This window comes from Methanolobus sp. ZRKC2 (genome assembly GCF_045291185.1).
Lineage (GTDB): Archaea > Halobacteriota > Methanosarcinia > Methanosarcinales > Methanosarcinaceae > Methanolobus.
Genome location: NZ_CP146980.1, coordinates 2,651,351 through 2,766,693, shown reverse-complemented (window position 1 = coordinate 2,766,693; position 115,343 = coordinate 2,651,351). Strand labels below are relative to the sequence as shown.

The 115,343-nt window shown below is 42.5% G+C and carries 116 protein-coding genes and 2 tRNA genes (2 of these 118 running past the window's edge); 57 read left to right on the top strand and 61 right to left on the bottom strand.

The window, feature by feature from the left end; translation table 11 throughout:
* Together hisD and V7O62_RS13340 are read right to left on the bottom strand one after the other, a co-directional pair.
* Positions 1-330, bottom strand: partial view of a histidinol dehydrogenase gene (gene hisD / locus V7O62_RS13345; RefSeq protein WP_406656831.1) — the start only. Its footprint begins 951 nt before the window's first position; the window shows 330 of its 1,281 coding nt (coding positions 1-330); the start codon lies at positions 328-330; its stop codon lies off the left edge, out of view.
* 112 nt (positions 331-442) lie between these two features.
* Positions 443-2,665 (bottom strand): ATP-dependent DNA helicase, encoded by a 2,223-nt coding sequence (locus V7O62_RS13340; RefSeq protein ID WP_406656830.1) that lies wholly within the window; start codon positions 2,663-2,665, stop codon positions 443-445.
* A gap of 259 nt (positions 2,666-2,924) precedes the next feature.
* On the opposite strand from V7O62_RS13340, the gene V7O62_RS13335 reads away from it, so the two are divergent.
* Complete coding sequence (locus V7O62_RS13335) at positions 2,925-3,413, top strand: GyrI-like domain-containing protein (RefSeq protein ID WP_406656829.1); 489 nt, start codon at positions 2,925-2,927, stop codon at positions 3,411-3,413.
* A 107-nt stretch (positions 3,414-3,520) separates the two neighbouring features.
* Here V7O62_RS13335 and V7O62_RS13330 read toward each other — a convergent pair whose 3' ends face one another.
* Both V7O62_RS13330 and V7O62_RS13325 read right to left on the bottom strand, forming a co-directional pair.
* Entirely contained in the window at positions 3,521-4,270 is a 750-nt protein-coding gene (locus V7O62_RS13330) for an MIP/aquaporin family protein (protein ID WP_406656828.1), read from the bottom strand.
* 49 nt (positions 4,271-4,319) lie between these two features.
* Positions 4,320-5,795 carry a DUF2193 domain-containing protein gene (locus tag V7O62_RS13325; RefSeq protein WP_406656827.1) on the bottom strand — a complete coding sequence of 492 codons (1,476 nt, stop codon included), beginning with the start codon at positions 5,793-5,795 and terminating at the stop codon, positions 4,320-4,322.
* Between the two features lie 424 nt (positions 5,796-6,219).
* Between V7O62_RS13325 and mpgP the strand changes: the two genes are divergently transcribed.
* The 3 genes from mpgP to V7O62_RS13310 all read left to right on the top strand — a co-directional run bounded on the left by mpgP (position 6,220) and on the right by V7O62_RS13310 (position 9,240).
* Complete coding sequence (mpgP, locus tag V7O62_RS13320) at positions 6,220-7,032, top strand: mannosyl-3-phosphoglycerate phosphatase (protein ID WP_406656826.1); 813 nt, start codon at positions 6,220-6,222, stop codon at positions 7,030-7,032.
* A gap of 505 nt (positions 7,033-7,537) precedes the next feature.
* A complete protein-coding gene (locus V7O62_RS13315; RefSeq protein WP_406656825.1) occupies positions 7,538-8,011 on the top strand; it encodes a hypothetical protein in 474 nt (157 codons plus the stop codon).
* Complete coding sequence (locus tag V7O62_RS13310; RefSeq protein ID WP_406656824.1) at positions 8,008-9,240, top strand: glucoamylase; 1,233 nt, start codon at positions 8,008-8,010, stop codon at positions 9,238-9,240. The genes V7O62_RS13315 and V7O62_RS13310 overlap by 4 nt, the downstream gene beginning before the upstream one ends.
* A gap of 79 nt (positions 9,241-9,319) precedes the next feature.
* Here V7O62_RS13310 and V7O62_RS13305 read toward each other — a convergent pair whose 3' ends face one another.
* The 3 genes from V7O62_RS13305 to V7O62_RS13295 all read right to left on the bottom strand — a co-directional run bounded on the left by V7O62_RS13305 (position 9,320) and on the right by V7O62_RS13295 (position 11,903).
* Positions 9,320-10,618, bottom strand: a complete 1,299-nt coding sequence (locus tag V7O62_RS13305) for a TrpB-like pyridoxal phosphate-dependent enzyme (RefSeq protein ID WP_406656823.1) — start codon at positions 10,616-10,618, stop codon at positions 9,320-9,322.
* A gap of 260 nt (positions 10,619-10,878) precedes the next feature.
* The gene (locus V7O62_RS13300) at positions 10,879-11,535 is read right to left on the bottom strand and encodes a flavodoxin family protein (protein ID WP_406656822.1); all 657 of its coding nucleotides are present in this window, start codon (positions 11,533-11,535) and stop codon (positions 10,879-10,881) included.
* A 68-nt stretch (positions 11,536-11,603) separates the two neighbouring features.
* Complete coding sequence (locus V7O62_RS13295) at positions 11,604-11,903, bottom strand: MTH865 family protein (RefSeq protein ID WP_406656821.1); 300 nt, start codon at positions 11,901-11,903, stop codon at positions 11,604-11,606.
* Positions 11,904-12,285: 382 nt separating this feature from the next.
* On the opposite strand from V7O62_RS13295, the gene V7O62_RS13290 reads away from it, so the two are divergent.
* The 9 genes from V7O62_RS13290 (at position 12,286) to V7O62_RS13250 (ending at position 22,725) form a co-directional block, all read left to right on the top strand.
* On the top strand, positions 12,286-12,987 hold the full coding sequence (locus V7O62_RS13290) for a flavodoxin family protein (protein ID WP_406656820.1): 702 nt from the start codon (positions 12,286-12,288) through the stop codon (positions 12,985-12,987).
* 491 nt (positions 12,988-13,478) lie between these two features.
* Positions 13,479-14,711 (top strand): histidine--tRNA ligase, encoded by a 1,233-nt coding sequence (gene hisS, locus V7O62_RS13285; RefSeq protein ID WP_406656819.1) that lies wholly within the window; start codon positions 13,479-13,481, stop codon positions 14,709-14,711.
* A gap of 246 nt (positions 14,712-14,957) precedes the next feature.
* Positions 14,958-15,416 (top strand): 30S ribosomal protein S15, encoded by a 459-nt coding sequence (locus tag V7O62_RS13280; protein WP_406656818.1) that lies wholly within the window; start codon positions 14,958-14,960, stop codon positions 15,414-15,416.
* 164 nt (positions 15,417-15,580) lie between these two features.
* A complete protein-coding gene (glmU, locus tag V7O62_RS13275; RefSeq protein ID WP_406656817.1) occupies positions 15,581-16,798 on the top strand; it encodes a bifunctional sugar-1-phosphate nucleotidylyltransferase/acetyltransferase in 1,218 nt (405 codons plus the stop codon).
* 11 nt (positions 16,799-16,809) lie between these two features.
* A complete protein-coding gene (gene glmS / locus V7O62_RS13270; RefSeq protein ID WP_406656816.1) occupies positions 16,810-18,570 on the top strand; it encodes a glutamine--fructose-6-phosphate transaminase (isomerizing) in 1,761 nt (586 codons plus the stop codon).
* Between the two features lie 35 nt (positions 18,571-18,605).
* Positions 18,606-19,907, top strand: coding sequence for a phosphoglucosamine mutase (gene glmM, locus V7O62_RS13265; RefSeq protein ID WP_406656815.1), 1,302 nt, complete (start codon positions 18,606-18,608; stop codon positions 19,905-19,907).
* Positions 19,904-21,112, top strand: a complete 1,209-nt coding sequence (gene glmU, locus V7O62_RS13260; RefSeq protein WP_406656814.1) for a bifunctional sugar-1-phosphate nucleotidylyltransferase/acetyltransferase — start codon at positions 19,904-19,906, stop codon at positions 21,110-21,112. The genes glmM and glmU (V7O62_RS13260) overlap by 4 nt, the downstream gene beginning before the upstream one ends.
* Positions 21,113-21,148: 36 nt before the next feature.
* A complete protein-coding gene (locus V7O62_RS13255) occupies positions 21,149-22,486 on the top strand; it encodes a DHHA1 domain-containing protein (protein ID WP_406656813.1) in 1,338 nt (445 codons plus the stop codon).
* Between the two features lie 5 nt (positions 22,487-22,491).
* Entirely contained in the window at positions 22,492-22,725 is a 234-nt protein-coding gene (locus V7O62_RS13250) for a KEOPS complex subunit Pcc1 (protein ID WP_406656812.1), read from the top strand.
* 8 nt (positions 22,726-22,733) lie between these two features.
* On the opposite strand, the gene V7O62_RS13245 is transcribed toward V7O62_RS13250, so the two are convergent.
* The 3 genes from V7O62_RS13245 to V7O62_RS13235 form a co-directional block, all read right to left on the bottom strand.
* Complete coding sequence (locus V7O62_RS13245) at positions 22,734-23,327, bottom strand: uracil-DNA glycosylase family protein (protein ID WP_406656811.1); 594 nt, start codon at positions 23,325-23,327, stop codon at positions 22,734-22,736.
* A gap of 4 nt (positions 23,328-23,331) precedes the next feature.
* The gene (locus V7O62_RS13240) at positions 23,332-24,249 is read right to left on the bottom strand and encodes a ketopantoate reductase family protein (RefSeq protein WP_406656810.1); all 918 of its coding nucleotides are present in this window, start codon (positions 24,247-24,249) and stop codon (positions 23,332-23,334) included.
* A 200-nt stretch (positions 24,250-24,449) separates the two neighbouring features.
* The gene (locus V7O62_RS13235) at positions 24,450-25,325 is read right to left on the bottom strand and encodes a hypothetical protein (RefSeq protein ID WP_406656809.1); all 876 of its coding nucleotides are present in this window, start codon (positions 25,323-25,325) and stop codon (positions 24,450-24,452) included.
* A 432-nt stretch (positions 25,326-25,757) separates the two neighbouring features.
* Between V7O62_RS13235 and V7O62_RS13230 the strand changes: the two genes are divergently transcribed.
* Positions 25,758-27,329 carry a serine--tRNA ligase gene (locus V7O62_RS13230; protein ID WP_406656808.1) on the top strand — a complete coding sequence of 524 codons (1,572 nt, stop codon included), beginning with the start codon at positions 25,758-25,760 and terminating at the stop codon, positions 27,327-27,329.
* Between the two features lie 56 nt (positions 27,330-27,385).
* Here V7O62_RS13230 and V7O62_RS13225 read toward each other — a convergent pair whose 3' ends face one another.
* The 3 genes from V7O62_RS13225 to thiM form a co-directional block, all read right to left on the bottom strand.
* Positions 27,386-28,321 carry an NADP-dependent oxidoreductase gene (locus V7O62_RS13225; RefSeq protein ID WP_406656807.1) on the bottom strand — a complete coding sequence of 312 codons (936 nt, stop codon included), beginning with the start codon at positions 28,319-28,321 and terminating at the stop codon, positions 27,386-27,388.
* 206 nt (positions 28,322-28,527) lie between these two features.
* Positions 28,528-29,178, bottom strand: coding sequence for a thiamine phosphate synthase (thiE, locus tag V7O62_RS13220; protein WP_406656806.1), 651 nt, complete (start codon positions 29,176-29,178; stop codon positions 28,528-28,530).
* Between the two features lie 24 nt (positions 29,179-29,202).
* Positions 29,203-29,988 (bottom strand): hydroxyethylthiazole kinase, encoded by a 786-nt coding sequence (gene thiM / locus V7O62_RS13215; RefSeq protein WP_406656805.1) that lies wholly within the window; start codon positions 29,986-29,988, stop codon positions 29,203-29,205.
* Positions 29,989-30,436: 448 nt separating this feature from the next.
* Between thiM and V7O62_RS13210 the strand changes: the two genes are divergently transcribed.
* Positions 30,437-31,027, top strand: coding sequence for a 30S ribosomal protein S3ae (locus tag V7O62_RS13210; protein ID WP_406656804.1), 591 nt, complete (start codon positions 30,437-30,439; stop codon positions 31,025-31,027).
* A 116-nt stretch (positions 31,028-31,143) separates the two neighbouring features.
* On the opposite strand, the gene V7O62_RS13205 is transcribed toward V7O62_RS13210, so the two are convergent.
* The 12 genes from V7O62_RS13205 to ahbD all read right to left on the bottom strand — a co-directional run bounded on the left by V7O62_RS13205 (position 31,144) and on the right by ahbD (position 41,440).
* On the bottom strand, positions 31,144-31,401 hold the full coding sequence (locus V7O62_RS13205) for a hypothetical protein (RefSeq protein WP_406656803.1): 258 nt from the start codon (positions 31,399-31,401) through the stop codon (positions 31,144-31,146).
* A 75-nt stretch (positions 31,402-31,476) separates the two neighbouring features.
* Positions 31,477-32,439, bottom strand: coding sequence for a YbgA family protein (locus tag V7O62_RS13200; protein WP_406656802.1), 963 nt, complete (start codon positions 32,437-32,439; stop codon positions 31,477-31,479).
* 77 nt (positions 32,440-32,516) lie between these two features.
* On the bottom strand, positions 32,517-33,296 hold the full coding sequence (locus V7O62_RS13195; RefSeq protein WP_406656801.1) for a dihydroorotate dehydrogenase electron transfer subunit: 780 nt from the start codon (positions 33,294-33,296) through the stop codon (positions 32,517-32,519).
* Complete coding sequence (locus V7O62_RS13190) at positions 33,296-34,195, bottom strand: dihydroorotate dehydrogenase (RefSeq protein WP_406656800.1); 900 nt, start codon at positions 34,193-34,195, stop codon at positions 33,296-33,298. The genes V7O62_RS13195 and V7O62_RS13190 overlap by 1 nt, the downstream gene beginning before the upstream one ends.
* Positions 34,196-34,209: 14 nt before the next feature.
* Positions 34,210-35,133, bottom strand: coding sequence for a hydroxymethylbilane synthase (hemC, locus tag V7O62_RS13185; protein WP_406656799.1), 924 nt, complete (start codon positions 35,131-35,133; stop codon positions 34,210-34,212).
* 12 nt (positions 35,134-35,145) lie between these two features.
* The gene (hemL, locus tag V7O62_RS13180; protein WP_406656798.1) at positions 35,146-36,411 is read right to left on the bottom strand and encodes a glutamate-1-semialdehyde 2,1-aminomutase; all 1,266 of its coding nucleotides are present in this window, start codon (positions 36,409-36,411) and stop codon (positions 35,146-35,148) included.
* 15 nt (positions 36,412-36,426) lie between these two features.
* Positions 36,427-37,401, bottom strand: coding sequence for a porphobilinogen synthase (gene hemB / locus V7O62_RS13175; RefSeq protein WP_406656797.1), 975 nt, complete (start codon positions 37,399-37,401; stop codon positions 36,427-36,429).
* Complete coding sequence (gene hemA, locus V7O62_RS13170; protein WP_406656796.1) at positions 37,380-38,672, bottom strand: glutamyl-tRNA reductase; 1,293 nt, start codon at positions 38,670-38,672, stop codon at positions 37,380-37,382. The genes hemB and hemA overlap by 22 nt, the downstream gene beginning before the upstream one ends.
* Before the next feature lie 57 nt (positions 38,673-38,729).
* Positions 38,730-39,404, bottom strand: a complete 675-nt coding sequence (locus V7O62_RS13165) for a bifunctional precorrin-2 dehydrogenase/sirohydrochlorin ferrochelatase (protein ID WP_406656795.1) — start codon at positions 39,402-39,404, stop codon at positions 38,730-38,732.
* A 64-nt stretch (positions 39,405-39,468) separates the two neighbouring features.
* A complete protein-coding gene (gene ahbB, locus V7O62_RS13160; protein ID WP_406656794.1) occupies positions 39,469-39,927 on the bottom strand; it encodes a siroheme decarboxylase subunit beta in 459 nt (152 codons plus the stop codon).
* A 4-nt stretch (positions 39,928-39,931) separates the two neighbouring features.
* Positions 39,932-40,387: a siroheme decarboxylase subunit alpha gene (ahbA, locus tag V7O62_RS13155; RefSeq protein WP_406656793.1), complete on the bottom strand. Its 456-nt coding sequence runs from the start codon at positions 40,385-40,387 to the stop codon at positions 39,932-39,934.
* A 6-nt stretch (positions 40,388-40,393) separates the two neighbouring features.
* Positions 40,394-41,440, bottom strand: coding sequence for a heme b synthase (ahbD, locus tag V7O62_RS13150; protein ID WP_406656792.1), 1,047 nt, complete (start codon positions 41,438-41,440; stop codon positions 40,394-40,396).
* Between the two features lie 330 nt (positions 41,441-41,770).
* Here ahbD and V7O62_RS13145 point away from each other — a divergent pair, with 330 nt between their 5' ends.
* The 12 genes from V7O62_RS13145 (at position 41,771) to V7O62_RS13090 (ending at position 52,759) form a co-directional block, all read left to right on the top strand.
* Positions 41,771-42,151: a cytochrome c maturation protein CcmE gene (locus V7O62_RS13145; RefSeq protein ID WP_406656791.1), complete on the top strand. Its 381-nt coding sequence runs from the start codon at positions 41,771-41,773 to the stop codon at positions 42,149-42,151.
* A 16-nt stretch (positions 42,152-42,167) separates the two neighbouring features.
* Positions 42,168-43,061, top strand: a complete 894-nt coding sequence (locus V7O62_RS13140; RefSeq protein ID WP_406656790.1) for a polyprenyl synthetase family protein — start codon at positions 42,168-42,170, stop codon at positions 43,059-43,061.
* A 22-nt stretch (positions 43,062-43,083) separates the two neighbouring features.
* Entirely contained in the window at positions 43,084-44,277 is a 1,194-nt protein-coding gene (locus V7O62_RS13135) for a radical SAM protein (RefSeq protein ID WP_406656789.1), read from the top strand.
* Between the two features lie 246 nt (positions 44,278-44,523).
* Positions 44,524-44,850, top strand: a complete 327-nt coding sequence (ahaH, locus tag V7O62_RS13130) for an ATP synthase archaeal subunit H (RefSeq protein WP_406656788.1) — start codon at positions 44,524-44,526, stop codon at positions 44,848-44,850.
* Positions 44,843-46,789, top strand: a complete 1,947-nt coding sequence (locus V7O62_RS13125; RefSeq protein ID WP_406656787.1) for a V-type ATP synthase subunit I — start codon at positions 44,843-44,845, stop codon at positions 46,787-46,789. Before ahaH ends, V7O62_RS13125 begins: the two co-directional genes overlap by 8 nt.
* 1 nt (position 46,790) lies before the next feature.
* The gene (locus V7O62_RS13120) at positions 46,791-47,033 is read left to right on the top strand and encodes a V-type ATP synthase subunit K (RefSeq protein WP_406656786.1); all 243 of its coding nucleotides are present in this window, start codon (positions 46,791-46,793) and stop codon (positions 47,031-47,033) included.
* A gap of 50 nt (positions 47,034-47,083) precedes the next feature.
* The gene (locus V7O62_RS13115; protein ID WP_406656785.1) at positions 47,084-47,635 is read left to right on the top strand and encodes a V-type ATP synthase subunit E; all 552 of its coding nucleotides are present in this window, start codon (positions 47,084-47,086) and stop codon (positions 47,633-47,635) included.
* Between the two features lie 7 nt (positions 47,636-47,642).
* Positions 47,643-48,716 carry a V-type ATP synthase subunit C gene (locus V7O62_RS13110; RefSeq protein WP_406656784.1) on the top strand — a complete coding sequence of 358 codons (1,074 nt, stop codon included), beginning with the start codon at positions 47,643-47,645 and terminating at the stop codon, positions 48,714-48,716.
* Positions 48,716-49,015 carry a V-type ATP synthase subunit F gene (locus V7O62_RS13105; RefSeq protein WP_406656783.1) on the top strand — a complete coding sequence of 100 codons (300 nt, stop codon included), beginning with the start codon at positions 48,716-48,718 and terminating at the stop codon, positions 49,013-49,015. The genes V7O62_RS13110 and V7O62_RS13105 overlap by 1 nt, the downstream gene beginning before the upstream one ends.
* Entirely contained in the window at positions 49,012-50,742 is a 1,731-nt protein-coding gene (locus V7O62_RS13100) for an ATP synthase subunit A (RefSeq protein WP_406656782.1), read from the top strand. The genes V7O62_RS13105 and V7O62_RS13100 overlap by 4 nt, the downstream gene beginning before the upstream one ends.
* A gap of 1 nt (position 50,743) precedes the next feature.
* The gene (locus V7O62_RS13095) at positions 50,744-52,123 is read left to right on the top strand and encodes an ATP synthase subunit B (RefSeq protein WP_406656781.1); all 1,380 of its coding nucleotides are present in this window, start codon (positions 50,744-50,746) and stop codon (positions 52,121-52,123) included.
* Between the two features lie 18 nt (positions 52,124-52,141).
* The gene (locus tag V7O62_RS13090) at positions 52,142-52,759 is read left to right on the top strand and encodes a V-type ATP synthase subunit D (protein ID WP_406656780.1); all 618 of its coding nucleotides are present in this window, start codon (positions 52,142-52,144) and stop codon (positions 52,757-52,759) included.
* Between the two features lie 181 nt (positions 52,760-52,940).
* Here V7O62_RS13090 and V7O62_RS13085 read toward each other — a convergent pair whose 3' ends face one another.
* Complete coding sequence (locus V7O62_RS13085; RefSeq protein WP_406656779.1) at positions 52,941-53,426, bottom strand: peroxiredoxin; 486 nt, start codon at positions 53,424-53,426, stop codon at positions 52,941-52,943.
* A 262-nt stretch (positions 53,427-53,688) separates the two neighbouring features.
* Here V7O62_RS13085 and V7O62_RS13080 point away from each other — a divergent pair, with 262 nt between their 5' ends.
* Both V7O62_RS13080 and V7O62_RS13075 read left to right on the top strand, forming a co-directional pair.
* Positions 53,689-54,339, top strand: a complete 651-nt coding sequence (locus tag V7O62_RS13080; protein WP_406656778.1) for an ATP-binding cassette domain-containing protein — start codon at positions 53,689-53,691, stop codon at positions 54,337-54,339.
* 2 nt (positions 54,340-54,341) lie between these two features.
* A complete protein-coding gene (locus tag V7O62_RS13075; protein WP_406656777.1) occupies positions 54,342-55,130 on the top strand; it encodes an ABC transporter permease in 789 nt (262 codons plus the stop codon).
* A gap of 173 nt (positions 55,131-55,303) precedes the next feature.
* Here V7O62_RS13075 and V7O62_RS13070 read toward each other — a convergent pair whose 3' ends face one another.
* Entirely contained in the window at positions 55,304-55,627 is a 324-nt protein-coding gene (locus tag V7O62_RS13070) for a DMT family transporter (RefSeq protein WP_406656776.1), read from the bottom strand.
* Positions 55,628-55,794: 167 nt separating this feature from the next.
* Here V7O62_RS13070 and V7O62_RS13065 point away from each other — a divergent pair, with 167 nt between their 5' ends.
* The 3 genes from V7O62_RS13065 to V7O62_RS13055 all read left to right on the top strand — a co-directional run bounded on the left by V7O62_RS13065 (position 55,795) and on the right by V7O62_RS13055 (position 57,582).
* A complete protein-coding gene (locus V7O62_RS13065; protein WP_406656775.1) occupies positions 55,795-56,580 on the top strand; it encodes a DUF1638 domain-containing protein in 786 nt (261 codons plus the stop codon).
* A gap of 299 nt (positions 56,581-56,879) precedes the next feature.
* The gene (locus tag V7O62_RS13060) at positions 56,880-57,293 is read left to right on the top strand and encodes a hypothetical protein (protein WP_406656774.1); all 414 of its coding nucleotides are present in this window, start codon (positions 56,880-56,882) and stop codon (positions 57,291-57,293) included.
* A gap of 142 nt (positions 57,294-57,435) precedes the next feature.
* Positions 57,436-57,582: a hypothetical protein gene (locus V7O62_RS13055; RefSeq protein ID WP_406656773.1), complete on the top strand. Its 147-nt coding sequence runs from the start codon at positions 57,436-57,438 to the stop codon at positions 57,580-57,582.
* 137 nt (positions 57,583-57,719) lie between these two features.
* Here V7O62_RS13055 and V7O62_RS13050 read toward each other — a convergent pair whose 3' ends face one another.
* The 3 genes from V7O62_RS13050 to V7O62_RS13040 all read right to left on the bottom strand — a co-directional run bounded on the left by V7O62_RS13050 (position 57,720) and on the right by V7O62_RS13040 (position 61,702).
* On the bottom strand, positions 57,720-58,421 hold the full coding sequence (locus V7O62_RS13050) for a helix-turn-helix transcriptional regulator (RefSeq protein WP_406656772.1): 702 nt from the start codon (positions 58,419-58,421) through the stop codon (positions 57,720-57,722).
* Positions 58,422-58,745: 324 nt separating this feature from the next.
* Positions 58,746-59,591 carry a GyrI-like domain-containing protein gene (locus V7O62_RS13045; protein ID WP_406656771.1) on the bottom strand — a complete coding sequence of 282 codons (846 nt, stop codon included), beginning with the start codon at positions 59,589-59,591 and terminating at the stop codon, positions 58,746-58,748.
* A gap of 80 nt (positions 59,592-59,671) precedes the next feature.
* Complete coding sequence (locus V7O62_RS13040; RefSeq protein ID WP_406656770.1) at positions 59,672-61,702, bottom strand: cation:proton antiporter; 2,031 nt, start codon at positions 61,700-61,702, stop codon at positions 59,672-59,674.
* A gap of 494 nt (positions 61,703-62,196) precedes the next feature.
* Here V7O62_RS13040 and V7O62_RS13035 point away from each other — a divergent pair, with 494 nt between their 5' ends.
* Positions 62,197-63,012, top strand: coding sequence for a winged helix-turn-helix domain-containing protein (locus V7O62_RS13035; RefSeq protein WP_406656769.1), 816 nt, complete (start codon positions 62,197-62,199; stop codon positions 63,010-63,012).
* Between the two features lie 77 nt (positions 63,013-63,089).
* Here V7O62_RS13035 and V7O62_RS13030 read toward each other — a convergent pair.
* From V7O62_RS13030 to V7O62_RS13005, 6 genes are all read right to left on the bottom strand, one after another.
* Positions 63,090-63,161 (bottom strand) — tRNA-Ala (locus V7O62_RS13030).
* A gap of 48 nt (positions 63,162-63,209) precedes the next feature.
* Entirely contained in the window at positions 63,210-63,479 is a 270-nt protein-coding gene (locus V7O62_RS13025) for an elongation factor 1-beta (protein WP_406656768.1), read from the bottom strand.
* A 10-nt stretch (positions 63,480-63,489) separates the two neighbouring features.
* Entirely contained in the window at positions 63,490-63,657 is a 168-nt protein-coding gene (locus tag V7O62_RS13020) for a zinc finger domain-containing protein (protein ID WP_406656767.1), read from the bottom strand.
* A gap of 89 nt (positions 63,658-63,746) precedes the next feature.
* A complete protein-coding gene (locus tag V7O62_RS13015; RefSeq protein WP_406658305.1) occupies positions 63,747-64,388 on the bottom strand; it encodes an amino acid kinase in 642 nt (213 codons plus the stop codon).
* 19 nt (positions 64,389-64,407) lie between these two features.
* On the bottom strand, positions 64,408-65,397 hold the full coding sequence (locus V7O62_RS13010) for a hydantoinase/oxoprolinase family protein (protein ID WP_406656766.1): 990 nt from the start codon (positions 65,395-65,397) through the stop codon (positions 64,408-64,410).
* Positions 65,394-66,314 carry an ATP-grasp domain-containing protein gene (locus V7O62_RS13005; protein ID WP_406656765.1) on the bottom strand — a complete coding sequence of 307 codons (921 nt, stop codon included), beginning with the start codon at positions 66,312-66,314 and terminating at the stop codon, positions 65,394-65,396. The genes V7O62_RS13010 and V7O62_RS13005 overlap by 4 nt, the downstream gene beginning before the upstream one ends.
* A 231-nt stretch (positions 66,315-66,545) precedes the next feature.
* Between V7O62_RS13005 and V7O62_RS13000 the strand changes: the two genes are divergently transcribed.
* From V7O62_RS13000 to V7O62_RS12975, 6 genes are all read left to right on the top strand, one after another.
* On the top strand, positions 66,546-66,959 hold the full coding sequence (locus V7O62_RS13000) for a heat-shock protein (RefSeq protein WP_406656764.1): 414 nt from the start codon (positions 66,546-66,548) through the stop codon (positions 66,957-66,959).
* Between the two features lie 159 nt (positions 66,960-67,118).
* The gene (gene grpE, locus V7O62_RS12995; RefSeq protein WP_406656763.1) at positions 67,119-67,640 is read left to right on the top strand and encodes a nucleotide exchange factor GrpE; all 522 of its coding nucleotides are present in this window, start codon (positions 67,119-67,121) and stop codon (positions 67,638-67,640) included.
* A gap of 83 nt (positions 67,641-67,723) precedes the next feature.
* Positions 67,724-69,577: a molecular chaperone DnaK gene (gene dnaK, locus V7O62_RS12990; protein WP_406656762.1), complete on the top strand. Its 1,854-nt coding sequence runs from the start codon at positions 67,724-67,726 to the stop codon at positions 69,575-69,577.
* Positions 69,578-69,672: 95 nt separating this feature from the next.
* Complete coding sequence (dnaJ, locus tag V7O62_RS12985; protein WP_406656761.1) at positions 69,673-70,842, top strand: molecular chaperone DnaJ; 1,170 nt, start codon at positions 69,673-69,675, stop codon at positions 70,840-70,842.
* A gap of 131 nt (positions 70,843-70,973) precedes the next feature.
* Positions 70,974-72,308 (top strand): Trk system potassium transporter TrkA, encoded by a 1,335-nt coding sequence (trkA, locus tag V7O62_RS12980; protein WP_406656760.1) that lies wholly within the window; start codon positions 70,974-70,976, stop codon positions 72,306-72,308.
* A 22-nt stretch (positions 72,309-72,330) separates the two neighbouring features.
* Positions 72,331-73,764 (top strand): TrkH family potassium uptake protein, encoded by a 1,434-nt coding sequence (locus tag V7O62_RS12975; RefSeq protein WP_406656759.1) that lies wholly within the window; start codon positions 72,331-72,333, stop codon positions 73,762-73,764.
* Here the strand turns inward: V7O62_RS12975 and V7O62_RS12970 are convergent.
* The 6 genes from V7O62_RS12970 to cofG all read right to left on the bottom strand — a co-directional run bounded on the left by V7O62_RS12970 (position 73,721) and on the right by cofG (position 79,159).
* Positions 73,721-74,617 carry a methyltransferase domain-containing protein gene (locus tag V7O62_RS12970; RefSeq protein ID WP_406656758.1) on the bottom strand — a complete coding sequence of 299 codons (897 nt, stop codon included), beginning with the start codon at positions 74,615-74,617 and terminating at the stop codon, positions 73,721-73,723. The genes V7O62_RS12975 and V7O62_RS12970 overlap by 44 nt on opposite strands.
* Before the next feature lie 117 nt (positions 74,618-74,734).
* The gene (locus V7O62_RS12965; RefSeq protein WP_406656757.1) at positions 74,735-75,949 is read right to left on the bottom strand and encodes a geranylgeranyl reductase family protein; all 1,215 of its coding nucleotides are present in this window, start codon (positions 75,947-75,949) and stop codon (positions 74,735-74,737) included.
* Positions 75,946-76,119 (bottom strand): indolepyruvate ferredoxin oxidoreductase subunit alpha, encoded by a 174-nt coding sequence (locus tag V7O62_RS12960; RefSeq protein WP_406656756.1) that lies wholly within the window; start codon positions 76,117-76,119, stop codon positions 75,946-75,948. Before V7O62_RS12960 ends, V7O62_RS12965 begins: the two co-directional genes overlap by 4 nt.
* 128 nt (positions 76,120-76,247) lie before the next feature.
* Positions 76,248-76,880, bottom strand: coding sequence for a 2-phospho-L-lactate guanylyltransferase (gene cofC / locus V7O62_RS12955; protein WP_406656755.1), 633 nt, complete (start codon positions 76,878-76,880; stop codon positions 76,248-76,250).
* A 104-nt stretch (positions 76,881-76,984) separates the two neighbouring features.
* The gene (gene cofH / locus V7O62_RS12950; protein ID WP_406656754.1) at positions 76,985-78,106 is read right to left on the bottom strand and encodes a 5-amino-6-(D-ribitylamino)uracil--L-tyrosine 4-hydroxyphenyl transferase CofH; all 1,122 of its coding nucleotides are present in this window, start codon (positions 78,104-78,106) and stop codon (positions 76,985-76,987) included.
* A gap of 66 nt (positions 78,107-78,172) precedes the next feature.
* Positions 78,173-79,159 carry a 7,8-didemethyl-8-hydroxy-5-deazariboflavin synthase CofG gene (gene cofG / locus V7O62_RS12945; protein WP_406658304.1) on the bottom strand — a complete coding sequence of 329 codons (987 nt, stop codon included), beginning with the start codon at positions 79,157-79,159 and terminating at the stop codon, positions 78,173-78,175.
* 699 nt (positions 79,160-79,858) lie between these two features.
* Between cofG and V7O62_RS12940 the strand changes: the two genes are divergently transcribed.
* Together V7O62_RS12940 and V7O62_RS12935 are read left to right on the top strand one after the other, a co-directional pair.
* Complete coding sequence (locus tag V7O62_RS12940; protein ID WP_406656753.1) at positions 79,859-80,557, top strand: hypothetical protein; 699 nt, start codon at positions 79,859-79,861, stop codon at positions 80,555-80,557.
* A gap of 80 nt (positions 80,558-80,637) precedes the next feature.
* Positions 80,638-81,471 carry a helix-turn-helix transcriptional regulator gene (locus tag V7O62_RS12935; protein WP_406656752.1) on the top strand — a complete coding sequence of 278 codons (834 nt, stop codon included), beginning with the start codon at positions 80,638-80,640 and terminating at the stop codon, positions 81,469-81,471.
* A 164-nt stretch (positions 81,472-81,635) separates the two neighbouring features.
* On the opposite strand, the gene V7O62_RS12930 is transcribed toward V7O62_RS12935, so the two are convergent.
* Complete coding sequence (locus V7O62_RS12930; protein WP_406656751.1) at positions 81,636-82,514, bottom strand: EFR1 family ferrodoxin; 879 nt, start codon at positions 82,512-82,514, stop codon at positions 81,636-81,638.
* 275 nt (positions 82,515-82,789) lie between these two features.
* Here V7O62_RS12930 and V7O62_RS12925 point away from each other — a divergent pair, with 275 nt between their 5' ends.
* The 3 genes from V7O62_RS12925 (at position 82,790) to V7O62_RS12915 (ending at position 84,177) form a co-directional block, all read left to right on the top strand.
* Positions 82,790-83,584 carry a hypothetical protein gene (locus V7O62_RS12925; RefSeq protein ID WP_406656750.1) on the top strand — a complete coding sequence of 265 codons (795 nt, stop codon included), beginning with the start codon at positions 82,790-82,792 and terminating at the stop codon, positions 83,582-83,584.
* Between the two features lies 1 nt (position 83,585).
* Entirely contained in the window at positions 83,586-83,852 is a 267-nt protein-coding gene (locus V7O62_RS12920) for a hypothetical protein (RefSeq protein WP_406656749.1), read from the top strand.
* Positions 83,853-84,024: 172 nt separating this feature from the next.
* Positions 84,025-84,177, top strand: a complete 153-nt coding sequence (locus V7O62_RS12915) for a hypothetical protein (protein WP_406656748.1) — start codon at positions 84,025-84,027, stop codon at positions 84,175-84,177.
* A gap of 231 nt (positions 84,178-84,408) precedes the next feature.
* Here the strand turns inward: V7O62_RS12915 and V7O62_RS12910 are convergent, their stop codons facing one another.
* The gene (locus tag V7O62_RS12910) at positions 84,409-86,328 is read right to left on the bottom strand and encodes an ABC transporter substrate binding protein (RefSeq protein ID WP_406656746.1); all 1,920 of its coding nucleotides are present in this window, start codon (positions 86,326-86,328) and stop codon (positions 84,409-84,411) included.
* A 321-nt stretch (positions 86,329-86,649) separates the two neighbouring features.
* Between V7O62_RS12910 and V7O62_RS12905 the strand changes: the two genes are divergently transcribed.
* Positions 86,650-87,186 carry a cache domain-containing protein gene (locus tag V7O62_RS12905; RefSeq protein ID WP_406656744.1) on the top strand — a complete coding sequence of 179 codons (537 nt, stop codon included), beginning with the start codon at positions 86,650-86,652 and terminating at the stop codon, positions 87,184-87,186.
* 37 nt (positions 87,187-87,223) lie between these two features.
* Here V7O62_RS12905 and V7O62_RS12900 read toward each other — a convergent pair whose 3' ends face one another.
* Positions 87,224-87,520 carry a DUF5658 family protein gene (locus tag V7O62_RS12900; protein WP_406656742.1) on the bottom strand — a complete coding sequence of 99 codons (297 nt, stop codon included), beginning with the start codon at positions 87,518-87,520 and terminating at the stop codon, positions 87,224-87,226.
* A gap of 420 nt (positions 87,521-87,940) precedes the next feature.
* Here V7O62_RS12900 and V7O62_RS12895 point away from each other — a divergent pair, with 420 nt between their 5' ends.
* Positions 87,941-89,674, top strand: a complete 1,734-nt coding sequence (locus V7O62_RS12895; RefSeq protein WP_406656741.1) for a methyl-accepting chemotaxis protein — start codon at positions 87,941-87,943, stop codon at positions 89,672-89,674.
* A 498-nt stretch (positions 89,675-90,172) separates the two neighbouring features.
* Positions 90,173-92,197 carry a formylglycine-generating enzyme family protein gene (locus V7O62_RS12890; RefSeq protein WP_406656740.1) on the top strand — a complete coding sequence of 675 codons (2,025 nt, stop codon included), beginning with the start codon at positions 90,173-90,175 and terminating at the stop codon, positions 92,195-92,197.
* A 109-nt stretch (positions 92,198-92,306) separates the two neighbouring features.
* Here the strand turns inward: V7O62_RS12890 and V7O62_RS12885 are convergent.
* The 3 genes from V7O62_RS12885 to V7O62_RS12875 all read right to left on the bottom strand — a co-directional run bounded on the left by V7O62_RS12885 (position 92,307) and on the right by V7O62_RS12875 (position 93,322).
* Positions 92,307-92,378, bottom strand: a tRNA-Thr gene (locus V7O62_RS12885).
* An 84-nt stretch (positions 92,379-92,462) separates the two neighbouring features.
* Complete coding sequence (locus tag V7O62_RS12880) at positions 92,463-92,969, bottom strand: chorismate--pyruvate lyase family protein (protein ID WP_406656739.1); 507 nt, start codon at positions 92,967-92,969, stop codon at positions 92,463-92,465.
* Positions 92,970-93,010: 41 nt separating this feature from the next.
* Positions 93,011-93,322 (bottom strand): DUF5611 family protein, encoded by a 312-nt coding sequence (locus V7O62_RS12875; RefSeq protein ID WP_406656738.1) that lies wholly within the window; start codon positions 93,320-93,322, stop codon positions 93,011-93,013.
* Between the two features lie 546 nt (positions 93,323-93,868).
* On the opposite strand from V7O62_RS12875, the gene V7O62_RS12870 reads away from it, so the two are divergent.
* On the top strand, positions 93,869-94,960 hold the full coding sequence (locus V7O62_RS12870) for a hypothetical protein (RefSeq protein WP_406656737.1): 1,092 nt from the start codon (positions 93,869-93,871) through the stop codon (positions 94,958-94,960).
* Between the two features lie 5 nt (positions 94,961-94,965).
* Here V7O62_RS12870 and V7O62_RS12865 read toward each other — a convergent pair whose 3' ends face one another.
* Complete coding sequence (locus tag V7O62_RS12865) at positions 94,966-95,658, bottom strand: radical SAM protein (protein ID WP_406656735.1); 693 nt, start codon at positions 95,656-95,658, stop codon at positions 94,966-94,968.
* Between the two features lie 189 nt (positions 95,659-95,847).
* On the opposite strand from V7O62_RS12865, the gene V7O62_RS12860 reads away from it, so the two are divergent.
* A complete protein-coding gene (locus tag V7O62_RS12860; RefSeq protein WP_406656734.1) occupies positions 95,848-96,141 on the top strand; it encodes a hypothetical protein in 294 nt (97 codons plus the stop codon).
* 53 nt (positions 96,142-96,194) lie between these two features.
* On the opposite strand, the gene V7O62_RS12855 is transcribed toward V7O62_RS12860, so the two are convergent.
* From V7O62_RS12855 to queC, 6 genes are all read right to left on the bottom strand, one after another.
* A complete protein-coding gene (locus V7O62_RS12855; protein WP_406656733.1) occupies positions 96,195-97,172 on the bottom strand; it encodes a methanogenesis marker 2 protein in 978 nt (325 codons plus the stop codon).
* Between the two features lie 76 nt (positions 97,173-97,248).
* Positions 97,249-98,181, bottom strand: a complete 933-nt coding sequence (gene nifB, locus V7O62_RS12850) for a nitrogenase cofactor biosynthesis protein NifB (protein ID WP_406656732.1) — start codon at positions 98,179-98,181, stop codon at positions 97,249-97,251.
* 95 nt (positions 98,182-98,276) lie between these two features.
* Positions 98,277-98,618, bottom strand: a complete 342-nt coding sequence (gene queD, locus V7O62_RS12845) for a 6-carboxytetrahydropterin synthase QueD (protein ID WP_406656731.1) — start codon at positions 98,616-98,618, stop codon at positions 98,277-98,279.
* Positions 98,618-99,334, bottom strand: coding sequence for a 7-carboxy-7-deazaguanine synthase QueE (locus tag V7O62_RS12840; protein ID WP_406658303.1), 717 nt, complete (start codon positions 99,332-99,334; stop codon positions 98,618-98,620). Before V7O62_RS12840 ends, queD begins: the two co-directional genes overlap by 1 nt.
* The gene (locus V7O62_RS12835) at positions 99,334-99,891 is read right to left on the bottom strand and encodes a DUF366 family protein (RefSeq protein ID WP_406656730.1); all 558 of its coding nucleotides are present in this window, start codon (positions 99,889-99,891) and stop codon (positions 99,334-99,336) included. Before V7O62_RS12835 ends, V7O62_RS12840 begins: the two co-directional genes overlap by 1 nt.
* Positions 99,892-99,908: 17 nt before the next feature.
* Complete coding sequence (gene queC, locus V7O62_RS12830) at positions 99,909-100,616, bottom strand: 7-cyano-7-deazaguanine synthase QueC (protein WP_406658302.1); 708 nt, start codon at positions 100,614-100,616, stop codon at positions 99,909-99,911.
* A gap of 174 nt (positions 100,617-100,790) precedes the next feature.
* Between queC and V7O62_RS12825 the strand changes: the two genes are divergently transcribed.
* Positions 100,791-101,276 carry a hypothetical protein gene (locus V7O62_RS12825; RefSeq protein WP_406656729.1) on the top strand — a complete coding sequence of 162 codons (486 nt, stop codon included), beginning with the start codon at positions 100,791-100,793 and terminating at the stop codon, positions 101,274-101,276.
* A 30-nt stretch (positions 101,277-101,306) separates the two neighbouring features.
* Here V7O62_RS12825 and V7O62_RS12820 read toward each other — a convergent pair whose 3' ends face one another.
* Positions 101,307-101,792: a PEF-CTERM sorting domain-containing protein gene (locus V7O62_RS12820; protein ID WP_406656727.1), complete on the bottom strand. Its 486-nt coding sequence runs from the start codon at positions 101,790-101,792 to the stop codon at positions 101,307-101,309.
* 307 nt (positions 101,793-102,099) lie between these two features.
* Between V7O62_RS12820 and V7O62_RS12815 the strand changes: the two genes are divergently transcribed.
* Together V7O62_RS12815 and ftsA are read left to right on the top strand one after the other, a co-directional pair.
* Complete coding sequence (locus V7O62_RS12815; RefSeq protein WP_406656726.1) at positions 102,100-104,211, top strand: thioredoxin domain-containing protein; 2,112 nt, start codon at positions 102,100-102,102, stop codon at positions 104,209-104,211.
* A 40-nt stretch (positions 104,212-104,251) separates the two neighbouring features.
* Positions 104,252-105,607 (top strand): coenzyme F390 synthetase, encoded by a 1,356-nt coding sequence (gene ftsA / locus V7O62_RS12810; RefSeq protein WP_406656724.1) that lies wholly within the window; start codon positions 104,252-104,254, stop codon positions 105,605-105,607.
* Between the two features lie 3 nt (positions 105,608-105,610).
* Here ftsA and V7O62_RS12805 read toward each other — a convergent pair whose 3' ends face one another.
* From V7O62_RS12805 to V7O62_RS12795, 3 genes are all read right to left on the bottom strand, one after another.
* The gene (locus tag V7O62_RS12805; protein WP_406656723.1) at positions 105,611-106,033 is read right to left on the bottom strand and encodes a DUF420 domain-containing protein; all 423 of its coding nucleotides are present in this window, start codon (positions 106,031-106,033) and stop codon (positions 105,611-105,613) included.
* 102 nt (positions 106,034-106,135) lie between these two features.
* Complete coding sequence (locus V7O62_RS12800) at positions 106,136-106,834, bottom strand: RAD55 family ATPase (RefSeq protein WP_406656721.1); 699 nt, start codon at positions 106,832-106,834, stop codon at positions 106,136-106,138.
* Between the two features lie 73 nt (positions 106,835-106,907).
* On the bottom strand, positions 106,908-108,545 hold the full coding sequence (locus V7O62_RS12795; RefSeq protein WP_406656720.1) for a DUF835 domain-containing protein: 1,638 nt from the start codon (positions 108,543-108,545) through the stop codon (positions 106,908-106,910).
* Positions 108,546-108,722: 177 nt separating this feature from the next.
* Here V7O62_RS12795 and V7O62_RS12790 point away from each other — a divergent pair, with 177 nt between their 5' ends.
* From V7O62_RS12790 to truD, 5 genes are read left to right on the top strand one after another with little or no spacing between them, the layout of a single operon-like run.
* Entirely contained in the window at positions 108,723-109,487 is a 765-nt protein-coding gene (locus V7O62_RS12790; protein WP_406656719.1) for a DUF434 domain-containing protein, read from the top strand.
* Complete coding sequence (gene mptN / locus V7O62_RS12785; RefSeq protein ID WP_406656718.1) at positions 109,484-110,392, top strand: tetrahydromethanopterin:alpha-L-glutamate ligase; 909 nt, start codon at positions 109,484-109,486, stop codon at positions 110,390-110,392. Before V7O62_RS12790 ends, mptN begins: the two co-directional genes overlap by 4 nt.
* Positions 110,393-110,439: 47 nt before the next feature.
* Positions 110,440-110,787: a peptidyl-tRNA hydrolase Pth2 gene (gene pth2, locus V7O62_RS12780; RefSeq protein ID WP_406656717.1), complete on the top strand. Its 348-nt coding sequence runs from the start codon at positions 110,440-110,442 to the stop codon at positions 110,785-110,787.
* A gap of 41 nt (positions 110,788-110,828) precedes the next feature.
* On the top strand, positions 110,829-112,016 hold the full coding sequence (locus V7O62_RS12775; protein ID WP_406656716.1) for a transglutaminase family protein: 1,188 nt from the start codon (positions 110,829-110,831) through the stop codon (positions 112,014-112,016).
* Between the two features lie 4 nt (positions 112,017-112,020).
* Positions 112,021-113,337 carry a tRNA pseudouridine(13) synthase TruD gene (gene truD / locus V7O62_RS12770; RefSeq protein ID WP_406656715.1) on the top strand — a complete coding sequence of 439 codons (1,317 nt, stop codon included), beginning with the start codon at positions 112,021-112,023 and terminating at the stop codon, positions 113,335-113,337.
* A 38-nt stretch (positions 113,338-113,375) separates the two neighbouring features.
* Here truD and pyrG read toward each other — a convergent pair whose 3' ends face one another.
* Positions 113,376-114,962, bottom strand: a complete 1,587-nt coding sequence (gene pyrG / locus V7O62_RS12765; RefSeq protein ID WP_406656714.1) for a glutamine hydrolyzing CTP synthase — start codon at positions 114,960-114,962, stop codon at positions 113,376-113,378.
* 22 nt (positions 114,963-114,984) lie between these two features.
* Positions 114,985-115,343 carry the 3' portion of a hypothetical protein gene (locus V7O62_RS12760; protein WP_406656713.1) on the bottom strand. Its footprint extends 322 nt past the window's final position, so the window shows 359 of its 681 coding nt (coding positions 323-681); its start codon lies off the right edge, out of view; it ends in the stop codon at positions 114,985-114,987.

Genomic DNA, 115,343 nt, shown 5'->3' with positions numbered 1-115,343 from the left:
CCCGGGGGAAACCTCCGTGAACCAAATTTTTTCGGGCATCTGTGCCTGGTGGAATTTCCGTATATTTTCAGCAGCAAATTCAAGATGCCTGATCAAAGAAGCATCAACACTGCTGATTGCTTCATCAATCTCATTCCGGGAAACCTCAATAGCTGTAATATCCGCCCTATCGAATTTCTTAGTATAACTTCGCAGAGCATCATCACCATTCTTTCTCACATCCTTGATAATGTTAGCTACGGTTTCCCCTACATCCGCAAGTTCCCCACCACGGTTAATCAGTTTGTCCTTCTCTTCCCCGCTTAATTCCGATAATCTTTTGTAAAGCATGATAATCCCTTATGTATAATTCAATTCAGGTCTAATTGCTATTTTGCGTCTGTTGCAGACTATACCGGTTCATCATATATAGATTATTCAAAAGAGCTCGTTTTCAAAAGGTTCATTTTTCAAAATCACTGAACGTGCTCTGTTCGTTCCCGAGAAGTGAATCCATCGTTCTTGAATTTGCTCCCTTCGATGTTTCTGAGCCAATATTTATATGCATACCGATCTCCCTTAGCAGTTTCTCCGCAGTCTTTGCACCTATGAGATTGCCAAGAACAACAGGATCGGCTTTTTTGATATCTGCGACGGTCCTGAGACCACTATCATAGAGCCTGCGGGCACGCACACGACCTATACCACGTATTCCTACAAGTTCCATGAGTTCAGGACGTGAGCCGTAGTGTATCCGCTTCTCAATCATACCTGCCATATCCGCAGCAGAGTTCTCCCGGACTCTGGCGAGACGCGAGAGTGAATGCATTAGCCATTCGGAAAGTTCGGCAAAGGCATGGATGTCTCCTTCACCCACATTGAAACTCTTGCTTATGTCATCCATGGATCTCTCATTTATCCAGTCCAGCACAAGAAGAGCTGTCTTTACCTCACCCAGGAACCACTCATATTCGGTATCTTTGAACTGATTTGGTACTTCTACGAACTCTTCTGCGTGCAACTGAACAAAATCATTTATAAGTTCGTAGTCACCCGATCTGAGATAGAGCTGCCGCATGTCGGGTGTTTTACAGATAAGATGCAGCAACGTAAGTTCGTTCGCGTCCTTTTTTTTATCCAGTCCTTCAATTATGATTGCTGCTGAAAGTGGATCAATGTAAAGCATGGAAACTAGTTTCCCAAGCGTTGTTGCTGTAAGTTGCTCATCTCCCTCAAGCATATCATGAGCCTTCAAAAAATCAAGACAATCATCAATAACTTCTATCAGGCCCCAGGTGTCATTTTGGTGGGCAAAGAATGTAGCTTCGATAAATTCCATTAGTCCGTCACGAGTTGTCGCAAAACCGTTCACAATAGTCGAGAGAACATGAGTCCTCAGGGCGTTTTCAGCACCAAGTTTTGACCATATGTCCTCTGCACCTGCATCAATGTAATTGTCGAAAAGCTGTTCCATCTCACCATATGACTTCGCAACGAGAACAGACTCACCGTAGGGGTCCAGATGGGGACGACCAGCCCTGCCTGCCATCTGCTTGTATTCAAGGACAGGAATAGGCTGCATTCCAAAGTTAGAGTCAAAACGCTTATAGCTCCTGATAATTACTCGTCTTGCAGGAAGATTGAGTCCTGCTGCCAGGGTAGGTGTACTACATATAACCTTTATTTTGTTCGCGCGGAAACCATCTTCCACAAGCTTGCGATGTGCAGAGTTCAGTCCTGCATGGTGGAATGCAGTCCCACTCCTGATGCACTGGGCCAGAACTTTTGAAGCCTCAGTCTCGCCGGCTTCAAGAACCTGTTCAACAATCATGTCAAGTTCATTGCGATTCGGCCTGTCCAGAATTTCTGAAACCTTGGCACCTGCCCGTCTGGCAAACCCGACACTGTTTTTGCGACTGCTCTCAAAAACAAGGCACTGCCCTCCTTCCTCGAGCGTATCAAGGATGATGTTGATAGCATCATCTTTAGTAGCACTTTCAATCTCTTTCTGAGAACTCCTGAAATTGATATTACCACCATAATAGACACCTTCCCTGAGGTCCGTAGGCCTCCACTCACTGAGCACAAGTCCCGCCTTAAGCCAGTCAGCTACTTCATAGGCATTTCCAATGGTCGCCGACAGTGCGATTATCTGGCAACCGGGGTTAAGCTTCATAAGCTTTGTGAGAGTCACTTCAAGGGTTGGCCCCCTGTTTGCAGAGTCAAGCAGATGTACTTCGTCAACGACAATAGTGGTAATCTCTTCCATCCAGGAAGTGCTATTACGTAGCAAAGAATCTGTCTTCTCGGAGGTGGCAACAATTATGTCATTGGAACCAAGCCACTCGTCTCTTGACTCAAAATCGCCGGTGGATATGCCAACCCTTACACCACCATCCTTCAAGCCTATGGATGAAAATTCCCTGAAACGTTCGAACTTCTCTGATGCAAGTGCCCTCAGAGGCACTATGTACAATGCTTTGCCACCCTTTGAGATAGCTTTGAGCATGGCAAGCTCTGCAAGCAGTGTCTTCCCCGATGCCGTGGGTATTGCAGCAAGGATATTCTTGTCTTCAAGCAAGCCTTTTTCAATAGCTTCTGCCTGGGGAGGATACAGGCTCTCAATTCCGGAATCCAGGTAGAATTGCATGATCTTTTCAGGGATATTAAGGGACCTTATTTCCATGATATCAGGATAAAAGGCCAAAATGTCTAATAAACCTTGGGTGAAACTCAAAAGTTATAGCTCAATCTTTCTGATGAAATAGATTATTTGTTTAGAGAAGTAACTTCATTAGATGTCATCTGCTCCGTATAACAATCATATTTTCATAGGGGTAGAATGCTTTTGTAATCTCTAACAAAAATTACTTTCACCCAACTTACTATGAGTTTTTATAGGCGTATGACAGAAAAGAGTTTGAAGTTAAAAGTTGGTGATAAGTTTGGAAATTTTAAACGAACCAGAGATAACGGAAATAGAAGAAAAAAATGTAGCATGTGTTTCATTCGTCGGCAACTATATGGGAAATGCTGAAGTCTTTGAAGGCCTGTTTGGCAAACTTATGGGTTGGGCAGGTCCGAAAAACCTGATGGGACCGAATACTCTTTTGATGTCTGCTTACTATGACGACCCAGGCGTTACACCTCCTGAAGAACTTAAGCTGGATGTGTGTATGACCATTGATGATGATATTGAAGTTGAAGGAGAGGTACAAAAGAAAACACTTCCCGGAGGAAAGTACGTAATAATGCGTGCAGAACTGACAGGATCAGAAGAGTATGCTCCGGCTTGGGAAAAAGTTGTTGAGTGGTTGATGCAAAATGACCTTGAAATTGATATGTCCAGAGCAAGCTATGAGATATATTTGAACTCACCTGAAGAACATCCCAAAAAGCATCATATTCTTGACATATGTATGCCTGTCAAATGAATAGGGGTCACAGAATAATTATTTCTGTAAGTATTAACACGCTTTTTTAGGAGAGTAGCTTGAACATTGCTTTTTGAAAAAGCAAAAAGAGCAGACAGCTGCTCTCCTCAATCCAGATCCTTTACCCCTGACACATAATCATAGATAAAAGCCGCAATCAGGGCACCGGCAATAGGACCGATTACATATATAGGATACTGCCACCAGAGGTTTAAACCACCGAGCACAGACTCCGCCAAGTACGGGCCAAAAGTACGTGCCGGGTTAAGTGAAGAACCCGTTATGTTGCCAACAACTATGACATCTGCGGCGACCACCAGACCAATTGCAAGCCCGGCAAAACCTCCGGGTGCTCTTTTATCCACAGCACTTCCCATTATGGTCAGCATAAGGAAAAAAGTTGCAACCGCTTCACATAAAATTGCCTGGGTATAACTCACACCTGCAAACATAGCTGTCGCGCCAAGACCTGTTGCTACTGCCCGGGAACCTAGTATAGCAACTATAGTAAATGACGCAAGGCTGGCACCGATAAGCTGGGCGACAATATAAACGAGCATATCCATCGCAGGAAATCTTCCCGTAGCCCACAAGGCAATACTTACTGCCGGATTAATATGAGTTCCCGATATATGCCCGAAAGCATAGATCATTGCCGCAACAGCAATCGCAAATGCCATACCTATTGCAAACCAGGCACTAATATCTATGCCTACATAAAAAGAGTTCCCAGGCAACATATCCGACCCCTCTATCAGCAAGACAGTCGTGACTACGGACCCTGTACCCAGGAATACCAGCACGAAAGTTCCTATGAGTTCGGCAGTTGCCCTCTTGAGCAAACTGATCTCTGACATAATCCACCTCCAAAAAACCGGGATGTGCCTGAAGCAGGCACATCTTAGATTAAACTGCCTCCGACCAGTTACAGTATTCGCACTTGTAGTCGAAGTAGTTGGCAGAACAGAACTTGCACACACGTGCCGGTGAATGAGCCTCTTCCTTGTGCAATGCGATTATGTTCGTCATCATGGTTGCAGTCACAGGCTCACTTGTAAGCAGGCATGGGAAATCAGACAGGCGCATCAATGCTGAGAACCTGACAGTGATAGCACATGCAGGGTAAGTATAACGCTGCGGATTGTTCAGCACCTCACTCTTCTCTATCGGGCTCAGGTCAATTGGTATACCCTGTACAATTCCACCTGCTCCCCTTGGCTTGTGGTCGATGATACGCTCACCTTTCTCGATCAGGTCAATGAAATCAACATTGTGAAGCTCAGCAGCAGCACCTCTTCTTGGATTCATTAGAACCAGGTTATGGAACCTTTTTACAAGCAGGTCCAGAACCATCATAGTTGTGAAGCCATCCATCCACAATATCTTGGTCGTTGCCGCGGCCGTTGCATCCGTCGCAATGGTCAGGGGGGAGTACTCATCCTTGAACTTACCCTTGGCATTCTCCATGGTTTTATCAAGGACATCAGAAACGACGTTTATGACCTCCATGACAACATCATCTTTTGTCATATTGAACATGGACTGAGAGATATGGTGGGCTACATCCCCTACACCATACGCAGGGACCGTTACAATGTTCCCGTAGAATACATCCGCATCCATTGCATTCTTAACAGTTTTCTTCATCTTCTGCTTATACTGGTCCATATACTTCCTGACGTCAAACGAACTATGTCCCGCCTCTTCCATTAGTTTAAACTGGGCATCTATCGGCGTATCATAGACCATCTTGAGCATTTCAATCTCTTCCTTAACGGCTTCAGATGCAGTCTTACCGTCCTCAATTGCCATCTGGAACTTTGCACCCACACCATAGGAAGTGTTCATTCCCCAGGATTTAGAAGCAAGTATTGCTCTTTTGTGATCCACAGGGATATCCATGTTCTGTAGTATCCTGTTGACCACATTGCTCGTGCTGCCCGGAACGAATGCGAAATCCACAACACAGGTAGGACCATAAAAACCAGCATATCTCCTGATAGATTCTTTTCCGATGAGTGCTTCGGACTTTCCGATTTCCTCCACGAACTTCTCAACTGATGACCTGAAGGAAGGATCCTCATCGTACAGGATCTCCAAAATAGGAGGCGTCTGATAGTGTTCTACGAACGGGTCATCTTCCGGTCGCACGGTGTCAGTTAATCCTGTGAGAACATCAAAATGAGTATTAACAGAATCAATATGAAGGTCAAAAACCTCTTTACTCTGTTCACCTTCGGGCTTCATCCTGTTAACGGCATCGACATACGGCTGGGCATCTTTTACCTTAAAAGAAGTACCTCTTTTATTGTTTATTGTGCTAACAACTGCCTTCTGGGCATTTACGGCTTCTGTAGCCATTTTATCATATATTTCTTTCATAGCGACCCCTTATTTTGTTGGTAGCTGCCAAAAAACAAAGGAAGTAGACCTAGAAACATTCAGAATCATAATCTATTCAAACCACAGAAACTATGGTTATGGCTATGGAACATGAACCCCAAAACATGCCCTTCCTCCAACACAGATTTTGGTAACCCCAAAATTTATATGAGTTATATGCTAATAAAGCTAACGAAATTTTACTTTTCTTTAAATAGAACATTATCCGATCGGCATCCGAAATCAAGACATAATGGTCGGATTCATAAACTACGGCATATTAATTCTGAAAGGTTATATGGGCCTGAACGAATATAACAACTGAACTAAATAATCGGACATAGGTCAAATGGGGTTATTCCTGTGCCACTACAAGTTTTCCATATCAAATAAATGACATATTCGCCCTGAAGGAGATGAAAGAATGAGATACATCGTATTCACCGACCTTGACGGTACTCTGATAGACCATGATACTTACTCCTATGAAGCTGCAAAGCCGGCAATTGAAGAACTAAAAGAAAAGGGAATACCACTTATTTTCTGTACAAGCAAGACCCGTGCGGAGATAGAAGTGTATGTCCGGGAACTTGGGTCGACACACCCTTTCATATCCGAGAATGGCGGGGCTATCTTCATCCCGGAAGGTTATTTCAGCGTAGATTACCCGGTCTCCAAAACCGAAGATGGTTACGATGTTATCGAACTGGGAACAGCATACAGTAAACTCAGAGATATTCTTGTGGAAATCCGTACCAAAGAAAAAATGGATATTATCGGCTTCGGAGATATGGACGATGAGGGCGTTAGTGAAGATACCGGTCTTGATATAGAATCAGCAAGACTCGCAAAGATGCGTGAGTATGATGAAGCTTTCAGATTAAACGGTGATGAAAATACTGCAAACCGACTTAAGGAAAAAATACAGGAAAAGGGTTTGAATTATACCAGGGGAGGAAGATATTGGCATATCCTTGGAGACAACGACAAGGGAAAAGCGGTGAATATCCTTACCGGCCTGTATAGAAAAAAATATGGTGACATCAAAACCATAGGACTCGGAGACAGCCTGAACGATCTTCCTATGCTTCGGTCCGTGGATATATCAGTGCTCGTGCAAAAGCAGAACGGTGAACATGATCCTAATATTAAAGACCAGAATATAATGAGGATCAGTGGCATCGGGCCGGTGGGATGGAACATGGCTGTAAAGCAGATCGTTTCATCAGACGTGTAACAGTATGGCTGGAACAGGACTTATTCCCATATTTGTTTTATAAGTTCATGTCTTTTCAGATCAATATATTGGCTCATCCTGCCTAGCAGCGAAGGCTGCTTCCTTGGCAGAAGAAGATAAGTTTCCTCACCAAAATGAGCAAATTCATAGCGTATGTGCCTTTTTGCGGAATACCTGTGTCCTTTTATAAATCTTGGAATTTCAAAAAGCATGTACCTGAAGATAACACTGAAAGAGCCTTCCTTGAGGAGTCTCCTGTTTGAATTATAATACAATATTTTATTGAGCCTGATTCGGATAATTACAGTTATAACTGAAGCCAGAAGTAAACTTTATACTAACAAAAACGAATATTATCTATATAATAGGGTTTTACTATTGTTTGTAAGTCACAGCATGCCTATAATGGAAAACTGATAGACTTAAAGGCCAAGTAGAAGGGGGTAATAGCATAATAAGACTGGAAAATATGCTGCCACAAGCATTTTTGGTAGGGATTATAAAGATGGTTGACAGGGACGGACCACTGGAAACCATAAGATGGTTGCAGGATATAGGAGAAGAACTTGCAATCCTTGAAGGTCCGGGTTTCGAAGGTGCAAGAGAAGATAACATCAATTATTTGCCAATTTGTCCTTTTGGAAGTGAGATAACAGAGTTCCTCGAGATATACAAGTCACCGACTCAATTCGATGATGTCATCAACAAAATGTATGAGCTGAAAAAGGATTCAGACAATCCCTGGGACTATCCTGCCCTTATCCATGTATTGGGAATACTGCAACATAGCTACAGCAGGAAAAGGGCAGAACTTGCAGGAGCGGAGATATACAACCTTGGTTCAAAATCCCAAAGTGGCAACTTAGTAAAATATAATGAAGAAGCCATCAAAAAGACGGGGATGACGAAAGAGGAAGTTAGAAAAGTCCTTGATAAAGCATTCTATGTATACAAGATAGAATATCCGGAAAAGGAGTGAGGCACTTGAATCGAATAGAAGCGGAAAAACTGTACGAAAACAGCATCCACATACTCAAAACCAATCAACATGAAAACGGCGGTTTCTATGCAAGTCCTCCTGGTACTCGCTACCCTTTCATCTATCCCAGGGACCATTCCATAGCAATACTTGGCTGCACTCATGCAGGATTGCTGAATGAGGCCAGAAGAGGACTCGAATTCGTACTCAGTTCCCAGAAACCACTGGGAGAGTTCTCACAAAGATACGATATCGATGGCAACGATGCAAGTTACAAGGATCTTCAGATTGATGGAAACGGGCTTGTGCTCTTTGTTCTTGGAAAATACTTTGAAGCTACAGGCGGCTCATTCTTTGAGGAAATGGCAGACAAGGAGTTTGTGATGCGATACTGGGAAACAATTGAGAAGGCCGTGCACTTCATACTCCTAAACAAGAATGACGAAGTAGACCTTATCCATACTATTAACAGTATCCATGAATATCCAGCCTATGAACACGGTTTTGAAATATATGCTAATTGTGCGTGTTGTGCCGGGATATATGCAGCTGTCAAGATGGGGAAAGCACTGGGTAAAGATGTCTCCGAATGGGAAAAGGAGGCGGATACTATAAAAAATTCCATACTTACACGGCTTTTCAGCCCCAGAAGACGCTCTTTTATCAAGTGTATTCGCGTGAAGGATAAAAACAGCAAACCCATCGGATATGACCCTTTTGCATCTACGGTGCTTGATATTGATGCTGCGGAGTATGCTCCGGCCTACTTTGGGCTTATAAAAGATAGTGATGTTAAGACAATCACTACTGTAAAAAGGATACATAAGCACCTGTGGGACAACGAGATCGGAGGACTTAACAGATATCCTGAATACTGGGGGCGCAATAACGGAGGCTATGGGCCCTGGTGCCACTTTACATGTGAACTTGCGAACCACTACATCGAGACCGATGATCGCGAGATGGCAGAGATGTATCTGGACTGGGTTGTTGATATGGCACACAACTACACTTTACCGGAACATATCTCGACCATTGAGAGATTTGAATTATGGCTTGAGGATTACACCAATGCCAAAATACTCAGGGACAGCAAGGTCAAGCTGATCGAGTCAGTCAGATCACATCCTATGTGGAAAGGCGGCCTGGCCTATGTTACAATACCTCTTATATGGCCACATGCAGAATTCGTAATATCCTATAAGAAATACAGGGACAAATTCTACTAATTGAAAAACTGAAGACAAAAAAGGAGTTACGTGGCATGAAAAGATGCCACGATGGTTTATATCCTGCAAGCTTAGCTTATCAGTCGTTACTTAGCTCACCTGAGAAATACTTGTCATATGAACCCATATCGAAGTGACCATGACCGCTGAGGTTGAAAAGGATAGTCTTTTCTTCTCCTGTCTGCTTGCACTTAAGGGCTTCATCAATAGTGCATTTGATGGCGTGTGATGACTCAGGAGCAGGGGCTATTCCCTCGCTGCGTGCGAAGGTGACTGCTGCATCGAATACTTCGACCTGATGGTAGGAGGTTGCTTCCATGATACTATCTGCAACGAGCTTGCTCACAATCGGTGAAGCTCCATGATACCTGAGGCCGCCTGCATGGATGGCTGGTGGTATGAACTCTGATCCCAGGGTGTACATCTTGAGTAGAGGTGTCATCTGTGCCATGTCACCGAAGTCATACTTGAACTCCCCGGATGTCAAGGTAGGACATGCGGAAGGTTCCACAGCTATGAACCTTGTGTTAGTTTTACCTGCAATGTTGTCTCGGATGTAAGGCAGAGTCACACCGGCAAGATTGCTTCCACCGCCACAACATCCGATAACGATGTCAGGGTAGTCCTCGGTCTTATTGAACTGTGCCTGGCTCTCAAGGCCAACCACTGTCTGATGGAGGCTGGTGTGGTTTAAGACACTGCCAAGCGCGTATTTGGTGTTATCATTAAGGGCTGCTTCCTCAATAGCCTCACTTATAGCAATACCCAGACTGCCTGTTGTTTCGGGATACATGTCGAGGATTTTTCTTCCGAACTGTGTTTCGGTGCTCGGGGATGGAACTACATTTGCTCCCCAGAGGTTAATAAGTGACTTGCGGTATGGCTTCTGGTAGAAGCTTGAACGTACCATGTAAACCTTACACTCGATATCAAAATAATTACAGGAAAGCGACAGGGCACTGCCCCACTGGCCTGCACCGGTCTCAGTTGTGATCCTTTCGGTACCTTCCTTCATGTTATAGTATGCCTGCGCAATTGCAGTGTTTGGCTTGTGGCTTCCGGCAGGACTTACACTTTCGTTTTTGTAGTAAATCTTTGCAGGTGTTCCCAGCGCCTTTTCAAGCCTGTAGGCCCTGTGTAAAGGTGATGGTCTCCAGAGGCTGTATATCTCCATGATCTCCTTAGGAATATCAATATACCTCTCAGAGCTTATTTCCTGATTTATGAGCTCCTTTGCAAATATAGGCTCAAGATCCTTGGGATTCATTGGCTCATTAGTTGCCGGGTTCAGCGGAGGTTCTACCGGAAGGTCGGCAAGGATGTTATACCACTGTTTAGGCATTTCGTTTTCATCGAGCAATATTTTTGTGTGATCCATAATTATACCTCTGTAAAAAAACAAAGTCAATGATGTATAACTCAGTACATTGGACGGGGTATTTAATAGTTTTGATTTTCAGGATTAACTGGACTTGAGCATTCATAGCGGAAAAAACAATTTTTATCCGTGGCTTATTCTCAAAAAAAGTTGGTTTGAATCGTGTAAATAATATGAGAAAAAACACTGCATTTGCGTATTAATTATGCAAAAGAATTTTTTCGTATTGAAAATAGAGAAAAATGAAGGCATTTTTCGATTTATTCTTTTGAGTTCAGTTTTTCTGCAATCTTCCCACCCAGTTCTTTTGCTGCTTTGACAGCTTCAGGCTGATCCTCAAATCTGCTTATTCCAACGGACTCTTTAGTTGCATCGGGACCGAACATCATCTTAATGCCAGTCATGTCGCAGTCATCTCCATATTTACATTTCACACAGGGAACATTTCCAAGGGTCTTGACAGAACCCATTATTTCCATTCCCTCCTCCATCATGTAGTATGTGATTGCATTGATACCGTTCTCAAGTGCAGGAGGAAGCATGTCACATTTTTCGGGGATTGCGGATGTGATTATTATTCCACCGGGCTTTCCCTGCATAAATCCGTATCTGTGCCGAAGAGGGTAAAGCCTTTCAATGAATGCCTTTGTACGTGAATCAAGAGAGGAATATGGTGTAAAGCCTGCAACAATAAGGGCATCTGCTTCCTTAGCTTTTTCTGCCAAGGCAATGCCATCGTCTTTAATTACACAGACATTTGTACTTACGCATCCCAGGCAGGCTTTGCAGGGAGCAACGGTATAATCAAACAATTTGACATATTCGTAATCCATACCTGTTGCTTCAAGTGCTGCCTTAAGAGCCCGATCCGTGTTGCTGTCTTTGACTGGGGAGCCCGATACTCCTAGAACTTTCATAATTATCCACTCCTATAAATTATCAGCTTGTAAGCAGTTTAAGTCTTGTGCTTAAAAGGGTGTGAGTATCACAACCCTGCTCTTTCAACGAGGATGTCAGCAATCTGCTTTGCACTTTCAATTGGGAAGTCTTCTGCTGTAAGAAGTTTTCCTGCCTCCCCTGCAGTTATTTCGACATCTCCGGACTTACATGTGGTGTCTGCACCTGCAGGAAATGCTGCAAGTAAATCTTCAGGTGTGTTAATAGGGAATGTCGCATCTGCAAGTCCGCCAACGATCTGTGAATGGATATCTTCTTTTACGCTCATATTGTTGTCTCCTTTGAGGGTTTCATATATGGCTGCCTGTCTTCCGGAAGATAGAACCACAATAGATAATAGAACAGTCATTCATATATACTTAAGCGGCACTGAATTGTACTTAATACATTGGAGTAACCTGTATAACTCTTAGAGTTTTGCTGGAAACCTTTTTTCATCCCGAAAAACTCTCGAAGATTAGAGATAATCCAGCAATATAAAAGAATGAATCAAAAAAAATTTAGCAATGATGACTGATTGTTATCATTAATACTTTTTACCAGCCAAGAAACGCAGTTTACTATAATTTGTAAGGTTATCGGAATGTAGTAACTACTGAACAGTGCCCTAAATCCTTTTTAAGATGCAAAGTAATTTTCATACAGGCAGTCATGTAATTATTGTATTTTATGCGTTAAGTCAAATTAATTGGTGAAAAGGAGTTTAAAATATGAAAATACTTGGAATATCAGGAAGCCCAAGAACAGAGGCGCGTTCAGGTTCTATAAAAGTTGTGGAAAAAATTCTGGAGAACACTGGATGTGAATATGAACTTATTTCACTGCATGGTAAGAATATAGGTGGCTGTATCGGATGTATGGCATGTGCTGATGACAATATATGTAAAGTAGACGATGACCTGAAAACCATGCGTGATAAAATTGTTGAAGCTGATGCTTATGTTCTGAGTGGTGTCAACTATTTCAACACATTGAACGCAGTGATGCATTCTTTCCTTGAAAGATGGTATCAATTCAGGCATAGAGAAGCTGATATCCTCTGGGGAAAACTTGCTGTTACTGTGAGTCTTGGAGGTATGAACCCTTCACCACCTACTGAGGTTCTAAATACATTCTGTTTAGCTAACATGATAAAAGTTATAGATAATGTTGAAGGAATAGGTGCTTTTGGGTGCTGCTATTGCGGATACGGTGAAACCTGCAAGGTAGGAGGACACTATAATGTATATGGACCTGACTCTCCAATCACTCCGGAAACCATTCCTGATGTTACGAAGGATGAAAAGGTGATGCTTGCAGCTGAGCAGGCAGGAAAAAAGCTTGGTGAACAGTTGCGCTCTGCTGATTACAGCCGTCAGAAAACTGCATTTGAAGTTATGGAAGCTATGAAAGCTCATCACGAAAAACAATAATTAATAAGTTTTTCCGGAATATTGATTATTCACATCGGTTTTTCATAGTTGATGTGAATAATCAACATTGAATCATATCATGAAAGCTAGTCAAGGACTATAGATAGTCTCTGAATAGACTAATACTTTTAAAATTTAAGATGAAGAATTGAACTATAATATTCTTCAATATTCTTCCCGTATCTCCAATCTTTTCCTTACACAGGCATTCAAGTAAATAGCTTATCTGCTCCAGTATTTTTTTATGTAATGAACAGTATCCCTGGAAAAAACCATTTTCTTAATCCGAATGAAAAATATTAATCATGAAGATACTTCACATAGGCAGGATAGGACTTGACTATATGCAATCTAGAAAGAAGAACTGGCTATAAACATAGGACCAAAGATAAAACTAATCGAAAATCTAAAATAGGCTACCTTATACTATCCAAGCAAAACTCATAATGTAGCATAATTTACCAGAATCCATATTATCAGGTTGATCCATAATGAAAATCAGCAAACCACGAGGTACCCGTGATTTCCTCCCGGAAGATACTAAAAAAAGAAGATATGTAGAAAACATATTACGTCAAGTCGTCAAAAACTGGGGATTCTCGGAGATAATCACCCCAACTTTCGAGACACTGGAACTTTTTACATTAAAATCCGGGGAAGGTATTGTAGGAGAACTTTACAATTTTACCGACAAGGGAGACAGGGAGATGACCCTGCGCCCGGAACTCACAGCTCCTGTAATGAGGATGTACGTCAATGAGATGCAGGCAAGCCAGCGACCTCTTAAGCTCTTCTACTTTGAGAACTGCTTCAGGTATGAGCGTCCTCAGAAGGGACGGTTCAGAGAATTCTGGCAGTTTGGCGTTGAGTTGATAGGCAGCAACAAGGCAGATGCGGATGCAGAAGTAATTGCCCTTGCAAGCGAGATGCTCAAGGCAGTAGGCATCAAAGGCAGCCTGCACGTAAACCACCTTGGAGTTATCAGGAAACTCCTCAGCGTGTTGGAAACAGAACAGCAAAGCAGGATAATGAGACTCGTTGATAAGAAGGATGATACCGGACTTGTGGACTATCTGGAAGAAATCGATGCACCGGGACATCTGCGTCTCGAACTGATGGAGCTTATATCGCTCACGGGAAGTGAGGCCATCGAGAAGGCACGCCAGTTGATAGGTGATATACCCGAGCTCGATCAGTATCAGGAACTGCTGGATCTTCTGGATGCATATGGAGTTGATTATGTCATAGACTTTGGCATTGCAAGGGGTCTGGACTACTATACGGGCATGGTCTTTGAAATATATGCCGAGGGCCTCGGAGCACAAAACCAGGTATGTGGAGGCGGTTCTTACCAGCTCATCAAGCTATTTGGCGGAGGGGACGTACCATCCACAGGTTTCGGATTAGGTTTTGACAGGATAATGGAAATATGCGAGATAGAGCCGGATTACGAAAAACCGGTCGTTATCATAGCCAAAGATTCCACCCGCCTAGAAGCTGTAAGAGCAGCCACAAAGCTGCGACCACACATGCCGGTATACGTCGACCTTATGAAACGCAATTTCAAGGCACAGCTATCCTATGCAAACCATATAGGCGCCCATTATGTCGTAATCATCGGTGAAAATGAAGTTGAAGCCGGGAAGGTTACCCTCAAAAACATGGACAGCGGTGATCAGGAGCTCCTGAAGCTCGAAGAAGTTATAGAAAGACTAGGCAATTGATTTGGCAGTGGAAATATAATCCACTTCCTGTGCCAATAAGCGCTTTTCAGTTCTTCCGCAATGAAGCTACTCTTCAATCACAACATATATATTTGATAATGCTTTTTGTAGAGAACACTTCGCCAATTATAGAACTGACTGCCGTATGACAAAGGGTTCTCCTGTTCGTTCAAACAGCCTGGAAGAGTACGGTCAACTACAAACTAACTAAATCATATCAAATATCATAATTATTGGAGGAATTGCATGGCAAAGATGCACACCCGGAAGAAGGGACAAGCCGGGTCTACAAGACCACTTCGTACTGAACCACCTGTATGGTCCACTATGAGTGAAGAAGAAGTAACAAATGTTGTTGTTGAAATGTGGAAGCAGGGTATAAGCACCAGTGAAATCGGAATGACACTCAGGGACAAATATGGGGTACCTGACGTCAAACTGGTTACCGGTAAGAAAATCACCGGAATCCTGAAAGAGAAAGATGAAGCACCTGCATTACCTGAAGACCTTTACAACCTTCTTGTAAAGGCAATCGGAATCAGGAAACACATAAAGGACAACCATAAGGACGTCCACAACAAGCGTTCTCTCCAGAACACTGAATCCAAGATCAGAAGGCTTGTCAAGTATTACCAGTCAACAAAAGTACTTCCTGCAGACTGGAAATACAAACCAGAGACAGCCGAAATGCTGCTCACAAGATAAACAAGATTCCCAGGGAATCTGCAAGGGCCTGGTCACCGGACCAAAGCCCATCTTTTTTTATTATTCTGATATTATAAAGGGATAAGTAATCTGTTTTTACAAAAAATGTTTTCCTGCCGTAGCAAGGTAAGGTATAAATTGTTATAAAGAGCATAGTATATTCCATGAAAGCTATCGTTCTTGCAGCCGGGGAAGGGAGAAGGTGCCGGCCGCTAACACTTACAAGGTCAAAGGTAATGCTCCCTGTGGCAAATAAACCTATTCTGGAACATGTCATAAATGCTCTTGCCAAAAACGAAATCAAGGACATAATACTGATAGTGGGATACGAAAAAGAACGTATTATGGACTATTTTGAGGATGGGGTCAATTTCGGTGTAAAGATTAATTATATAGAGCAAAAAGCCCAGATAGGCACTGCTCATGCAATACTTCAGGCTCGCGAATCGATAGATGCTGACGAGGAGGCATTTTTAGTTGTGAACGGGGATAATATCATAGAACCCGAGACCATCAGTGACCTTATAAAGGGTGCAGATGGCGATGCAACTGTCCTTGCATGCAAGAAAGAAAACGTAACCGGTTACGGTGTCATTGTTGCCGAGGGCCAGCATGTCAAAAAGATAGTCGAAAAACCCCAGTCAATGGTGAGTCATCTCATCAATACCGGTACATATCTTTTCAAGCCACAAGTATTCGATATAATAGAAAGAACACCGCTTTCAACATGGGGAGAATATGCTATTACCGACACCCTGCAGCTAATGATAGATGAAGGGATGAATGTCACAATGACAAACACCTTTTCCGACTGGCTGGATGCAGCTTTTTCATGGGACCTCCTGAAGTCAAACCCGGTAGTCCTTGGGGAGTTCGAAACTGACATTAAAAAAGGGACAGTTGAAGAAGGCGCTGTTATCAAAGGAAGTGTTGCTATCGGCAGTAACACGACCATACGTTCGGGATGTTACATAGTGGGTCCTGTTATAATCGGTGACAACTGCGACATAGGTCCTAATACAGTCATACTTCCTTCTACAAGCATAGGAAATAATGTATCCATTGCTTCTTTCACCAGCATACAGAACAGTATTATCATGAACGATGGTCGTATAGGCACACATTCTACGATTTCCAACTCGATAATCGGAAGTAATACATCTATAGGGTCACATTTTATTACTGAAGAAAAAGAAAAGATGATGATAGAGGTTGAAGGAGGCCTATATTTTGCCGATAAACTGGGAACGATCATCGGCGATGACACCGAGGTTGGCAGCAGTGTGCTTGTAAAAGCAGGGACAATGATCTCTCCCAATTGTAGGGTCAATTCAGGCAAAACTATATCAGAGGCGCTTCCGGTAAATTCAATAGTCATTTGAGGTGAGGGGATATGTGTGGAATAGTAGGGTACGTAGGCAAAGAATCGGCTACACCCATCTTAGTAGAGTCACTGAAAAGACTTGAGTATAGAGGATATGATTCTGCGGGAATCACAGTTTTTAATGGATCACTTGAAACTTTCAAAACCGTTGGAAAAATTGCAGATCTTGAAGATATTCTTCCTGAAGAAACAATAGCAAATGTAGGAATCGGCCATACCAGGTGGGCAACCCACGGGAAACCGGAAACCAGAAACGCCCATCCGCATATGTCATCCTGCATCTCGGTTGTACATAACGGTATCATAGAGAACTATCTACAGATCAAGGAAATGCTCATCGGACTTGGATATATCTTTGAATCGGATACGGATACCGAGGTTATCGCACATCTGCTTAACTACAAGATGCAAAGCGAAACAAAAAGACCGGACCTTCTGACAGCAGTTCGCGAGACCATAAGAGAACTCGAAGGTTCTTATGCAATAGCGGCATTGTGCTCCGACGAACCGGAGTGTCTGGTTTTTGCCCGTAAGGATAGTCCCCTTGTACTTGGAATTGGTGAGGATGGATACTATGCAGCTTCAGATGTAACTGCTTTCCTAAAATATACCAAAGATGTAGTTTATATTGACGACAACGAAATAGGTTCCATTCGTCCTGATTGCATCGAAGTGTTTGATCTTAAAGGGAACTTGTTGACAAAAGAAACTCATACCATCGAATGGGATCTGGAAGCCGCTGAAAAGGCAGGATATGAGCATTTCATGTTGAAAGAGATACATGAACTGTACCTGACACCTGAACAGATTAAACACCTGCGAAGGGCAACAATAATTGCCTGTGGCACCTCCTGGAATGCAGGGATACTGGGAAAATACCTTTTTGAAAAACTTACCGGCATCCATACTGATATTGAAACTGCCTCTGAATTCAGGTATGGTAACCCTGTCCTTTGCGGAGAAGAACTAACGATTGCTATTACACAGTCAGGAGAGACTGCTGATACACTTGCAGCAGTCAGGAGCTCTAAGTCATACGGATGCAGAAACATTGCTATCACCAATGTCGTTGGAAGCACGATTACAAGGGAATCAGACAGTGTTGTCTATACCCGTGCAGGCCCTGAAATCGGAGTCGCCGCGACAAAGACATTTACGGCACAGCTTATTACACTCTACATGCTTGCCATTCACCTGGGAAGAGCAAGAGGAGTGATTTCTGCTGAAGAAGCGAAGAATCTGATAGTGAATATAAAGCGTCTTCCCGGACAGATACAAAAAATTCTGAACCGGAAAGAAGAGATCCGGGAGTGTGCCGAACAGTTTGCTGACATGAAAGATTATTTCTTTATCGGACGCTACCTTAACTTCCCCATAGCTCTTGAGGGGGCACTGAAACTTAAAGAGATATCCTATATACATGCCGAAGGATATGCAGCAGGAGAACTCAAGCACGGACCTCTTGCACTGCTCACGGAAGAAACACCGGTTGTGGCCATTGCAACAATGGGTCACACCTATGACAAAATACTCAGCAATATCAAGGAAGTTAAGGCCCGGAATTCAACTGTAATAGCTGTGGCAAATGAAGATGATACTGAGATAGAGAAGTATGTTGATGTGGTACTAAGGATTCCACCGTCACATGAGATGACTTCACCTGTACTTTCTTCTGTGGTGCTTCAACTGCTTGCATATTATACTGCACTTGCAAAAGATTGTTCCATTGATAAACCCAGAAACCTTGCAAAGAGTGTTACGGTGGAATGAGCCCATTACTGACAAATGAGTAAAAGAGGGATTAAATGAAATTATTCGGTTCATCAGGCATAAGAGGAGTGGCAAACAGGGATATTACTGTGGACTTAGCCCTCAAAGTAGGTCTGGCACTTGGAAAATTGAAGAAAACTGCTGTCATCGGCAGGGATCCAAGGGTTACAGGCGAGATGATAGAGCATGCAGTTATCTCAGGACTTGTCTCCTCCGGCTGTGACGTAGTCCGTGTCGGCCTTGTAACAACACCCACCCTGGCGTACGCAACAAGAGACTACGATTGCGGTGTTATGATAACAGCATCCCATAACCCGGCAGAGTATGCAGGAATAAAGTTGTGGAACCCCGACGGAATGGCTTTTGATTCAAAGCAGCAGGAAGAAATTGAATCTATAATCGAGGATGAGGATTTCCTGGCTGTGAAATGGGACAAAGTCGGCGATATAACATCCTATCACAACGCCGTAAGGGATCACACGGATATGATACTCAAGAATACGGGAAGATCGTCCATGAGAGTCATACTTGATTGTGGATGTGGAGCAGGAGGTACGATTACTCCATTTTTACTCAGAGAAATGGGATGTGAAGTCATTACGCTCAACTCACAGTTGGACGGGCATTTTCCTGCCAGGAATCCAGAACCCAATGAGAAGAATCTCGGGATGCTGATGAAAGTAGTTAGAGAACTTGATGCCAGCTTGGGTATAGCACACGATGGAGACGCTGACAGAATGATGGCAATCGATGAAAAAGGTAACTTCGTAACAGGTGACGAATTGCTGGCTATTTTTGCATCCTATGAGTGCAAAGGCAAATCAAAGATTGCCGTACCCGTCGACACATCCATGATCGTGGATGATGCCTTGCCGGATGCTGAGATCATCAGGACGAGAGTAGGAGATGTCTATGTGGCTGAAGAAATGAAACGCCACGGTACAAATTTTGGTGGTGAACCATCTGGAAGCTGGATCTTCCCGAGGATATCTTATTGCCCGGACGGGATCTACGCCGCCGCAAGGCTCGTAGACATAGTAAAAGAGACTCCGCTTTCCGAACTGACAGGAAACTTACCCAGGTATCCGACACTACGGGGCACGCTTAAATGTGATGATTCATTGAAGGAAGAACTGATGGGAGCAGTAAAACAAAAACTGGAGCCCATGGGAACAGTTTCGGATATTGATGGCATAAGGGTGGAAATGGATGACGGATGGGTACTTGTCCGCCCGTCAGGAACTGAGCCCAAGATACGCATCACAACCCAGGCAAGGGAAAATGTTGAAGGATTATATGAAATGGCAGAAAACATTGTGAAGGAGTGCTTCAAATGAAAGCCGTCATCCTTGCTGCTGGCGAAGGCACAAGAATGCGCCCGCTTACTCTATCAAAACCAAAAGTGATGCTCCCGATTGCCAACAAACCCATGATAGAGCACACAATCAATGCTGCAGTGGATGCCGGAATAAAAGAGTTTGTTCTTATTACCGGATATCATGAGGATGCACTGAAAGATTATTTCGGGGATGGAAAAGAACGTGGAATTAGCATTGATTACGTTCACCAGAAAAAACAAATGGGTACTGCCGATGCAATTGGTTGCGCTAAAGGGCATGTTTGTGACATTTTTGTTGTGCTCAATGGCGACATGCTGATAAGTTCAGAACATATAAGGCAGTTGATATCTTCGGAGAAAGATGCTGTTATAACGGTCAAGGAAGTTGACGAGCCATCCCATTTCGGAGTTATAGAAACCAATGGTGAAAGGGTCACGAAGATAATCGAGAAACCTGAAAAACCTCCCAGCAACCTTGCAAATGCAGGCATTTACCTCTTTAAGGAATCTATTTTTGATCTCATAGATAAAACTGAATTATCACCCAGGGGAGAGCTGGAAATAACAGACTCGCTTCAGATGATGATAGATGCCGGAAGCAATATTGGCTATCAACTGCTTGAAAGTGAATGGATCGACATCGGAAGACCTTGGGACTTGCTTGAAGCCAATAAGGTGTTGCTGGAAGGGATGAAGGGAGAGTTGAAAGGTACCGTAGAGCCTCATGCGACTCTCCATGGAGAAGTCTATGTAGGCAAGGACACAATTATCCGCAACGGAGCCTACATTGTCGGACCGGTGGTAATCGGCGACAACTGTGATATAGGTCCTAACTGCTTTATCCGTTCGTCTACGGCTATAGGCAACAATGTCCATATTGGTAATGCAGTCGAAGTGAAGAACAGTATAATTATGGATGGCACCAAGATAGGACATCTCAGCTACCTTGGCGACAGTGTAATCGGCCTGAACTGCAATTTCGGTGCCGGTACAAAGGTGGCCAACCTGCGCCATGATGGCAGGAATATCAGATGTCTTGTGAAAGGCAAGATAGTAGATTCCGGCAGGAGAAAACTGGGTGTTATCATGGGTGACGACGTACATACAGGCATCAATACAAGTATAAACGTTGGCACTGTTATGGAAGCCGGAACTTCCAGCCTTCCGGGAGAAGTCGTTACGCTGAAAAGAAAAACTAATTAAAGCACTTTATCCTTTTTCCATTATCGAGTGATATAATTGAACTTCAATGTCGAGATCCAAAAACTTAAAGATCTGGCACGTCAGGCAGCTGATGTCATAGAAGAACATGACTATGTCAGGATCATATCCCATAACGATGCTGACGGACTCACATCAGCAGCAATCATGTGCCGTGCACTTATGAAAAAAGGAATCCGTTTTCATACTACAATAGTATCACGACTGGACGACAGTGTAGTTGATACTGTAATCGAAAGTTCTGCGGAGCAAGACCTTGTAATCTTCTGTGATATGGGAAGCGGACAATCTGATATGATATCAAGAATAAGCCAGGAAATAGTAATTCTTGACCATCATATACCAGTAGGTGATTCGTCTGCAAAGGTGACCGTCAATCCCCATCTTGTAGGAATTGACGGAGCTATGCACCTTTCTGCCTCCGGTACAACTTATCTGGTTGCAAAAGCACTCGATGCAGGTAACACGGACCTTGCCGGTCTTGCAATTGTAGGTGCTGTGGGTGATAAACAACTGATGAATACCGTCAACAATACTATTCTGGAAGAGGCAGAGGATGCAGGCGTGATATCCGTACGCAAGGGCTTGAAGATGGGAGACGGAGATATTGCCGATATTCTTGAATACACACCAGAACCGTACCTGGATATTACAGGCAATAGGGAAAAAATCAATGAGTTCCTTGGCATTCTTGACCTTAAGGGTAACATCAGCGAGCTTTCAGCCGATGAAATGAAGAAACTCACATCAGCCATTGCTTTAAAACTTGCAAAAAAGGCGAGTTCTGAGGCTATAGATGCTTCGATTGGAGACGTATACTACCTCAACAAAGAACTTGTGAGCAATGTCTATGACATGGTTGCAATTCTCAACACCTGTGGTCGTATGGAAAAGGCAGGAATGGCACTCTCAATCTGTATGAATAACAGGGAAGATCTGGAAGAAGCACAAAATATGGCTGTTGAATACCAGCGATCCATAGTAGAAAACATAAACAAAGCCCTTGATAAGCTGCAGATAGGAAATAATATCGGCTACCTGATAACCCAGGATATGGAATCCACAGGTATGGTCGCAAGTACTATGGTACGCTACATCAATCCTGATATGCCTTTCATAGCTGTCAATCAGGTAGAGGACATTGTCAAGGTCTCAGCAAGGGGCACACGTGCACTGGTCTCAAACGGCCTGGACCTTGCCTTTGCTTTACGTGAAGCCTCTAAATCAGTTGGCGGTGACGGAGGGGGGCATAACGTAGCAGCTGGAGCATCCATCCCGCAGGGAACTGAGGAAGAGTTCGTCAGTAAGGTTGATGAGATAGTAGGCTCCCAGATTGAAGTCAATAAAGAGGATTAAGCTTCATGAAAATCAGGACAACAGTTGAGTTCAGGGATAAGGACGCTCATCTTATTGCAGAAAAAGTTGCAAGATCACTTGCACCGGACAACCTTACCAGTATGGACACCGAAATATCAAAAAAAAGTGCGAAGATCCACATCACTACAGAAAAAATCACTTCACTCATAGCAACCCTTGATGATCTGCTCATGAATGCAAAGGTCGCAGAAGAGGTGCTTGAGGAACTGGATGAATAGTTGCAAAACTATTCCCAGAGATGCCTGTTTTTATCTATCAGTTCTTTTTGCTCATCAATCCTTAACCGTTTGTAAATCAGTGCTGCAGGATGATATATTTTGAGCACAATGATCCCGGTTTCTTCGGAAATTTCAGAAATACCCCATTCCAGTGTTTTACCGTTGCAAAACGCTTTTTCAGCAGTATTGCCAAGCAGGATTATTACTTTTGGGTCCAGAAGTCGTATCTGAGCCAGGAGAAATGCCTTACAGGCATTAATCTCGTTTTTCAAGGGATTTCGATTTTTGGGAGGACGGCACTTTATTGTATTTATGACAGCATAGCCATTCTCTGAAAGGCCCATGTATTCGATCATCTCATCAAGATTCTTTCCGGCCCTCCCGCAAAAAGGAATGCCTGTTTCATCTTCATTCTTACCGGGTGCCTCACCTATAAAAACGACCTTCGGGTTGTCGGAACCTTTGCCTATGACCTTATTCGTAACAGTCTCATGAAGCACGCAGCCTTTACAGGCTTGTATTTCATTTTTGACAAGTTCGAATCCACCTTCAACAAGCTCCAGAACCCTGGAAGAATCCATTGTCAATTCATTTTTGCCCATATTATCAATCTGCCTGAAAGTCTTCCATGAAGCGTATCTGTTCTGAGATGAAAGAGTTGTAATGAGAAGCTATACCAAATTCATGTGCTTTTTTGACAATTGCACCATTCATGAAATCTATTTCTGTCTTCCTGCCTGATGAGATATCCTGAAGCATGGATGAGTGATGCCCAGCAGTATTTGGAAGCTGGATGTCATGCAGGTGTTTCAGGTATTCTTTTGCGCTTTTCCATGGCAAAGATACCGAGTCAGCCTCTGCCACCATAAAAGCTTCCGTTACAATATTCTCTATGACACTCCATGCATGAGCATTATTGAGCCTTCCATAAGGAACACCCATCACGGCACCAAGTGGATTGAGGGCACAATTGTAAAGAACCTTGGACCAGATGGAACTCCTGATATTATCTGTAGCCTCCGCTTTCATGCCAGCTTCCTTTAATAGTGTGACCAGTTCCATTACATTCTCATCAAGACCTGAAGGGAACCTTCCAAGGTTCATCGGACCACTTTCGACTGAAACATGGACCTGTGCATTCCCTTTCCACTCAAAGCCCGTAATAATGGTGCCACCAATTACATGATCCGTGTACTCTGAAATGATCTCTTCATTACCAAGGCCGTTTTGCATACTGATAACCTCACGACCCTTCAGCAAATCAGAGAACTGGTTACAGATATCCCTAGTACCTGTCGATTTGCAAGTAATGAATACATAATCAGGATTCATGTCTTCAGGAACAGCTTCCGAGCAACTGAAACTGTATGTACCTTCGCTCCACATCCCGGACATCATGAAACCATGAGAAATAATCCGGTCTGCATGTCGTTTTCGGGATACTGCATGTATATTGCATACAGTAGAGAGCTTTGCGGCTATGGAAAGACCGACAGCTCCCGCACCCAGTATTAGAACATTCATGAAATTCCCTCGATTTTTTGATAAATACTGAGTTTTTCTATTAAATAGTAACTATTGGGAAACAAAATGAGCTATCGAACAGGAGATGATGGAGAATTATCAGGAAAAGTAAGAAATGATTAAAACGTTAGATTCTCAAAAAGTACACATTGATAGTTTCAAAAATATTAAATGGTGCCTTAAGGCACCATAAATTGTTCTTATTCTATTGTTGCCGTACCTGATGGAACAGAACTCAAATTCAGTTCCATCGGATAGTTGACATGATCCATTGCTCCTTCCGGAATTTCACCAATGAGAGGTTTGATCTGGAAAGGTGAGCTGCCCGTTGGATCTGTGCCGTTTATATCAGGCTCAATTGATATCACTGCCAGACTTTCACCATCAGCAAGATCCAGTGGGAAAACGACCCCTTCAGGTGCATTTACAAGGAAATCTTCTCCAGGGAATGGAGGAGCAGGTTCCGGACCACTATAGCCATCAAAGAAATCTGCTTCATCAACAGCTACAAATTTTCCTGAGGAAATCGGTTGGCCCTGATTTATAACCCAGCCCTCGTATACCCATCCTTCAGGCAGATCCGGCAATTCAAGACCTGCTGTAGGAGGTTCCGGAAGCTCTAAGAACCAAATACCACTTGTTTCATTGGTATCGGCACCATCGGTAGGTGTTGCAAGGATGTAAGTTCCGTTAGCCTCTGAGAGGTTAAGTGGGAATTCCAGATCTGCAGTTCCGTTCTCAACTTCACCTTCCAGTATTACGATGCCACTTGGCTCTGCATCAGTGTCATTTCCTGCTTCTATGGTAACTACTACCATTTCTGCAGAACTTATGTTCTCAGCAACAGAGAATGAAAGCTCATCACTTTCATTTGACTCTATATTGAACGTACCGGTACTGATCTTCTCTTCCCCGATTATAGCCCAGCCTTCGTAAACACCTTCTTCAAGTGGCTCCAGGCCTTCAAAATTAAATGTTATGACCGAATCAGAAGCATTTGATTCAGCACATTGGACAACGGGTAAAGAAATCAGAACTATACCAAGCAATAAAATTGTCTTATGTACTATATTCATATTTCTCCCTTTCATAGTATACACGGGCACTGTGCCCATGCTTTCAATACGGGATTTTCCATGAGATACCGCCATTTGCGATACCAAATACTTTCTGCTTTGCTAAATCCGATTGAACCAATACTGAAACATGTTGACATTGTACCACCCTTCATCAAGTTTCATGTAAGCAATCCCACTAAAACATTATTGGCCGACATACATATAGATTCCGAAGCAATGAGTAGCTAATAAAATCTGGTATTTCGGATACAAATTTGGTACATGTGCCGATAAAGTGCTGCTACAATCACCGACAATAGAAGTTCTTAATTATCAAAAGATACATCATGCATAAAGTAACCCGACAAAGAAAACTATTCACTATAACAACGGATTGCTGCTTACTTATCCACATCACAATCATATCACAATGTAAGGAACGGAATTACAATGGATTCAAAAAAAAGAGCTGAATGTTGCCCTTCAGATGAACCACCCAGAAATGGGGATGCAATAGATTTCAAATTCAAGCTGGAATGTTCACTGAAGACAAGTGCCGATGCAACAAAAGCGGTAGATGTTATCGGTGAATACATCGATGAGGCTAACAAAACCATACTCACAAAGGGAGCACCTGAGGGACAGGGAGCAAAAGTCACTGCATGGAAAGTTGAGGGAGACAGGATAAGCCTTACTATAGAATCCGGCAGGCATGTGCGTGTGCATGATGCACTACTTCGTATGAGAAAGCCACTTGCCGGAAAACTTGGAAAAGGATTCAAGATAGGAATCCGTGGAATAGAGGTTGACTCGTACTCAATTGAAGTACCATCTGAAAATGAACTTCCTCAGATGAAAATACCATATGTTACAAAGATGGGATACGAAGACGGAGTTGTCAGGCTTGAACTCGATGTTGATGAAGCTGCAATGTCAAACCGTGTACCTGACAGGATACTTTCCCTGATGGAAGACAAGATCGAACAGCATTCATACGGAGGAAAGACCGAGCACTGGCACATCCTCTGGCAAAGCGAGAAAAAGGAGCATAAGTTCACCGAAGACCCTACTAAGGCAATGATGGAGGCCGGATGGCTTAAAAGAGGTGCCAGCAGAGGACAGTGGATTCATGGTCCGCAGTCCACAAGGATGTTCAGAACCTTTGAAAAGATAGTGCTTGAAGAGCTGCTTGAACCACTGGGATACAGGGAGATGATATTCCCTAAACTTGTTCCATGGGAAGTCTGGCAGAAATCAGGACATGCAAAAGGTGTCTATCCGGAGATATATTACGTATGCCCTCCTAAGACGCGTGACCCTGAGTTCTGGGAAGAGGTCATTGACCACTACAAGGTAACCCATGAGGTCCCTACATCACTAATCAAGGATAAGATCGGAGACCCGATCGGCGGAATGTGCTATGCTCAGTGTCCACCCTTCTGGACATATCTTCAGGGCGAGACTGTTCCAACCGATGAGTTCCCGATTAAGGTATTTGACAGATCAGGAACCTCACACAGGTATGAGAGTGGAGGAATTCACGGCATGGAACGTGTGGACGAGTTCCACAGGATAGAAATCCTGTGGGTAGGTAACAAAGACCAGGTCCTTGAGACTGCTTCAAGGCTGCATGACAAGTACATGCATATCTTCAATGAGATACTCGACCTGGAATGGAGAAAGGCATGGGTCACACCATGGTTCATGGCACAGGAAGGACTTACCGGAGTTTCCGAACAGACTGAAACCGGTACTACCGACTATGAAGCTGTACTGCCATACCGTGGCGAGGATGGAGAATGGCTGGAATTCCAGAACGTCAGCGTAAACGGTAACAAATACCCGTCTGGATTCAATGTCAAGTGCCAGTCCGGTGAGGAACTCTGGTCCGGATGTTCAGGAGTGGGACTTGAGAGATGGGCATCAGCATTCTTTGCACAGAAGGGACTGGACCCTGAGAACTGGCCTGAGGAATTCAGGAAAAGAGCAGGAGAAATCCCCGAGGGAATCAGGTTCCTTTGAACCTGCTTTAGTACTATATCATTATAAGGAATCCTCAAATAATAAAGCAGGATTCCTTAATCAATTTCTATCACTACTTTTCCCTTTACACTGCTGTCACGCTGGTATTTCAAAGCCTCTCTGGCCTTATCCAGAGGAAACGCCCTGTCAATATTAACTGTGATTAATCCCTTATCGTAAAGTTCTGCCAGACTTTTCAGGTCTTCACTGTTGATCTTTGTAAGCTGTCCCAGAGCAGTTACCTTATATTTTTCCATTAGTTCAGTATCAGGCTGCTCAAGCATTGAGACAATTATACCTCCTATCTTCAGTACCTGGAATGACCTTCTGTAAGTATCACCACCAACAGTGTCAAAAACAGCATCATAATCCTGTAGTCGGTCCTCAAATCTCTCGTTCCTATAATCGATAATTTCATCAGCTCCAAGTTTCTTGAGGTATTCTGTTTTGTCCTTCCTGGCAGTCGTTGCCACATACGCACCAAGATATTTTGCAATCTGGATCGCAATTGAACCAATACCTCCTGAGCCACCGTGTATGAGAATCTTCTGGCCTTTTTTCAGATCCATTTTGTTGGAAATCGCATCCCACGCACTCACAGCCACAAGAGGCAATGCAGCAGCTTCCATATTGTTTGCTTTTTCAGGTTTTTTGGATATCAGTTTTTCATTGGTGACTAAATATTCTGCAAAGGCTCCCGATCCACCTGCAAGGATGATACCACTACCATATACGTCATCACCTTTCTCATATTGAGTTACTCCTTCACCTACGTCTGTAACCGTACCGGTGAAATCTCCTCCAAGAGTCTGAGGAAAACTAAGCTTTTTCCACTGACTCATATAGCCCTCACTCATTTTCCAATCAATGGGGTTTACACTTGCTGTATGTACCTTCACAAGAACCTTTCCGGGAGCAAGCTCCGGCACTTTAGCGTCCTGTATTATCTCTATCACATCTTTTCCATATTCGTTAATCTGAGCAGCTTTCATTATCACTCCCTCCAAATTAAGATCTAAAGTCATTTGCTGCTAACATGTAACAAATCCACATAAATTTAGAAAAAAATAAGTGATTGAACCTTAAATGTTGTTATGAACAAATTGTACTAATAAGGAAAATTATAGGAGGTTCAATGACAGAATATTTGATAACCTGAGCCAGAAAGATTTGCAACTCTATTTACAAATGGACCTTACTACATATCCAGCTTTACTCTTCGGATGGTATCGATGAAGCTCTTTGTTTCTCTTTTCACATCATCACTGCAAACTACTGCAGAGATAGCTACAAGGCTGTCGGCACCACCCCGGACAACACTTGTGCAGTTTTCTTTATTGATGCCACCGATCGCAACAACTGGAATATTTACAGAATTCTTCACAAACCTTATACTTTCAGGGCCGATACCATCTCCAGCATCCTTCTTAGTAGCAGTATCAAATATCGGGCCTAGTCCCACATAGTCAGCACCGCTTCTTTCGGCATCAAGGGCCTCTTCAACATTGCTGACCGAAAGTCCGATAATCTTATCCGGTCCCATAAGCTGCCTTGCCATATCAATTGACATATCATCCTGCCCGATATGTACGCCATCAGCATCTACTGCCAGAGCGACATCTACCCGATCATTTACCAGAAAAATTGCCTCATTACCGCACAGAGTCTTAATCTGTGCAGCTTCAAGGATCATGTCCTTTGTACTCCCGGACTTCTCTCTATACTGGACAATCCTGCATCCTGCTGCAACTGCATTCTCCACATCAGAGAGAGTTCCTTTTTTCGAAAGACCTGAATCTGTCACTAGGTAGAAATCGATAACTTCCAGCAGTGATCCTTTGTGATTCATTATTAACATCCCTGAATAGTCCGATCAGAACTCTTCAACATTTAGCATGGACAAAGCTTTTTCATCTGAAAGGGTGAATACCTCATCATAGAAATGCATCTTGAAAGTTCCGGGACCCATCGCCTTTTCAGATGCAAGTTCCCCGGATATTCCATAATAGCACAGAGCATCCTTTGCTGCATCACAATAATCTGTGTTGACCGCGGCGAAAGAGCCAATAACCGATGCAGCCATGCACCCGGTTCCTACAACTGAACCCATTGAATCATGACCATTCTTTACAACAAAGGTTTTCTTCCCATCACTGATGATGTCTTCCTTACCTGTCATAACAACAACACATGACCTTGAGTTTGCAAAATCGCTTGCAACTTTCTTCGGGTCGGCATCAATTGCAGTTGCTTCAACTCCCCTGGTTTGTGCATTTTCACCTGCCAGTTTTGCGATTTCGGAATAGTTTCCTTTGATTATGTCAATATGTGCTGAATCAAGTATCTTTGCAGCCATCTCATCCCTGAATTTTGTTGCTCCAACACCGACAGCATCCAGTACCACAGGTATGTCATTTTCGTTTGCAGCGGTAGCCGAGATAATCATTACATCAACAAGCTCGGTTGTAAGTGTACCGATGTTAAGTACAAGCGCAGACGCAATACCCGTCATGTCTGCGGCTTCCTCTGGAGCATGAGCCATTACCGGAAGTGCACCAAATGCTCTTGTCATATTCGCGCAATCGTATATCGTTACCCAGTTAGTAATGTGATGTACCAGTGGTTTTGTTTCCCTGATTGTTTTTAGGGTATCCTTCATTTTAATCCTCTCCGGATCAGACGTAATATTTTATCATTTTTTACTTCGGATTCTCAAGAAAGTGAGAAATTCTATTTAAGTCTGATTGCCTTCACAATTGTGAATGTGCTTTTATAGAGCCTATGAATTAAATATATTTTGTATGGACCAATCAGTTTTAAGTTGCAGAAATCATACCGACATATTTTTCATCTTGTATCTGTTACTATGATTGATTCTGGTTTCCAAACAACGCATCAGGCTCATCTGTTATTTGGAATTTGCTTTTTGTACTTAGTTCGCGATTTGCTGACCTAACCGATTTGTTTATATATGGATATGACTTGTATAGAAAGCCAATCTAGTGCACATATCATTCATATTCATATCACGATAGCCAGTTGAACATTTAAACTGATCATTTAATAATCACATATTACATAGAATCACATTCATTCGGAGGAATTTCTTGGCAAAGAAAGCACAGAGAAAGTTAGACAAGTGGAAGTCAAAAACATGGTATAATGTAGAAACACCTGAATTCATCAGCAGGACAAATATCGGAGTGACCCCTGCAGAAGAACCAGAGCAGCTTATCGGCCGTGTTGTAGAGACAACTGTTGGCGAAATCGCAAACGATTTTACCAAGCACAACACAAAGCTTAAGCTCGAAGTCAGTGAAGTCAATGGTGATGTTGCCAACACCAGATTCATTGGTCACGAGATCACAACCGATTACCTGCGTTCCATTGTCAAGCGCCAGACCTCAAGAATTGACACAAATCTCGACGTGACAACAAAGGATGGTTACCTTATCAGAGTCAAGCCTATATGCTTCACTGTTAAGAGAGCAAGAACAAGCCAGATAAAGGCTATAAGGGAAGTCATGGACAGGATTGTAAGGGAACGTGCTGCAGAGCTTAACTTCGAGCAGTTCATCGAAGAAGCCATCATGGGCAAGCTTTCCGCAAACATCTACAGGAATGCAAAGTTCATCTACCCGCTTAGAAGGGTGGAGATCAGGAAGACAGAAGTTAAAGCTCTTCCTGTAGCTGCTTAATTTTTAACTTGATTTTTCGAGGTATCACTTCAAGTGATACCTAAAATTATATTTTTTCCTGATAAGCTTCGTTATTGACTTTATAGCTGGTCCTGAAGAATCTTGCCTTCACAAAGCTAAATTTCAGTATTTTTGCCCTTGCTTTCATATTCTTTTCGGATCATCTTTGCCATTTCTATGTTCGCATCTACTACAAACGAACCTATGTATCCACAGTATTTGCAATGATAGAGACCTTCAACTCCCCCTAACTCATAATACAGGTCAGAGCTCCCGCATACGGGACAGACCTGCATGGTCCCTTCCGGGTTATCATCATCTTCTGAAATGAGCTTATCGATATCATCCATGTTGTCAGAATCAGGATCTCCCATGTTTACCTTCCTCCTGCTGAAATTTTAGATCGGCAGAATACTATATGATATTATGATACCATAAAACATATCAAACTATCTGAAATTTCCATTCTGATCTCTGCAGGCAAATTTCTGCGGATAGGGACAGAGAAAAGTTTGTTCTGATATGTATTCCACATTGAACTGCAGTGACCAGGACAATATTCTTTCTTTCAGTTCGAGCAGGACAGAACTATCCTCACGATATCCCTGTAATTTCTGCAAAAAAATGAATTTTTCCTGAGCTCCAAGGTACCTTGAAATATATCCAAAAGAGTGCAGCATAGCATTGATGGTTGAGCCGGTTTCCGCCGGTTTTGACAGTATTTGTAACAATAGGTCCAGATATTCTCCGAAGACCATCTCAACCGGCCGCTTCTCCCTGTTTGCAACTACATTACCCATCGATAACATTAGTTGTTTATCATATGCCATTAGCAAAAGCTTGTTCCGGGTGTGGTATTCGATCAGTGAATGCATACTCATCAGGGACGATGCTTCCCTGAAAGATGAAAGGGTAAATACCACAGTCAGAAAATGATCCCTGATGAGAAGATCATTTACCTGTACTTCATCAACCGCTGGCAGATGAGGATATTTATTGAAAACAGCATCCGCAAAGAAACCATTTTCCTCTGAATTCAGCCAGTTTTTCCCCTCCGCATTAGGATATACTTTAGTAGTGCCCATTCCACAGGAAGGGGATCTGGACTTCAGGATAAAACCGTCAAAATCATCAAGTTCTTCAAGATAGGAATCTGCAAATCGTTCCATTTTCTGCGTCAGTTCAATTCCTGTTGCCGGCTGTACAAGTCGCTTCTTCCCGTCAAGGACAATACGTATGGGATCCCTTGGAACACCAAGCCCGATCTCGCATTCGGGACAGACGCAAATAAAATCCACAAAAGGTTTCATGGATTCAACAAAGGAACTGGGTATCACCTGCCCGTCATAGCGGCAGGAAGCAAAACCCAGGCATTTGCTTACTACTATGATAGGACGGGGAAACTTGGACAATTTGATGGCCTCTGCGGAATGTCATTGATAAGAGCTCTTGACTGCGATGCAAGTATCAATAGAAATTAATTGAAATGTCAGAATGACTTTTTATTCCCGCTCGGACCTCTCATGTATTTCCCGAATTCTGAGTCAACAAGCTTCATTCCATTGAACACGGGTCCGTCCTTGCATACCCTGAGACCTTCCTTATCCATGCAACAGGCTCCACATACACCAATACCGCATTTGAAGTACCTGTGAAGACTTAACTCGGTTTTCTCCAGGGAACCCTGTTCATCGAGGATTTTGGCAACGAATTTCATCATCATTTCCGGACCGCAGGTATATATCCTGTCAAAGCCGGAAGTATCAGTTTCCGCGAGTATGTCTGTCACAAACCCGCAGCGATGCGCAGAACCGTCATCTGTTGTAATACTAAGTCCGCCACACGATATGAGCCTGTCAACAAACAAAAGCTCATCAGCATTTCGTGCTCCAAGTATTGTACTTACACACGCACCCCTTGATATGGCTTCTTCCGCAAGCAGAGAGACTGCTGCAGTTCCAACACCACCTGCAACAATGAGGATATTCTCATCAGGCTCAGGAAGTGTGAACCCTGTTCCAAAGGGGCCACGTATACCAAGATGATCTCCTTCCTGAAGCTCAAACATCTTTTCAGTTGCGTCTCCAACTTTCTGTACAGTAACGGCATTCTTATAGGACATGGTCATGGGAATCTCATCTGTGCCTCTTATCCAGACCATGACAAACTGTCCGGGAAGTGCCTTTTCAAAACTTTTGTCAAAGAAGAAGGTCTTTGTCGAAGGCGATTCCTGAACTATCTTTGTTATCGTAACGTCAACGGGATACATCAGCTCCTCCTGTGGGCAAGCCCTGTGATGTCTTCGACACTCCAGCCCTTTTCCAAAAGGAAACTGTCAATTCCATCTGCAACATTCCTGAAAACATCTACTCCGTCATAGACTGCTGAACCAATCTGCACAGCAGACGCACCTGCCATCATCATCTCCACGGCATCTTCCCAGTTTGAAACGCCCCCCACACCAACAATCGGTACATCGAGGGCTGCGTAAAGATCATAAACACATTTGATTGCAACCGGATTCACAGCCTTTCCGGAAAGACCACCGAACCTGTTGCCAAGTACCGGATAACCACTATGAATGTCTATTGCCATGCCACGGACAGTGTTAATTGCGACGATGGCATCTGCTCCACCTCTCTGCGCAGCTTCACCAATACTGACAATATCCGTCACGTTGGGTGTAAGCTTTACCCATACAGGCAGATCAGTCACATCACAGACAGCAGCAGTCACTTCCTCAACCGCACATGCATCACATCCAATAGATGCACCGTAACCCTGCGCATGCGGACAGCTCACATTGAGCTCAAAAGCATCCGGCTTAGAATCTGCCAGTCCTTCAGCAACCATTGCGAACTCTTCAGCATTACCTCCGAATATGCTGGCAATCACAGGAACACCTGCACCCTGTTTGGCTATTGCAAGTTCTCCTGAAAAATCAGGATACGAAGGATTGGGAAGTCCCATTGCATTCAGGAAGCCGCATCCAAGGTCTACCATGCTTGGATTTTTATGACCTTCCTTTGGCTGAGGGCCAATGGACTTTGTAACAACTGCACCTGCCCCTTCTTTACCAACGCGTGCGAGGGAAGCACCGGTCGTACCCATAATCCCTGCTGCAAGTATTGTCGGGTTCCTGAGTCTAATACCTGTTATCTCTATCATAGTATCCTGTAATTTCAAAGCAGTTTACTGGAAAGCTGGCAAACCGCCAGTTCGACAAGTTCTTTCCCGCCCATGTCTACAAGCTCCATTGCAAGCTCCCGGGCATGTTCCTCATAGTTATCCAGAGGGATAATCTCATCAATGCGCACTTCTTCTGAGCCGTCCAGTGCAAGCACCTCTGCAAGAACCCGCAGTTCATCATCATTCACAAACTCCGTAAAAGAGCCGATTGGTGCTGTACAACCTCCTTCCACATCTGCCACAACAATGCGCTCAATAGTAGTCTCGATGCGGGTCTTCCGGTGATCAAGCATTGAGGTAGCCTCTTCAGCTTCCGTACCTGCAAGAGTGACAACTGCTATGGTCCCCTGGTTTGCTGACGGGCAAAAATGATCCTGGTGAAGTCTTTCCACATCCATTTCCCAGCCCATACGTTGCAGGCCGGCCTCCGCCAGTAATATACCATCATAGAGACCTTCATTTAGTTTTCTTATGCGGGTATTGATATTTCCACGCAGGTCCTGAACCTCAAGATCGGGACGATGCCGTAATATCTGTGCACGCCTGCGCATAGAGGTTGTCCCTATAACAGACATTTCAGGTAGTTCATCCAATCTTGAACCATCAACTGTCAGTAGCACATCGAAAGGAGAATCCCTCTTAAGGACCGCTGAAGTTGTGAGTTCTTCTGGCCTGATAGTCGGAAGATCTTTCATGGAATGAACTGCTATGTCCACTTCGCCTTCAAACATCCTATCATCGAGTTCCCGGACAAAGGCACCGACTCCTTCCACTTCATGAAGGGGACGATCTGTAAAAGTATCACCTGACGTTTTGATAATTTTCCTGGTAGTGCTTACACCTCTCTCCGACATCATTCGTTCGATAGTCGTAGCCTGTGCGAGTGCAAGATCACTTCCACGGGTTCCTATTATCATGAATATACTCCATCATTTAAGATTGGCTTCGTATGCAGCCAGGGTCTTTTCGATATCCTCATCAATATGTGCAGTGGAGAGGAAGTTCGTCTCGAACTGTGATGGTGGCAAGAAAACACCGCTGTCCAGCATCTTGAAGAAGAAATTCAGATATCCTTCCTTATCGCATTTGAGCACATCCTGATAGTTAAGAGGCCTGTCGCCAAAGAATATCTTGAACATTGAAGAGATTCCCGACACCGTATAATCCAGACCCAGGTCCGCAACTACATCCGATAATCCAGATCTGAGCTTATCTCCGGCAAAACTGAGCTTTTTATGCACGTCCTCTTTCTCAAGAACATCCAGAACTGTAAGCCCTGCTGCAACAGATGCCGGGCTTCCGCTGTAAGTACCTGCCTGGTACACGCTTCCTGACGGTGCAATCATCTCAATAATCTCTTTCTTACCACCGAATATTCCAATCGGAAGACCACCACCTATGATCTTTCCAAGAGTGGTCATGTCAGGAGTAACACCGTAGTATTCCTGTGCACCTCCCATGGACAACCTGAAACCTGTGATAACCTCGTCAAAAATGAGGACAACATCGTTTTCCTCAGTAACCTTGCGTACTTCCTGCAGGTAATCCTTTTCGGGAAGAACAGGACCGATATTTCCCATTACCGGTTCAAGAATAAAGGCAGCCAGATCATCACTGTACTTCTCCATGAGAGTTGTCAGTGCTTCGATATCATTGAAAGGTACCTGAAGTGTGTGCTTTGTGAAATCTTCAGGGATTCCAAGGGAATCCGGTTTTCCAAGGGTTGTAGCTCCCGAGCCTGCCTTAACAAGAACTGCATCGTGTGCCCCGTGGAAACCACCTTCTATTTTAATGAACTTGTTCTTGCCGGTGAATCCCCTTGCTGCCCTGAGAGCACTCATGGTAGCCTCAGTACCTGTGGATACAAAACGGAGCATATCAATGCTCGGATATATTCCGGCTATCCTGTCTGCAAGATTTACCTCAAGTTCTGTAGGAGTGCCGTATAGCCAGCCTTTATCAAGCTGGGAGATAACGGCCTCTTTGACCTTCGGATTCGCATGGCCCAGAATATTAGGACCGTATGCGAGACAATAATCAATATACTCATTACCGTCTATATCCGTAATTTTCGATCCGCTGGCTGATTGTGTATAGAACGGATAGGGTTTGATAGCCCTCACCGGACTGCTTACTCCCCCTGGAAGGAGAGTTCTTGCTTTTTGATATAATTCTCTGGACTTATCTAGGGACATAAGATCACCATATAATCATTTTAGCATCCTTGCCATATCTTTTGCAAAATAGGTCAGTATCATGTCCGCACCGGCGCGCTTCATGGAAAGCAGTGACTCATAAATCGCCTGTTTTTCATCGAGCCAGCCATTTTGTGCGGCTGCCTTTATCATTGAAAATTCACCACTGACGTTGTATGCAGCGGTTGGTATTTCGAATTCGGTCTTGAGACGGTATAATATATCTAAATACGAAAGTGCCGGTTTAACCATGATTATGTCAGCACCCTCTTCGATATCAAGGGCCGCCTCCATAAGTGCTTCATCTGAGTTTGCAGGATCCATCTGGTGAGTGGACCTGTCACCAAAGCAGCATCCTGATCCGGCTGCATCCCTGAAAGGACCGTAGAATGAGGAAGAGTATTTTGCGGCATAGGACATAATAGGAATATTGTGGAATTTATTGTCATCAAGTTCACTGCGAATTGCAGATATCATGCCATCCATCATTCCTGACGGTGCCACCATGTCAGCACCCGCCTTTGCATGGCTTACTGCTGTCTTCCCAAGTAAGGGCAATGTTGGATCGTTCATTATCTCTTCGGTGTCACTATTCACTATCCCGCAGTGTCCGTGACTGGTATACTCACAAAGGCAGACATCGGTAATTACAAGCATATCCTTGCCGAGTTCACTCTTAATTTCACGTATGGCACGCTGTACAACATCGTCGTCTCCCCAGGCAGAGCTTCCCTGTTCATCCTTTGTTTCCGGTATACCAAAAAGTAATATGGCAGGAATACCAAGATCAGCAGCTTCTTTTGCCTCATCTGCAATTTTCTCAACCGGTAGATTGTAAATGCCAGGCATTGATGCTACCTCCTGCGGATTGTCTATTGTCTCATTAGCAAATACCGGATAAATCAGGTCATCAGCAGACAATGAAGTCTCACGCACCAGGTTCTTAATCTTGCCACTTCTCAACCTTCTCATTCTACGCTCGGGGAACATTTTACCAGCTCATTCTTTTCTTTTATGTTGGATTTGTTTACGATAAATACTCTGGCAACAGATTCAAGCAGTTCATCATCACCTATTTCCGCTGCATACCTAAGTATCTTGGTAGGTTCCGCCAGCATTTTATTAATGATTGAATGCGAAAGGTCCTCTATAATCTGCTTCTCGATATCGCCAATTGTATGGTAAGCACTTAATTTCGTGAGAGCCTTTTCTTTTTCATTTACACGAAGCTTATATGACTGTGCATATAACTCAGAAACAAGGTGGTCTGCTCTCTGACGCTTGTACTGCTTTGTCAAGAGGTTAAACTCTTCATCGATGATCGTTTGTGCTTTTTTAGCTTCCTCTATCCTGAGCTCCAGATTTTTCTCATTGATAACACGCAGATTGTCAATATTATATAGTGTCACATGAGGAATATCTACAATGGAAGGCTCGATATCTCTGGGATTTGCAATATCTATCAGAAGAAGTTCTTTCTCCCTCGACTGCATTGCCTGGAGTAGCTGATCATGTTTCAAAACAAAATGTGGTGCTCCGGTAGCAGTTATGACTACGTCGGCCTTCTTAAGGTTCTCATCGATCTGATCGAAATGGACAGCATGTCCACCCATCTCATCAGCAAGCTGTTTTGCGGTTGAATACGTCCTGTTCGCAATGTACATTAATTCGATATCCCTGTGGGAAAGAGCCCTGGTTACAAGGGTTCCCATCTCACCGGTTCCGATTACAAGTACCATTTTATTCTTCAGGTCACCGACTGTATCCTCTGCAAGGTCCACTGATGCTGATGCAATAGACAGGGCACCTCTGTTGATCTCTGTTTCGGTCCTTACCCTTTTACCGACCTGTATAGCCTTACTGAATGCAGTATCAAGCATCCTTCCAGTGGTACCGAGGTTTCTGGCTATCTGGTACAGCTCCTTTATCTGGCCCAGTATCTGGTCCTCACCTATTATCATGGATTCAAGACCGGAAGATAACCTTAACAAATGCATTACAGATTCTTCATGATCATAGAAATCGAATATGTTGGAAGATAAGCCCATTTCCTTTGCAAAATGGAACAGCACACTGCTTCCCTTGGGAGAAACAACATACATCTCGATGCGGTTACATGTCTTGAGTACTGCACATTCACACACAAGCTCGTTTGCATATAGTTCCCGGAGAATATAATCCAGGTCACCATCCCATACATCTTCCATCTCTTCCACGCTTGCTTTGGAATGTGTGATTACCATACTGGAGATCTCAGTCATCGGGACACCTCACGGTTTGTTCCTAAAAATGCTGTTAACGTATTATAATAGAGCATGCTATCGGACTTTCTTGTTTATTTTCTCAGTAACTATACCTTGTGCTATTTTAAACCCTTTGTCATAGGATTCACCAAGTGCGGACCAGACTTCTTCGCTATCAAGAACTTGCCATAACAACTCTTTCCTGTCCCGTTGGTCAGGCACATTTTCTTTCAGATATCCACGCAGGTTTTCCTGGACCTTTATCATATCCGCAAATTCAGGAGTTATTAAATTTTCGATATTCTGTCGGACAAACCTGGAAAAAGCAGGGCTCGAACCGGCTGTGGATATGCTTATAGTAAGATCACCCCTTTTTACCACCGAAGGAACAGTGACATCACCAATGGCGTCAACCTGGTTAGTAAGTATGTTCTTTTTTCTTGCTGCTGCAACTATCCGCTCATTGATGTTACGCTGGTTCGTGGCAGGGATCACAAGGAATGCACCATCTACAAAATCGTCTATTTCTTCATCTGACAACTTTCCCACATCTGCTGTTACCAGATGAACATTGTCCTTTTCAGAAATGTCCCGGATTGCCGGAGTAAAGCTCCTGCTTATTACTATGACATCAGCATACCGAGAAAATGACAGGGCTTTTCTTTCCCCAACAGAACCGCCACCAAAAATAACAATTTTTCTGCCGGTCATGTCTATAAGCAGTGGTAGGAAAGGATTCTCTGGTGCCATGCGAAATACTCCTCTTCTGATTCCCTTGCCTTTCACTGTAAATTAGTTAAACATTGCGACTAAACTACAGGCGAACGCCGGTCTTCTTGAATTCACGTTCACTGAACAAAAGCCTGTAATCTTTAATCCCGGTTGCCTGCGAGATCCTTGCAGCTATCTCTTCACAATCTTCTCTTGTGTAGGAATGGACCATAGTGAAAAGATTGTATTCCCATCCGGGACGACGGGGCCTTTCGTAACAGTGAGTTACCTCATCAAAGGCTGCCATGATGCTGCCAATCTCCTCAACCTGTTCATCCGGAACATTCCAGATGCACATGGCATTTGCAACAATTCCTATATCCCTGTGCCCGATTGATGCACCAAAACGACGGATGATACCTTTTTCCTGCATCTTCTTGATCCTGCTTACCACCTCATCCTCAGTCAGGCCAAGCTGGTCTGCAATATCCCTGAACGGAGAAGGAGTTAAAGGAATACCATTCTGTGTGAATCTTATTATCGCTTCTTCAATCTCGTCCACATTCTCACCTTATGTTGAACCTGACACCGATCTTGAACAGTCTTTTTGTAGGCAAGTTGATGAATTTCAGGCCTGTTTTCTCCTTAAGCTCATCAAGTATCTCTTTTATCCTTTCTTCTCTTGCAGCGGAAAGAGTAAACCAGACATTGAACTTGTCAGGACGAAGGTAGTTGTGTGAGACCTCCGGATAATCATTTATGTAGGCAGCAACTTCATCGATCATTTCATCCGGCACATTTACAGCTACGAGAGTGCTTGTTCCCCCGATACTATTACGGTTTATTACCGGTCCGATTTTCCTGACTGCTCCTTCATCATGTAACCTTTCAAGGCGCATGATCACTTCTTCTTCACTAATGCCTAACTTTTCCCCTAGTTTTTTGAACGGATGAGCATCAAGCGGAAAATCAAACTGTATAGTATTAAGTATCGTTTTATCAGTATCGTCAAGATCTATCATTTAAAATCACTGTTTTTCAGGTACGTATATGCAATAGGGCTCCTCTGCAAGATAATCCCCGGTTGCAGCATAGGCACGTGCACGGCAGCCTCCGCATACTTTATTGTATTCACAATCACCGCATTTGCCCTTGAGTTTGCAGACATCCCTCAGGTCATTGAATACCTTTGAGTTCTCCCATATATCCTTGAAGGATTGTTCTTTAATGCTTCCTGCAAGTGCAGGCAAGTATCCGCAAGGGTAGACTTCTCCTATACTGGATACGAAGCAAAATCCGGTACCACCCAGGCACCCTTTTGTCATTGCCTCATAACCATGGGTCTTAACGGTAACCTCGATACCTTCTTTTCTTGCCCTCTGGCGCATTATCCTGAAATAATGAGGTGCACAGGTTGCCTTCAACTGTATTTTTGCCTTTTTCTGCTCATCATAGAACCAATTAAGGACCCTTTCGTATTCAACTGAGGGGATTTCCTCGTTTTCGAGTTCTTTGCCTCTTCCTGTGGGCACCAGCAGGAAAATATGCAAGGCTTCGGCCCCTATCTCAGTTGCCATCTCAAGAATAGCAGGTATCTCCCGAAGATTGCGTTTTGTAATTGTTGTATTTATCTGAAAACCGATGCCTGCCTTTTTAATAGCATCAATGCCTTTCATGGCACCTTCAAAAGCTCCCGGCATGCACCTGAAATCGTCATGTGTCTGGGGACTTGAGCCATCAAGGCTTATACTTATCCGCCTGACGCCTACATCCCGGAGTTTTTCAGCTACTTCCTGAGTTACAAGCGTTCCGTTGGTTGCGAGAGCAACGTGGAGGCCTTTTCCGGTTGCATACTCTGCCAGTTCATAAATATCATCCCTTACAAGGGGTTCACCACCACTGAGTATCAGTATAGGATTTCCCATTTCAGCGATCTCATCGATGAACTGCATTGCTTCTTTCGTAGTAAGTTCACCGGTCGGCTTTTCAAAAGTCGATGCCCCGCGGCAGTGTCTACAGGAAAGGTTACATCCTGCAGTTGTTTCCCACGCTATTAGTCTTGGAGCTTTTACCATATTCATCAATTGTATTTTTTGAAGTCAGAGCTTCATTTACTATATATAGGATGGCACTATACTAGTGCACACCCGTATTAATAATTAGTCATTAGTACGTGACACATTAGCCTAAAACGGATTACAGATATATGGTTACAGCGCCTATTGGCCAACAGGGAACCGGGCTTTCAACAAGAGGTGAATATAATAAACGCCTTAGAGCTTGCATTTGTATATACGTGGATCATACTAATAGTATACTCCATTCATCTGACACGTGTCCGCCGATCTCTGGAAAAGGAGATCAAGAGGCTAAGAGGATGATCGATATTAACTGAAGGTGCTTGAGTGGACAGGAAACAGAAGACTGTTCTTGCAATATTTTTTATATTTTTTGTCGGAGCCATAGGGCTCTGGAACGTAGACCTTTCTCAGGGATATCCAATGATATCGGAACTGAGGGAAAACCCCGACAAATATGTGGGTAATGATGTCAATACGATGGGAGTTATCAAGAATGGTACTCTTGACATCTCAACAGAAGGTATTTCATTCTCACTGATAGATATGGAAGATGAGAAATTCGAGATAGAAGTTGAGTATAAGGGAGCACTGCCTGCAAACCTGGAAGAGGGAAAAGGTATTAGTATTAGTGGCGAGATGGTCTCGCACGACAGGATAGAAGCTAATAAGATAGTGATGGGCTGCCCTTCAAAGTATACTGAATGATAAGGCTCGAAAAACTATGACAGAAATAGAGAATCTTGAAGAATACCAGATAATAAAGGCTTCAATGGACGAGCTTGTCGCTTCAATGGACGACGGTTCGAACATGAAAAAGATGATGCTGCATATTTGTAGTTCCGGTGGGAAAAGTATTCGTCCCATTATACTTATGCTGTGCACCGAAATATGTGAAGCTGATTCGAGAAAGAGCATCAATGCAGCTCTTGCCATCGAATTGATACATTCAGCATCCCTTATACATGATGATGTTCTGGACGACGGGGTTTTACGCAGAGGAGTTGAATCAGCCCACAAAAAGTACGGAATTCCGGCAGCTATACTCTGCGGCGATTTCCTTATATCAAAGGCAATTTCCCTCATATCTTCATACGGTACTGACTCAGTACTTGAATTCGGAAGGGCAGGAATGTACATGGCAGAAGGAGAAACTATTGACATTTCCAGTGCCGACAATGAATTCAGGAAAAAGAATTATTTTGATTGTATCTCAAAGAAAACGGCGTCCTTGTTTGCTGCAAGTGCAGCCATAGGTGCCTATGTTGCAGGAGCTGACAGAGACCTTGCACTCAAACTAAGGGATTTTGGCGAATGCGTAGGCAATGCATACCAGATAGTAGATGACCTGCTTGAGTATCTTGACAGACTCGAGGACAAGCAGTCAACATATGAATCAGTTACATTGCCGTTGATCCTGCGTCGAAGCCTGGGACACGAGGAAACCATAAGGGCTACCGTTGAAGAGGTCAACTTCTATGTGACCAGGGCAAAAAAAATACTTGATGAGTTCAGTCCCTCGGATGCTAAAGATAAACTACTGATGATTACGGACCTTATCACCCTTGACATGTTACCCGCAAACATCCTTGAAGCAAATTGTCCAAATAAGTCTTAATTCTCAATTACCAGGTGTGTCCATGAAAGTCTATGATAAATCTGTTTTAAAAGTGAATGCAAGCACAGTAGATGGGAAAGTCGTACTCGACACGGAAGGACCACTCTCCCCGGTTGCAAAACCGATAATAAAGCGTATAAACAATATTTTCCAGGAAGAAAAGCCCATATCTTCCGACGAAAAGAATATCATTTTTTCAACATGGGTACCCCCTATGCCAAGTGAGGCTTTTAATCGCATGATTAGTTCACAGGTTGCCTCAATACTCAAAAAAAGGATTCCTGACCAGTTCTCCATAGGCATAACCGGAAAATGCCCTTATGATTGTATCCACTGTGGGGCTGACGGCATAGCTGCAGACCCCGAGCTCAGCTTTGATGAGATCAATAGCACAATCGAACAGGCTCTTGATCTGGGCAGCTACTATATCTCATTTGACGGCGGAGAAACAATGCTGCGTAAGGACCTTGCAGAAATGGTTGCCAGGGTTGATAAGGAACGGGCAATTGCAACCTGCTTTACATCAGGTTTTGCCCTGAATGAAGAACGTGCCAGAAAACTTAAGGAAGCGGGGCTTTTTGCAGTGCATATGAGTCTTGACAGTCCTGACGAGAAAGAGCATGACAGGGTAAGAGGAAGAGAAGGTGCTTTCAGGAATACCGTGAACGGAGCAAAATTTGCTATGGATGCAGGTATACTTGCAGATCTGTTCGTGGTTATGTCGCCACATAATATAGATGACCTTGAGGGATTCTACCAGTTTGCATGGGACATGGGCATGCCGGAGATGTCAATATATGAGATAGTTGCCGTAGGCCGCTGGCTGGAGCACGAAGATGAGGTCATCAGTGATAAGGATGTTAAACGTCTTGGAGATTTCCAGAAAAAAATCAATAAAAAGCCTGAAGGGCCGAGGGTAACTGCCCTTCCTTACTTCATGGGTCCTGACCAGTTCGGCTGCTTTGCAGGAAGGCGCTGGATGCACACAACTGCCGGAGGTGACGTGCTTCCATGTGCATATACACCGCTTTCTTTCGGGAATGTTCGTGAGGAGAAACTATCCACCATATGGGAGCGCATGGGCAGGCATGAGGCTTACAAGTGCTCGGCAGAATATTGCATGATGCGTAACCCGGAGTTCAGGAAAAAATATATCCATACCATCCCGGATGGAGAACAGCTTCCCTACAGGTCTGACCTTCTTATGAAACTGTAGAAATACCTGATAAGTTAAATTAGTTCTATCTTTGGTCAGATAATCGTTCATTTTCTATATAGTAACAGGACGAATGTTTCCTGTTACATCTTATTTTAAGTTGATGGCGGACATTAGTGGACAATATCACAAAAAATCATTATCAATCAGATGATTGAGAACTACGAAACCTTTATATGTGATTTAGCAGTAGAAGGAGTGCATTACTCAGGATTTATAATAATTAATCACTACATGAGGATTAGCATGGCCAAAGACAAAATCTTATCTGAAATTAAAGATGCAGAAGGCAATGCACGAAAAATGGTTGAGGCCGGTGTTAAAAACAAACACGACCGAATCACCAGTGCACGTGCAGAGGCCAGGGAAATAATAAAGCAAGCCGAAGCCGATGCACAAAAAGCAGCACAGAGTGCAATGAAGTCTGCTGAAGAGTCCATCGCTTCAGAAAAGAAAACAATCACAGAGGATGGTGAAAAAGAAGCCTCGGTGGTTGCCGAAAAAGCATCTTCAAATGTGGATAAAGCGGTCGATAATCTGATAACAGAGTTTGAGAGGGCAATCCATGCTTAAGGCAAAACAGATGACTCGTGCCGTAATTGTTGGCCACAAAAGTATACTTGAAGAAACGGTCAATTCTCTGCACAAGACAAATCTGTTCCAGATCGAAGATTATATTGAAGACGACTCTGACCTCAAAATTGGAAAACCCTTTGGAAACATAAGTGAGATATCAAAGAAACTCATTAAGATCAGATCTATTGGCAGCCTGCTCGGTGTAAAAGATACCGAATCTCAAAAACAGGCATCAGATTCACTATTTGTCGATCTTGACAACAAGCTTAATACACTTGATTCTGAAGTGAATGCACTTGCAGAGAAAAAAAGCGGACTGGAAGCAGAACTTAAAGAAACCGAATCTCTTAAGAAAGAATTACTTCCTTTTGCCAATATTGATCTTAGCCTTGATCTGTATCATGGCTACGAGAATCTAGCTGTTTTTGCAGGATATGTGCAGGAAAACGTGGAATCTGCTATTTCAAAGATCACATCTTCTTATGAACTCTATTACGATCCAAAAGCGGGCGTAACAGTTCTTTTCGTTGCAAAGGAAAAGGCAGAAGAAGTATCCGATACCTTGGCAAAAGCACTGTTCAAGGAACTCAGGGTTCCTGATGTCAGTGGTGTGCCAGCTACTATACTTGCAGATATCGAGAGAAAGGAAGCTGACATAGGAAAGAGAATTGAAGCTACAGATGTTGAGATTGAATCACTCAACCATAAGTATGCGGATTTCATCCTCGCAAGCAACGAACTTCTTTCTATCGAGACCCAGAAATCAGAAGCACCTCTCAGAATTGCTACTACTGAGAGTACATTCGTAATTGAGGGCTGGGTTCCTTCAGAGAATTATAATCAACTTGAACAGACTGTCAATTCAGCAACTGACGGACGTGCATTCATATCAAGTCAGGAAATGACAAAAGAAGACGAACAGAAAGTTCCGATAGAGTATGACAACCCAAAGGTATCAGCTCCATTCGAGGAAATAATGGACCTGTATGCCCGTCCCAGATACAAGGAGATCGACCCGACTACTCTTATATTTATTTCATTCCCGCTCTTTTACGGAATGATTCTGGGAGATATTGGTTATGCATTAATACTTCTGACACTTGCATTTGCAATTAAGAAATTTGTATCTTCAGATGCAGTTAAGCCTTTGATGAATATTCTTATTTACTGTCAGATATCCACATTTCTCTTCGGAATACTGTACGGTGAGTTTCTGGGATTCCCGCTTGCAAGCGTGCATACGGATCACGGAGTCGTAGCCGGACTCATACCTGGCTTTGAGACGGTCGAACTGTTCGCATCACCCATAGGCGGAGAAATTGTTACCTACCCTATACACAGAACCCATCTTGTAATGACCCTGATTGTTGTAACCGCTCTTATTGGTGTAATCCACATCAACATCGGTTATATGTTGGGTTTCATTAATGAAAACAAAAAACATGGTTTTATGGCAGCTCTACTCGAAAAGGGTAGCTGGATAGTTGTGGAACTCGGTATTCTTCTTGCAGCATTAGGCTATGTGGGAATGCTCCCGATAGCAGTGGGAATAATTGTATTCCTGATAGGATTTATAATGCTTGTCAAAGGAGAAGGTATTAAAGGACCTATCGAATTACCGGCACTTCTCAGTAACTCTCTTTCATATACTCGTTTAATAGCTGTCGGATTGTCATCCATCTACATTGCATCAACTGTCAACCTGATCGCCTTTGAAATGATCTGGCAGCCAGGCACTGCAATAGGTGTGGCGACTATCTTTGCAATTGTTGTGTTCCTTTTCGGACACGCTCTTAACACTGTCCTGAGTATTATTGCCCCCGGATTACACTCACTCAGGTTGCAGTATGTAGAATTCTTCGGAAAGTTCTACGAAGGTGGGGGAAGAAAGTACAATCCATTTGGATATATTAGAAAATACACGGAGGAAAAATAAAATGTCAGACCCAGTAACAGCAACAACCACAATGATGGACCCAGCAGGATTAAAAGCAATCGGAGCAGGACTCGCAGTAGGACTTACAGGACTTGCATCCGGTATCGCCGAAAAGGACATCGGTAGTGCAGCAATCGGTGCAATGGCAGAAAACGAGAGTCTGTTCGGTAAAGGTTTGATCCTTACTGTAATTCCAGAAACAATCGTAATCTTCGGTCTTGTAGTTGCACTGTTGATCAGCTAAATTTATTTAAGAGCACCTCTTGCTCTTAAATTTATTAAAGGTGTGTGAGCATGGGACTTGAAACTGTTGTTAAAGATATCATGGATGCCGCACAGGCAGAAGTAGCTCAGTTAGATAGCGAAGCGGATGCTGAGGTTTCTCAAATAATAGATGAAGCAAAGCAGAGTGCTAAGAAGATAATGGGCGAAAGTCTTGCAAAGGCAGAGGATGATATCAAAAAGATCAGGCAGCAAGAAATATCCAGTGCAAATCTTGAAGTAAAGCGCACACTGCTCAATGCACGCAAGGAAGTACTCGAGAAAGTATATACCCAGGCTGAGGAATCCATAACTGCATTTTCCCCTGAAAAGAATAAAGAACTTCTCAAATCCTTAATTGAGAAATATGAAGCATCTGGAAAGAAAATCTATTCCAATGCAGGCTCAGAGGAAATTGTCAAGGAACTAAGTTCATTGGAATATGCGGGCAACATTGAATGTCTCGGTGGCGTTATCATTGAGAACGAAGATGGGACCGTAAGACTGGACTATACATACGATGTCATTCTGAAAAGCGTGAACGAGCAGTTGTTGAGGCAAACATCTGATATCTTATTCGGGTGATTTCTAAATGCAGCTGTTGCAGAAATATAAGCGTGGAAATTCCAGAACACAATCCAAGGGTCATTCCAACTACGCATACACTACTGCACGTGTTCGTGCAATGAAGAGTAAGATTTTGCCAAAGGAGACCTATCCCCGACTAATGAATATGGGTATTGATGAGATCACAAGATTCATTGGAGAGACGGAATATAAAGAGGATGTTGATGAGCTGGCAAGACAATACGAAGGTGCAGATCTTATAGAACATGCCCTGAACAGGAATCTCGCCGTGACCTTCACAAAGTTGATTAACATCTCTGAGGGTGAGGTAAATTACCTTGTCGCAGAAGAACTCAAAAAGTATGATATCTGGAATATCAAAACAATTCTTCGAGGGAAATATTGCAAAGCTTCGACAGAAGAAATTCTGGAAGCCATTGTTGCAGCAGGTAGTTTGAGCTACACATTCCTTTCTGAGCTGGCAACAAAGGACAATTATGAGGATGTAATCTCAGAACTTGAGAACACCGAATACAACGCAATATTGAAGGATTACAACGGCACCAATCTTTCAGAGATTGAGAATCAGCTTGATAAAATGTACTATGCAGGGCTTTTTACTGCAACTGAAGGTTCAAAGTCCAAAGACCGCAAATTATTTGCCAAGTTTACAAGGACAGGCATTGATATAAAGAACCTCACTACGCTCTTCCGTATGAAGAAGGCAGGGATCACTGATCCTGAGATGATGTATCTGATGATCGATGGTGGACTCAAGCTGAAACTCAAGGACATCGAAAGGCTAATACCACTCTCTTTTGAAGATTTCATCTCTGAACTAGAGAAATACCCTTACTGGGAAGAAATCTCCGATGTAGTGAGCCCGGACATGCAATCTTTGATAGATGTCGAATCAAGGCTGAAAAAACACAGACTTAAATCTGCAGCAAGCTTTTCACATGTTTATCCACTCTCTATAGTACCAATCATGGACTACATGCTAAGCAAACAGAATGAGGTAAACAACCTGCGGATAATAATACGTGGAAAAGCCGCCAACCTCAGTGATGAAGTTATCAGGGAACAGTTGGTGATTTGATGGAACTTGCAGTAGTCGGAAACGGCGAGTTTGTAACAGGATTCAGACTTGCTGGTGTTAAAAAAATATTTGACGTTGTCGATGGCGAACTTGAATCTACTGTAGAGAAAATACTTGAGGATCGAGAAGTCGGTATTCTTGTTATGCACGGTGATGATCTAAATAAACTACCGGAAATTTTGAGAAACACTATCAATGAATCTGTTGAACCAACTGTTGTGACTCTCGGAGGTAGTGGTCAGAGTTCGAACTTAAGGGAAAAAATAAAACAATCGGTAGGTGTTGATCTGTGGAAATGAAAGGTGAAATTTATCGGGTGGCCGGGCCTGTTGTCACAATTACAGGTATTAAACCAAAAATGTATGATGTAGTGCATGTAGGTCACGAAGGTTTAATGGGCGAAGTTATTAGAATTGAAGGTGAAAAAGCCACTGTTCAGGTATACGAGGATACATCCGGCATCAAGCCAGGTGAGCCTGTTGTGAACACTGGAATGTCACTTTCAGTAGAACTCGGCCCAGGATTATTAGAAAGTATTTATGATGGTATTCAGAGACCTCTGAAAGTACTCCAGGAAAAGATGGGAGACTTCATTGACAGAGGTGTTACTGCAAACGGTCTTGACCGTGACAAGGTATGGGATTTCAAGCCAACTGTAACCAGTGGCGATTCCATAGAAGGCGGTCAGACAATTGGTGTTGTACAGGAAACAGAGAACATTGAACATAAGATCATGGTTCCTCCAACAGTTTCCGGTACAGTTGAAGAAATAAAGTCAGGTAAGTTCAAAGTAGACGAAACTGTATGTGTACTTACAGACGGCACAGAGCTTTCCATGATGCAGAAGTGGCCTGTAAGAATGCCACGTCCTGTTGACAAGAAGTTCATCCCAAGAAAACCTCTTATTACAGGTCAGAGAATTCTTGACGGTCTTTTCCCGGTTGCAAAGGGCGGTACAGCAGCTATCCCTGGTCCATTCGGTTCAGGAAAGACAGTTACCCAGCAGCAGCTTGCAAAATGGAGTGACACTGACATTGTAGTTTATATCGGATGTGGAGAACGTGGAAACGAGATGGCTGATGTACTGAACGAGTTCCCTGAACTCCAGGACCCAAAGACCGGTCGTCCACTCATGGAACGTACAGTTCTTATAGCAAACACATCCAACATGCCTGTAGCTGCCCGTGAAGCATCTGTTTACACAGGTATCACAATTGCAGAATACTACCGTGACATGGGATACGATGTATCACTTATGGCTGACTCTTCATCCAGATGGGCAGAAGCAATGAGAGAAATTTCCTCAAGGCTTGAAGAAATGCCTGGTGAAGAAGGTTATCCTGCATATCTCTCTGCAAGGCTCTCTGAATTCTATGAGCGTGCAGGTGCAGTAAAATCACTTGCAGCGGAAGAGGGTTCAATCACAGTTATCGGTGCAGTATCACCACCTGGTGGTGACTTCTCAGAGCCTGTTACACAGAACACACTACGTATCGTAAAAGTATTCTGGGCACTGGATGCAAAGCTTGCACAGAGAAGGCACTTCCCATCCATAGACTGGCTTACAAGTTACAGTCTGTACACACAGGGTCTTTCTGACTGGTTCGCAGAGAACGTTGCACCTGACTGGGTACCACTCAGGGACAATGCAATGGATCTTCTCCAGCAGGAATCAGAACTTCAAGAAATCGTACAGCTTGTCGGTTCCGATGCACTTCCGGAAGACCAGCAACTGGTTCTTGAAATCTGCCGTATGCTCAGGGAATACTTCCTTCAGCAGAATGCGTTCCACCCTGTTGACACATACTGTCCGTTCGATAAGCAGTACAAATTATTGAAAGCAATCTCCAAGTACAGTGACATGGCACAGGCAGCACTGGAATCCGGCATACCAATGAAGGATATCCTTTCCGTCGAGTCCAAGGACGAACTTGCCAAGGTCAAATTCGAAGAGGACTTCGATAGTGCACTGAATGTTGTCATGGAAAAGATGGACAAGGAATTTGCAGCACTTGGAGGCAACTAAGATGACCAAGGAATATAAGACGATCACAGAAATCTCCGGACCATTAATGTTCCTCGAAAAGACCGAGCCGGTAGGTTATGGTGAACTTGTTAACATCAACCTTCCAGACGGCACGACAAAAAGAGGACAGGTCCTTGATACATCCGCTGACGTTGTAGCGGTTCAGGTATTCGAAGGAACTGGCGGACTGAATGAGGAATCCGGTGTAGTGTTCACCGGAGAAACCATCAAACTGCCTGTTTCAAAGGACATGCTCGGACGTATCCTTTCCGGTTCAGGAGAACCATTGGATGGCGGACCACGTATTGTTCCTGAAGACAGGATCGATGTAAATGGTGCATCAATGAACCCATATTCAAGGATGCCACCAGAGGACTTCATCCAGACAGGAATCTCAACTATTGACGGAACAAACACCCTTGTCCGTGGACAGAAGCTTCCTATCTTCTCAGGTTCAGGTCTTCCACACAACGAGATCGCTCTTCAGATTGCACGTCAGGCAAAGGTTCCAGGTTCCACTGAGGATTTCGCAGTAGTATTCGCTGCAATGGGTATCACAAACGAAGAAGCCCAGTACTTCATGGAAGACTTCGAGAAGACCGGTGCTCTTGAGAGAGCTGTGGTTTTCCTTAACCTTGCAGACGACCCCGCTGTAGAACGTATCATCACTCCAAGGATGGCTCTTACGGCTGCAGAGTACCTTGCATACGAACACGACATGCACGTACTTGTTATCCTTACTGACATCACGAACTACTGTGAAGCACTCCGTCAGATGGGTGCAGCTCGTGAAGAAGTACCAGGTAGACGTGGTTATCCGGGTTACATGTACACTGACCTTGCATCACTCTACGAACGTGCAGGTGTTATCAAGGGAAGGAAAGGATCAGTTACCCAGTTCTCAATCCTTACCATGCCTGGTGACGATATCACTCACCCGATCCCAGATCTGTCAGGATATATCACAGAAGGCCAAATCGTAGTTTCCAGGGAACTTCACATGAAGGGTATCTACCCTCCAATCAATGTGCTCCCATCCCTGTCACGTCTGATGAACTCAGGTATTGGTGAAGGAAAGACAAGGGAAGATCACAAGGCAGTATCTGACCAAATGTATGCAGGATATGCAGAAGGTCGTGACCTCAGGGGTCTTGTAGCTATTGTAGGTAAGGAAGCATTGTCCGAAAGAGATCAGAGGATACTTGAATTCGCTGACCTATTTGAAGACAGGTTCGTCCGTCAGGGAAGAGATGAAGACAGGTCAATTGAAGACACTCTTACAGTTGGCTGGGATATCCTCTCCGAACTTCCTGAAGCCCTGCTTACCAGGATCGATAACAAGTATATCGACAAATACCACCCTGCTCGCAAGAGCAACTAAATAAAAAGGTGATCCAACATGGGCGTGAAAGATGTAAAACCAACTCGTTCAGAGCTTATTGAGATTAAAAAGAAGATCAAGCTCTCTCAGAGTGGCCACAAGCTGCTCAAAATGAAGAGAGACGGTCTTATCCTTGAGTTCTTTGAGATCCTCAGCAAAGCAAAGGATGTCAGAACTGAGCTGGATGCCGCCTATGAAGATGCTTCCCGGATGATAGGTATTGCAAATGCTGTTGACGGTACTATTACCGTCAAATCCACAGCTTTTGCACTTCAGAGCAAGCCAGAGATAGAACTGGAAAGCCGTAACATCATGGGTGTTGTCGTTCCGAAGATCGAGTCATCCAGTGTCAAGAAGTCCATAAATGAACGTGGATATGGTATTCTTGGTACCAGCGCATACACCGATGAGGCTGCAGATGCTTATGAGCTTCTTGTAGAGAAGATTATCCTTGCTGCAGAGATTGAGACAACCATGAAAAAGCTTCTTGATGATATCGAGAAGACAAAAAGGCGTGTCAATGCTCTTGAGTTCAAGGTGATACCAGAACTTCAGGAATCAATGGTCTTCATACGGCTCCGTCTCGAAGAGATGGAAAGGGAAAACACCTTCAGATTGAAGAGGATTAAGGGATAATCCTCTGATACTCTTTTTTATGAATTCCGATCCTGATGATCGACCAAATATGGTAGATCGTTTTATTATAAAGTTAACACAACCCGAGAACCTTGCAAGGATTCTCAGGTGGGCATGGCTTATTTCCTTATTGATGCTCGTATTGGGCTACATCATAATCTATACGAAGATAGCACACTTGCTACCTTTTTGACGCTTTTAGGACCTTTAATGAGTCAAGTACTTTCTGCGCATGCCCTTTAGTTCTGACTTTGTCCCATGTTGCGGTGACCTTTCCTTCCGGATCGATCAGATAAGTGCTCCTTACAGTCCCCATATATTCCTTGCCATAATTCATTTTCATTCTCCATACACCATAGAGCTGATGTATATCGATACTCTCATCTGAGAGCAGAGTGATTCCAAGATCCTTCTTTTCGATGAACTTACGATGTGATTCCACACTGTCTTTACTCACTCCCAGTATTACTGCACCTTCGGACTCAAACTCTTCTTTTAGTGCTGTGAAATCCTGTGCTTCCCTTGTGCATCCCGAAGTATTGTCCCGGGGATAAAAATAAAGAACAATCCATTTGTCCCTGTAATCTTTCAGACACTGCTCTTTTTCATTATGGTCAAAAAGGCAGAATTCCGGTGCTTCCTGTCCCTCAGGTATTAATGTATCCATGGTCTAATCTCCAGGAAACAATATGATCTATTCTTAAAAAATCTTGGGTTGGTATGCAGTTAGAATTGGGGCAGAGTTGTAAGTTTAATTCGTATAGGACCAACCCAATATATAGAATGATCTTGTGATATATAAAGATGAGTTCTATATTGTATATACCTCTATAATATGGTGTAATTATTCAAAATAAAGGTAATGTTCATTACTTTGTAGGTTGTTTACTATTCTAGCCGGAAAAAGATAATAGAGGGTAGGAAAACGGATGGAAATCATCAGAATGGAGAATGTCTCTGTCAAAGAGGAATCTAAAGACAAGCTTATTTTTTCTGACCTTGCCTTATCTGTAAACAAAGGTGAAAAAGTGCTCATCAAGGGCAGATCAGGCATTGGTAAGACTACAATCTTCAGGCTAATTCTGGGTTTTACTGAACACAGTTCAGGAGATATCTACTTTGAAGGGAGGAAAGTTGATTCTGCTCTTGTCTGGGACATACGAAAAAGAGTTGCCCACATTTCACAGGACAGCGATATAGGAGAAGGTCCTGTGATGGAGTTGTTTGAAGAGGTCTTTTCCTATAGTGCCAACAAGGATAAATTCAACCGAAGTGATCTGAACGCTCTGCTTTCGGAATTTTCACTCAAGGAAGATATTCTCACCAAGAAGTTCGAAAATCTTTCAGGAGGAGAAAAACAACGCATTGCAATTATCATTTCCCTGATGACAAAAAAGGACATCTTCTTACTTGATGAGATAACATCTGACCTTGATGCGGCCTTAAAGGAAAAGATAGTTGACTTTTTCCTGTCACATAGTGAATGGACGGTCCTTGCTATATCCCATGACAGGGAGTGGGAACGTGAAGGCGTAACGGTGATCGAATTCTCAAGAGTTATCTGTAAAGGAGAGGACTGAATATGTCAGCCATTGATATTTCCGTAATGGGGCTATTGTTCTGTTTCATGCTCCTGCTCATCCCCATATTTATAAGCTATTACCTTAGACTGCAACTGGCAGGCCCAACGCTGGAAAGTGCCTTCAGGATGACAGTACAGCTAGCTCTGGTAGGTTTCTTCCTGACATTTGTCTTTGAGCTGAACAGTGCAATCCTGAACCTCACCTGGGTGATAGTAATGGTGATCGCTGCTTCACACTCTGTCCTGAAGAATGCCGAACTAAAGCTTCAGTCATTGATCACACCACTTGCAGTCTCATTCCTGATAACTAACCTAGGGATACTGTTGTACTTCAACAGTTTAATTTTAGACCTGGAAAACGTCTTTGATGCAAGATATTTTATACCTATAGGCGGCATGGTGCTTGGCAATTCCCTGAGGGCCAATATTGTGGGTATCAATGATTTCTGTGACCAGATACAGAGAAACGAGAACAGGTACCTTTCAAAATTATCCCTTGGCGCCGAAAAACATGAAGCTCTCCTGCCATACATAAGGAAGAGTATCAGAAACGCGCTCAAGCCAACACTCGCAAACATGGCGACTATAGGCATAGTTTTCCTGCCAGGCATGATGACAGGTCAGATTCTCGGAGGTTCCAGCCCGCTAGTTGCAGTCGAATACCAGATTGCCATTATGATAGCCATCTATGTTACGACAGTCATGAACGTGGTACTGGGCATACTCATATTGATGCTCCGGGGTTTTGACGAATACGGTATGTTCAAAAAGGATATGTTCAAAGTTTAATGAATCTACTTCTGTTTTTAGTCAAAATTAGTAGATGAGAATCAGGAGTATCCCGGCAAGGACTATACCCAGGAATAGTACCAAAAGCATGTACAGAACAACTTTCACGTCTTCATCCATGTATGTAAGTTCTGATTTTTCTCATAATTAAGCTTATGTCCTGAAAAAGAATATCAGTTAATATTGCCTGCTATGTTCAAACCTACGACCCCAATAATTATAAAAATGAGGGACAGCACTTTCAGCGAAGTGATCGGCTCATTGAACACTGTAATCCCTATTGTTGAGATTAGTGCGACTCCAAGTCCTGCCCATATAGCATAGGCAACACTCACTTCCAGCTTTTTCAAAGCAATGGTAAATGCTACAAAACTGATGCCATAGAACACGAATATCAGCACCGATGGAACTATCTTTGAAAAACCTTCAGATAATTTCATACATGTGGTTCCGCATATCTCGAAAAAGATTGCCAGTGCAAGAAATGTATAGCTCATTTTTCTACTTGAAATTATAAGACATGTTCACTATGCTATAGATGCAGGATTATATTTAAGCTTCTGGAAAACATGTATCAACTTCACATAATTTTTTCTCTGCTTTGCAGCGTTAGCTTATAATATCTTCAGTTTTCAATTTCTTTTTAAAAAATAGGAGCTAAAAAATGCCAGTACTGGGATTTATTGCCTGCAGGATGTTTGAGGACGAGATCGTTCATATTATAGAAGATGATCCTGCAATTGAAAGGGTTATCGTTGTGGATAACGAGGATTGTTCGGGACTTGTCGAGAAACTTGATGTTGCCGGATGCAGCCATGAAATAGTCCCGTTCCAGGCCATTTCTCAAAAGTTCGAAGAGAATGATGATAGTTTTACCATAATTGTCTTCATGCTTGAACTTGCCCTTCATGCCGATCCTGACAACCTGAAAGAAACGGTTTACAATAAAACGGAAGAAATTTCACAGTACTCTGATGGTATTCTCCTGTTCTATGGTTTATGCGGCAATGTGCTTGGAAAGGTTGAAGAGGACTTCCGGTCCAGCCCATGCGAAGTGCATATCCTGAAAGAGGACAACGGAGAAGTAGTAGATGACTGTATCGGAGCAGTACTGGGAGGCAGGGCTGCATACCTCGAAAGACTAACGGGTTCTAAAGGTGTCGGGACATTTTTCATGACACCCATGTGGGCTGCCCATTGGAGGGAGATGGTTGTCTCAGCAGGAATGACACCCGATCCTGACGATATAGAACTCTCAAAGTTCGTTTTCGATTATGCAGGCTACAAGAATGTTGCAAGGCTTGATACTGGCCTGCACTATGAGAAGAATTTTGACTCAATGGTAGAAGAGTTCGCAAAACTCTTTGATTTCAACGTAATTGAGATGAAAGCCAGCCCGGACCTGATAGACCTATGTTACAGAAAATTGTGCAAAGATATTACAGGCTGAGAAGCCTCATTGGAAATGAATAAAAAAGAAGATAAATATAGCAGGAGCAGGCTATTGAAGAGCTTGTTTTGTTATTCATCAACCTTTTTTACTTCAGGTCCAGATCAATGCGATCACTTTCATTGCAATATGTAGTGATCCCCTGATCACTTCCACTCCAGGGTTTCAGTCAAGTATCATATCCCTGCATACTGGTTTTTTGTTTAAAATTTATGATTTTTCTTTGAAGTTAATAACATACACATTTAACAATCTGCAGACCCATAACTAACTAGAATAATAGGATTTGGGTTAATACAATGCTGAAGCGACACTACAAAGCGCTACTCCTGTTTTTCTTCCTGCTCTACATCATATTTTCAGGATGTATCACGAAGGACTCTGTTGAAACCGAAGAAAGCACAAGTAGCTTTAACGCCAGTCCCGGAACTGTCGTATACGTCCTGAACACAAACGGACCTGTCAGGATCAATAGCTGGGATGGTAGTACCGTAGAAATTACGGTACAAAAGAAAGCATATGTTGGTGGAAAAGAAGAGCTGGAGAAGATAGACATAGTTGTCACTGAAAGCAACCAAAAAGCCATAATTGAAACTACTTATCCCCTATATGGAAGCGAAAGCGTGACAGTTGACATGGAACTCAAAGTCCCTAAAGGTGTCGTTGTCAAAATCATGGAAACGATTAGAAATGATGCGGACATAGCAACTTGAATTTCTTTTCCTTATTCATCCTTCTCTGTCCTTACCTGAACTATTTTAGCTGATCCTGCTTTTAGGTCTCTCTTAATAACTAATTTTACTTTTACCATCAGACTTATAAAACTTAAAGAGAATATTACATCGGGGTTATCTTATGGGAGCATATGAAGAAACTATAAAAGATATCCGTGATACTATCGGTATTTTGCCCAGCTTTATGAAAGAACTGCCAGAAGACAAGTTAGTGGAAGATTGGCACATCTGGAAATATGAAGAGCCGGAAATGAGATTAAACAAATAAAGAACTGATGTTCAGAGGCCTCCAGATTTGATTGTAATGATGAGGCCTTGCCATTTTTTCAACATAGTTGATACTTTTGTTCTGAACCTTTGTTTGGATATGTGAATCGGCTGTAGAAAATATCAGCCATAACGTATTCACTGCCCTGCGACTGGTATTGAGTCCTTCAAAAAATATTCAAATAATTCTTTTCCCCATTTAACTGCATCAGGGCTATGGCATATGATATGAGTTGGATCGCTTTCCCCACTGATTTTAAGCAAGTGCATGAGGATACAATGATCATTATAGGTATACATTAGAAAGTCTATTTTCTTGGGATACACAAACAATTTAATCAGGTCGTTCTCAACCAGTTTTTGATAATGCTCATATCTATCAGTTCGTAGTTTATCGAAAGCTTCCTCAGTAATTATTAAATGTACATTTATATCGTTGTCTGTCAGTTCCGAGAATAAAGCGGGAAAATCGGGATGAAAATACGTAGTTACTTTATAAATGGATTCGGATCTTTTTGAATGTTCCAGAAACTCTTTGTTGAGTTCAAACATTTCACTAAGAGGAGGTTTTACTGTTCTGAAATTATCAAGCAGATCCATTTTTGCCAAAAGGTGATCCGGGATAAAATCAAGTTTATGGGTTCCCCAGTAATCAATATCATTATCGAGAACACTCATAGTATCTAATAAAGGAACCATAGCATCAACAACCAGCTCCCCAATTGGTGTCAATTTATAGATGTCATTGGAACCAGTAACAAGAGAATGATCTTCTAATACTCTTATCTGAGGGAGTAAAGCCTGCCTCGTTGTATTCAGATGCCTGAGTATCAATCTCATTTCCTCCGGGCCTTCTTTCAAAAACAGAAGTGTGTTCTTCCTTTTATCAGAACGAAATATAACATCAAGAAGTGGCTTAGTCATGTGTAAAATCTCCCATCCTACAAGAATTCAATAATATAACTTAAAATTTAATTTGCGAAAGTACTTTAATCACACAATATATAATTCGCACGGTTAACAATATGAAATCAGACTGGAAATCTGCAAACAGTTTCCAAATATGTTTTGTAAAAGAAGATAGACATCAGACGGATAGAAAATATTAAATTTCTTTCAAAAATTAAACAGGAAGAAATTAATCTTCTTCCAAATTATTCACATTTATTCTTTTAGATTTACAGGCAACTGTATCTCACTCATCAGTTCATCCTCGGGCACATCGTCAGGATTGTTCAGATAAAGAGCCCTGGAAGGGCCTGCAAGTTCCATACCCTGCTCATCCATATATTCGAAAAGGTATGTGTAGGCAGTGCCAACTTCATGGTATGGTCCCCTGTGAATAGCGCTGACTGCCTTGATAGCAGGCAGTGTTTCCACGTTGACGGAGAAATCATCTACGCACACATTTCCCGAAACAGGAATAGCCACCTCTATATCCGCACCTGTTTCCATATATTCTTCATCATGGCAGATGAACATACAGGGGCCAGTCAATTTGATGTTATTCCTTGGATTATTCGAGTCCTCTACGAAAGCGAACAGTTCCCCAATTAGCTTTCCGATGGTCACTTCATAGCTTCCAAGCTCACGCTTGCTGATTACTCTCATTTCCGGTACTTCCTTTATTGTAGGTTCTGATACTGACATACTAAACAACTCCAGTGTATCTGTTTGTTTGAGCAATATCTGCTGTATCTTTGCAAGCCTCCGGATCTCTTGCTCGTTCTGTGCAGATCTGTTTTGCATCATCTCCCCTATGAGCTCCCGGTCTCCACAATCTTCAGCATTCAACAGGGTTGCGATCTCATCAAGCCTGAACCCCATCCATGAAAGAGTACGGATCTTGACCCCTCTTTCAATCTGAGGATAGGTATAGCATCGATAACCCGTAAATGTGTCTTTTGCTGCAGGCACAAGAAGGCCTTTTCTATCATAGAAACGCAGAGCCTTCTGTGTAAGTTGCGTCATGAGGGAGAATTTGCCAATTGGTATTCGATCGAACTTCATTTTGCTCAAAATATAATCAAATCGTAAGTATATAATGTGATTTTTTCTCCCACGGGGCAAAGTTCCAAAAGGAAGTTAACTTACTCACAATGATCATCAGTAGTCATTGCTTCTGCAGAACCCTCGAAAAATTTCCTTAACTTGTGTAACTTATCCGGTTTCCCGAGTAATATGCACATGTCGTTTGAAAGCAGTTGCGTATCAGCAGTAGGATTTGGAATTATTTCCTCTCCTCTGCGTATTGCAAGCAAAGTTACTCCAAACCGGTTTCTCAGATCCAGGTCCTTGAGAGTGTTACCATGAACACTACAGCCGTCCTCCAGTCTGCAGGAAAAAAACTCGACTCCAGGAAGTTCGTTTTCAAGATTGAAGCTGCTTTCCTTAACCTCCAGGGAGGATTTTCGCAGCATGCAATAGCCATTAGCACGCAGTTCCCGGGTGAACCTGTCGATCTCATCTTCAGGAACAAGATACTTCTTAAGCAGGCGTACAAATATCTCCACTGAGGTTTCATATTCCTCAGGTATCACTTCATCGGCACCCATCTTCTGCAACTCTTTCATCTCTTTGAGGTAACGTGTCCTTGCAAGGATGTAGATGTCAGGGTTTATTCGTTTTGCAACTTCAACAATCTTCCTCGTTGCAATATAATCCGATATACCTACTACAAGTATACGGGCGGAACTTATGTTTGCGGATTCCAGCACCACCTCATGGGTCGCATCCCCGTAAAGTATCTTTTCACCACGTTTCTTTTCACGGCGCACAGTCTCAGGGTTAGTCTCTATGACCATATAGGGAATCCCTGCGGTCCTTGCGGCATTCGATACGGTCTTGCCGTTGAACCCATATCCAATAACAATCATATGGTCGGATATTTTCTCTTCTTCCTCCGGTACCTGCGTCAGGCTCTTTGAGTAAATACCATTGACCAATATTCTGTTAGAGGTTCTTTTCAGTATATTGTCAGCCACATTATGCGACGATGTTATCACAAACGGAGTAGCTGCCATGGTAAGTATGGAAACTGCCAGGAATATCTGGTAGAGTTCTCCGTTAATCAATCCAACGCCAATTCCGAAGCCCGCAAGTACGAAAGAGAACTCTCCTACCTGGGAAAGTCCCATACCTGTAATTAGTGATGTTCTGAACGGATAACCAAGCAAGAAAGTAACAGCACCTACTGTCAGTGATTTTAAGATAGTCACAAAACCTGCCAAAGCAAAAAGCAGTGCAAAGTTGGAAGTAAAGAAATTGATATCCAGCAGCATCCCAATTGACACAAAGAAGAAACTCATAAAAATGTCCTTAAAAGGCATTATGTTACCGATTGCCTGATGACTATACTCAGACTCGGAAATTATGAGACCTGCAAGGAAAGCCCCGAGTGCCAATGAAAGACCTGCATTGGAAGTAAGCCATGCCGTTGCAAGGGCTATGAAAATGATGCTGACAAGGAATAACTCTTTGTTCCTAGTCTTTACTATCTGGAACAACAACGCAGGCATGATCCATCGTGCACTTATAACTACAAGTACGATGATTCCCAGACCTTTCAGAAGGAATGCAGCCGCGCCACCTTCGGAATCACCCGGCACTCCTGCAAGTATGGGTGTCAGGAGTATCATAGGTACGATAATAATATCCTGAAAGATCAGAATTCCAAGAGAGGTCTTTCCGTAGGGTGTATACATTTCTCCCTTCTCCTGCAGCAGCTTAAGTACGATGGCAGTACTGCTCAGCGAGACAAGAAAGCCCATGAAAAGAGATGTACCAGGACTAAGCTCCAGATACCTGCATATGTAGTAAACAAGTGCAGTGGTAATGACTACCTGCAACCCTCCGCCCAAGAGTACTGCTCTTTTAATGTCCCATAGATCCTTAATAGACATCTCGATACCGATCGTGAAAAGCAGGAAGATTATTCCTATTTCCGCAAGAGCTTCAACTTCTTCTATTCCTGTTATGATACCAAGCCCGTGAGGTCCCGCAAGTATACCTGTAACAAGGAATCCCAGCACAGGAGAAAGCCTCAGGCGGTGGAATACCAGAAGTATGATGATAGACAGACCAAAAATAATCCCAATATCAGTAAGCAACGTTAATTCCATAGTTCAACCGTTTGCGCAATTTATATCCTTTTAATGAGTAATTTAGGTCTGTATCATATAAAATAACCGGGTAAAAAAAGAGAAGAAAATGGATTCAGATACCGGATATTCAGTATTACAGTCTTAAGATTTTTTCTTCAGACAAATGAAGAAACACCAACATGAATGCATTTTACTGATAATGGACGAGAAATCTGGTTTTTGAACAATGTACATCTACCTGCTTTTCCAGAGTTTTGATAGAAATGTTGCGTTTCCAAGACCTGTGATGATCAGACTATGTATATCGTATCCTGCACTAATATCAAACTCTTCTTTTACCTCTTATAGCCTGCATTGATCGCTTTTTCAAGGAAAGGAGCATTTAGAAGTAACTACATAGTTTTTAGCACATACTTCAGAGTTATTGTAGTATACGAAACATATGAGTATACAAGAATAACTTTCAAGTACCATCCAGAAACCTTTTCAGAGAGGATGTCATATTTAAGAACATGGAAGAAACACAAGACTTTGAATCCGAATTCTCGGAAATAAAATCAAAACTGTTTGATATTCATAATGACATGAAATCATTTATAGAACAGGCAAACCAGCAGCATATGGATACCGTCCTGCAACATCTGAAAAATGATTATAACAACACTATCGCAAACCACCTTTCAGAAGAAATAAGAACAGGTCTCTCAAAGAACATGGTCCGCAAATGCGAAAGAAGAGAAGAATGCGCTTCTGACTTTACCAGCCTGTTAGAAAGTAATACGAAAATGATCAGGCAGAATACGGTTTCCGAAAAATCTATTGCAGCCAATCGGAAAAAGCTGGAAGAGGTTAAAAATATACTCCCGTATAAAAAGTGCAGTACTTGTTATTCGGAACTAACGGACCTCTTCTCCAAACAGGTAAACCTGATGCATTCAATGAACATATACGATGAGAATCAAAAACATGGAAAGGACATGGGCTCACTACCGATACAGACCATTGTTGATGACATACTTGAGCCTGTTTGCCATCGAACACGTATGGAAATCCTCAGGGCAGTATATTCGGAAACAAAGACATTTTCCTCACTTTCCGAACTTACCGGACTCCGAGGAGGAAATCTTCTGTTCCATCTGCAGAAACTCTCAGATTCAGGGCTTATAATGCAAAGGCATGAAAGAGGAGATTACATGATAACAGCATGTGGTTTCAGAATAATGGAAGGTATTAGTAAAATATATGGTTCATTGAATCCGAACGATGAAGAAGAAAAATGCAAAAGTGAAGTCACAGAGTTTTCCTCATATCCAAATATGCCCGCATAGACGTTTTTGTTATTTCTTTAAGTGAGCATATAATAGATAGTGAAAATAATCAAACGGGATTTTTCATATCTTGCCAGTGGACTCGGCGGGATTTGAACCCGCGGCCTTTACGTTGCGAACGTAACGATCTCCCCCTGATCTACGAGCCCAAAAATAAAATTAAAAAGAAAAGAATACAAAAAGAAAAAAGATAACGGTTATACAGGTCTTCCGACTTCTGTTACCATTACACTTTCGACGCCTTCGACTGCTGCAAAGGCTTCCTCGACCTTTTCGGTACCGCCTTCGATGTCACCTACTAAGATAACCATCATGAGTGCCTTCAGGCCAAAAGCAATTGGTTCTTCCTTGGATGTTCCGAAAGTTGCACCCTCAGGCAAGGCTGCAATAAGCCTTTCCTTAAGATCTGCAAGGTCGGTATCCACATCTACTGGCATTACTTTGATTGTTGCTGCTACTTCTCCCATCCGATTCACCTCAGGGTCCCACGAAGCCACATTTCGGGCAGGTATATGGATTACTCTGCTGTCTGCAGCTTACGCACCTTCCAAGTTCTCTGCCACAACTTGGGCATGGGAAGCGCACAAATCCGGACTCTACTAACCTTTTGCCGCATGCGGTACACTTTTCGACTTTATTTGCCATCTAAATTCTCCTTTAAGCGTGATGTCTGATCAATATAATACTGAAAAATTCAGCATGTCGATGATTTGAGTACATACGCAGTATGTAATTTAAATATTCCCCTTGATGTGAGTTCCCACTACATCTTTCTCGATAACAGCATCAACAACCCTTTCAGGATGTTTGCCATTAACTATGACACAGTCCATCCGGTATTTCTTCAAAAACAGAGGTAGTGTAGCATCCATGCAAGTAGGTCCCATATTAAGCACTTCATCCACTGTCATCCATGTCTGCACCACATCCTCCGCATACACCCCATCTACATCCGTAACCTTAATGAATCTGGCATCAAGCTTTCTGGCTATCCACGCGGCTATAGTATCTGATGTAACATCCCATGAGTGAGGAAGCTTGTCTGTTTCCCTAAGCATCCTGTAAGGGAGTAGCATCGTAACTCCAACGGGTAATTTCTCGATAGAATCCGTAGAACCGATCCCAGTTTTGTCCAGCACATAGTAAGCGTATTGTTCCATGGCAAGGATTGCCATCCAGTGGGCAGCATCATCTCCGATTTCATATTTTTCACTGGCTGAACGGACTTCATTCGCAAACGATCCGCCTCCTGGAACAATAAGTATTGAGAAAGCATCCTGAGCTTTAGTTACTCCAAAGTTCTCTGACAGCGACCTGACAACTGCCGCTGCATCTTCCATCAGGCTTCCACCTAATTTTACAACCACCCTTTTCATCATATATTCCCTGTTAAACCTATGCCAGTCTTTCTTTTAAAATATCTGCCTCAAACATCCTTGCAGCCGCATAGGCAGGGAAAACCTTCGAGATATCATAACCCCACTTTTGGGCAACAGAGATACATTCAAAGCCAAGCCTCTTTGCAGCTTCCCTGATAAGGAACTCACCTATGCCTGCTGATACTATCCTGTCAAGTTTATTCCGCTCTGCAACCTGTGAAATAGCGTCTGCCAGCACACTGATCTGTTTGTCCCGTACCTGCTCTGCGATGTGGTATATATCGTCATGGGAAACTTCCGTGAGGTCGGCACACACAACCCTTGCCAGCCTTCGCATGGCATCAATCTTGCTTTTACCTGCACCATCGGCAGTTTCACAGGTGTATATTTCCTCTTCAATATCTTCCAGTACAAGGTAGGCATCAGCAGTGGTTGCAAAAAGTTCTGAGGATACGCGACATTCACCGGCAGTCATATCAAGACTTTCAAGCAGGTATGCAAGATTTGTTCTCAGCACACCTGAGTACACAAGCTCACTGCGAACCAGCCGCGAAAAGTCAGAAATGCCGGCTACATGTTTCCCGTTCCTAATAGGAATTATATCACTGGTTGTACTACCCATATCCACAAAGATACAATCGCCGATTTCCGTACCAATAAGATTAGCAGATGCAGCCCAGTTGGCTGCGGCAAGCTTACGCAGGTCTTCCGACCCATTGTGGAACTGTCCTTCACTGTCTACATACCTGATATCACAATCAAAGGCATTGTCCACCGATTCCATTATAAAACTTATACCCGCTTCCTTGTCTTCAAAGCAGTCTGCAAGTTCACCGGTCATCACAACACTCACCCCGTCAGGTTTGTGTTCTTCAGCTATCTCCTCCAAAGCTACCGGAAGCCTAGTATCCTTCCACAAAGGTATATAATGTAATTCAATTATTTCACCATCAGCAGAAGCAAGCTTTGTGTTTGCACCGCCGATATCAATTCCAATTATTTTCATACAATGTCCTCAAAGTCATTTTTTGTGAATGAGAATTCTCCTTCAAGGTCAACAGCTTCCGGAAGTTCACCGGAAATATTCTGTAGGAGAAGTTGTCCGATCTCGGCCTTCATTGTCCTGGAAAGCCCGAAAATAGCAGTCGTCGGTCGTGGGTTCACATCCACCACATAATTCTCTTCACCACGAACTATATCGATTCCAATGAAACCGTTACAATTCAATGCTCTTGCAGTATCGGCTGCAACAGCAAATAGTTCGTTTTCATAATCCGTCCTGTAAGGTACCATGTTCCCATGATAGCTTACCTGTGAATCCGGTTTAATAGTATCAATTTCAATGAATTGTTTATTCACACTCAAAGGAAGTATCTTCTTCCCACTTATAAGGCTTACACTCAGATGCTCACCTTTGATGAATTCACTTGCAAAACACTCTTCTTCAACATCATTACAGGAAGATAACCTCACTCCTTCGGATGCACATCCGAACCTGGGTTTAATAATACATAGACCTTCATATTCCCCGGTTATCATACGGGGCACATTTATTGAACTTGATTGCAGCGTTCGGGTGCACTCCAGTTTATCGGCACACTCCCTGACGGACTGTGGCGAGCAGCCAAGGTTCGTCGTATTATCCTCAATTATCTCCGAAAAATCCGCAAGCATTTCATCAGGTCCTATTACAAGACCTGCATCACACCGAGCAGCTTCTTTTTCAAGAACGATTTCAAAATCTTCAATGCAAGAGTCAATTGCTTTTCCTGTTTTAAGCTTTGGTCCGGAAGACAGATACGATACCTTATGACCCAGCCTGGAAAAGCTTTCAACAAGTGTGTTGAGCATAGCTGCACCTTCCAGCATAAGAGTTCCCTCAAGTCCTGCTCCGAAAGCATACTCTGCAAGAAGAATTTTCATGCTGGAATGCAAGTTCATTATTTGATATATCACTTGCTGTTACTATAATCAATTATGAGATATTCAATTAAAAAATATTACATATATCTTCTAAGCAAGGGAAACTGCTTTGAAATCAGAATTATTCTCTAATTCCATCACCAGACCAATACAAAATACACTATTAAATATATAGCTGCAACATATAAATTAAAAATAAATATATACTATCAAGTGAATTAGAAAACTGGGATGAATATGGAATTCAATGCTGACAATCCATTTGTACAGGCACTTGCAGTATCCACCACACTTGCAATTTTCATGATTGGTGTGGCAATGGGTATCATGAGACTGGCATCCACCGGATCACCGTCTGTTCCTTTGCCTGCTATATTGCTAATATTCGCAGTAATCTTCATTGCAGGATCAGTCTATTTTGAAAATCGTGGTGCAGATTATCTGGGATCCATGATAGGAGGAGCAGTAGCTTCTTTTGTTGCAACCTTTTCAGCAACTGCTTTTTTTACAGGTATCAAGTATGCCATGGAAGGTGGCATCAGCGTACTTGGATGGGAACAAATCATATCAGCCCTTGCTGTCTGCATGGTTGCAAGTATGCTCATAATCCGCACTTTACAGCATAAGCTCCAGTCTGCTTATTAGTATTGTTTCGTATATTGATAGAATCAATAATATCGATAATTTTCTCTTTAATCGCATTTTTTGCAAAAACCTTCCTAAGATGCGGAAAGTATTTATAGAACTTCAAACAATGATTAGTTCGATACACTCAATCATACGTTAAGCTCTGGAGACATTGAGATGGAGAAAGGACCTGATAATAGTGGTGATCTAAGTTCGGAAACAGCTGATTCCACAAAAGGCGGTGAAAGTTCTCAAGAAGATGAGGCTTCACAACTTAGGGAAAAACTGATACGACTCACTGCAGAATTTGATAATTTCAGGAAAAGAAGTATTCGCGAAAAGGAAGAATACCGCAAGTTCGCAGTTGAACAGATAATCACAGAATTACTTGAAGTTTATGACAACTTTGAGCGGGCAATAGAATCTGCAAAACAGACCGACGATGTTGAATCTGTAGTAAAAGGTGTGGATATGGTTTTCAAGCAGTTCACCTCGATCCTTGAGAAAGAAGGACTCCAAAGGATCGAATGTAAGGGGATGGAATTTGATCCTAACCTGCATGATGCAATAATGCATGTTGAACACACCGAGCAAGAAGAAGGCACTGTCGTTGATGTTTGCAAACCCGGTTACTATCTGCACACAAAAGTGATAAGACCGGCAATGGTTGCAGTCGCGAAAAAGCCCGATAATGACTAAAGAAAGAACTCTTCAATGCAAGAGTGCTGTCAAATAAAAGAAGAACATATTAGTACATATCAATTAATGAAGAGGTAAAGACTATGGGAAAGATTTTGGGAATTGACCTTGGAACGACAAATTCATGCATGGCAGTTATCGAAGGTGGGGAGCCTACTATAATCCCGAATGCCGAAGGAGGAAGGACAACACCTTCAGTTGTTGCATTTTCCAAAAAGGGAGAAAAACTCGTAGGACAGGTTGCCAAAAGGCAGCTCATTACAAATCCGGACAACAGTGTAAGTTCAATTAAAAGACACATTGGCGAAGGCGATTACAAAGTAAGCCTTAATGGAAAGGATTACACTCCACAAGAAGTATCAGCAATGATCCTGCGCAAGCTAAAGGACGATGCTGAAGCATATCTTGGTGAGACCATTACCGAGGCAGTTATCACAGTTCCTGCATACTTCGATGACTCACAGAGACAGGCAACAAAGGATGCAGGTTCAATTGCAGGTTTCAACGTAAGAAGAATCATCAACGAACCAACAGCAGCATCTCTTGCATACGGAATTGACAAGGAAGCAGGCGATCACAAGATCATGGTGTATGACCTTGGAGGAGGTACATTTGATGTATCCGTCCTGGAACTCGGAGAAGGTGTATTCGAAGTTCTTTCTACAAGCGGTGATACCCACCTTGGTGGAGATGATTTCGACCAGAGGATCGTGGACCATATAGTAAATGAGTTCAAGAAAGAAGAGGGTATTGATCTTTCCAATGACAAGGCTGCAATGCAGCGTTTGAAGGATGCGGCAGAGAAAGCAAAGATCGAACTCTCCAGCACCACATCCACGAACGTGAACCTGCCATTTATCACTGCTGATTCTAACGGACAGCCCAAACATATCGACATGGATATTACAAGGGCACAATTCGAGAAAATGGTCAGTGACCTGCTGGACAAGACACTTGTATCCGTCAACCGTGCACTTGAGGATGCAAAACTCAAACCGGGAGATCTTGAAAAGGTATTGCTGATCGGTGGTTCCACCAGGATACCTGCAGTAGTAGAACTTGTCCGCAAGGCAACAGGCAAAGACCCTTACAAGAACATCAACCCTGATGAAGCAGTAGCTATCGGCGCTGCCGTACAGGCAGGAGTTCTCAGCGGGGATGTCCACGACGTACTTCTGCTCGATGTAACACCACTTACTCTTGGTATTGAGACCCTTGGAGGGGTTGCAACACCTCTCATCGAAAGGAACACGACGATACCCACAAGGAAGAGCCAGATATTCTCAACAGCGGCTGACAGCCAACCATCTGTGGAAATCCATGTATTGCAGGGTGAAAGAGGCATTGCATCAGCCAACAAGACCCTTGGAAACTTCATGCTTGATGGTATTCCACCTGCACCAAGAGGCGTACCACAGATTGAAGTTACCTTCGACATAGATGCCAATGGTATCCTTCATGTTACTGCAAAAGACCTTGGTACCGGTAAGGAGCAGTCAATATCCATCCAGAAACCAGGAGGACTTACCGACGAGGAAATCGACAAGATGGTCAAGGATGCGGAACTCCATGCGGAGGAAGACAAAAAGCGCAAGGAAGATGTAGAAGTCAGAAATGCAGCTGAATCTCTCATAAACGCTACGGAGAAAACCCTTCAGGAAGCAGGAGACATTGCAACTGACGAGCAGAAATCAAAGGTTCAAAGTGCCACAGAGGACCTGAAAAAGGCTATGGAAGGCGATGATATCGAAGATATCAAATCCAAGACAGAAGCACTCCAGACCGCAATGTACGATATATCTGCTGCAATGTACCAGAAAGCCCAGGAAGAGGCTGCTTCAGCTGCCTCTGCAGAAGAAGGTGCAACATCTTCAGAAGGTTCCGATGACGAGACCATCGTAGATGCTGACTATGAAGTAGTCGACGATGAGAAGTAAGTACTGCTGAAGAAAACTACAAGTAAGATACTGTAATTGTGACAGTATCTTACATTGATATTTTATTTAGCAGAGGAAAATCACAGGAATCATACATGACCACGACACGCGATTATTATGAAATACTCGGTGTATCGAAAGATGCAACAGAAGCTGAAATCAAAAAGGAATACCGCAAACTTGCAATGAAGTATCATCCGGACAAGAACAAGGAGCCGGATGCGGAAGAAAAGTTCAAGGAAATATCCGAAGCATATGCAGTCCTTTCTGATACCGAGAAAAGAGAACAGTACGATCGTTTCGGTCATGCTGGTATTGATAGTCGCTACACCCAGGAAGATATTTTCAGAGGCGCTGATTTCAGAGGTTTCGAAGATCTTGAAGACATCCTTGGAGGTATTTTCGGAGGTGCATTCGGCGGGTTTGGTGGATTCGGAGGATTTGGCGGCAGACAACAGCGCCGTGGACCTGTGAGAGGGTCCGACCTGCGATATGATATGACCATTACGCTGGAGCAGGCTGCGAAAGGGACTGAAACAACTATCAATGTTCCCAGAGCAGAGAGATGTGATGTGTGTGGTGGAACAGGTGCGAAACCAGGCACAAGTCCGAAGACATGTTCCAATTGCCATGGATCTGGACAGGTAACACATGCACGTGACACACCTTTCGGACGCTTTATGTCGACTACAACCTGCAATGTATGCCACGGAACCGGTGAGGAAATCGAAGAGCCGTGTCCGGCATGCAGAGGTACCGGCAAGCAGAAAAAGGTACGTAAGATATCGGTAAAGACTCCAAAAGGTGCGGATAACGGAATGCGCCTGAAGATCAGCGGAGAGGGAGAAGATGGTAGCCCTGGTGCTCCTCCCGGCGACCTCTATGTAGTCATTCATGTTGAACCTCACAAGCTGTTCGAGCGAGCAGGTGACGATATACTCTTTGAGTTACCTGTCAACTTTTCACAGGCAGCTCTTGGAGCTGATGTGATGGTGCCTACCCTGCACGGCAAGGTCAAAATGAGCATTAAACTCGGTACCCAGACACATTCTATACTCCGTCTGAAGGGCAAGGGAATGCCATACCTGCACGGACGTGGGCAGGGAGACCAGCTTGTAAGGGTTATTGTAAAAACACCCACAAAACTTACGGACGAGCAGAAAGAACTACTTAAGAAATTGAATCTGCCAAATGAAGGAGAAACTGCAAAGCACAGCAAAGGTGGAAAAGGTATATTCGACAAAGTCAAAGAAGCCTTTGATTAAAGCCAATTCTTCCACATACTAAAATCTTTTTTTACTTCTTTTTTAAGATATACAGTAAGGTTTAAAAACCAATACCGGATATATGGCGTGTTCGTTCTCTATCAACTATATACGTCTTATGAAGGAATAACATGAAGATTGTGATCATCGGAGCCGGTGAAGTCGGTTACCATATTGCAAAGGCACTTCACCAGGCAAATGATGTCGTTGTCATCGACCAAAGTGAAGAAGCATGTGAACGTGCCGATGAACTTGATGTTCAGGTAATACAAGGCAATGGTGCCAATGTTTCTATACTCAGCAGGGCCCTTGAAGGCACTGACCTGCTTGTAGCCGTTACCGGATCAGATGAGGCAAACATTGTTGCCTGCATGGCAGCAAAACTCATCGCAAAGAACAAGAATCGCTTAAACACCGTCGCAAGGGTAAGTAACCCGGATTATATTGACAAACCGGTTGCAAAACGCACACAGATCGGCATAGATACAATGATATGCCCTGAACTTACACTCGCCTCAGAAGTTGCGGAGATACTTGCAATTCCTTATGCCATCGGAGCAGAATATTTTGCCGAGGGTAAAGTAGAGATGATGGAATTTGCCGTGTCGCAAGAAAGTGAACTTGTCGGGAAAGAGCTTCAGAATTTAAATATGGCCAATTGCTGCATAGTAAGTGCACTTTTCAGGGATGCTGAAGTCATCATTCCTCATGGTAAGGACAGAATACAGGAAAACGACCATATTGTCGTTATTGGGAAACCGGCTGCTATGAAAGAAGTCCGCGACATGTTAGGTGAAAAGGTAGGCAGACGCAGTAAGGTTATGATTATAGGAGGAGGAATCGTAGGTTTCTATCTTGCAAAACTCGTATCCAAAGGCGAGTTTGATCTTAAGGTTATCGAAGCTGACAAGGAACGTTCATCCCAAATCGCAGATGAGCTTCCCAATGTGCTTGTGCTCAACGGTGACGGCACTGATATAAATCTTCTCAAAGAGGAAGGTGTCGGGGAGATGGACGTTGTCATAGCAGTTACCAACAGCGACGAGAAAAACTTACTCTGTGCACTTATAGCAAAGCAGCTTGGAGGAAAAAAAGTAATAGCCAGAGCTGATCGCTCGGATTACGTCTCCCTCTTCGAGATGGTCGGCGTGGACAGTGCAGTAAGCCCCAGACAGGCAACAGTTAACGAAGTCCTGAAACTGACTATGGGCCAGGGGATCGAAACTGTTGCAACCATCGAAGGTGAAAAAGCAGAAATCATCGAGTATACCGCTTCCAAGAAATCAAAAATTGTGGGAAAACCTCTTAAGAGTGTCAAATTCCCTTCAGGAGCCATTGTCAGCATGGTTGTCCATAAAGGAAATACCATTGTCCCTCGTGGTGATTACATCATAGAGGAAGAAGACAGGGTAGTAGTATTTGCCCTGAAGTCTGCAAATACTGAAGTAGAAAAACTGTTCAAGTAATTCCCCATCAGGAGCGTCCTACGTGAATTATGAGATCATTCTAAATGTGCTGGGAAATCTTCTCAGGTTCCTCGGGCTTGTAATGATCATTCCACTCCTTGTAGCTTATTATTACGGCGATTCATTATTACCATTTGCAGTTGCTATCGCCATCACAGGCGCTATGGGTATTTTGCTCTCACATCGCTATGGAGCTGAAGGTGATTGGAAGATAAGAGAAGGATTTGCCATAGTTGCCTTTGGATGGTTTACTGCTGCTCTTTTTGGGTCTATCCCTTTCATGCTTGATGGCATAAGTCCTTTAAATGCTCTTTTTGAATCGATGTCCGGGTTCACGACAACCGGAGCGACCATTCTTCAGGATATTGAAAGTCATTCCAGAAGCATACTTTTCTGGCGTAGTATGACCCAGTGGATCGGGGGAATGGGTATTATTATGCTTTTCATTGCGATTCTTCCGAAACTGGGTGTTGCCGGAAGACAACTTTTCCGTGCCGAAACCCCGGGACCTACAGAAGATAAGATCAAGCCAAGGATCAGAGGAACAGCCAGAATTCTGTGGACGGTCTACGTAGTGATATCCATTATCCAGACAGTCTTGCTAATGATTGCAGGCATGGATCTCTACGATGCAGTAACGCATACATTCACTACAATGTCTACCGGCGGATTTTCTCCTTATTCACAGGGTATTGCAGTATTCAATAACCCTTTTATCGAAGTAATAATAGTTGTTTTTATGTTCATTGCAGGAGCAAACTTCGCCCTCCACTACAGAACCCTGTACACAGATCGCTACAGTCTCGTGAATGACAATGAATTCAAATTTTACACAGTCATAATTCTGGCTGCAACCAGCCTCTTAACTTTCTCCCTGTGGAACGATATGGGTGAAAACATCTTTACTTCTTTCAGATATGCACTGTTCCAGGTAGTTTCGATTACCACGACAACCGGTTATGCTACTACTGACTTCAACATGTGGACCGATTCCGCAAGGATCGTATTGCTTGCAGTGATGTTCATTGGCGGATGCGCCGGCTCCACAGCAGGAGGAATAAAGGTTGTCAGGTTCCTGCTACTCCTGAAGTACTCACAGAATGCTCTTTTCAAATCCATTCATCCCAAAGCTGTGAAACCAATCAAATTCAACAACAAGGCAGTGCCTGAGGATGTCATGCAGGCAATTGTATCCTTTGTAGTAATCTACATAATGATATTTGCAGTATCCACCGCACTACTCTCTCTTATGGGAATGGAGCTGATAAGTTCTATTACTGCATCCATCGCCACGCTGGGAAACATAGGCCCGGGATTCAATGCCGTAGGCCCTCTGTCCAATTTTGATGTAGTCCCGGACCTTGGGAAACTATTACTGATTGCGAATATGTGGATTGGAAGGCTTGAAGTATTTACAGTAATAGTGATGCTGACACCGGAATTCTGGAAACGGTGAAATTTAAGATATAATGCGGCTTTCTTGCAGTCCCAAGTATGTAACCTACATGCTGTCGAGTGGATTTTCTATTGAAAAGTATCCTTTTCCCCTTATCAAGCTGCAAAAAACGCTTTCTGAGCTTTTTGCTAAAAAGCATGTACTTTAGCAGGTTCAACATCATAAATGCGATATTTGTAACTCCACCTATAGCTTTTATTGTTGCAATACTGTCACCTGCATTCTGAAATGGCCTGCGTTTATGCAGGTTCACATCTGTAAAACCTGCACGCTCAAAATAAGATTGCCATTCTTCAGGCGTATTTATCCTGAAAGGTAAGCCTGTCACTTCCGTGAAAATGTTTTCAGCCTCATTGATCTTTATTTTCAGGTCAGGGTCCATGACAGCATCCATGTACAACTCATTGATACCTGCATAACCACCCGGCTTTAAAACACGTATGAATTCACTGAAAGCCTTATCCTTGTCGAGAAACTGGGAAACAAACTCTGTTATCACAACATCAAAAGAAGCCTTCCTGAAGGGAAGTTTGTATGCATCACCTGTTATGAACAAAGTCAGTTCTTCGACGTCTTCATTTATTGCCCTCTGACGTGCCTTTTCTACAGAGACACGGGCAATATCCACTCCGACTACAAAGCAGCCTGTTTTCTTTGCAAGATGACAGGCACTGAATCCACTTCCGCATCCCACCATCAGGACTTTGCTGTTTTTTCCGATGCTGCAGAACCCGGCAAGTTCCTCTGTTGAACGGGGACCGCCAATATGGAAAAAAGGAACTCCCATATAGCTCATAAAATCATAATATTCCATCTTCTCAAGATCAGAAATTGACAGCTTTTTTTTGTCCATGTTATTTTCCGTTAGAAGTCATTTAAATTATCTTGACATATACAAATAAAAAAGCTTGCGCTAATCAAAAGAGCGGAATAATAAAAAACAGGAAAAAGTGATTACAAAATCACTTTATCAGCGTTCAAAATCAAGTTCATATTTGACAACGTTCTTGAACAGAACTCTCAAATCCCATAGAAGTTTCTTGTTGGCCTTGAACAGGGCATACAAAAGGTCAATCAAGCTCATAGTCGAGAAATTGACTCCTTCCAGGGAATGTGCCAGATTGTTAAGATCCTTATCAGTGAATTTGATGAATACATTTTTAACAATAAGACTGTTATCAATTTCAAGTCCTACTGTTGAACGCCATTTTTCCTCGTATTCATTGAGCCTCTCAACGGAGACGTCATCAGCAGAAATTGCTTCATAGGCCACCTCACCGGCAATCTTGCCTGCTTCCATGGCATTGATGATTCCTCCACCGGTGACAGGATCAGATTGTCTTGCAGCATCACCTACAAGCATCAGGCCGTTAGCCGTGGTCTTTTCGATAGTGCCCCTTACAGGCACTCCACCGGCATCCATTTCAAGGATTTGTGCATCCGGGAACTTATCTTTTACGAAATCATCCAGATACTCAACAGCAGTCTTTTCCCCGGATTTGCTTCCCAGAATACCTATTCCTACATTTGCCAGATCCTGACCCTTGGGGAAAATCCAGACATAACCTGCGGGTGCCACCTCATTACCAAGATAGAAATAACAGTAATCCTGATCTATACCCGTTCCACTCATAAGGTACTGGGCACAGGTCTCAATATCCACGGGTTTAAGTGCTGTATCTATACCTGCCCATCGGCCTATCTTTGACTCAACCCCGTCGGCACCTACCACAATCTTACACCTGACTTCACGTTCCTGTCCCTGGTGCATGATCCTGACGCCTTTTACGTAGTCATCTTCTATGATAAGCCCTGCTGCCCTTGTCTTCACAAAGACTTCAGCACCTGCTTTTGCACTCTCATACACCAGTGCCCTGTCGAACAGCTTACGCTCAAGGACATAGCCGACTTCTCCACCTGCTACTTCCTCTGCCATCTCAATCATCGTGCCATCAGGAGAGAAAATGCGTGAACCTTTTACATCAGCGCATATCCAGCGGCTGTCCGGATTGATATGTTTCCTCAACCAGACCTTGCTTACTCCTTCTGCACACCTGACAGGGTCTCCGACCTCCTGCCTCTTCTCTATTAAAAGAGTACTCAGACCTTTTTTTGCTGCTGTTTTAGCTGTTATCGATCCGGCAGGGCCTGCTCCGACAACTATTACATCATAATAGTCTTTCATTTTTCCACCTCTATGGCTCCTAACGGGCAGACCTTTGCGCAAATCCCGCAACTTGTACAGCTATCATCTACTTCGATCCAAGTTTCGACCAACTCAAGCGCACCGGCAGGGCACACACCTACGCATGCACCGCAGTATCCGCATTTAAACTTGTTCACTTTAATGGTCACCAATATCACCTGTATTAACGTAATTTTTTAGAAAATAATCTTTAAAAAGATATATCTTTATTCCCTGTCACAAAACGGAAATCGCACAGGATTACCCATACAATGGGAGTGATAATAAGTTTTTTGTATCACTTACATAAACTAAGTCTAACCCTTGCCTTTCCATTTTCCTCCATGCCAAACTTCCTGTCGATATAAACCTTTGACAAACCACGTCCATGGAGCATGATTTCCACCAGATCAGGAGGTTCGTCTATATCAGTGCTGAGCAGGAAGGAATCGTAGACATGAATTGATTGCTTCATTTCATCTGCTATCCTGCAATGATTGAGGAAACTGGAATCATAGTATTTGACATAGAACTTGTCAGGATTCCTGATGAAAAGAACATTTGTCCCTCCTCCCTTTCCAGGGACTATGACCAGATCTTTTTCGATTGCAATGATTTCCCTTATGTGACAGGAAGTTACAAGGGGCAAATCGGCCATTATGATGAGAGTAGGTTCACTGACAGTATCAAGATATGTATTAATAGCCTCATTTAGATCGTGTTCGCTGAAGACGATATTGACATCAAGATCGTCAGGGACTCCGTTGCTTGGAGTCGTTAGTACATCTATCTTATTAATACCGGCATCCTGGAGGCTTTCGACAACGTCCCTGAGCATAAGCTCTACAAAGTGTTCTCGCTCCTGAAGTGTCAGCGCAGGAGAGAGACGGGATTTTGCACGTTGTCTCTTATATGGAATAACCGCTCTCATCTGCATTCTCCATCAGTCGTTTTCTGTATATCAGGGGCTAATCCTGACCCGGTATATCCACAGTAAGATTTCTTAATCATATTATCAGGATGCAATCTGTATCCTCAAGCAATTTCCATATTCACTTTTTCCATATCCACAGCATCTAAAAATTGGCTGTAGACAGTATTTCTCTGTCGTGGTTCCCTTCCTGAGGCACGGATAAACCATTCAAGCTCCTGTGCGGACATAAATTCTCCATTTGTCGCACCCGCTGACCTGGATATCTTTTCTTCCATCAGCGTTCCTCCCAGATCGTTAGCACCACAGTGAAGAGCTACCTGGGAAAGTTTTTTGCCGAGCTTCACCCAGCTTGACTGGATATTGTTCACGTGAGTATTAAGTATTATTCTTGAAAGAGCATACATCCGAAGGTCTTCAGTGCCAGAAGTTATGTATTTTCCACTCCTTAGCATCTCCTCACCAATATGGTTGTTGTAAGGCATGAATGGCAGAGGCACGAATTCTGTGAATCCACCTGTATTCTTTTGTATATCCCTGATAAGCAGTATGTGATCGATCCTTTCTTCAATGGTTTCGATGTGGCCGTACATCATTGTTGCAGTTGTGTGAATTCCTATACGATGTGCTTTCGTTATTACGTCGACCCATTCATCAGTTTTTAATTTCTTGGAACATATGATTTCCCTCACCCTGTCAGAAAGGATCTCCGCAGCGGTTCCGGGCATGGAGCCAAGACCCGCCCTTTTAAGCTCCGTAAGCGCTTCGTTAACAGAAACGTCACTCTGTCTTGCAGCATGGTAAACTTCCATGGGTGAGAACGCATGGGTACTGATATGGGGAAATTCCTCTTTCACTGACTCAATTATATGTAGATAGAAATTCAGGTCAGCATCCGCCAACAGGCCTCCCTGTATACAAACTTCGGTTGCACCGAGTCTGTCAGCCTCTTTCACTTTCTGAAGTATCTGCTCGGTACTGAGAACATAGCCTTCGGAGTTGTGCTTAAAAGCACAGAATCCGCAATTTCCGATGCATTTATTGGTAAAATTGATATTGCGGTTGATGATATACGTAACAGTATCTCCCACTGACTCATATCGCAACCTGTCTGCAAGCCCGAATAACTCAAAAGGATGGACCTGAAGCAGGGAAAAAGCGTCCTCTTTTGTGGTCTTTCCAGCAAGAGCATTCTCGATAATGTCATCAGTAATAGTAGGTTTCATTTCGTTCTCCAGTGGATAAATTATGTGTCCGGTAAAAACTGTTTTTCCATACGCAACTACATGAATTCAAACTTTTCTGTAACCTTTTTCATCGGATAAGGACAGAATCAGATCTTTTATCAGGTCGCTATACCATCCTTTCTTTACATATTCAGGATATATTGGCAACCTTTCTTTAAGTGGGATACCTCTTACCATTTGCTGAAGCTGTTCAATGCTGGGCCAGCAGGCTTCGGGATTGATCCAGTCTACGGTGACGGGAGATATGCCACCAAGGTCCTTGGCACCGCACTGTACAAGAACGTAAGGGTCAACAAGGTTGGGTGCAACCTGTATCGCAATGTCTTCAGGAAGTATTTCCCTGGCGATAAGCACGGTTTGCATCATTTCCTCATCTGTCGGAGGGGGACAATCCGCCATGGGTGTATCCGGCTTGGGTGTAAAGTTCTGGATTATTACTTCCTGAATGTGACCGTGCTCTTCATGCAGTTCAGCTATCATTTGCAATGAATTAATCCTGTCGTCCAGTGTTTCCCCGATACCTATAAGCAATCCTGTAGTAAAGGGAATTTTTAATTCACCTGCATACCTTATCGTCTTTATTCTGCCGGAAGGTTCCTTGCCCGGGCTGGAAACATGTGCATCAAGATTGGCAGTGGTTTCAAGCATCAGCCCCATACTTGCATTTAACGGTTTCAGGGTCTCAAGTTCCGTGTAGTTCAGAACACCTGCATTTGTATGTGGAAGGAGGCCAATATCTATTGCACTTTTGCAAAGTTCTGCCAGATATTCCACCGTTGAAGCATAACCCATATCCGAGAGCCATTGTTTGTATTCAGGAAATTCTTCACCGTACTCTCCAAGAGTAAACAAAACCTCGGTACACCCTGCATCTTTACCGCTTTTGAGTATCGGAAGTATCTCGTCCAGGGTCATTAATTTTGCTTCAGAGTCATCAGGACTACGTCTGAAAGTACAATATTCACAGTTATTCCTACATACATTGGTCACGGGTATGAACACGTTGCGGCAAAATGTGACATATTCAGGCATCTTCAATTCCATAGATACAATAACAAATACATAAGTTTAATTGAAGGCTGGTGCATACGGAGCACAATTTAAATTTTCACTCACCAAGTTACCATAAGTAACTATGTATATTTACGATTTCTACAAAACAATTTTTTGCTTTTTTGAGCAATCGCTATGAATAGTTCAAAACATAATCATATTGGGATAATCTAAATTATCATGCTATTAAAAAAATAGCCCAAAAAGAAACATAGATTAACATAGCAAGTTCAGTTAATGCATCAAATTAAACGACGTTTAGGTTAAGTAAGAAACGTGGCATATTACCCGATGCGGGTTGGGAATAAAAAACAAAGTAGGAGTGGATCATAAAGAGATATGGGGGTATCTCGGATTCACAAGTAAAGAGGTGCCATAAGGTGTCTAACGGCACCTCTATACTTTTCATTGGAAACAGGAAATCCCACAATCAACTAGCTATTTCTAATGGACGGAACTGCTTAAGAAGTAAAAACATAAGGAAATGTCAGATGATATTTTTGCAAAGGTTATTCGCAATATTGTGTAGATGCAGTCCCTATTCATCATTCATATGAAGACAGGGTACAGAAGATGAGGTAATAATATTGGTTTTTCTTTGAGCTTATATTGCATTTGCAACTGTTATTATTTACAGACAAAAATAAAAATAAACTGATTCGTCAGCTTTTGAAAATAATGCTTATTGCAAGATATATATACACGAACATACATTTCAATGTAGCGGTAAAAACAATGCATGGATTAACAAAACGCAGTACTCTGTATCGTATGATAATCGGCATTTTTATGGTCATATTGGTTACATTTGTGTATAGTAATTTCGTATTTGCTATTGAATACGATGAAAATTATTCCATCAGTATGAAACCCAAAGTGCTTTCATATAAGGCATCCGGAGAACCTGTCAAACTAATAGATAATGAATCCGCCCATGATCCCACATGGGATGAGCTTATGCTTTTCCTGAAAGAAGATGATACTGACAGGATACTGTATCAGAACACTAGCTTTGATTGTGTGGATTTTGCAGAAAGGTTGCATAACAATGCTGAAAAAGCAGGTATTCGTGCCGCATATGTTTCAGTAGAGTTTCATGACCTTCCGAAGGGACATGCAATAAATGCCTTCCAGACAAGCGATAAAGGTCTTACCTTTATTGACAGTACGGGTGCACAATACCCTCTCGGAGAACTGGATAGTTTTGACAAGATTGCCTATATAGAACAGGATAAAGATTACGGAATAGTCTCCATATACTATACGGATACACCATACTATGAGTTCTATGAACTGAGAAAAGACAATCCACAATTGAGAGGTTTTTTCAAAAGTATAGGAGTAGTCAAAAGTGCACAAGTACATTGGGAGTACTAGTGAAATAAAAGACACTATTATTGGTAAGATCCAAAAGATTTAAATTGAAATAGTTAGAATTTTCATTTAAATTTTTCCAGATGTTAGTTACAAGAAATCTTTGTGAAGGACGTGATTCCATAAGTATTTCCCTTATTGATACGCTTGTGAACTCGGAGAAGAGAAAGAATCTGCTGCTTTTGCTTAAAGACGGACCCAAGGACATGGAGACACTCCTGACATCGCTGAATACAAAGCGAACAGCACTGCTTCCACAGATAAAGATTATGGAGGAGAAGCAGCTCCTAATAAAAGATGATGATATCTGTGAACTGACCATAATTGGCAACATGCTGGCAGAAAAAATTGAACCTGTGCTGAATATCCTGGATTTCTTCGATGAACAAAATGATTACTGGGGAACGCATAACCTCGATGTGATCCCACCTCATTTGCTTAAGAGAATCAGTGAAATAGGGACCTATACTATGTTTGAAACACCGTTGTCAGAAATGTTTGAAATCAACAAAGCGTTTGAAGAAGGATTTCGAAGGTCCACATATGTAGCTATATTTGCAACTGTTTTATATCCCACTACCTTGGAATTGATAAAGGAGAAAGAAATAGATGTAGAATACATCACTACTCCTGAAGTAATAGAGAAAATAAGAACAAAACAGTATGAACAGTTCAGTGAATTGATTGAAAGCGACCATATCAAATTCTTCCAATATAATAAAGAAATAAATTTTCCAGCCTTTGCACTGATTGATGATGGGTTTTTCCTAATCATGCCAAGAAAAGACAGAAACTTTGAAAATATAGTTCTCATGGCCAACAGTCCAGGTGCACTTGCATGGGGAAGAGAACTATTTGAATATTATCAAAATGACTCCACTCTCATAAATAGTCTGGAACATCCTGACAACTCTTAAGATAGAGATTCTTTTTCAAGGTGTACAAAACTTGGAACTTTAAGGAAGAAAACCTAAGAAGAATATGTACATTGATACAGATATTTAAAAATAGATCACTCTATAAAAAAGCCATTGTTACTTCTGGTAAAATATTTTTGCTTGAAGGACGCGAAAGCATCTCTTTAATCTTCAAGCAGATACTTTTTCACACCTTTCCACAGATAGCTTTTCGCCAGATCCTCAACAGGAGCAAGTTCAACACCTTCCATTCTCTTTTCAAGAGCATTCAGATCATATCCTTCTTTCAATATGGTGAATTTTAATGTTCCCGCTTCAAGAGCTTTATTGGGACATCCATAGATGCATTTCAGACATAGCAAGCATTCTACGCCAAACATTGGTCTGTTATTCAGCATACTGATATTGTTTGCCGGGCAGCTCCTCTTGCACCAGCCACATGCGTTGCAGTTATTATTTACCTGAATATTCTCCCCAAAAGCCTTAGCTCCTCTTTTTTCAAATTCCCCGACCCTGGAGAAAACACGATCGATGAACTTGGGAGTGGTTCTGTGCACGACCCCCCTCATTAGATCATCGGTAATGCACTTGACTTTTGATGGCAAGACCCTAAGTAGCCTGATAGCCAATCTATCATCAGTTTTGACAAAACAGTTCGAAGGCATTACAAGCATTTTCTCATAGACGACGCTGTAACCTTTCTTTTCCAGTCTGTGTATAGAGTTTAAGCGACATGCTGTATTTGGTGACAACTCACCTCCTCCGGAAACAGAAATTACCGCAGCCGAAATCGACTTTTCATAGAGTGTCCTGTCGATCCAGTTGTATACAATCTCCGGAGCATTGAATGCATGTACGGGAAACAAGAGTAGCAATAAGTCCTCATTATCTTCAGAGAGGGGGAATCCTGCCCTTATCTCAGACATTAAGACAGACACACCACGTCCTGCCAGTTCTCTTTCAAAAGCAGTAGCAACCCTGGAAGTGCTTCCAGTGCCTGAAAAGTAGGCGATCCGGACTTTGCTGAAGTTTGGGTTTTCCATGATATTTTTTCCTTGCGGATTAAAGAGTAATTGTTAACCTGCTTATAGAAAGGTAGCATGCTGAGTAAAAAAACTTTTCATAGAATGCCATCACGTAGACCAGATTTAAGTTCATTCTAACTAAAATTAAGATCTTTCCGAAATATGTATATATTAGAATTCAAAACAATACTATTGTATACAAATGAATACACAACAATAACTATAGCAAATATTAGTACAAAGAGCAGTATGAAGATAAAATAAAACTACACAAGTAAACGGAGAAGCAAAACATGGGAAAAACAAGGACATTATGCATATCTTTTTTGATGCTTTCAATGCTCCTGATTCAGCCACTGGCAGCAGCAACTTCCACTGCCAGCGAGGCTAAGCAGGAGTGGTTTGATGCTAAAGAAAAAAGCTCTGAAACTCAGGAAGCCCACCGTGAAGCAAAGGTAGCATGGGCCTCGGATAAGACAAACGAAAACAAACAGGCAGTTATCGACACAGGAAAGGATGCGCTACATGCTGCTCTTGATGAGGCACAGGCCTGGCTTATATGGAAAGACTTGGAGACAGAGGAAAATCCCGAAATCCCTGATGAACTCAAAGAGACCATTCATGAGGATGTCGAGGCGAACTTGCAGACAATTGAAGAACTGAGAGAAGATGTGGATGCAATTCATAATGAGCTGGACATGGGCATAGTATATCTTAAGATGGCTGGAAAATACATCGAACTGCTCACCGATGTTGCAAGAAACTCAGGAAACATTTGGGTGCATATAGCCAATACAAAAGCCGACACCGTTGAAGAGTACGAAGTGACACTAAGGAAAGCTGCAGAAAGCATAGAAGAAAATGAAATTATCATCGAGAAACTTGACTTGGCCAAAACCGAACTTGAGAATGCTCGTGAGAACATTGATAACGCAGAAGCTGAATACGATCAGGTAGCTCTTCCAGGCACTCCATTAGTGAAATTTTCCAATGGTAACAACTACCTTAGAATTGCAAGAGGTAATCTTATCAGCGCCCACGGACACCTGAACCAGGCCTATAACCTGATGGTAACCGGAGGCGAATAAAATGAAAAAGAACATAATTTCATGCCTGCTGATACTATCCCTGTTCCTGGGGGCCTGCGGCTGTGCCGAAAGAGAACAAACGTCTGACGACAATGATACAAATTTACCAGATGCGCCTGATATACCTACCTCTACAGAGGTAGAACCGTTGGAAAATCCTGAAAATAATTCTGAAGAAGTTGATTCCATATCCCAGGAAGATCTTGACAGATTGAAAGCGGATCTCGAAGGAATGGAATTTGATGATCTTAGCGGATTTTCAGAATGATCAGAAAATCTCCTTTTATTTTTTTATCTAGAAAGCAAAGTTAGCTTGATCAATTCAACCTTTTTATTGTAATCATTGATAGAATAAAAATAATACTTTCACCTCGCACGCAAAAAGAATATAAATCATAATTATAATTCGAGTGCTTAAAAATATGTTTCGAGGCACTCAGATGAAAAAACTAACAGGTCCCATGCATGAAGAAGGTCTGGAAATGATCAACAGGTACAGCCATTTATTAAAATCAGAAGAAAATAGAAAGACATCTGATCAGCAGAAGATCAATGGACTTGTAACCAGAATGGCCGGAATTCTTAATATGTGAAAATGAATGATTGTGGATGTGCTGAAAGAATTTTCTGCAAATGGAAGAACATTAAGCATTTACTTTTTAAATCAAAGCGTTTCCAAGAGCTTTAAAACAGCCCTTCATAGAGCTCTGTGGACTCTTCAGTGATTAAAATTGCTTTTCCTCCTGCCCTCTCAGAGACATAATTAAGAGGGACATTTATTAATTTTTAAACAATTTTCAATTAACATAGTGTCAGCTCTCATCCTAAATGGAAGGTACTCTAAAATAGAAAGTGCTGCCCACATCAGGCCTGGATTCAAATTCGATGTCACCGCCCAACAGTTGTGCGAGACCTTTTGATATTGACATACCAAGACCTGTACCCTCGTACTGCCTTGAGGAACTATCATCTACCTGCTTGAAGCGTCCGAAAACACAATCAAATTTATCCTCCGGGATACCAATGCCTGTATCCATCACATAGAATTCCAGAATATCCCCTTCAAGTATTCTGTATCCAAACTCCACCGAACCTTCCTGCGTAAACTTCATAGCGTTACCCAGAAGATTGGTAAGTATCTGGCGTATCATTTGTTCATCCGAGTGAATAACAGGACTATTATCAAGACTATCCGGACCAGGATTGAGTATAAGATCCACAGACGGTTTCTTTAGATCAAACTGCGGTTTGAACACTGAATACAAATCCTGGAGCATTTTCATGACGTTGATTTCACGATTATCAACCACTACTTTACCGGCTTCTATGCTTGAAATATCCAGAATATCATTTATCAGACCCAACAACTGTTTTCCACTTGTATTGATGATATCTGCATATCTCAGTTTCTTTTCAGCAGAGATATTAGGCATTTGCATCATCTCGGAAAAGCCCAGTATACCGTTGAGAGGAGTACGTAGTTCATGACTCATATTGGCAATAAATACGGACTTCAACCTGTCAGCATCCTCGGCTTTTTCTTTTGCAGCCAGTAACTCAGCTTGGGTACCTTTGAGTTTTCTTTCATTGGCCAGAAGAAATGAAACCAGCAAAAGCAGAAAAATAATTGTCATTGAAGTTAGCAGTATCTCTTCTTTGTACAATTTATAGAAACTTTGATCGCAGTTGACAAGAATGCTATCTTCCGGAAGTTCATCCAGGGATATTGAGAAACGTTTCAGTTGTTCGCAATCGAACATAAATTCATGATATTCACTACCCAGTACAGGAATATTTGCAGGATCCTCTCCATCAAGTACCCTTACACCAAGTTCACCGGCAAGCTTTCCTTCGTTATAGGCACTCGTCAGCTTACCTCCCACAATTCCATTCTCTAGATAGAAGTCCCATGATGAATAGACTGGTACTTTTGCATTTGTTGCAACTATCTCAATGGATTCTATCATTGTTACTTCCTGGCCTGCTTTATCCCTGTTGAATAAAAGCAAAAATATAACCGTATCATCAGAAACAGAGGCAACCGTTTCCTGCATTTGGTATGCAGTTACGTCTTCAAGATAATCGATCTGTAATGTATTATTATAAGGTGCAAATTCCTGCCTTGCCTGCTCTGTGACAATCCGGGATGTATGTGTATTGTGATCGCTTATTACGAGAAGATTTTTTGTTTCAGGATGAACCCTCAAGATGAAATCAAGAGTCTCGGAGGGTTCAATCAATTCGATAACACCGGTTGTTCTGGGCCTGTTTTCATGCCACTCAGGATCGTAGTCATTGGCCCCACAGAATACAACAGGAATATGAAAAGGGAATATCTCGGTTCCTACGTCTGAGCACAAGAAATCTATTGCATGATTATCAGATACTATTATGAGATCAAACTGTTCAAAATCTGCATATTTGTACCTGTAGACTTCAGAAAGGCTGGCTATGTATTCCGGTGAAGAATGCCTTTTTGCGTCCATATATTCGAAATAGATTTCAGAATCCCGGTACTCGCTGTTTTTCAGAACATCCATGATTCCATTTGTTATATCAGCTGACCATTCATAGTTAGGATAATAGGAATGAAGTATGAGTATAGTTGCTGGCTCATCGTCGTACTCATTTGATAGTTCGAAATTGCTATATCCATTAGCAGAAACAAGGATTATTTTTCCAAATAAAAGACTTAATGCAAAGAGTAGCATTAGGAAAAGACGGGCGTTTTTCATTAATTTCATGTGATCGGGAACCTTATTGTCCAAGCAGTTAATCCATATGGTACACATTTTAATTTTAAAATGAATAGTATATAAATATATTGAAAAATAAAACCAGTTTAACTGTTACAAACTATATGATGAGTCATACCACCTATTGACAAGCATTTTCAAAAATGGACTATACACACGTTGCAACATTTGAACATGTCACCAAATATTTATTGAGAACATAACATACTATCCGCTAAACAGAAAAGCCAGTCATATTAGGCAATCAATGAATTTTGCATATACTAATTACTATGCAGATGCTTAAACATTGATTTGAGAGGAATTAAAATGAATAATCCAAAATTCATGCTTGGCATCTTTTTCACAACTACCCTCCTCCTGGCGGCTGCCGGTTGTGTAATGCCACAAGAGTCATCCGTTTGTGGAACGGAAGAACAGGTAGTGGAAGAAAACAAAGCCAATCTGTCCTCGCAGGAAGAGTATACGACATCCCAGGTCAATGCAGCTATTAACCTGATGGAGGAGAAAGGAGAACTGGCATTTCCTGAATTAAGGGAAAACGACAGTGAGTGGTTCCATAACGATTCCTATATATTCGTCTGGAAGACAGACGGAGTACGGGTTGTCTATCCACCTGACGTGAGCGACGAAGGCCAGAATATGAGTGATCTGGAGGATTTCAACGGCAAGCCTATAGGCAGGCTCTTTATCGATACGGCCTTGAGTGAAGAAGGTGAAGGATGGGTCGATTACTACTGGCCAAAACCCGGCGAGACAGAGCCCTCCCTGAAGCACACATACATCAAAAGGGCTTCCATAGGCAATGAGACATACCTTGTTGGATCGGGCTACTACATAGAATAATAAATGGGCATAACAAAAAGTAATGACAGCTTCCGGCTCAACTGTATAGAACAACTGCCATATTGCTTACAGTTGCAAGGAGACCAATACCGGTTACTGCATACCTTGTGATGTTCCAGTAATAGCGGCCTGCATTCCTGTACACGTGATATAACACAAACATGAAACCTATTTTCAGAGGTATCAATGCAGTATAACCGTACATACTGAAAATCCGGGACAACACAGGATTTCCTTCATAGAACATACCAGTCTGCAATGCATAAAGAGTTGTTAACGTATCTCCTACAACATACAAAAGCAGTACCGGTTTGATATCCTCTAAAAAAGACATTTCAAACCCCCTGCTTTGGGATGCCTGAAGTACATATCTGACAAGCAAGCTCGTCTATAGCATATTTCATATTCGTACACCACTTGAATTTAAGTCAACTACCTAATCGCAGTATAACGTCAGAAATGATTTAAAACTTTCGACATAATTTTATAGTGTCATGAAGATAAAAAATGTGATATAATTAGGAAAGGGAAAAAAGTAAATTTAAAAGTTGTATGAGACTCTCTGCTGAAGGTCATGGAAATTACAAATTGGGTGTATTTTGAGAGCCGATCTTCTGGATGACCAATATACATAAAATATATAAATATTAATATATTAAATGTTGATAAAGAAGATGGAGATTATTTTATGCAAATTTTTATTGATTAATACATTTGCATAAAGGAATAATATTTTTTTAAAAGAGGTGCTTTTGTGCTGAATAACATACCTATTTCCAAGAAACTGATTTTGATATTAACGCTGATGTTTTTTGTTTCGATCGCAACATTTGGTTCAATAAAATATTTTCAATCTGCACAAGAGGCAGATGGAGCAATTATTGATGCAGCCGGAAGAGATAGGATGTTGTCTCAGCGAGCTGGATTTTACGCGGAACAGGTTATCTTTGGAGCAATAAAAGGAGAAGATGTTACAGAAAAGAAAGAAACATTAAAAGATATAATTGATTTACATGACAAATCTTTTTATGCTTTAAAGGATGGTGGTGTTGCGCCAGGAATAGCAAATGATAAAATCCTACCTCCAACAAATGATGAAATAATGCCTATTGTTCTGAATACTGAGGAACTCTGGATTGAGTACAAAAAGAATGGATATATAATAGTCAATGAACCAACCCTTATAGATGGGGAAGTAAATCCTGCAGTATCCGATGCAATGGAATTTATTGAAATAAATGGCCCTGAAATGCTCAGAAGAAATAATGAAATGGTCAAAGCATATGTCCAGATGAATCAAAATAAACAAGCAAGCCTAAATAATGCATTGGTCATTCTACTGGCAATATCATTGATAATTGTAGCTTTTGGATATTTTTTAGCGCAGTCAATTGTATGGTCCATAACAAAACCGATTTCAAATCTACTTGATGCTACCATTAGAGTTGCCGATGGAGACCTTACGGTTGAGGTCACAAGTGACTCCAAAGATGAGATAGGTCAGTTAGCCGGAGCAGTGAATTCCATGGTCTCAAATCTGCGTTATCTTGTGGGAGAAGTCCAGCAAGGTGCTTCAAAGGTTGCAGCTACCTCTGAAGAGATGGCTGCATCATCCGAAGAGATGACCGCAGCATCAACCCAAATTGCAGATACCGTCGGAGAAATCTCCAAGGGCTCGCAAAATCAGTCCTTTAAGAATCAAGAAGTTTCACGCACAATGAACGATATGACTAGGACAGTACAAGAGGTTGCAATCAACGCACTGAAGGCTGCTGAGAATACAGGTACTACCAATAATCAAATACAGCAACTTGGCAATAATTCGCAAGATTTGCTGATCAAGATGGACAGTATTAAGACAGTTGTAGGTGACTCAGCAGAAGTCATCAAGGAGCTGGATGAAAAATCCAAGCAAATCGGTGAGATCGTCACCTTGATTACCAACATTGCAGACCAGACAAATCTGCTTGCACTCAATGCAGCAATCGAGGCTGCCCGTGCAGGTGAGCACGGCCGTGGGTTTGCCGTAGTTGCGGATGAAGTCAGAAAACTTGCCGAGGATTCAGGTCATGCTGCCCAGCAAATAGCTGACCTTATCCATGAAATACAGGAAGGTACCCTGAATGCTGTGAACTCTATGGATCGTGGTACTGAGGAAGTTAACGAAGGTGCTCTATCACTTAACGAAACAGCCAGTGAGATACAACAAATCGTTGCATGCGGTGAAGAACTCACCAAGATGGTGCAGGAGATTGCGGCAGCTGCGGAAGAGCAGTCCGCATCTATTGAAGAAGTTACAGCTTCCGTAGAGGAGGTATCTGCAATATCTGAACAGTCTGCTGCCGGTACTCAAGAAGCCTCTGCTGCTGTAGAACAACAAACAGCATCAATGCAGGAACTTGCAAATTCAGCACAGGACCTTTCACAGATGGCAGATAACTTACAGGATGCAGTATCACACTTCAAGTTAGATTCTAATGAAGGATGATAGCGTGAAAATGGAATAAGAAGGGGTTTTAAAGAAACCTCATCTACACTTAACACTATGTTAAGTCGTTCATATGTTGCCTTATATCAATGTCATCATAAACTGCATCTGCCAATATTTCCTTTGGCCTTGTTCTTGGCTTCTGCAAGCCTTTATCCTAATATCTTCTATAACTTCAATGAAATGTTCTCATCTTGCATATCTCTTAGCAAAAGAACCGTCTTGGAAAATTAATATTCAGATTTTAATAACCGTGTTTCCCCATCAATTCTGCATCTATATGTTTAACGCCTTAAACTATCAGTATCCAGTCTAATTTTTGCCTCCTGATGTGACTCTCCTTAAATTCTAATTCTTTTAATTTGATGAGGAAATCCCATAATTATAGACATGATGTCTATGGAAAATTAGAAATCAATTCATCTAAGCTAATAGCTTACTTTTTATGTAGTCAAAGTATTCTTATATTATCAAGTAAATTTATGTAGACGGTTTATTATGGATATCGAAATACGTCGTGGGTATGAAGTTCTTCCTGACAATGACGTTAGGTTTGGAATAAGAATCACCAACAACACAGACGCAGTCATAACTGACATTCAAGTCATACTCGATTATAACGAATCATTACTCAAGTTGGAAGATGGGAAAGTTCACAAACTTGATAGTATACCACCTACCGTCCCACGCACTGTAAAATATATTCTTAAACCTCTTGGCTGTGTTCATAAAGAGTTTGTTGAAGCTACTATAACATATCGTGATCACAGGTGGGAAAAACACGTTATCACAATGAAACCCAAGGAAATACATTGCGTATGTCCATTCTTACGACCAAAACCAATTACTAAAACAAATTTCTTTGAGCTATCAAATTCTGGTCACTCGGTTGAAACAGGCATCAATTTCCAAGGAGTCAATGCCTCGCAATTGAAATTATTCCTCATGCAGAGCTGTGCAAATCGCCTGCACAAAGTGGATGAGTATTCAATTGATGACGGCGAAGTCATTTACTTTTCAAGTGAATCAGTAGGCGAGAAGGCATACTACCTACTCACAGTTCTCATTAAAGAGCAAGAAGGCTTCACACAGGTCATGCAAAGGGCTGTTTCCGACAAAACTCATGGAATACATGGTTTCCTCAATGAAATCGTGTCAGAACTCAAGCACATGGTCAAGACTGTAGACTCCGCAAAGGAAATCGGAGTCATCAAACATGAACATGTCATTAACATTATCGATTCTGTTGTTCAACGTAGCTCATTCTCAATCGGTAATAGCTCATCTGCCCTAGATGCAAAAGACAGTGTGATGCAAAGAAGCAAAATAGAATCAGAATCTTCACCCATTAACATTCATGACAGCGTTGTTCAACACACAGCCATCAATACCAATTTAAATAAGAGAAATAATGAAGAAATAGCTCTTATTGCCCATGAAAATCATGAGCAAGTGGACGAACTTCACAAAGAAGAGGGGACAGAATCGGCGAAACAAAGTGATAAAAGAAAGTTGTTAATTCCAATATTAGCACTCATTTTACTTGGTATTTTATGGTTTGGTTTTTCAGGAAGCACTGACAATCACGATACTATTCATGTTCAGGAACCAGTCATTTCAAGTGAAGTCTTAGCAGCTGACAAACCTGAAAATTTGTATATCAATAATGATGATTCAATTGATGATATTTCTAAAAATATTAATTTGACTAATTCGACTAATGGAAATGATAGTCAAATTGCCAATATAACTCATGATACAGTTAATGAAAATTACACCGACCATATAATAACTGAAACCATTACCAATAAAGTAATTCCAAAAGTAGGAACAAAGACATACAATAATTCTATTGGTATGGAATTCGTTCAAATTCCTGAGGGCAAGTTCAAAATGGGTTCGAATGATGGACCTGATGATGAACAACCTATTCATGAAGTGACTATGGGGAAAGCTTTCTACATTGGCAAGTATGAAGTCACTCAAGAGCAATGGTTTGCAGTTATGGAGAATAACCCTTCTCGATTTATAGGAGATAATAATCCAGTGGAAGGAATTTCATGGAATGATGCCCAAGATTTTATTGTTGCACTAAATGAAATTGAAGGGACAGATAAATACCGTTTACCATCAGAAGCTGAATGGGAATATGCATGTAGAGCAGGAACTAGTACTAAATACTTTTTTGGAGATAGTATATCCGGTTTAAATAAATATTCATGGTATTCTTCAAACTCAGAAACAAAAACACAGCCAGTAGGACAAAAAATGTGCAATTTGTGGGGGCTATATGATATGCATGGTAATGTCCATGAATGGGTTCAGGACAACTACCACCCAATCTATAAGTTTAGTCCAGTTGACGGGAGCTCATGGGAAGATTATAGCGATTATGGTAGGGTTATTCGTGGAGGAAGTTGGAATGATAAAGCTGCTAATTGCCGCTCAACTAGCCGTTTCTATTACCATCCACAGCTTGATGGTAGCAACAACATAGGTTTTCGTGTAGTTATGGACATTTAGTGCTAGCACAGCACTATCATCTAAGAACCTAGACTTCTCCCATCCATTTTTTCTATTGCATCTTCCTTATATGCTAAATCAAAAAGGAATTTGAATTTTAGATAAGTAGAGCCTCGGGCGGGATTTGAACCCGCGACCTCGTCCTTACCAAGGACGCGCTATACCCCTAAGCCACCGAGGCACAGAATGAGTAGTGGGGTGCTTCCCCATAATATGCAGAATCAATTAATAATGTTTCGGTCGGAAAACAGGAGCTTATAAAAGGTTATAGCTCCCAGCGGGAATCCACCGGGAATCGCTCGTTTATCCACATCAGGACACCATTGTGGTGCACGATCCGATAGGATCGGGAGAGTACAGTATCCATCCCGAAAAGAGGTTCATGATCGATAAGCTCAATATTCTCAAAGTCCCTGCGTGTCTCGATATTGTGATCACGCAGAATCTTTCCTATCGGGATATCGGCCCTCATCATGTCATTGCGCACGCCTTCTGGCATTTTTTCAATGGGGGACAGGGAGCGGGCATATACGTAAGGAATATCATCTGCCGTTAATGTGACAACACGATCATTAATATCCGCGCCTACCTTAACATCAAAAATCCCTGCCATCCTCTCATCTGCCGGAATGATATGCTGGTATTCGGTCACAACCGCAGTTTCGTGTTTGGTCATGATCTCCAGCAGGAAGGTCACCGAGCCGTCAGTTCCTGCACATACTCTCAGACATGTGGGGATATCAAAGCTCTTCAGTTTTTCAATAAAATTCATGTTAGTAATTTTCCAAAGCTGGCACAACGGGCCAAGGGGATTTATTTGGAAACTTCCTTCTTTGCTTGCTTCAGACGCTCCTTAGCAGTGTAACCTGTAGCACTATAAAGGAAATCCCTGAAACGCTTATTTGAATCCAGAATAAGCTCATCATCAGTTACGGAAGCATCGGAGACCGTATCAACAGCCAGTTTCTTACCTTCGATCCATACAGTCAGGCTGGAAAGAACACCATAAGAAACAACAAACTTTTCACCTTCTTTCTCGATGTCACTCGGAAAAGCATCATTCAGGCATTCGTATATCCTATCCATATCAGGTTTAAAACCACGCTTTAACTTGTATTCCTGCATTTCAATCAGACCTATATAATAGACTTAATAGGAATAAATTTACCGGTAGTCTGCGAAGAAGAAATTGTTCTTAAAGTCAGTATCTAATGCCTTCAAACAAGACAAATATATCAGAATCTGAATTTTCCTCTGTCCAGACACTTCGATCCCATTGTAACTAACCTTTTCCACTCATCAATTGTACCAAAAAACTTCAATTCTAACAATAATTCGATTAATCTCTCCACCAATCAAAAATCAGCGGTTTCCAATGAATTCAAGCTAAGGAAAACTTCCAGACCCGATATCCCTTCCAGCAACAGCATCCCGGACCGTATGGAGTGCATACAGAAGATGCAGCAGACCTGTTTTAAAAAAAATGATACTAAATGCATTAGAATTCATTTTGAAAGACTTTAAATGATAAACAACACATATAATTACTTGTAAGTTCACCAATCTTTTCGATGCAGACATTGTGAAACAAATCATTCAAGCATAGGTCACGTGTCTGAATATGAATTGCTGCAGTGAAATTGCCGGGGAAAGAAAGGGAGTTGACTTAGTTTGGTTGACACAGTTGATATGCTGGTATTCTGGGCTGTCATTCTTGCACGTTTCTTTATACCTCTGGCCATTCCGAAATATCCTCTTCCGGCTATTGTAGCATCTTTGGTCCTTGACGGCGTAGACCAGACAATCTTCCAGCAGTTCACCTCCCTTCCACTGGAAGGGTATCAGGGATATGACAAGGCCCTTGACATTTATTATCTGGCCATCACCTATCTTTCCACATTGCGCAACTGGACAAACCAGTATGCTTTCAAGTGGAGTCGTTTCCTCTTCTACTATCGGTTGCTTGGTGTAGCACTTTTTGAACTGACACAATTGCGCCTATTGCTACTTATATTCCCGAACGTTTTCGAATACTTCTTCATATTCTATGAAGTCGTCCGGTTGAAGTGGAAACCCACAATACTGACAAAAAAGCAAATAATAGCTTCAGTAGCATTTATCTGGATATTCATAAAACTTCCACAGGAATACTGGATACACATAGCCCAGATAGACACAACAGACATGATAAAGGCAAACCCCTGGACCATACTAATCCTGGTAGGATGGTCAGCAGTTGTTATAATTGGCGTATGGTTAATACTCAAAGGGATGCCAAAACCGCAAAAAGGATTTTCGATTGCTGCCGATCCCATCCCATCTAATATTGTCAATTATGGGATATATTATTCCAAAGATACAAGAAGACCTATTTTTAACCGCGAACTTTTCGAAAAGGTCTTACTCGTCTCACTCCTGAGCATAATCTTTGCTCAGGTGCTTCCTGGCGTGCAGGCTACAAATGCCCAGATAGCCATAGCAGTAACGTTTGTCATCATAGTAAATACCGCATTAAGTCATTGGTTTGCCAGGCGTGGGACACACTGGGAATCCATAATCAGGGAATTTGCCATAATGTCTGTTGTGAATTCCGGAATAATCATTGTTTACGACTTATTCATAGCTCCCAGATATGAAAGTTCGATAAGCGTGGGAGTCACCCTATTCTTCATCCTGCTTCTTACGCTGAATGTAGTCTTGTACGACAGATATCGTCCGATATACGTCAGGCGTTTTGGAAAAGAAGCCCAGGAGACAGATTGAATTCACTACTTCAGCACCGTTTTTCCCTTGTCTCCTACAAGACGTACCATTGGCACTTTCGGAAGCACTATTTCCCCGAGTTCACTGAGCTCACTCCATGATGGAGTAGGTTTCTCATGTCCCTTAAACGGCAGATCAAAATCAGGATTACTCATGAACTGATAAAGCATTACTTCAGAAGCACCTTCAAGATCAGGCAGGATATGTTGCATCGTATTAACATTTACATATTCGGGAATCACCCTTATCCAGATCCTGAGCCACTTATGCCGTGCAATCTCCAGGGACTGGCGCAGCAGGCCAACATATTTTTTAGTGCGTTTTTCAGACATTCCTGTCAATTCCATAATAGCAGGGATGTCATCAAGTGGAGCCTTGATCTCAAGCACAAAACCCTCAACAAAGGGAAGCGTTTTCTCCAGCACATCAGGCTTCATTCCATTGGACTTCAGGATCACCTTTTTACCTGCACCGCTTAGTTCTTCAATCAATTGCAAAAGATCTTTCTGCAGAGTTGGCTCCGCACCACCAAGATAAACATTTTGTGTTGTAGATTTTTTTGCAAATTCCACGATATCCTCAACGGACCATTCCTTCATTGGCTGATGTATATGGACACAGTAAGGGCATTTCATATTACATCCTGCAAATTCCACGCGTATCTGCCCCTTGGCATCCGACAGGTCTATCAGTCTCATTCAAATCCTTCCCAGACATATTACAATTGCATTAAAGATATCACTATCTATTAATTTCAATTTTGAATTCCTTTATGCCACACGAATAACCAGGAAACGATTTTATTCCGGATTTCCAGGAATCAGTTTCCAGCAGCGATTACTATTTATCCGGCGCTGACTATCAACCCTAAACATAAGGTGATCAAATTGGTAAAAAGATTACAACTAGAGGATCTGGAAGAAAGCAAATCCCGGGAAAAGATCGATGAAGAGGAAATAGAAGGCCTCTATGACCTTATAATACCACCCGGAACTCCTTCATATATCATTTATGATCTGGTGGAGGAGTTCGACCTCGATCCTATTGGAAGAAAGATAAACGTCAATATAGTAGAATGTGATGAAAGAGAAGTTATCGTACTACGCGGAACTCTTGAAGTAGTACAGGCAGCAGAAAAATTCCTCAAAGAAGAGTTAGAAGCATGGGTTCAGAGCGAATGACAAAAACTCCATACTTCAATTGACTTTTATTTATCGATATCAGAATTCCAGAATTAGACATCAATTCCTGTTATTCCGTCATTCAGGAAATCAAAGACCGTTGCCCTGCCACTGTCATCATAGATATCCAGTTTACGGGACTCTTCGATCTTTCCGATAACCGCGGCAACGATGCCGGTCTTTTCGAACACTTCAATACATTCGGCAGCTTTTTCCTCTTTTACCGTCAGTATATAGCCCGTAGCAGGATATATCTTAAGCCATTGCTCAAAGTCTACATTATCAGGCCTTGGTATCTTCCTGATATCAACGGATGCTCCTACTTTGCTTACCTCACAAAGCATGCCCAGCGTACCGATAGTTCCGGGGTTGCTTATATCTTTTCCCGCAGTCACGAGCCTTTTCTCGCCAAGCTCCTGCATGACCATGAACCTTTCACGCACAACAGCCGACTCCTTGAATGATGTAGTATCCCAACTATAAGGTGAGTTCTTTCCGACCCTTCCGTCCATATCATAAGCTGCAATGACAACATCACCCGGACTTGCTGTATCGCTCCTGATAACGCTGTCTTTTTTGGCTATACCAATTATCGAAACCGCAAGAGAATTGTAAGGTGTGTCAGGGTGCATGTGCCCTCCGACCATGGGTACTCCGAACTTCTTGATACCGTCCCTGATTCCTTTCATTACCTCTTCGGTAGAACTATGATCATCGGAAGACATGACATTCACCATTGCAAGAGGCCTTCCACCCATAGCTGAGATATCATTCACATTGACAACCACGGATGTATAACCGGTCCACCATGGACTTTTGTTGACTATCTTGCCCCATATGGCATCTGCCGCGAAAAGTATAACATCATCGGTCCCAATATCGATTACCGCTGCATCATCCCCGAAATCCACAATTGCATCACTATACTCAGGACGTACAGTTTCAAAGATACGAACGATATCTGATATCGGTTTTTTACGAGTTACACCTTCAAAAGTCCTGATGCTTTCCGCAAGCTCTTCAATATACAAAAAAACACCTGCACAATAATGATATGATTAATAGATAGTTTTACGACACAAGCAGAGTGGATTTCAGTGAAAAGGCCTAAGCCTCCTCATCTGACTTCTTTTTCATGTCAAGTTTAATGATATTTCTGCGCTCTTCACTCATCTGTGAGAGATCCTTTCCGATCAGGCCGAAAGCATCGGACCTGCACTGGCGACAGTGTCTCATCTGCTGCACATAAGGTGCACATGAATCCTGAACAGCTTTACATTCTGCAGGAGAAGGTGCCTCCATATCAGCAAACATCGCCTGGCAGATAAGCGGCATCACATTCATGATAAAAACACCAAGCTCGTTGATCTTCTTTGCAACCTCAATTATGTGTCTGTCATTGATACCCGGAACAAGCACAGTATTTACCTTGACGACAAGACCTGCATCGACTGCAAGCCTTATACCTTCCAGCTGGTTCTTTATCAGGATCTCAGCCGCCTCAGTACCCCGGTAAATCTTTCCCTTGTAGGAAACATGACTTATCAGCTGAGCCTCAATCTCAGGATCGATAGCATTCATTGTTACCGTTAGCGTAGTAACTCCCGTTCTCAGAATATCAGGCATTCTCTCAGGCAACACCAGTCCGTTAGTACTCAGGCAAAGTGTTGCATCAGGAAACTCATTTTTGATTAGTTCCAGAGTTTCAAAAGTCTCATCGTTTGCAAGAGGATCACCGGGACCCGCAACGCCTACTACCTTGATAAAAGGGTACTCTTTGAGTACCTGCCTTGTCTTATCAAGAGCATCCTCAGGAGTCAGCACTTCACTGGTCACACCGGGCCTGCTTTCATTAACGCAGTCAAACTTACGGTCACAATAATTACACTGAATATTGCATTTCGGAGCAACTGCCAGGTGGATTCTCCCAAACTTATGCTGGGCTTCTTTGGAATAACAGGGATGTTGTGCTATCACTCTCTTGATATCCGCGTCCCTGGAAATTTCTATTTCACATGTACCTGATTCCTTATTTTCCATATTTACAGCTCCTTGGCAGCTCCTGTAAATTCAGATCAAGTTAAGCATAAACCCATTGATAAAGTTTTGTGTTTGCAATACAGGAAGACAATAAATTATGGGCAGATTTCACACCATTTACCCTGTCCTTCCCATATTTTGAGGGAAATTGAGAAATCAAGCCTTGAAGAAAGACGCGCGTGAACATGTTCACACAGGTTTTCTACACTTGGGTACTCCAGTATCTCATTCAGCAGGACATGGTCATACTCTTTCAGAACTTCCTTTACTACTTTTTTAATCTCGTAGAAGTCCATTACCATTCCACTCTCTTTCTTTTCTCCCGCGATAACGACCTCAACCTTGTAGGTATGGCCGTGAACTACTCCGCAGGTAGCATGCTCCGGAAGATAATGGGCACTGTCAATATAATCTATTATTCCGAGTCTCATTTTCATTATAGGCACCCCCACATCCTGTGGGTCTGTGGTATTATTTTCGTGTCAACGCAATTGAGAAGCTTCTCCTGGAGATCGAGCAGATATCCAGGCATTGGTAAACTGTCAACCTGTGAAACAGGTTGCAACACCAGGCATGAAATATAGCCAGAGATCGCCCCAACGACGCCTTCAATGTCATCCGCATCAGTATCCTTCGTAACTACGATCTTGCAAAAACAATCCCTGTCTTTTGTATTTTTTAATACACGAAAACATTCAATGGTTCTCTCAATGTGGTGTTCATAATCCTCCATTGAAGATGGAGGTAGCATCTTAACATCACCAGATACATAGGATAGTTTGTCCCTGACTTTCTTTGCTAGATGTGGCAAGGTCATATTAGATTCAAGATACAACGGGCTTGATAGGTTCAGCTTGGATATGAAATCCGCATGCAACAAAGGTTCTCCACCGGTTAATGATACCGAATGTATCTTATCAAAGGAACCCACCATCTCTTCAACAGCACTCGTGGACAGAGGATTTTCCATATAACTAAAGGAACCCGACCCTGACATTTCCTCAAATCTACAGTTCTCCGGTACCTCAATAGGCGTATCACAGTAGTGACAACTGAGATTACAACCTGCAAAGCGCACGAATGCCTGCCTGGAACCAACGTAAGGGCCTTCCCCCTGTACAGAACAAAAGACTTCACTTACCGGAGCAGACATCATATCACATCCAGAGGCCTGGATTTGCGAAGGTCTTTTTCGATATCATTTATCTCATTGAAATAGACATTTGCTATTGCATTCATCAGGATACCGATCTCATCTCCTTTAATTCCGATTTCATCCAGACTGCCATAATAATCATGGACTACATTTATCCCGAAATGAATCTTCTGAGACACTGCAGAAGTGCTGGCAATAGACACTGTGAGTTTGTTACCATTTATGAAAAGGTCATCACCCCTTCTTTCTATCTCAGATAATCGGGATGAAAGAATCTCTTTGACGATTGCCGTGAAAAGCCTCTGCCTTGCATATACCAATTTCAGGTCGGTAGAGTCGAAGTGTTCGATGATAAAATGAAGCATGTCCGTAGAGAATATGATATCACCCTGCTTTTTATCCTCAAGGTCTATCATATGTTCTATTTTTACATCACATGCTCCTCTGAAAGCTATTATAGAATCCGCCTGTACATCAGCCAAATTATAGGCCCATAGGGAAGATATCTGGCTTCCGTCATAATCAATTAATTCATTAAGAATAATGCATTCCATATTATCACAAAACCAGATTATTCAGGTGTTATTCCAAGCCTCACCAATAGTGGATCGGACACTCCCATCTCAGCAAAGGCACGTTTCCTTCTGACACAACTTTCACATATACCACAAGGCACATCTTCTCCATGATAACAGCTCCAGCTGAACTCAAGCGGAGCATTGGTCTCAATTGCCTTTGAAACAATTTCCTTTTTGTTCATTCCGATAAGAGGAGACATTACCTTTACCTTATTCAAGGTGGAATAAGAAAGAGAATCATCAATTGCATCGATGAATTCCCGGGAATTGTCAGGAAAGGTTACAGCTTCTTCTTTATTGAAACCCACAATTACATTTTCAAGCCCCATACTCTCAGCAAAGCTTGCGGCAATATTTATCATCACACCATTGCGATTAGGCACCCAGACATTCTTTGCTGATTCAATAGTTATGGAAGGATCTGCACCCTTTGATATCTTTTCCAGGGACATTGCAGGAACCTCATTTGAGGTGTTGACAAGAGAAGTAGCAGTAATACCGGCGAGCCATTCAAGATTCACTACTCTAAGTTCGAATCCTAAATGCTCACTTATCTTCTTTGCACATTCGATCTCACGGCTGGCTGAACGCTGGCCATAATCAAAAACCAGTGCCAATTTGATCTCAGTATGCTCCCTTGCAACTGATATAGAAGTAACAGAGTCGAGACCGCTGCTTAAAAGGGCTATTGAAGTAGTAATATGAATCCTCCATAATATGATTGATAAATATCAATGATAACAATGATAATCCTTCAGTAATACTGGGAGAATATAGTTTTACTATAAGTAAGCATCGGTGTATAGATTAAGTATTACATAAATATATTAAATATAAAATATATAATGGAGAATAAATGAAAAGGAGGACTTTGGTTGCCAGCTATCAAAGACAGGGAAGTTCTTATTTCCTTGATACAGAAAATGTATTGGGTAGAGTCGGAAATGGAGCAGATGAACACCTGGGAAGCACGCATTGAAATGATGGATGAAAATCTTGAAGCCCTTGAAGTGCTGTCACACGATTCAGACAGGCATGGATCAATAGTAGAAAAATGGCTCAAAAAAGCTAACCTTGAAGTCCCGGAAACTACTCCAAAAGGTCTTCCAAAACACATCTTTAATTTTGATGGGCTATCAGCACCGGAGATTTTCAACCAGATAGTAAAATATGAAATTCTTGCCATGAATGCCTATAAGGACATGAAGAATGCAGATCCTGATGTCATCAATGTACTTTTCGAGAATGAAAATGACAGAAAAGAGTTCCTTGAAGATCTGGAACAACTCATAAAAGACGAGGAAAAACACACAAGCATCTGCAAAAAGCAGATTGGCGGGTTCATGAAAGTAAATTTTTGAACCGTTATTTAACGGTTCAAATGAAGTTTTTTATTTTCGCCTGAAGACAAAAGCCAGACCTACAATTGCAAGCATCGGGAGTGCGATTGTAGGGAATTCAGGAATTTCCTGTGCTTGTTCACCGTTTCCGTCATCGGAGACACTTTTGTTTCCGTCATCGAAGACACTTTTGTTTCCGTCATCGAAGACACTTTTGTTTCCGTCATCGGGGACATCACTTTTTTCGTCACCAGGCCCCGAAGAAGAACTACTACTTCTCGTAGGAGCTGAAGAGCCACCACTCATCCCCAGAGAAGGCGTTGTTTCCGGTTCATCTGCAGTAGATTCCAGAGGTTTTTCTTCAACGGGAATTTCTTTCGGTTCAGAAGCAGGAGCATCAGAGGATGAAACATAATTTTCACCGGCATCCCCTTCAGAAATTGGTTCATCCTGACCACCTGTACCAGCCATCAAACCGCTCAGCAAAAGAACGGATGCAAACATTATTAACGATATAAAGATTAAGCGTCTATCCATTTTGTACCACCTGGAGTAAAGTTTTTCATTTCTGAACAGTTATTCTAAATTATATTACTGAAGTTGTTAGAGCTGCGCATTATATATACTTTATTCTAATTTTTTAAATGATGATTATAATGATGATGATTCAGTGATGCCTGCAATATAAAATGCATGGATAAAAGATCACATATAAATAACAAGATATCTACAGTAAAAATGGGGTGGAATTAATTTTGAAACAAAAAAAAGCTTCCGGCTTTTGTGAAGTTACCAATCATAAGAATGCTGCGACTGAGCAGAAGGTTAACAGGCAGGTGACAGATTGAAGGAAAACAGAGCTAATCCGAAAAGAAGAAAAGCCAATCGGCTAGTTCTGGAAAAGAGTCCCTATCTACTCCAGCACGCATATAACCCTGTGGACTGGTACCCCTGGGGAGAAGAAGCTTTTACGAAAGCAAAGGCAGAGAACAAACCTGTCTTTCTTTCAATCGGGTACTCGACCTGTCACTGGTGTCATGTCATGGAAAAAGAATCCTTTGAGAATGAGGAAGTTGCACACCTGATGAATGAAACTTTTGTTTCTGTCAAAGTTGACAGGGAAGAAAGACCGGATATCGACAGCATATATATGTCAGTATGTCAGGCACTCACAGGACGTGGCGGGTGGCCACTTACTATAATTATGACACCTGAAAAAAAGCCCTTCCTTGCAACAACATACATTCCAAAAGAGAGCAGATTCGGTTCCACCGGTATACTAGATCTCATACCTATGGTAAAGGATATGTGGTTCCAGAAGCAGGGAGAACTTGTATCCAATGCAGAGGAAATAGTCACCGCTGTCGGCGAAGCATCCCTGAAAACGGGAAATAATGTCCTGAACAAAAATATCTTTGATAAGGCTTTCACACAACTCCGGGATAACTTTGATAAAACTAAAGGAGGCTTTGGCAATGCTCCTAAATTCCCCACACCCCACCATCTGACATTCCTGCTTCGCTACTGGAAAAGAACAGGTAAGCATGATGCACTTGCAATGGTTGACAAAACGCTTCAGGAAATGCGACGTGGTGGAATATATGATCACATAGGGTTTGGTTTTCACCGATATTCAACTGATGCTCACTGGATTGTCCCTCATTTTGAGAAGATGCTCTATGACCAGGCACTGCTTACCATTGCTTTTACTGAAGCATACCAGGCTATTCACAAACCTGAATATGAAGAAGTTGTCCGCGAGATATTAAACTATGTGAGCAGAGACATGCTTTCACCTGAGGGAGGTTTCTATTCGGCCGAGGATGCTGACAGTGAAGGAGAGGAAGGAAAGTTCTACGTCTGGACAGAAGATGAACTTGATAGCCTACTAGACGAAAACGAAACCGGGTTAATAAAACAAATGTTCAATACCAGCCCCACAGGAAATTTCAAAGACGAATCCAGCGGAAGACAGACAGGTGCCAATATTTTTTATCAGGAAAAAGACCTCGAAAATATAGCTGCAGGTAACGGCAAAGATAGTGACCGACTGAAAGCCGAATATGAAAGTATCAGAGCGAAATTATTCGAGCATCGTGAGAAACGCATTCATCCAGCTAAAGATGACAAAATATTGACAGATTGGAATGGCCTGATGATAGTAGCGCTCTGTAAAGCATCCAGGGCATTCAAAGACACGACATTTGCTGAATTAGCCTGCAAGGCAGCCGATTTCATTCTTCTGGAAATGGATAAGGAAAACAGGCTTTTTCACAGGTACCGGGAAGGCGAAACTGCCATTGAGGGATTCCTGGAAGATTATGCATATTTTACATGGGGTCTCATTGAACTCTACCAGACTACGTTCAAAATAGAGTACCTGAAGCATGCATTAAGGCTCAATAGACATCTGGCAGAACATTTCCAGGATGAGGAATATGGAGGATTTTTCCATACTTCAGATTACTCCGAATCCCTGCTGTTCCGCAACAAGGAAGTATATGACGGAGCCACTCCCTCCGGGAACTCGGTCTGTGCTCTCAATTTCCTGCAACTAGGACGTATTACAGCCAGCACTGAACTTGAAAATATGGCCAATAGGATATTCGACGCTTTCTCAAATCAGGTCACGAAGATGCCTATTGGATATACACAGTTGCTTTGTGCATTGGATTTTGCCATCGGACCTTCCCGGGAAATTGTTGTGGTAGGAGAATCCGGAAATGAAAAAACAAAGGAAATTATATCCTGCATAGACCAGGAGTTCCTTCCCAACAAAGTAGTAATTTTCAAACCTGCCGAAGAAAGTATGGAGATAGAAGATGTCGCAGGGTATGTCAGCGATATGATAATGAAAGATGGAAAAACAACAGCCTATATTTGTGAGAATCACAACTGTAACTTGCCTGCCAATAATGTGGAAGAAATATGTAGGTTATTGAAAACCGATCGCTAAAAAATCAATCACAAATGCTACATCCGGGATAGGCCGAAGAATGAAGACAGAAAAATATTATCGCCCCGATATCGAGACAATGGATAGAGGGGAGCTCGATTCCCTTGTGGAAGAGCGTATAAGGTACACTGTTGACTATGCAGCCAAAAGCTCGATGTTCTACAAAAAATGGTTCCGCGATAATAATATCAAACCATCAGACATCAAATCACATGAAGATCTGCTGAACCTCCCCATTATATCCGGAAAGACCATACGCGAAAATCAGCCACCTGAGATCAACAATTTTGGATTCAGATCAGTTGATTGGAAAAGCATATTCACAATACATGAGACCAGCGGGACCAGTGGTATTCCAAAATCATTTTTCCTGACATGGGAAGACTGGGAGCGTTACGCCGAGAAGTATGCACGTAGTTTTGTATCCCAGGGGTTCGGCCCAGGGGACAGAGTAGTGATATGCGCATCCTATGGCATGAATGTAGGTGCAAATACGATGACACTTGCGGCCAGATATATTGGAATGACAATAATCCCTATCGGCAAGTGCACTTTTCCTCCCAGGGTTATGGAATCCTACAGACCGACATCCATAGTAGGAAGTGTTTTCAAACTGATACACCTGGCTAAAAGGATGAAGGAGCAAGGCATGGAACCCTCCGAATCAAGTATCGAAAGACTTGTGATCGGAGGAGAAGGTTTCCCGGAGGAATCCCGTGAATACGTATCGGAACTGTGGGGTTGCGACGTATTCAATACATACGGCAGCACTGAAGGCACCATGTGCGGAGAATGTTCCCAAATTGACGGATTACACGTTCCTGAGGACCTTGTACATCTGGATGTCTATGATCCCCACATGAAGAATTTCGTAAAGGATGGCGAATGCGGAAGAATCGTGCTGACAACACTCCTGCCAGTGGGTGCTAAGTGTGGGACTTTACTTCTCAACTACGACACAGAAGATACGACAGTGGTCAAAACAAGTGAAAAATGTGCCTGTGGAAGGACACATATGAAAATATTGAATCCGCAGAGAGAAGCAGAGACTTTCTGGATAGCAGAGACACCCTTCAACCGCGTAGATATTGAAAAAGGAGTGTTTCAGAGAGAAAACATGGAATATCTCACCGGCGAGTATGAAGCTTTCCTGTATGGAGGAAGAGACGGGGAAGAGACCACTTTGAGAGTCAGCGTGGAATGTGAAGATACAGGCAGGTGCGATAGAAGTATTGTTGAAGAAAACTTCCTGAGATCATTCTTCAGGTTCAAAAGCGGACTTGAAGATGCCTATATTCAGGGGAAACTCAATGTCCTTTTCAATTATATGGGACCCGGGGAACTTGAACTGTATAAGATTAAAGGCAGGCCAAAAAGGATAGTGGACCGAAGGTAGTTTTCATATCAGCCTGATTCCCTGCCAGACATAAAGGTATATCATCACACCACCGATAAATGTAAGTATCCAGATTACAAGGGTGATCTTCATCCATCTGTAAGGATTACCCAGAAACATCATTCTTCCAGATAAAGCCAGCCTTATGTATATGACAAGCAGGAAAACTGAAATCCCTGCAAGGTGATGTAACCACAAGAGTACCACCAAAAATGTGCTTCCAAAGTTATACTCCAGGAAAGATGCCATTTCAGCAGACATGAAAATAAGGACGGATATCAGTTGCAATATAACTGCAAGACTTATGATTTTGCAGTGTTTTCCGGATTGCCCCTTTGAAATCAGGCTAACTCCGAACAGAACCATCAGAAGTAACAGAAATTGAATAATAAGGCTTAAAAAACCCATATCTACTATAGATGTCATTGGCCACACCTCCCAAGACTACACCACGAGATTTGCAATAAAGCAAAACATCTCATAAAGAGAAGGACCAGAACCATATAAAACAATTTTGGCCAATCCGGATCAGAAATTCCCTTTGTAGACTTTCAAACCGCTGTCGGACACAGTCAATATCCAAGGTTCCATGCTATGGGAAGCTGCACGCATTTTTCTAATACGCATATATCTGTTTGCAACGTTGCCTTTCAGATGCAATCCAAGTTCGATTATCCCATCGGCAAGATATCCCTCAGCACCGGTTGAAGAATCATTAATATCTGAAGCTTTGCCTTCCTCAAGTATTAAAAAAGTAGTAAGGTTCTCACGCCTGAATGATTCCAGCATCCTGTACATTCTTTTACGTAATTCCCTTGGTTCGATATCAAGCAACGAATAGAGCGCTCCGAGAGAATCAATAGCAAGGCACGTACACTTTTCACCAGTGTTCCTCTTGAACTCCAGGATATTCTGCTCAAGAAGATTCAACAGATCGTCGGGAAAATCACCATACATGACCCTGTAATCACTGAAATCGGATATGTGGAGCTTTTTTGACAGGTTGATTCCCATGCTCTGCATGTTCTTGAGGTGGTTTTCTTCACTCTGCTCAAGTGTTATATACAAACCATACTCATCCACATTATTGAGATAATTTGATAAAACCTGGAAGGTAAAACCTGATTTCAGAGTACCTGCAGCTCCGGTCACAAGAACAACACTGTTCCTGGGAATGTCCGTTTCAAAAGCCTCGTTCAAGCCATGTATTGTGTCTACGAATCTCATGTTCTCTGTCCGTGCGTATCAGGTAAGTATAATACTTGTCTTAATTAAAGACTTTGTTTTGATGACAATGAACCTAATCACTCTTTTTCAATACCTTCATCCATCTTTTCAGCAAGTGGAATTCTTTTTTATCAATTGCCTCGGGATCAATCAGAAGTATCATTATTGAGTTAGAAGCCATCAGTGTATCATTGGTTTGTTCCATCAGTTTAACAACGGATATGAAGTCATTGTCCAGAAGCAGATATTCCAGACCATCCATTAATATGACCCCGTCATCAACCTTATTAATGAAATCAGATATCGTCGGATGTATCCTGAAGAGCTCCGTGGGATCTATAGTTTGTTGAACCTGACTTCTGTTCTTGCTGAGCCAAACGAATGGTGTTTTAGAAAGACCGTACTGTACACGGATATTCTCAGGATTGTTTCGTGTAATGCACAAACCCGGCTTTCCCCTTTTGACCAGGTGGGAAAAGATAGAATAACCCTCCCCGTTGTCTGAACAGTCAACAAGGTACATGAAGCCGGAATCCAGTTCAGATTCATCTTCCTGGAAAGATTCCTGAATGTCCTCTGTAAGAGGTGTAATGAAAAGTCCGCGCAACTCAGATCTGTCCTGCAACGTAACAATCAGGTTGTTGTCACCACTGTTACCCATCACAAGGGATGTTGACACATTCATAGGGACTCTTTCACCAGCCCCATTAGTGAAAACGATCTCAATGTCCTTTGCGTCCATGAACTGCGAAAGATCTTTTTCATCTACAAGAGACGAGATAGGTTTTCCCAGAAGCTCGTTGACATCCATACCCAGAAGTTCAGTTGCGTTATTATTGACTGTCAAAATGTTCCCGTTGCTGTCCAGAGAAAGCATTGCAATTGGAGAAGCTTTCAAAAGGTTATCAAGATACTCATTTGCCCTTTTGATTTTTTCCTCTGCCTCTTTCCTCTCCGTCACATCAGTACCTGAGATCAATATTCCGTTCACCTGTCCATTGTTGATCATCGGAACGATGTTATTCCAGCCAATTATCCTTTCCTCATCATTTCGGGTGATCACAGGACTCTCGAAGTAACCCCCAGGAACAGTATCTCCTTCCAGGAACTTACTGAACATGTCCACGAAGGACTGACGTGCAGAAGCAGGAAGATAATTGTCACACCAATCAGTACCTGTTATCTCATCTTCCGTGTAGCCCAGAATTTCATACCCCTTTTTACTCATGAGCTTGACGTTGCCTCTTTCATCCAGTACAACAAGTACAACAGCCGCAAGGTCCAGGTAAAGCTTTGCCTGATCACGTTCGTTTATAAGATCGTCGTGCAATTGCTTTATCCGGAGAAGAGAACTGACTCTTGTATTGATCTCAATCCTGTCAAGGGGTTTTGTCAAAAAATCATCGGCACCTGCCTTGATTCCGACAATCCGATCCTCAACACCTGACAGGGCGGTTACCATCACAATAGGTATGAACCTGGTCTTTTCGGAGCTTTTGAGTATTTCGCATACTTTATAGCCTGTTATATCAGGCATCATTATATCAAGAAGAATTATGTCAGGATGATGTTCCTCAACCCTGTCAAGAGCCTCTTTTCCCCCGTAAGCGGTGATAACATCGTATTCACTTGCCAGGTAGGCCTCAAGAAGTTTGACATTTACCGGCTCATCATCGACAATGAGAACCTTTCCTTTTTTCTCATCTTCCATTATATGATCACTCATTCGGCAAGACTACATTATCCATTGCATAGTCCAGCATTCCCTTAAATTGTAACATATATAATTAAAGCATATAAATATTAGTAGATAACTATTAAGCTCTTCTATAAGGAGAGTAAATTTCAAACCTTCAGTGATAGAGATATACGATTATACCTGAAGATAATGCCGGAAAGACTACATGAAGCAAAACCGGCTGTATGCGGAGATGTGGAAGACAAAATGCCTGATTTGGATAAGGAATTGATAGCGGCTGCAGAAGAGATACGTTATCTGCTTGGGAGAGGATATCCTAAAAATAGCGCTATCAGGTTTGTATGCGATCACCATCTCCTAAAAGAAGAGCAAAGATTCATTCTCTCAAGAAATATCCTTGCACCAGCCATTGCATCAGATCGCCGGAACAAGAGACTTATATGCACTGATCTTAAAAGCCGGCATGTTGTAATTGATGGATACAATGTGCTCATAACCCTGGAAAATTACCTGAAAGGCGAAGACATGTGGACGGGAGATGATGGCTTTATCAGGGACAACAGAGGAGTTTTCAGTGCCCATGTCAATGATGAAACAACTTGCAAAGCATTGAACCTGATGATAGAAATGCTAGTGGTTCATAAAGTGGGATCAGTCATTGTATTTTTAGACAGGCAGATGAGCAAGAGCGGAGAACTTGCTACCTTCATCAGGCAAAAAATGGAAGAAGTCCCTATAAAAGGAGATGTGTTCACATCAGGGAATGTCGACAACGAAATTAAAAGAGTATCAGGAAATTCAATAGTAGCAACTGCAGATGGAGTTATCATTGATGCGGTAGAAAATGTTATAGATATACCTGCCTGTGTAATTGCTGAAAGAGAGGATCAGTTATTTCTTCATTCATTGAGACCTGATATTGATCATACCATTGAAGGAAAAATAGAAGTATGAAAAAACTTGGAATCGCCGTAACCGACCCGGATGACTGGACTGCAAAATCATTTGTTGAAAGTGCTAAGAGAAAAGGCATTGAAGTCTGTGCAATTGACCTGCGAGAGGCAAAGGCAGATATTAATGATCATCTGTCATACAATACAGGGAGCATGGACCTGAAAGAGCTTGATGCACTCATTGTCCGTGACATGGGTACTGGAAAAAATGATTCTGTTACTTTTCGCTTTGACATCCTCCGACAACTTGAGACAGAAGGCACAGCTGTGATTAATCCATCTTCTGCAATCCAGAATGCTGCAAACAAGTATCACTGTTCATACCTGTTCTCCAGGGCAGGAATACCCATTCCCGAAACAAGGGTCGTTCAGGATCCAAAAACTGCCATGAAAACACTTGAATATTTTCAGGACACAGTGCTCAAGCCCGTTTTCGGCTACAAGGGAATCGGGATATCCAGGATAAAGGATGGAAAAATCATCAAACCGGATGGGACCAATGGAGGAGGGGGTGTGGAAGAACTGGTTAAATCGGTGCTTGAAGAGAAAGGGATGATATTCATACAGGAATTCGTTGAAAGCTCCGGCCGTGACATACGAGCGTTTGTAATTGACGGTGAAGTAGTCGGCTCAATATATCGTCAGGCTGCTGAAGGCTGGTGGTTGAGTAACCTCAGCCAGGGAGGAAGCCCTGCAAAATGCATACTTAGTGATGAACAGGAAGAAATGTGCATCAAAGCAGCAGAAGCCGTAGGTACTGTCTTTGCAGGTGTTGATATCATAGAAGGACCGGAAGGATCCAGGGTTCTGGAGATCAATGCAACGCCATCAGGAGCTGGAATTTACAGTGCATGGAACATCGATGTAACCGAACGTATTATAGAATCCATTCTTAAATTGACGTGAATGCCGAGTGTAAAATATAAAATACCTGGAAAACGATGGTATATCAAATGAGTGAATATAAACAATGCATAATTGTCAGGGATGACCTGAAGTTATCAAAAGGAAAACTTGCAGTCCAGGTTGCTCATGCAGCAGTATCTGCTTCTGAATGGGCTGACCGGTCAACTCTGGAAAAATGGAAAGAAGGCGGTCAGAAAAAAGTAGTTTTGCGTGTGGCAAATACCCGGGAACTGTTCGAGCTCAAGGAAATAGCAAGAAGGCAGGACATCGCCACGGCACTTATCCAGGATGCAGGACTCACCGAAGTTAAACCCGGAACAGTAACAGTCCTTGGAATCGGACCTGCAAAGGAAGAAGAACTTGACAAAATAACCGGCAACCTTAAACTCCTTTAACCAAAACAGAAAAAAATTAATAAAACATATCAGGGACAAATATGAAACAACTGCAAAAACAGTATATCCTACCCATAGCTTTTTTCCTGATATTGGGTTCTCTTCTGGCTTCGGGATGTGTTTCTGAACCCGCACAGAGCATAAGGGAACTACTGTCACCTTCTTCAACTACACTTGCACAGGCAGAATCTACTTACGAATTAGATCCCTTAAGAATAACCGTTCCTGTTACACCCTCACAGGCACCTTATACCCTGGAAAACAAACCATCCGGAGATGCATCTTTTGCACCGGGTTTTGAATTATCAAGCAGTTATTATTACTATGCAGGCTTTTACGAGGGTACTGAGGGAGTTACCAGCATATACATAAAAAACCTTGGTGAAAACACTGTCTTTGTCTATGATTTCGGGCTTTTGGAGACAGGTAATGATATGTGGCACGGCCAGGACACAAGCATTACAATCCTGCCAGGTGAAGAAAAAATAATAGGTCATATATCATTCAATATTCCTGAAAATACAGAAGAGATGGCGCTGAAGTCAGGAGTATCAATGATGGTGGAGACATCATCTGGAAAGTGGCACGATTACCAAAGACAGTATTTTGATGAGTTCACAGTAGATGTGGAACAGCAACCAGAGATGGAGGAAACTCCCTATGTTAACAATCCGGCGAATATTTTTAAGCTGGTAAATGAGAAGATAACTCCATATGACATAGAAGTCAGGAAAATGGCTGCAGTGTCCGCAAAAAAACATCCAGGGCAATATAATATCTACCAGTTATGTTCCCTTTTCGATGACACCAGGGACAACATCCAGTACATCAGTGATCCGAGAGGCAGGGACCTATGGTCCGAGCCCCGTGATACACTTCGGGTCGGAGCAGGTGATTGTGATGACTATGCAATCCTGCTTGCATCACTTGTCGAATCCATCGGAGGAACCTCCAGAATATATATGACGGATACACATGCTTTTGCCGCCGTATATGCAGGAGATGCAGACAACATAGAAAATGTCATAGAAGCCATCCAGCATTATTACGGACCTGTACCTGTCTACTATACAAGTGATGAACACGGTTGTTGGCTTATGATGGACCCGACTTCAAGTGTGTACGTAGGAGGACTTCCCGGAGGAACAGCACCTGTTGACGGAAGCTGGACCTTTTTGAATACTTCACAGGTAACAGTGATAGATATCGCACCCCAGTATGAGGAATAGGATCATGGATATACCCAGCGTGGAAAAACAGATTGGAATTGATCTTTACTGCACTTCGGTTCCTGGTCTCGGAGGCCAGCTCCGGCAGGAAATTGATGACTTTATAGTTAAAGAGATAAGCAACCGTGAGGAAGGAGATTCGGGCAAACAGCTCATAGTCGAACTCATTAAACGCAACTGGGACATGCATCATCTGGTAAGGGATATGTCCCGGAAGCTTGGAATCAGCCAGAAACGCATCAGTTTTGCAGGAACTAAAGATAAGAGAGCAAAGACTACACAGAAAATCAGTATCTACGACATTGATGAAAAGGATATTGAGAATTTCTACCTGAAAGATGTGGAACTGAGAGTGCTCGGAAGGTCTAAAAGGTCTTTGGAGCTTGGAGATCTTTTCGGGAATGAATTCATAATTACAATCAGGAACATCGACCATAACCCTGAGGAACTGGAGCAGATGCTTACAACCGTTACGGAAGAGATAAAGGCTTATGGAGGAGTTCCCAACTTTTTCGGAATACAGAGATTTGGAGCCATCAGGCCTGTAACACATCTTGTAGGGGAACAGATCCTCAAAGGTAATTTTGAAAAAGCAGCACTTATCTATATTGCAAAATCATTTCCGGATGAACCTGACGATGTAAATAAAGTGCGTGATACCGTCTGGAAAAACAGGGATTTCATAGAAGGACTGAAGATATACCCCCTGCGTCTCAGATACGAAAGAGCAATGATGCACTACCTTGTCGAGAATCCCGGCGACTTTAAGGGTTGCTTTGGGGTTCTTGCGAGGAACATAAGCAAGATGTTCGTTCATGCATACCAGTCATACAATTTCAACAGGATTATTTGCCAGCGAATTGAGAAGGGATTACCTCTGGATGTTGCAGTACCCGGAGACATCGTATGTTTCAAGAATAAAGAGGGACTTCCTGATGTTACAAAAACACAGCATGTAACTGAAGAGAATGTCGACGGGATGAATAACCTCGTCAGGAGAAAAAGAGCTTTTGTGACCGCTCCGCTGATAGGTTACGATACTGAATTAGCATCCAGAGAGCCGGGAAGCATTGAGGATGATGTTTTTTCTGAAACAAACATGCCAGTTGAAAGTTTCAAAGTACCGGAAATCCCTGATATGGCTTCAAGGGGACTCCGCAGGGAGATACTGATCCACTGCGAACCATCTTTCCAGGTGGATGAAGACGAGCTTAATCCCGGAAAAAGCAAAGCTACCCTGAATTTCACTCTTCCGAAAGGATGCTATGCAACAACGGTTCTCAGGGAATATATGAAAGTGGAACCGCTTAAAATGAGTTAGGGACATTTTTGTCCCCAATTTTAATTCTTAATTCTTACTCAGCTTTCACATATCATTGACTGTATGAACGCCTTGAACGGCGGGGAAGGGCGTCCTGGCCTGGACTTAAACTCCGGATGGAACTGGGATCCGAAGAAAAACTTTTTACCGGGTATCTCTGCAATTTCCATTCTGTTTCTGTTCTTTCCAGAAAAGACCATGCCTTTTGCTTCTATCCTGTCAATGAAATTGGGATTTACCTCATATCTGTGCCTGTGACGTTCTATTATCTTGGAGCATCCGTATATATTCTCGGCAAGTGAACCTGATTTCAGGTCCGCTTCGTAATCACCAAGACGCATGGTTGCTCCCATGTCGACAACATTCTCCTGTTCCGGAAGCAGGTCTATTACAGGATAAGGCGTATCCTCATCGAATTCAGTGCTGTTGGCATTCCCCAGACCTGCTACATTCCTGGCAAATTCAATAACCGACAGCTGCATACCAAGACAGAGTCCAAGGTAAGGGATATCGTTCTCACGGGCATATCTGATAGCCATTATTTTCCCTTCAGTACCCCTTTCGCCAAACCCTCCAGGTACAAGTATTCCATCGTACTCTGAAAGTGTTTCAATGGAAGAAGGATCTTCCTCGAAGGACTCGGCATTGATCCAGCTAGTAGTGAAATTTACTCCGCAATCGATGCATGCGTGTTTGATGGAAGCACTAATACTAAGATAGGAATCCTCAAGATGTGTATATTTACCAACAATCCCGATTTTAACCACGCTTTTAAGATTGTTCATCCTCTCAACCATTTCAGACCAGGAGCAATCAAGTGTATCTGAACTCATGTTCATAAGCTTCATGAGGTAACTGGTCAGACCCTCCTTTTCCATCATGAGAGGTACTTCGTATATGTCATTTGCATCGTGGGCACTTATCACTGCTTCCTCGGGAACATCGCAGAAAAGAGCTATCTTGGAGATAGTGCTGTCAAGTAATGGTTCCTTGCATCTTGTAACTATCACATTCGGAGTCAGGCCGAGTTCCCTCAGTTCCTTTACTGAATGCTGGGTAGGCTTTGTTTTCTGGTCTCCCTGTGGATCCAATGGTACAAGAGTTACATGAACAAAAGCAAGGTCTCCCTTGGGTTCTTCCCTGTGCATCTGCCTGACAGCTTCCAGGAAAGGCATACTTTCGATATCACCGACTGTTCCGCCAACTTCTACCAGGCAGATATCAGCGCCGCTCTTTGCAGCAACTTTCTTTATGCGTCTCTTGATTTCGTTAGTGATATGAGGGATAATCTGGACAGTTTTTCCAAGATACTCACCCCTGCGCTCTTTTGATATCACTGACTGGTATACCTTTCCGGTTGTCAGGTTGTGTTCCCGGGTCAGTTCCGTATCCAGGAAACGCTCATAGTTTCCAAGGTCAAGGTCGACTTCCCCTCCGTCTTTGAGCACGAAAACCTCACCGTGCTGGAAGGGACTCATGGTACCTGCATCAATGTTAATATAAGGATCTATCTTGATGGCTGTGACCTTATAGCCTTTGTTCTTCAGGTTACGTCCGATAGAAGCGGTGGTAATTCCCTTACCCAATCCGCTCATTACTCCGCCTGTTACAATAATATATTTCATATGATGCCTCTGCCTTGAATTTTTACTTGAATATTGGAAGTTTGATCAGTAGGAAAGCCATGAAAGAAGTTAAAAGAATCGAGTAAAATACAGCCTGGTAAAATCCGAAAAATGGTCCGAAATCAATTGAAACAAAAATAATTGCCAGCAATGTAGCACACATGACCATTACAAGGGCTGCTACCAAATAAAGGGACTTTGAAGATGCTGCATTAAATGTTGAGACCAGCATCTGCATTGATATATCCGGCAGATGGAAACTCCGCTTATTCCTGCGGGTGACATCCGGGGAAGAACTCTTTTTCTGATCTTTGTTTGGTAGGGACAACGAACTGTCCACATCTACCGAAAAGTTTGTTTCATCGGGACCCGGCACACCAA

What these genes read in the sequence shown, in the direction of transcription:
- V7O62_RS13340 (WP_406656830.1), bottom strand. Translation starts at nt 2,665, where the DNA reads ATGGAAATAAGGTCCCTTAATATCCCTGAAAAGATCATGCAATTCTAC.
- V7O62_RS13330 (WP_406656828.1), bottom strand. Translation starts at nt 4,270, where the DNA reads ATGTCAGAGATCAGTTTGCTCAAGAGGGCAACTGCCGAACTCATAGGA.
- V7O62_RS13325 (WP_406656827.1), bottom strand. Translation starts at nt 5,795, where the DNA reads ATGAAAGAAATATATGATAAAATGGCTACAGAAGCCGTAAATGCCCAG.
- mpgP (WP_406656826.1), top strand. Translation starts at nt 6,220, where the DNA reads ATGAGATACATCGTATTCACCGACCTTGACGGTACTCTGATAGACCAT.
- V7O62_RS13315 (WP_406656825.1), top strand. Translation starts at nt 7,538, where the DNA reads ATGGTTGACAGGGACGGACCACTGGAAACCATAAGATGGTTGCAGGAT.
- V7O62_RS13305 (WP_406656823.1), bottom strand. Translation starts at nt 10,618, where the DNA reads ATGGATCACACAAAAATATTGCTCGATGAAAACGAAATGCCTAAACAG.
- V7O62_RS13300 (WP_406656822.1), bottom strand. Translation starts at nt 11,535, where the DNA reads ATGAAAGTTCTAGGAGTATCGGGCTCCCCAGTCAAAGACAGCAACACG.
- V7O62_RS13290 (WP_406656820.1), top strand. Translation starts at nt 12,286, where the DNA reads ATGAAAATACTTGGAATATCAGGAAGCCCAAGAACAGAGGCGCGTTCA.
- hisS (WP_406656819.1), top strand. Translation starts at nt 13,479, where the DNA reads ATGAAAATCAGCAAACCACGAGGTACCCGTGATTTCCTCCCGGAAGAT.
- V7O62_RS13280 (WP_406656818.1), top strand. Translation starts at nt 14,958, where the DNA reads ATGGCAAAGATGCACACCCGGAAGAAGGGACAAGCCGGGTCTACAAGA.
- glmU (WP_406656817.1), top strand. Translation starts at nt 15,581, where the DNA reads ATGAAAGCTATCGTTCTTGCAGCCGGGGAAGGGAGAAGGTGCCGGCCG.
- glmS (WP_406656816.1), top strand. Translation starts at nt 16,810, where the DNA reads ATGTGTGGAATAGTAGGGTACGTAGGCAAAGAATCGGCTACACCCATC.
- glmM (WP_406656815.1), top strand. Translation starts at nt 18,606, where the DNA reads ATGAAATTATTCGGTTCATCAGGCATAAGAGGAGTGGCAAACAGGGAT.
- glmU (WP_406656814.1), top strand. Translation starts at nt 19,904, where the DNA reads ATGAAAGCCGTCATCCTTGCTGCTGGCGAAGGCACAAGAATGCGCCCG.
- V7O62_RS13250 (WP_406656812.1), top strand. Translation starts at nt 22,492, where the DNA reads ATGAAAATCAGGACAACAGTTGAGTTCAGGGATAAGGACGCTCATCTT.
- V7O62_RS13245 (WP_406656811.1), bottom strand. Translation starts at nt 23,327, where the DNA reads ATGGGCAAAAATGAATTGACAATGGATTCTTCCAGGGTTCTGGAGCTT.
- V7O62_RS13240 (WP_406656810.1), bottom strand. Translation starts at nt 24,249, where the DNA reads ATGAATGTTCTAATACTGGGTGCGGGAGCTGTCGGTCTTTCCATAGCC.
- V7O62_RS13235 (WP_406656809.1), bottom strand. Translation starts at nt 25,325, where the DNA reads ATGAATATAGTACATAAGACAATTTTATTGCTTGGTATAGTTCTGATT.
- V7O62_RS13230 (WP_406656808.1), top strand. Translation starts at nt 25,758, where the DNA reads ATGGATTCAAAAAAAAGAGCTGAATGTTGCCCTTCAGATGAACCACCC.
- V7O62_RS13225 (WP_406656807.1), bottom strand. Translation starts at nt 28,321, where the DNA reads ATGAAAGCTGCTCAGATTAACGAATATGGAAAAGATGTGATAGAGATA.
- thiE (WP_406656806.1), bottom strand. Translation starts at nt 29,178, where the DNA reads ATGAATCACAAAGGATCACTGCTGGAAGTTATCGATTTCTACCTAGTG.
- thiM (WP_406656805.1), bottom strand. Translation starts at nt 29,988, where the DNA reads ATGAAGGATACCCTAAAAACAATCAGGGAAACAAAACCACTGGTACAT.
- V7O62_RS13205 (WP_406656803.1), bottom strand. Translation starts at nt 31,401, where the DNA reads ATGGGAGATCCTGATTCTGACAACATGGATGATATCGATAAGCTCATT.
- V7O62_RS13195 (WP_406656801.1), bottom strand. Translation starts at nt 33,296, where the DNA reads ATGTATCCCGTTGACGTTACGATAACAAAGATAGTTCAGGAATCGCCT.
- V7O62_RS13190 (WP_406656800.1), bottom strand. Translation starts at nt 34,195, where the DNA reads ATGATAGAGATAACAGGTATTAGACTCAGGAACCCGACAATACTTGCA.
- hemC (WP_406656799.1), bottom strand. Translation starts at nt 35,133, where the DNA reads ATGATAATAGGAACCCGTGGAAGTGATCTTGCACTCGCACAGGCTACG.
- hemL (WP_406656798.1), bottom strand. Translation starts at nt 36,411, where the DNA reads ATGTCCCTAGATAAGTCCAGAGAATTATATCAAAAAGCAAGAACTCTC.
- hemB (WP_406656797.1), bottom strand. Translation starts at nt 37,401, where the DNA reads ATGTTCCCCGAGCGTAGAATGAGAAGGTTGAGAAGTGGCAAGATTAAG.
- hemA (WP_406656796.1), bottom strand. Translation starts at nt 38,672, where the DNA reads ATGACTGAGATCTCCAGTATGGTAATCACACATTCCAAAGCAAGCGTG.
- V7O62_RS13165 (WP_406656795.1), bottom strand. Translation starts at nt 39,404, where the DNA reads ATGGCACCAGAGAATCCTTTCCTACCACTGCTTATAGACATGACCGGC.
- ahbA (WP_406656793.1), bottom strand. Translation starts at nt 40,387, where the DNA reads ATGATAGATCTTGACGATACTGATAAAACGATACTTAATACTATACAG.
- ahbD (WP_406656792.1), bottom strand. Translation starts at nt 41,440, where the DNA reads ATGGTAAAAGCTCCAAGACTAATAGCGTGGGAAACAACTGCAGGATGT.
- V7O62_RS13140 (WP_406656790.1), top strand. Translation starts at nt 42,168, where the DNA reads ATGACAGAAATAGAGAATCTTGAAGAATACCAGATAATAAAGGCTTCA.
- V7O62_RS13135 (WP_406656789.1), top strand. Translation starts at nt 43,084, where the DNA reads ATGAAAGTCTATGATAAATCTGTTTTAAAAGTGAATGCAAGCACAGTA.
- ahaH (WP_406656788.1), top strand. Translation starts at nt 44,524, where the DNA reads ATGGCCAAAGACAAAATCTTATCTGAAATTAAAGATGCAGAAGGCAAT.
- V7O62_RS13125 (WP_406656787.1), top strand. Translation starts at nt 44,843, where the DNA reads ATGCTTAAGGCAAAACAGATGACTCGTGCCGTAATTGTTGGCCACAAA.
- V7O62_RS13120 (WP_406656786.1), top strand. Translation starts at nt 46,791, where the DNA reads ATGTCAGACCCAGTAACAGCAACAACCACAATGATGGACCCAGCAGGA.
- V7O62_RS13115 (WP_406656785.1), top strand. Translation starts at nt 47,084, where the DNA reads ATGGGACTTGAAACTGTTGTTAAAGATATCATGGATGCCGCACAGGCA.
- V7O62_RS13110 (WP_406656784.1), top strand. Translation starts at nt 47,643, where the DNA reads ATGCAGCTGTTGCAGAAATATAAGCGTGGAAATTCCAGAACACAATCC.
- V7O62_RS13105 (WP_406656783.1), top strand. Translation starts at nt 48,716, where the DNA reads ATGGAACTTGCAGTAGTCGGAAACGGCGAGTTTGTAACAGGATTCAGA.
- V7O62_RS13100 (WP_406656782.1), top strand. Translation starts at nt 49,012, where the DNA reads ATGAAAGGTGAAATTTATCGGGTGGCCGGGCCTGTTGTCACAATTACA.
- V7O62_RS13095 (WP_406656781.1), top strand. Translation starts at nt 50,744, where the DNA reads ATGACCAAGGAATATAAGACGATCACAGAAATCTCCGGACCATTAATG.
- V7O62_RS13090 (WP_406656780.1), top strand. Translation starts at nt 52,142, where the DNA reads ATGGGCGTGAAAGATGTAAAACCAACTCGTTCAGAGCTTATTGAGATT.
- V7O62_RS13085 (WP_406656779.1), bottom strand. Translation starts at nt 53,426, where the DNA reads ATGGATACATTAATACCTGAGGGACAGGAAGCACCGGAATTCTGCCTT.
- V7O62_RS13080 (WP_406656778.1), top strand. Translation starts at nt 53,689, where the DNA reads ATGGAAATCATCAGAATGGAGAATGTCTCTGTCAAAGAGGAATCTAAA.
- V7O62_RS13075 (WP_406656777.1), top strand. Translation starts at nt 54,342, where the DNA reads ATGTCAGCCATTGATATTTCCGTAATGGGGCTATTGTTCTGTTTCATG.
- V7O62_RS13070 (WP_406656776.1), bottom strand. Translation starts at nt 55,627, where the DNA reads ATGAGCTATACATTTCTTGCACTGGCAATCTTTTTCGAGATATGCGGA.
- V7O62_RS13065 (WP_406656775.1), top strand. Translation starts at nt 55,795, where the DNA reads ATGCCAGTACTGGGATTTATTGCCTGCAGGATGTTTGAGGACGAGATC.
- V7O62_RS13060 (WP_406656774.1), top strand. Translation starts at nt 56,880, where the DNA reads ATGCTGAAGCGACACTACAAAGCGCTACTCCTGTTTTTCTTCCTGCTC.
- V7O62_RS13055 (WP_406656773.1), top strand. Translation starts at nt 57,436, where the DNA reads ATGGGAGCATATGAAGAAACTATAAAAGATATCCGTGATACTATCGGT.
- V7O62_RS13050 (WP_406656772.1), bottom strand. Translation starts at nt 58,421, where the DNA reads ATGAGATTGATACTCAGGCATCTGAATACAACGAGGCAGGCTTTACTC.
- V7O62_RS13045 (WP_406656771.1), bottom strand. Translation starts at nt 59,591, where the DNA reads ATGAAGTTCGATCGAATACCAATTGGCAAATTCTCCCTCATGACGCAA.
- V7O62_RS13040 (WP_406656770.1), bottom strand. Translation starts at nt 61,702, where the DNA reads ATGGAATTAACGTTGCTTACTGATATTGGGATTATTTTTGGTCTGTCT.
- V7O62_RS13035 (WP_406656769.1), top strand. Translation starts at nt 62,197, where the DNA reads ATGGAAGAAACACAAGACTTTGAATCCGAATTCTCGGAAATAAAATCA.
- V7O62_RS13025 (WP_406656768.1), bottom strand. Translation starts at nt 63,479, where the DNA reads ATGGGAGAAGTAGCAGCAACAATCAAAGTAATGCCAGTAGATGTGGAT.
- V7O62_RS13020 (WP_406656767.1), bottom strand. Translation starts at nt 63,657, where the DNA reads ATGGCAAATAAAGTCGAAAAGTGTACCGCATGCGGCAAAAGGTTAGTA.
- V7O62_RS13015 (WP_406658305.1), bottom strand. Translation starts at nt 64,388, where the DNA reads ATGAAAAGGGTGGTTGTAAAATTAGGTGGAAGCCTGATGGAAGATGCA.
- V7O62_RS13010 (WP_406656766.1), bottom strand. Translation starts at nt 65,397, where the DNA reads ATGAAAATAATTGGAATTGATATCGGCGGTGCAAACACAAAGCTTGCT.
- V7O62_RS13005 (WP_406656765.1), bottom strand. Translation starts at nt 66,314, where the DNA reads ATGAAAATTCTTCTTGCAGAGTATGCTTTCGGAGCAGGACTTGAGGGA.
- V7O62_RS13000 (WP_406656764.1), top strand. Translation starts at nt 66,546, where the DNA reads ATGAATATGGAATTCAATGCTGACAATCCATTTGTACAGGCACTTGCA.
- grpE (WP_406656763.1), top strand. Translation starts at nt 67,119, where the DNA reads ATGGAGAAAGGACCTGATAATAGTGGTGATCTAAGTTCGGAAACAGCT.
- dnaK (WP_406656762.1), top strand. Translation starts at nt 67,724, where the DNA reads ATGGGAAAGATTTTGGGAATTGACCTTGGAACGACAAATTCATGCATG.
- dnaJ (WP_406656761.1), top strand. Translation starts at nt 69,673, where the DNA reads ATGACCACGACACGCGATTATTATGAAATACTCGGTGTATCGAAAGAT.
- trkA (WP_406656760.1), top strand. Translation starts at nt 70,974, where the DNA reads ATGAAGATTGTGATCATCGGAGCCGGTGAAGTCGGTTACCATATTGCA.
- V7O62_RS12970 (WP_406656758.1), bottom strand. Translation starts at nt 74,617, where the DNA reads ATGGACAAAAAAAAGCTGTCAATTTCTGATCTTGAGAAGATGGAATAT.
- V7O62_RS12965 (WP_406656757.1), bottom strand. Translation starts at nt 75,949, where the DNA reads ATGAAAGACTATTATGATGTAATAGTTGTCGGAGCAGGCCCTGCCGGA.
- cofC (WP_406656755.1), bottom strand. Translation starts at nt 76,880, where the DNA reads ATGAGAGCGGTTATTCCATATAAGAGACAACGTGCAAAATCCCGTCTC.
- cofH (WP_406656754.1), bottom strand. Translation starts at nt 78,106, where the DNA reads ATGAAACCTACTATTACTGATGACATTATCGAGAATGCTCTTGCTGGA.
- cofG (WP_406658304.1), bottom strand. Translation starts at nt 79,159, where the DNA reads ATGCCTGAATATGTCACATTTTGCCGCAACGTGTTCATACCCGTGACC.
- V7O62_RS12940 (WP_406656753.1), top strand. Translation starts at nt 79,859, where the DNA reads ATGCTTATTGCAAGATATATATACACGAACATACATTTCAATGTAGCG.
- V7O62_RS12935 (WP_406656752.1), top strand. Translation starts at nt 80,638, where the DNA reads ATGTTAGTTACAAGAAATCTTTGTGAAGGACGTGATTCCATAAGTATT.
- V7O62_RS12930 (WP_406656751.1), bottom strand. Translation starts at nt 82,514, where the DNA reads ATGGAAAACCCAAACTTCAGCAAAGTCCGGATCGCCTACTTTTCAGGC.
- V7O62_RS12925 (WP_406656750.1), top strand. Translation starts at nt 82,790, where the DNA reads ATGGGAAAAACAAGGACATTATGCATATCTTTTTTGATGCTTTCAATG.
- V7O62_RS12920 (WP_406656749.1), top strand. Translation starts at nt 83,586, where the DNA reads ATGAAAAAGAACATAATTTCATGCCTGCTGATACTATCCCTGTTCCTG.
- V7O62_RS12915 (WP_406656748.1), top strand. Translation starts at nt 84,025, where the DNA reads ATGAAAAAACTAACAGGTCCCATGCATGAAGAAGGTCTGGAAATGATC.
- V7O62_RS12910 (WP_406656746.1), bottom strand. Translation starts at nt 86,328, where the DNA reads ATGAAATTAATGAAAAACGCCCGTCTTTTCCTAATGCTACTCTTTGCA.
- V7O62_RS12905 (WP_406656744.1), top strand. Translation starts at nt 86,650, where the DNA reads ATGAATAATCCAAAATTCATGCTTGGCATCTTTTTCACAACTACCCTC.
- V7O62_RS12900 (WP_406656742.1), bottom strand. Translation starts at nt 87,520, where the DNA reads ATGTCTTTTTTAGAGGATATCAAACCGGTACTGCTTTTGTATGTTGTA.
- V7O62_RS12890 (WP_406656740.1), top strand. Translation starts at nt 90,173, where the DNA reads ATGGATATCGAAATACGTCGTGGGTATGAAGTTCTTCCTGACAATGAC.
- V7O62_RS12880 (WP_406656739.1), bottom strand. Translation starts at nt 92,969, where the DNA reads ATGAATTTTATTGAAAAACTGAAGAGCTTTGATATCCCCACATGTCTG.
- V7O62_RS12875 (WP_406656738.1), bottom strand. Translation starts at nt 93,322, where the DNA reads ATGCAGGAATACAAGTTAAAGCGTGGTTTTAAACCTGATATGGATAGG.
- V7O62_RS12865 (WP_406656735.1), bottom strand. Translation starts at nt 95,658, where the DNA reads ATGAGACTGATAGACCTGTCGGATGCCAAGGGGCAGATACGCGTGGAA.
- nifB (WP_406656732.1), bottom strand. Translation starts at nt 98,181, where the DNA reads ATGGAAAATAAGGAATCAGGTACATGTGAAATAGAAATTTCCAGGGAC.
- queD (WP_406656731.1), bottom strand. Translation starts at nt 98,618, where the DNA reads ATGAAAATGAGACTCGGAATAATAGATTATATTGACAGTGCCCATTAT.
- V7O62_RS12840 (WP_406658303.1), bottom strand. Translation starts at nt 99,334, where the DNA reads ATGTCTGCTCCGGTAAGTGAAGTCTTTTGTTCTGTACAGGGGGAAGGC.
- V7O62_RS12835 (WP_406656730.1), bottom strand. Translation starts at nt 99,891, where the DNA reads ATGGAATGCATTATTCTTAATGAATTAATTGATTATGACGGAAGCCAG.
- V7O62_RS12820 (WP_406656727.1), bottom strand. Translation starts at nt 101,792, where the DNA reads ATGGATAGACGCTTAATCTTTATATCGTTAATAATGTTTGCATCCGTT.
- ftsA (WP_406656724.1), top strand. Translation starts at nt 104,252, where the DNA reads ATGAAGACAGAAAAATATTATCGCCCCGATATCGAGACAATGGATAGA.
- V7O62_RS12805 (WP_406656723.1), bottom strand. Translation starts at nt 106,033, where the DNA reads ATGACATCTATAGTAGATATGGGTTTTTTAAGCCTTATTATTCAATTT.
- V7O62_RS12800 (WP_406656721.1), bottom strand. Translation starts at nt 106,834, where the DNA reads ATGAGATTCGTAGACACAATACATGGCTTGAACGAGGCTTTTGAAACG.
- V7O62_RS12795 (WP_406656720.1), bottom strand. Translation starts at nt 108,545, where the DNA reads ATGGAAGATGAGAAAAAAGGAAAGGTTCTCATTGTCGATGATGAGCCG.
- V7O62_RS12790 (WP_406656719.1), top strand. Translation starts at nt 108,723, where the DNA reads ATGCCGGAAAGACTACATGAAGCAAAACCGGCTGTATGCGGAGATGTG.
- mptN (WP_406656718.1), top strand. Translation starts at nt 109,484, where the DNA reads ATGAAAAAACTTGGAATCGCCGTAACCGACCCGGATGACTGGACTGCA.
- pth2 (WP_406656717.1), top strand. Translation starts at nt 110,440, where the DNA reads ATGAGTGAATATAAACAATGCATAATTGTCAGGGATGACCTGAAGTTA.
- V7O62_RS12775 (WP_406656716.1), top strand. Translation starts at nt 110,829, where the DNA reads ATGAAACAACTGCAAAAACAGTATATCCTACCCATAGCTTTTTTCCTG.
- truD (WP_406656715.1), top strand. Translation starts at nt 112,021, where the DNA reads ATGGATATACCCAGCGTGGAAAAACAGATTGGAATTGATCTTTACTGC.
- pyrG (WP_406656714.1), bottom strand. Translation starts at nt 114,962, where the DNA reads ATGAAATATATTATTGTAACAGGCGGAGTAATGAGCGGATTGGGTAAG.